The sequence below is a fragment of the Geotalea toluenoxydans JCM 15764 genome, assembly GCF_001311985.1.
In the GTDB taxonomy this organism is placed as follows: Bacteria; Desulfobacterota; Desulfuromonadia; order Geobacterales; family Geobacteraceae; genus Geotalea; species Geotalea toluenoxydans.
In genome coordinates, this window is sequence record NZ_BBCJ01000020.1 from 1 (window position 1) to 85383 (window position 85383).

Here is an 85383-nt window from a genome sequence, read left to right on the forward strand (position 1 = left end):
CTGCGTCATGCCCTTCGCGTGCCTTGGCAGTCTCAGATCATGAAAGTTGTTACCGATCTGAATCAGAACATCTACGCCATAGGAAAAATGGGTGGCATATATGCCAATTCGACCTATTACCGCAAGTTCAGTAAGGATCTAATCCCTCTTGTCAACGGTTATGCGTACATCGATAATAATTTCAAGACCACTGCAATCGCGGTGGATACACAGGGTCATGTGTTCGGTAGTGGCTATGAAACTGTTTACAATCCAACAAGCGGCCATAATGATATTTATCGCACGATGAAAGTTTTCGATTCAAATCTGAACATACTGTGTGACGACAAAACGTATATGACGTCGCTGACGCAGTATACGGATCCCACTCCTTATGGTTTCAATGCCATTGCCATCGGGCCGGACGAAAAGGCTTATCTGGCTGGAAGCCAGGACAAAAGTTTTGGTGTGATGGCATATAATGCACAGTGCCAGCCCCAGTGGCTAGACGCTGCCGGGAATCCTGCCTTCCTGAAAGCGCAGGTGGATTCTTCGAATTTCAGCAATGCCGCCACAATTGACAACGATAACAATCTGATCATAGCCGGCCGGAAGTCCGACCAGGTAGCCACTGATGCGGCTACAGTAAAGTTCGCACCAGTGGTGGCGCCAACATCTTCGGACTTGGTTATTTCAGCTTTGTTCGCCCCGAACGCCCTAAAAACAGGACAAACTTTTAACGCGGGCGGATACTTGAGAAACCAGGGCACCGGGCCAACGGGCGATGCCGTTTCCGGTGCCCACTGGCTTGGTTTATATCTCTCTACCGATAACATCATCAACCGGCAAGATATCCTGTTGTGCCGCACCCCGGTTGTCGCCCAGGCCGGCAGCCAAACACTGACATATCACTGCGATGGAACGCCTCCCGCCAACCTCCTCACAGGGACATACCATGTAGGCGTGATTACTGACGACGGCAACCTGATCTCCGAAACGGACGAAACCAACAACACCCATTCTGAACAATTGCAGTACACGGCACTGCCCGATTTTGTTGTCATAAGTGGCACTGCTCCGACAAGCGCCGAAAATGGGCAACCGATTACTGTGACCGCCACCATCAAGAATCAAGGGGCTGGAGCAGCCACCAGTACAACGGCAGGGATATATATATCTTCGGACAGCGACTTCGCAACGAGCGACACGCTGGTCTGTACCGCCGAAGTTGGTACTCTTGCACCAGGTGCGTCACAAAACGTATCTTGTACAGGGATCATCCCAATGAATACTTATGGCGGAAGCGTCCATATCGGTGTTCTGGCTGACAATACCAATGCTGATGAAGAGACCAACGAAACTAACAATAGTTGGTCACAGGCTTTTAGTCTTACCGCACTTCCTGACTTGGTGATTTCGACGGCAGTCAGCCCTGCAACTGCGCAGAGAGGTGAGCAGATTACAGTTAGCGGAACAGTATCGAACCAGGGGTACGGGGCAACGGGTGCCCAATACTCCGGTTATTATTTTGTGAGTATGTATCTTTCCCAGGACAACGTGATTACTTCGACAGACACAGCACTTTGTAGTGTTGGATTCGGAACTACGCCTGCGAACACTACTTTACCCTTTAGCTGCACTGCTACGATCGCCGCATCCCTTGCTGCCGGTAACTATTATGTCGGTTTTGTTGCGGACAGTTATGGAAACGGTGTGGTTGAATCCGACGAGACCAATAATAATAAGGTCACTGCAATAGCAATTACACAGTAGCATCGCCGTTACAGGCTGTTGACAGCAAAAATGGGGCATGACGCTAACATCATGCCCCATTTACTTTTCCTCTACTCGGCGCAACAGGACAGTCGGCTGATGTCGCGGCTGAAACCCTGGGCGCAGAGGCGCAGTCCTTCGGCCATGGAGGGGTAGACGTGGAGCATGGAGGCAAGGTCGTCGACGGTGAGTTTGCACTGGATGGCCAGGGCGGCCTCGTTGATGACATCCGCCCCGCGGTGGCAGCATAGATGGATGCCCAGCAGCCGGCCGCTTTCCGCATCGGCAACCATCTTGATGGCGCCATGGGTATCTCCTGTCACATGGGCCTTGGGCACGGCGGCTATGGGCATGGTATTGACGGTGACGGAGAAACCGGCCTTGCGGGCTGCACCTTCCGTGTAGCGACCATGGCCACTTCCGGATCAGTAAAGATAGCCATGGGGACAGAATGGTAGTCCATGAGACAGCCGCAGCCGGGATTTACCATGTTATCTATGGCTACTATCCCTTCCCGTGCGCCGACCGTGGCGATCATCATCCCCCCCACGATGTCGCCGGCGGCCCAGATGCCCGGCACATTGGTGCGCATCTGCCCATCGACCCGGATAAAACCTTTACCGTCCAGCTCAATCCCGGTCTTTTCCAGACCGATGTCTGCCGTGGCCGGTGCGGTGCCGACGGCAACCAGCAGTTTTTCCGCCCTGAACCGCTGTGTGGTTCCGTCAACTTCGGCTTCAATTATCGTTGTATTACCATCCTGGCTTACGGAGCAGGTCGAGGCATTGACGACGATCTGCATCCCCTCTGCTGCCAATGCTTCCTGCATGGCCATGACTATTTCTTCCTCGACCATGGGGAGCAGGCGCCTGCCATGCTCCAGCACCGTTACCCGGCTTCCCATTCTCAGGTACATCTGCCCGAGCTCAACGGCGATGACGCCACCACCGATGATAACCAGTGATTCGGGGATCGTTTTCAACAGGAGAGCGCTTCTGCTGGTGAGATACTGGATCTTGTCCAGTCCGGGAACAGCGATGGTGCGGGGGTGGCCGCCGGCCGCGATCAGTATTCTCCGGCTGCGAAAGACCTGCTCTTCCACTTGAACGGCATCGGGAGCGATAAATCGTGCCGTCCCTTTTACCACTTCCACCTTGGGCGCCTTCTTGAGCACGTCCAGATATCTGGTTTGCCGAAGATGGTTTACAACCTGATCTTTATAGGCAAAGAACAGCGGAGAATCAATGCCGTCGGTTGCCGTACCGGTCCCCATTTGTGCGCCGGCCATGGCCATGTGGCGCACAAAGGAGCCATGGATCAAAGTCTTGCTAGGTATGCAGCCCCAATTGATGCACGTTCCCCCAAGAACGCTCTTTTCGATCATCTTCACCCGCAGCCCCAGGGATTGGGCGCGCAGGGCAGCGGCAAAGGCGGTGGAACCGGAACCAACGATGATTACCTCTTCAGCGGACATGCACATCCTCCCTGGCAACTAAGTTTACTTCAACCTCGACCCCTGGCAATGGGTGCTTTGAAAACAACCGGCAGGGCTGCATTGCGAAATCACCAGGCACCTGACTCTTCAGCCGCTTCCCAGTACCCGGGTGGAGATCTTGCAGAAATTGGCGAGGTCCTTTTTCATGGCGTTTTTGCAAAGCCCTGATAAAGGATGATTGACAGCGGAGTCAACATGATGTGGAATAGGGATTCTTTTTGGAGAATGGGGGTTGCCATGGACAAGCAGCGGCTTACAGTGGAACAGATGCGGTTGGGGGCAAATACACTGAGGATGCTGGCGGTTGATGCCGTGGAGAAGGCAAATTCCGGCCATCCTGGGCTTCCCATGGGGGCTGCCGATTATGCCTTCACCCTGTGGCACCACCATCTGCGTTTCAACTGCGAGAAGCCGGACTGGCCCAACCGTGATCGTTTCATCCTCTCGGCCGGGCACGGTCCATGCTCCTTTACGGGCTGCTCCACCTGTTCGGTTTCGACCTGCCGATGGACGAGCTGAAAAACTTCCGCCAATGGGGAAGCCGTACTCCGGGACACCCCGAACATGGCCATACTCCCGGTGTTGAAGTTACCACCGGCCCCTTGGGCCAAGGGTTTGCCAACGGCGTCGGTATGGCCCTGGCGGCAAAGATGGCTGCCGCAAGATTCAACGACGACACGTTCTCTCCCATTGACCACCGCATTTATGCCATTGTCAGCGATGGAGACCTCATGGAGGGCATCAGTTCGGAAGCGGCTTCCCTTGCCGGTCATCTGAAACTGGGCAACATCGTATACATATATGACGACAACGGCATTACCATCGAGGGGAAGACCGAGCTTGCCTTTTCCGAGAACGTCGGCAAAAAATTCACGGCCTTGGGCTGGCATGTGCAGCGCATCGACGGCCACGACTTTGACCAGATAGAGGCGGCCTTGGGTGCGGCCCGCTCGGAGAAGGAATCCCCTTCTTTGATCATCGCCCGGACATATTGCCCATGGCAGCCCGAATAAAGCTGATTCGGCGGCGGCCCACGGTTCTCCACTCGGTGCCGAGGAGGCGCTGGCAACACGCCAGGCTCTGGGCTGGCCGAAAGAAACGTTTCATGTGCCTGCTGAAGTGCGGGCCCTATGCCGGCGGCGGACAGAGGAACTGAAGGGAGAATACGCCGCGTGGCAGAAAGGCCTCCAACAATGGCAGCGGCGCAATCCTGAAAAGGCAGCCCTGTGGGAGGAGATGTGGCAGCGCCGGGTGCCGGTTGAACTGGGGGCGAAGCTGCTGAACGCATCGGCCGGAGCCGAGGGGGCGACCCGCTCCCTTTCCGGGCGCGTCATCCAGCAGGCGGCTGCACTGATACCGGCCCTGGTTGGGGGCTCTGCCGACCTGGAGCCATCCAACAACACCGGTATCAAGGGCGCAGGTTCCATAGCCGCCGGATCCTTTGCCGGGCGCAATATCCATTTCGGCATCCGCGAACACGCCATGGCTGCCATGATGAGCGGCATGGCCCTCTATGGTTGTTTTATCCCCTTTGGCGGTACCTTTCTCGCCTTTTCCGACTACTGCCGCCCTTCCATCCGCTTGGCCGCCCTGATGGGGCTGCAGGTCGTCTATGTCTTCACCCATGATTCAATACTGCTCGGCGAGGATGGGCCGACCCATCAGCCGGTGGAACAGCTCTCGGCGCTACGTCTCATTCCCAATCTTACTGTTTTTCGCCCCGCAGACGGCACGGAAACGGCCATGGCCTGGAATGCGGCCCTGGCGAAAAATCAGGCCCGACGGCATTGATTCTGACCAGGCAGAAGGTGCCGACCCTGCTCCGTAAAGATGCCTTCGATCCGAAAGCGGTCCTGCGGGGGGCATATGTGGTGGAAACCGCGGATGCTCCGCTGGTAACCATCATGGCCAGCGGCTCCGAGGTCTCGCTGGCATGGCAGCCGGAAATCTCCTGGCGAAACAGGGCCTTGGCGCCAGGATTGTCTCAATACCCTGTCTGGAGACCTTCCTGGCCCAGCCGGCGCGCTACCGCCAGTCGGTGCTGGGGGGACGATCGGTGCGGGTGGCTGTGGAGGCCGGACACGGGGCACTCTGGTGGCGGCTTCTGGGCAGAAACGGCCTCTTCATCGGCGTGGATTCATTCGGGGCGTCTGCCCCCGACAGGGTGCTGGCGGAAAAATACGGTCTGACGCCTGAGTCGGTGGCAGAGCGGATCGTAAAACATCTCGCACCCCCCTCACTCCCCCCTATTTTATAGGGGAATCAAAAAGGAGTACCAATGGAAATTCCGCAAATTCTGAAGAAATCCCTGCTCTTTTCCGGGTTGGATGACGAGAACCTGGCCCAGGTGGAGGCGATTGCCGTGAAACGTCCTTTTGCCAAGGGGGAATCCCTCTTTACGGACGGGGAGGTTGCCAATGGCTTCTATCTTCTGGCTGAAGGTTCCATGAAATTGTGTAAAATTTCCCCAGATGGCAGGGAGAAAGTGTTACATTTTGTCCATGCCGGGGAAACCTTTGCCGAGGCCGCCTTTTTCGGCGACGGCAAATATCCCGCCGAGGCCAAGGCCATGGAGAACGGCGAGGCGATTTTCTTCCCCCGCGAAGCTTTCATGGGGCTTCTGGAGAGAAATCCACGTTTCTCCCTCAATCTGATAGTGTCCCTTTCCCTTCTGCTTCGCCGGTTTGCCAGGCAGATCGAAGAACTTTCCTTTGCCGATGTGCCGGCGCGGCTTGCCGCTTACCTGGTTGAACTGGCGGAAAGGAAATCCACCTCTTTTCAGGGCAAGACCTATATCGATCTGGACATGAAAAAGGGGGAACTGGCATCCCGTTTGGGGACGGTCAGCGAGACTCTGTCCCGCACCTTCAGGAAGCTGAAGGAGGAGGGGCTTATAGAGGTGGATGGCGGACGGGTGGTCGTCCATGATATGGAGCGGTTGAAGGGGCTGATAGGAAAGGGTTCCTAGTCTGTGTCGTGATAGTCCAGCACTCGCTGGATGAAGAATTCACGGACAGCCGTCAGGTGCAGCGTTTCCTCTTCTTCCATGGGCATCAGCGGGAATTGGCGGACCATGGCTTCGGCAAACAATCCCCTGCCGGTTGCGGCGGAAACTCCTTCATTGAAGACCTCTACCCGGCAAAGCCCGCAGCTGGGCGATCTCGCCTTGAAAATGAACCCTGACAAAGCCAGTCCTGTCAGCCGTATGACTTCCATCCGGCAGAAATGCTGCATCGGGACAGTCAGGTTCTGGCGGGTTCTTATTACCATCAGGTTCGCTCCGCCGGATTCCCTTCCAGGCGCATGGCATCCCTTGGTGTGGGCAGGCCGCAGCCTGTTTCGGGGCATACTCCGACCAGGGTAAAGAGCCTACCCAGGATACCGGTGATGGCGGGATCAAGCTTATGCCCGCCATTGTAGCGGACCTTCTCTCCCAGCAAACATGCGCTGACGCCGATCTTTAATTTGTTTTCGGGCCTGCGGTCCTCAAGTTCCATTTATTAAGTTTCCTTTTGGCCTGTGCGCTGGCCGTATGGGTCCGCGCTCTATTGGAAGGGACTGTGGCCGTTTCCGCACAATATATCATGCTGATATTATTTTAATGGCGAAAATCTTAGTCGGCTTGAAAAAACAGTCCATGCTGTTATACTTTTGCAGTTTCCGCACCCTGATAGGTTATTTAACAGGAAACACCGCACGAGTAGTGACCTGCCAAACTGTTAACTTTGCCGATTGCTGAACTTGCTTCACGGAGGTTGCTTGGACTGGGAGTGTTGCTGGACGAAGAAAGAAATATCCTCCGCAGATTGTCCATATATCATGGAGGGGGAGGAGATGCTCTATGGTGCGCTGCAGCAGCGAATCATGGAGAAATGCCTGGAGTGTCCCCGGTTCAAGAATGACATGGAGCGCCTGAAGGATTCGGGAGCCCCCCTGTCCGCTATTCTGCCGCTGATCGTGGCCGAGTATCAGGAACAGAGGGCCAGGATGGCCTCCATGACTAACTTTGTCAACCGAAAGACGCGGGAGATGAAGTTCCTCCATGAACTCAGCGTGGTGCTGCAGACGTCCATGGACCTGGACGAGGTCCTGTCGGTGGCAATGACGGCCATTACCGCCGGCAAGGGGTTCGGCATGAATCGGGCCTTTCTGCTCATGCTGACAAGGATCGCCAATATCTGAAGGGATATCTGGGGGTGGGGCCTAGAAACTACGAAGAGGCGTGGCAGATCTGGCAGGATATAGATCGAACCAATGATTCCCTGCATGGCATGGCGAGGAATTTCCAGAAGACCAAGCTGTCGTCGGAAAAGGTCAAGTTCCAGGATATCCTGGAGAGGCTGTCAGTGCCGCTCACCGATGAAACGCACATTCTGAACCGAGCACTGAGGGGGAAAAAACCGTTACTGGTGGAGGATGCCCTTCACAATCCGGATGTTGATCCTGCACTGGCGGCGGTTCTCGGTGTGGACTGTTTCCTGGTTACGCCGCTCATTTCGCGAAAGCGGCGCATCGGGGTCATCGTTGCCGATAACTGCGTCACCCACAAGCCGATCACTGTTCAGGACATGCAGTCCATGGAAACCTTTGCCTTCCCCGTGGCCTTTGCCCTGGAACGGGCGTCTCTGCACGAGCGGCTCAGGGAGGAACTGACCAAACTGACTGCTGCCAACGTGAAACTCAAGGAGCAGCAGGAACTGATCGTCAAGATGGAAAAAATGGCACTGGTGGGGAAGATCACTTCCAGCATCGCCCATTCCATCAGAAACCCGCTTATGATAATAGGCGGTTTTGCCCGCTCGTTGCTGAAGAACAGTGACGAGAACGACAAGAGAAGGGCGCAGATCGAGACCATAGTTGCCGAAGCAAAGCAGCTGGAAAATGTGCTTGCAGAAGTGCTCAGCTATTCGGATTCCCTGTTTCCCGCCATGGACATGTGGGATGTGAACCAGCTGGTAAGCTCCGTTTATGTGGAAATGCTTGAGCGGCTGAAGCAGCGGGGCATCAGCAGTTATCTCGATCTGGCCGCCGACCTGCCCATGGTATGGATCGACTATAAACAGATAAGCTACTGTGTCAGGGCTCTCATTATCAATTCCATGGAGGTCCTGACGGATAACGGTGAGATCCGGCTCAAGACCAGCCAGGAGAGGGATTCAGTAGTGGTGGAAATAAGCGATACCGGTCCGGCCATGCCGAAAGAGATTCGGGAATCATTGACCACTCCCTTTGTCGATACCCAGGAGCTTGGCACGGGCACCGGCTTGCCCGTTTGCCGGGCAATCCTGGAGCGGCACGGCAACGAGTTCATTATTGAAGACCGTCCCGGCGGCGGAACGGTCTATAAAATGAAACTACCCATCAAGAAAGGAGAAAGCTTAAATGAGTAAACTACTGGTGGTGGACGATGAGGCCAATATCAGGCTGCTCTATTCGCAGGAGCTTGCCGACGAGGGCTATGAGGTGATCACTGCCGCTACTGCCGCAGAGGCGGTTGAGCAGCTTAAAGCAAATGGGGTGGACCTGGTCATTCTGGACATAAAGCTGAAGAATGAAAGTGGCATAGAACTGCTTCAGCAGATAGTCAAAGATCGCCACGAACTGCCGGTAATCTTATCCAGCGCTTTTTCCTTTTACAAGGATGATTTCTCCGCCTGGCTTGCCGATGCCTATGTGGTTAAATCCAGCGACTTGCAGGAGCTGAAGGATGAGATACGACGGGTGTTGGAAAAGAAAGGGCGAATAAAATCCAATTGAATGTCAATTTAATGTAAAGGAGTGATGTTTCTATGAAAGCAGTTATTATGGCCGGTGGCTTCGGCACCCGCATGCAACCCCTGACCTGTAATACTCCAAAGCCTATGGTTCCTCTCCTCAATCGACCGATCATGCTCCACATCGTCGAACTTTTGAAGAAGTACCACGTGACTGATCTGGTGCTGCTCCTTTACCACCAGCCCAATATCATCAAGAATTTTTTCCGGGACGCGCCGATTTCGGTGTCAAAATTACGTACGTTACGCCGCTGGAGGATATGGGCACGGCGGGTGCTGTTAAATATGCGGAGAAATACCTCAACGAGCGCTTTCTCATCATCAGCGGCGATCTTCTTACCGATTTCAACCTGCAGAAGGTGCTCAATTTCCATGAGGACAATAAGGCCCTGGCGACCATTACCCTGACCTCCGTCAAAGATCCGCTGCAGTTCGGCGTGGTCATAACCGATAAGGAGAAGCGGATAACCCAGTTTCTGGAGAAGCCGGGCTGGGGCGAGATCATCTCCGACACCATCAACACGGGCATTTATGTGCTCGAACCGGAGATATTCAAATATATTCCCGAGGGGGAAAATTTCGACTTCTCCCAGGACCTGTTTCCGCTGCTGCTGAAAAAGAAGGAGCCCCTGTTCGGTTTTCCGCTTAAAGGCTATTGGCGGGACATCGGCAATACCGATTCGTATCGGGAGGCCCATCACGATATCCTGCGGGGCAAGGTATATGCTCGGATCGATGCCCACAAGCAGGACCTGATCGGCAAGGACCTGCGCATCGGCGCCGATGTCAAACTTGATCGAAGTGTCATTCTCGATGGCACCGTCGTCATCGGCGACAACTCCCAGGTCCAGGACAATGCCCAGCTGAAAGACACGGTCATAGGCCGCAACTGCACCATCGAGCCGGGCGTGCGGCTTTCCCGCTGCGTGATCTGGGATAACGTCTACATCAAGCGGGGGGCCAAGATTACCGACAGTGTCATCTGCAACAATGTCAGTGTCGGCCAGGGCGTGGTCATGGAAGAAGGGACCATCGTTGCCGACGACACCTCCATCGGTGAGGAAGTGTACATCAAGCGTGATGTGAAGATTTGGCCGCGCAAGGTGATTGAGGGGGATCAACGGTAACGGGCAACCTCATTTGGGGCGAACGGTGGAAAAAATCGCTCTTTGAAGGCAAAATGATCAAGGGGCTTACCAATATCGAACTGACTCCGGAATTTGTCGCCAAGCTTGGATGTGCCTATGGCACCTCGCTGCAGAAGGGTAGCTTTGTCCTGGCTGGGCGTGATGCCTCCCTCTCTTCGCGGATGCTGAAGCGGAGCTTTCTCGGCGGCATACTTTCTGCAGGCGTCAACGTGCGCGACCTGAAGATGGTGTCGCTGCCCATAATGCGTTACAAGCTTCGCACCTTTGGCGAAGCCGGCGGGGTTCACTTCCGCCAGGCCATAGATGATCCGGCCTCCACGGAGATTGTCTTTCTCGATGCCGATGGTTTGGACTTTTCCAGTTCCATGGGCAAGAACGTGGAGCGGATCTTTTACAAGGAAAACTTCCGCCGTGCCCATCATATGGAGCCGGGGGGGATCAGCGAACTGCCCCAGGTGGCCGATTTTTACCGGGAAGGGTTTGCCCGCGCTTTGGACATGGAATTGCTGAGAAAGGCGGGATTCAAGGTGGTGGTGGATTTCAACCACTCCCCTGCTGGTCAGACTCTGCCGGCTATCCTCAACGATATGGGCTGCGAGGTTATCGGTATCAACGCCTACATCGATGAAGAGCGGGTGACGAAAAAACCGGAAAACAACGCACAGAGCTTGCAACAACTGGCAAAAATCGTTTCCTCTCTGGAGGCAAAAGCGGGATTCTGGCTTGATACCACCTCTGAAGAGGTTATTCTTGTAGATGAGACGGGAAGGCTCTATGAGCCTCGGAATTTCTCACCCTGCTGGTGGCTCTTTCGTTAAAAACCGGAGTCAGGGGGGCATTTGCCGTGCCTGTTTCAGCACCGTCGGTTATCGAGCAGCTGGCACACGAGAAGGGATGCTCGGTCCGCCGTACCAAGAGTGCCGAACGATCCATGATCGAAGCTGCCCAGTCTTCAGAGGTGATAATGGCCGGATCGATGGATGGACGCTTTGCCTTTCCAAAATTCCAGGCGGCTTTCGACGGCATGTTTACCATCGCCAAAACCATCGAGCTGGCTGCGGCTGCAGAAATTCCCCTGTCCCGCATCCTGGATGACATCCCCCGGCGGACCTTCCTCCAGGGCAGGGTCCCCTGTGTGTGGGACATGAAGGGGGGATCATGCGCAAGATGAGTGAGGACAGCCTGGAGAGGGAGGCCATCTACATCGACGGCATCAAGGTTCATTTCGGAGAGGACTGGGTGCTGGTGCTTCCGGACCAGTACAACCCCTATGTGCATATTATCGCCGAGGCCAAGGACCAGAAGGTGGCCCACCGGCTGCTTGACGAGTATCGGAAAAAAGTGGAGAAATGGAAAAAGGAGCTGCAATAACAACAGTTCGAAGTTCGGAGTTCGAAGTTAAAGGATTGAAACCTCGAACCTCGAACCTCGAACTTCGCACCGGGTTCTTACATGACAAACCCCCTGTACATAACCTTTCTCTGGCATATGCACCAGCCGTACTACAAGGACCCTCTCAAGGGTGAGTATGCGCTGCCCTGGACCTATCTCCATGCCATAAAGGATTATTATGACATGGCGGCAATTGTCGATGAAATCCCAGGAGCCCGAGCTGTTTTCAACCTGGTGCCCTCCCTCCTGGATCAGATCCTTGACTATGCTCCGGGGCTGCCGTAGATCAGTTTTTGCTGCTTGGACAGAAGGCGCCTGCAGATATGAAGGAGGAGGAGAAGCTTTTTATTCTGGAAAACTTCTTCTCTGCCAACCGTCAGCGGATGATAGAGCCTTACAAGCGTTATCTGGAGCTCTATTGCCTGGCCGGAGAAGGTGGCGGACTGGAAGAGCACCTGCGCCAGTTCAGGGACCAGGACTTCATCGACCTGCAAGTGTGGTTCTTTCTTGCCTGGACCGGGGAGGCGGCCAAGCGCCGGTTTCCCGAATTCAGGCAGCTGATGGAAAAGGGAAAGAACTTTACCGAAGAGGACAAGGCGCGGCTCTTTTCACGGCAGCGGGAGCTGATCGGGGAAATCATTCCCTTGTACGGCAAGCTGCACGGGGAAGGAAAGGCCGAGTTGTCGGTAACACCCTATTTCCACCCGATCCTGCCGCTTTTATGCGATGTGAAAAAAGCCCGTGTTGCCATGCCCAAGGTCAATCTGCCGGCTGTTTCCTTTCAGCACCCGGAGGATGCCCATGCCCAGGTAGCCCAGGGCGTTGCACGTTTCGAGGAAATCTTCGGCTTCAAACCAAAGGGAATGTGGCCGTCGGAAGGATCGGTAAGCGACGAGGCATTGGGCATTATTGCCGATTGCGGCATTGTCTGGGCGGCTACCGACGAAGGAGTCCTCTCCCATACCTTGCCGGGAGGAATAGGTTCAAACAGGGAAGCCCTCTACCAGCCATACCAGTTTCAACAGCAGGGTCGTGAAGTTTCACTTTTTTTCGGGATCATGCATTGTCGGACCTGATTGGGTTTACCTATTCACAGTGGAGCCCTGAGCGGGCCGTTGCCGATTTTATTGACAGGCTGCAGGACATCCGCCACCGCATTCATGGCGCAAGGGTCGTGCCGGTGATACTGGACGGGGAGAATGCATGGGAGTACTATGCGGACAACGGGTACACTTTTTTGAGTCGCTCTATCGGGCTGTGGCAGAGAGCCCTGGACTGACGCCGGCCACTTTTTCCCAGGTGCTGGATCGGGTGCATGGCAGGCACAGCATCGGCCATATCCATCCCGGATCATGGATAAATGCCAACTATGGCATCTGGATCGGCCATCCTGAAGAGAACCTCGGCTGGGATTATCTGGCCAAGGCCCGCCAGGCTGCCGTTGAGGCCAGTCCCGAGGTGGGGGCTCTGCTTTCCGGCAAAGGGGATGAAGCTCGGAAATTGCCATTGCCGTTTGCCGGTCACTCTATGCTGCGGAAGGGAGTGACTGGTTCTGGTGGTATGGAGACGACCATTTCTCTCCCCACAGCGACAGGTTTGATGCACTGTTTCGACGCCACCTGATGAATGTCTACCGACTGCTCGGTCTGAACATACCGACCGAGCTCTACGAGCCGATCAAGAAAAAAGGGGTGGCCGGTTTTGTCCGTGAACCGGCGGCACTGCTTTCACCTGCCATCAGCGGTTTTGTCACCGATTATTTCGAATGGCTTGCTGCCGGGCTCTATGACCTGACGAAGCAGGCATCGGCAATGCACGCGGCTGAAGCCCTGATGCAGTCCTTTTTCTATGGCTTCGATCGCAAATACATGTATTTCAGGATCGATGGCGTCCAATCACTGGGCAAGATCCTGCTGCCGCAAGACCATCTGAACCTGCATCTGATCCATGAAAAAGAGTACCGGCTGACCATGGGCCTGGAGGCGGAAGAAGGGCCACTGTGGGTCAAAGGAGAAAGGGATTGGCATGCAACGGAAGCCATGTGCTGCTGGAAAATAGTCAAGGTAGCCGAAGCACGAATTCCCCTGGACAGCCTTAACCTCTTGCCGGGTGACAAGCTTTTTGCATATTTTACCCTTTTGCGCGGCGAGGAAGAGATGGGCCGGTGGCCGGCGGATTCTCCGCTTATGCTGAGCTATGCAGGGGCGGATCTGGAGCTGGAAACGTGGCTCATTTAAATGCGGTGATTGGTGATTGGTGATTGGTGATTGGTGATTGGTGATTGGTGATTGGGTTGAAAAATGCCGCCGACCACCGACCATCAACCGCCGACCGATTCTAATGGAGGAAGAATGTCTGAATTACGCTGGGACCCCCTGAAACTGCACTGGGTCATCATCGCCACCGAGCGGGGCAGGCGGCCGCGGGATTTTCAGGCGGAGCCCCAGGAGAAAGAGGTCGCCAGCTGTCCGTTCTGTTACGGCAACGAGGACAAGACCCCGGCGGAGATTTTCGCCATCCGGCCCTCGGGTCCTGCCAACTCTCCCGGATGGAAGGTTCGGGTCATTCCCAACAAATATCCGGTGTTGCGGGTTGAGGGTGAGGTGAAAAGCAAAGGATACGGTGTCTATGACGTCATGTCAGGCATCGGTGCCCACGAGGTTATTATTGAGACCCCGCGCCATGACCAGGGGCTGGCGGATCTTTCGCCGGCTGAAATCACCGATGTCCTGAAGGCTTACCGTACCCGTTATGTGGACCTCCGCCGGGATTTCAGGCTCCGTTACATGGTCCTCTTCAAAAATCACGGCATTCGTGCAGGTGCCACCCTTGCCCATTCCCACAGCCAACTCATCGCTGTTCCCTTGACGCCGCCGGTCGCGGCCACCGAACTGAAGATTTGCCGTGAGTTTTTCGAGAGCAAGGAACGCTGCATTTTCTGTGATCTGATCAATTTTGAATTGGAAAGCGGCAGCAGAATTGTCAAAGAATTTCCCAATTTTGTGACGATGACCCCGTATGCTTCCTGTTTTCCGTTTGAGTTGCGCCTGTATCCTAAAAAGCATTCCCACGACTTTGCCTTGATGGATGATGCCCAGCTGGGTGAACTGGCCATTGCCATGAAGGACATGCTGCTCAGGTTGAAGACGGTGCTGAAGGATCCTCCGTACAACTTCATTCTCCATACGGCTCCTCCCCGGCAGCCGCGGCTCGGCAAGCCGGAGTACTGGGGGTCCATCGAATACGATTATCATTGGCATATTGAACTGGTGCCGAGCTGACCCAGATCGCCGGTTTTGAATGGGGAACCGGTTTTTACATAAACCCAACGTCACCGGAGGATGCAGCTGCTTTCCTCCGTGAGGCAGACATTTAGTAAGAGGAAATATCATTGAGAGGTAGTACAGGTATGAAAATTCTTTTTGTAGCATCAGAGGTTACACCCTTCGCCAAAAGCGGCGGACTGGCGGATGTCACCGGCGCATTGCCGAAAAGCCTTAAAAAGCAAGGGCATGACGTGCGCATCATACTTCCCTTTTACAGTGAGGTGGAGAGGGGGGGATACGGGATCCGAAAGGGGCGTAAGAGCGTCGACGTGATGATTGGCGGCTCCGTCAAAAGGGGGCTGTTCCGCCACACCAATCTTGAGGACATTCCGGTCTACCTCCTGGAGAACAAGGAATATTTCTCCAGGGACCATCTCTATGGTTCGGCAAGTGGTGAATATCCCGACAACCATCTGCGCTTTGCTTTCTTCTGCAGGGGGGTGCTCGATCTCCTGAAAAAGATGGATTACCGGCCCGACATCATCCATTGCCACGACTGGCAAACGGCCATGATCCCGCTGATCCTGAAAAAAGAGAAGGGGGACGATCTCTTTTTCAGCAAGACCGGCACGGTTTTCACCATCCATAACCTGGCCTACCAGGGTTTGTTCCCCAAAGAGGCCATGGCGGACATGGGTCTCGACCCGTCACTGTTCACCATCGATTGTCTTGAGTATTACGGTAAGGTGAACCTTATCAAGGGGGCAATACTTACTGCCGACGTTATCAATACCGTTTCCGAGACCTATTGCCGTGAGATTCTCACTCCCGAATCCGGTGATGGACTGGATGGAGTGCTGACTTTGCGCAAGAACGATCTGTACGGAGTCTTGAACGGTATCGATTATGAACACTGGAATCCGGCGACAGACCGGGGCATAAGTAAAAATTTCACACCGGGTGCCCCCGCAGGAAAGGCCGCTAACAAAAAGGCCCTGCAAAAACGCCTCGGCCTGGAAATCGCCGAGGATATCCCCCTGATTGGCATGGTTTCCCGACTCACCGAGCAGAAAGGTCTCGACCTCCTGGAGGCACTTCTCCCCAGGATCGCAAAGGCCAAACTGCAGTTGGTGCTGCTAGGCACCGGGGATGAGAAATACCTGAAGCTTTTGCAGGAGTTCGCGGCCCTTGGCACGGACAACGTCTCCGTCAATATCGGCTTCCATCCGGAACTCGCGCCGCAGATTTATGCGGGGAGCGACATCTTCCTCATGCCCTCCAGGTACGAGCCATGCGGATTGGGCCAGATGATCGCCCTGCGTTACGGAGCCGTTCCCGTGGTCAGAAAAACGGGCGGCCTGGCCGATACCATCTTCGACGAACGGGATCAGTCAAAGGAGCCGAACGGATTCTCCTTTGACGAATATACGCCTGAGGCCTTGTGGGAGGCGCTGTCACGGGCAGTTGAGGCCTATTCCGACAAGCTTGCATGGAAAAAAATGATGAAGCGTGGCATGGCTGGCGATTTTTCCTGGAACACTTCTGCTCTGAAATATGAGGAGCTGTACCGTCTGGTCCTCGCCAAAAAGGGAGGTAGCAGGTGGCAGAAGAAAAAGACCTTCTGGAAGAACTGACCCAGGAAATAAAGAGGAACATTGACAGCAATAAAAACTTCCTGCAGCGGGTTTTCGACGAGGATTTTGAGTCGGAAGACGAGGAAAACGGGGAAGTCGAGGTGTTTGAGGAGCTGTAGGCCAAAGCACCACGGTTACTAGAAGCCGCTCTCGGAAAGGGAGCGGCTTTTCTATTTCGCATGGGAGCAAACAGGTGAAAAAAGAAACACAAAGTGTGTGTAAATTGTTCCGCGAGTTGCGCTGGTGTTGACATTCGGCAAAGGTCCGCAATAATAAACCCTCAAGGTGCAACGTGCCGACAAGGCGCGTCTGTTGCAGACAGCAGGAGAGTGGACATGCCAATTATTCCCGGATATATTCCACCTGATTTTACCTCGGCAAAGCTGGTCAACGCTCCGGTAGTGAAGACGGCGCCGGCTCCCCGGCATGGGGTGGCGCCGGATAACTTCCATGGCACGTCCAATCACCCCGAGTACATTCACCTGGGTCGGGGCAAATGGCTGCTGGTTTCCGAGAGCCGCATGGATGCAGTGCTGCTCCTGCGGGGAGAAACAGTGGCGGTGACCGAGGCGCGTCGCCTGCAAAAAGGGGATCCAGTGGTTGTGGGGAGGACGGAAGACGGGGAAGAAGGCATATACGTTCATCCTGACGGTTTTGCCAAAACCAGTGTTGCCGGAGCAGAAAAATTCTCTTTCCGTACCCGTGATACCCGCGAGACCCCTTTTTCCCGTTCCTATGACCAATTGTACCGGATTTTGCGCCATGATCGGCAAAACGGCCATATTGTCTGGGTTCTCGGCCCGGCGGTGGCATTTGACAAGGATAGCCGCAGTGCCATGCAGGGGATTATCGAGGCGGGATACTGCCATGCAGTACTGGCCGGCAATGCCCTGGCCACCCACGATCTGGAAGCTGCCCTGTTTCGCACCGGGCTTGGGCAGGACATATATACCCAGGCATTGATGCCGCACGGCCACTACAATCATCTGGAAATCATCAACCGGGTGCGCAGCTACGGTTCGATACCTGCGGCTGTTGCTGCCCTTAAGCTGAAAGACGGTATCATCTGGGCTTGTGAAAAGGGGCAGATACCTTATGTGCTAGCCGGTTCCATTCGGGATGACGGACCGCTGCCGGAAGTTATCACCGATGTCTGTCAGGCCCAGGATGCCATGCGAGTGCAGGGGAGAAAAGCTACCACCGTAATTGCCGTGGCTACCCAACTCCACTCCATTGCCTTCGGCAACATGCTGCCCGGATACAAGGTGCTGGACAACGGCGAAGTCCGTCCGGTCTTCTTCTATGTCGTCGACATGACCGAGTTCTCTGCCGACAAGCTGGCCAATCGGGGTTCCGTTCAGGCGGTTGCCATTTTGACCAATGCCCAGGATTTCATGGTGAACCTGTGGCACAACCTTAATGACAGGAACGCCTGAGGGTTTTCGGGAAGCCTGCAGCAGCTTGAGGGGGGAAATGTGCGGAGGAAAATAAAGCTGATCGGTGTGCCCCTTGACCTGGGGCAGTCCCATCGTGGAGTGGATATGGGCCCCAGCGCCGTGCGCTATGCAGGGTTGGCTGTGCGGCTGGCAAACCTGGGCCATGAGGTGTGGGATTGTGGTAACCTTTCGGTACCGGTGCGGGAGACTCTTTCCACCGTGAGGGATGTTGCCTATCTGGCAGCCATAACCAGGGTCTGCAAAGGGGCCTATCAGGCTGCAAGAGATGCAGTCGGGCATGGATTCACGCCGGTATTTATCGGAGGGGACCATTCCCTGGCCATCGGCACCATCGGCGGCATTACCGAAGAGGAACCGGCCGGAGTAATCTACATTGATGCCCACGGTGATTTCAACACGCCGAAGACTTCGCCATCGGGCAACATCCACGGCATGGTCCTCTCCCATCTTCTGGGTGACGGCTATGCCCGGCTGGTTAACCTGGGGAGAACGGGGCCGAAACTGAAGGCGGAGGATGTGGTTTTGGTGGGGGTGCGCGACCTTGACCCAAAGGAGAGGCTTCGCCTCAAGGAACAGAGGATCAAGGTGTTCACCATGCGCGATATCGACGAACAGGGCATGGGAAATATCGCCCGCCAGAGCCTGGATATACTTGGCCACCACAGTCGGATTCATGTCAGTCTCGATGCGGATGTACTCGACCCCATGGAGGCCCCGGGAGTCGGCACTCCTACCCCCGGTGGAATAACCTACCGCGAGGCTCAGCTGCTCATGGAGATAATCGCCGACAGCAGGCGACTATCCTCTCTTGATGTGGTGGAGATTAACCCTGTTTTCGACAACCGCAACCACAGCGCCATGGTCGTCAGCGACCTGACCGCATCCATTTTCGGAGAAAGAATTCTCTGAAAGCATTCATCCTTGTCCTCGGCGGTCTTCCTTCTATGAAAAAAGGCTCATCCCACATTCCCATGGTTGCCGCGACTTCGTCGGTTCGTTCGTTTGCCACAGCTGCGGACCTTGCGGTGCCGCCCGCATAATGGTGTCCGATGTTTGAATTGTCGGGTTGCCTCCGTTCAGCATGTGGCGGGTGTCTGCTCGCCGCTGTAGCTCGTCGCTCTCTCCCGATGCCACGACTGCCTTCCCCGGAAATGTCTGAAGAACCAAAAAAGCCCTCCGGAATTGCTTCCGGAGGGCTTTTTGCTGCTGCTGACCCGTATCTATTTTTCGTGGCTGCCGCCGCCGGGAACATCTTCGCCGCCAGCTGTGTGGCACTCACTGCAGTTTGTCCGATAAATCTCATTGCCGATATCGACCGGATGAACGAAATCTTTCACTGCCTTTCCGGCAGGGATGTTTTCCTGTTTCTGGCTGAGGACGGTATGGCAGAGATTGCAGTCTTTGGAGATAATTTTTCCCTGGGGCGACTTGTGCTTGCCATCATGGCAGCGGAAACACCCCGGTGTGTAGAAATGACCGATGTGGTTAGGATAGGTATTCCAGGACACCTTCATTTCCGGGAAGAAATTACGGCTGTAAATGGCTTGAATTTCCTCAACCGCTTTGTTAATGGCCGCGGCCTTATCTGCGGCTACCTTCGGGTAGTTTTTATTATAGTAGTCGTGGAGTCCGGTGGCAATTGCGTCTTGGCCTCGGCAGCTGTCTTGTAAGGCTTGGTCAAAAGCTCGACGGCCACTTTTTTCACATATGGAAGCGATGCATCGATGTGGCCGCTGACAAAATTCTCATCCATCTCCTGCCCGGGCGAACGGTAGATGTGAGTTGGCCGGTTATGACAATCGGTGCAGTCCATGAGCGCTTCTTGGCCTTGGCTATCTGCTCCTTGGTCAGGGGTTTCTCGGTGCTCATGTATTCGGTGACCTTGCCGTCCTTTTCCTTGACAGAGATGTACGGAATTTCCAGGCGCTTCTTATCGGTGGCGATATAGGTAACCTCGCTGCCGATGTGCCAGTGGATACCCTTGGCATGCGGTGTTTTCGGTGTGCCGCCGATGTTGATCAGCAGGTTGATCTCCCGCGGGGTATTGTCTTCGTTAGGCGCGTAATGGTAGAAGACCTTCTGCCGCCCTGAGTAGAATTTTTCAGGCCAGTGGCAATGCTCGCATGTATCGCGAGCCGGGCGCAGATTTTCAATAGGGGTCTCGATGGGGGTCGGGAAGGAATGGCTCAACACGGCATATACCTGGCGCAGGCCGGAGATCTTGGCCTTGACGTACCACTCAGCGCCCGGTCCAACGTGGCACTCGACACATTTGACTTTGGCATGGGGGGAGTTGCTCCATGCGGTGTGCTCGGGAGTCATGACCGTGTGGCAGAGCTCACCGCAGAATGTGGTTGACTCGGTGAATTCGAAGCCCTTGATGGAGGCTATGGAAACGATGAGTACAAAAATGAAGGTAGCGATGACAAAGAAAATGAAAAAGCGACGTTTGTGCGTATCATTGAGATCGATGCGCGGAAACGGCGGAATTTCAGATGGGGCGCCACTACGCATCTGGGCTCTGACACGAAAGGCGCCAATCGGCACAAGAATCAGACCGAAAATGAGCATTCCCGGAAAGGCAAAATAAACGAGAAGGCCAAGGTACGGGTTTTCGACGCCGGTGATCATTTCCATGGCCAGAAAGGCTATGATGAGACCGGTGGCAACTGCAGCCAGAATGATGCCTATAAGGCTGATGGTGTTGTACAAGTAGCGGGAAATCTGTGTTCTAGGTTTGGTCATTGTTCCTCCGTCGGTGGGTATATTAAGAATAACTCGTAAAATTGGCAGTTTAGATTGATAAAATTACAATGGGAGCCGATGTTTTGTCAAATTAAAAAACTAATGAGTTTTGTTAAACTGGAACAATGTTTTGTGTTTAATGATAGATGTTTCGATGAAGTTTCAGCTGGTTATGTGAATTGGTTAAATAAATTAATTGTTTTAAATTACATAATTATAAAGTTGTAATTTGTTGCGGGTACTGTTTCTTTTGCTACAGTTTAATTTAATGTAAATTCGGCCCGAAAACAAGGCCGGCAGGAGGAATTGTGAACAATCATGTCTGGCGCCCTCTGTATGTGGCCCTCTGCATTGTAGCGCTGATCCTGATTGTCAGGGTGGTGGCCGTGCCGAAAGACTTCGGTGTTCACGACCGGGGATACATGTACGGCTGGTATCGGCTGGGGAATGAAAAAGAATGGAGAAACTTCAAGGTCAAGTACAAGACGAGTGCTTACTGCATTGACTGTCACAGTGAGATCAACAAGGATCTGCAACGTTCCCCCCATGCTCGGATAATGTGCGAAGACTGCCATGGCCCCGCCCTCGGCCATCCCGATGATCCACCTACTCTGACCATAAACCGAGAGCGCAAGCTGTGTTTACGGTGCCATAGTTATCTCCCCTACAAGACCAGTGGCAGAGGGCATATCCGTGGTGTCGATCCTGATACCCACAATCCCGAAGCCGAATGCGTACTGTGTCATTATCCACACAATCCCGTGAAGGAGGGAAGCAAATGATTACGCGGAGAAAGTTCTGCAAAAACGCCCTCCTTGTGGCGGGAGGAATTGCTTTGCCCCTGACGGCCCTGGAATGGTTCGATCCGAAAAAGCTCCATGCCGATAAAAACGACTCCGCCAGCTTGAGATGGGGATTCCTGGTGGATACCCATAAATGCGTTGGTTGTGGCATGTGTGTCAAGGCCTGCAAAATTGAAAACGAGATACCCTACGATGCCGATGTTTCCAGGACCTGGGTGGAGCGCTATATCATTACCAAAGAGGGCCGTACCCACATCGACTCGCCAAAGGCAGCCCGCGACGGCTTTATGGACAAAAAGGTCGATCTGGGAGAAGGGCGCATGGAGGAGATAAAGGACGAGGATATCGAAAAGGCCTTTTTCGTCCCCAAGCTCTGCAATCAGTGCGACAATCCACCATGCGTTCAGGTCTGCCCCGTGGGCGCCACTTATCAGACGGCCGACGGGGTTGTACTGGTCGATCGTTCCTGGTGCATCGGATGCGGCTACTGTATCATGGGCTGCCCTTACGGGGTCCGTTTTTTCCACCCGATCTATCGGGTTGCCGAAAAATGTAACTTCTGCTACCACCGCATCAGCCAAGGGATGAAAACCGCCTGTGTCGATGCCTGCCCATTTGATGCAAGGCGGGTCGGCAACCTGCGAGATCCCGACGACCCAGTTACCAAGGTCATCATGACCGAGCGTGTCGCCGTGCTCAAGGAAGAATATGGGACCAAACCCCAGGTGTTTTACCTGGGGCTTTCCAGGGAGGTGAGGTAGCCATGGTGCATGGTGAAGCGTGGACACTGAAAGAATTCTTCGTTTATCCCAATGAGTACATTTACTGGACCATCCAGATAGTCATGTATCCCTTCATGACCGGACTGGTCGCCGGAGCCTTCGTCCTCTCATCCCTTTATCATGTTTTCGGCGTGAAGCAATTGAAGGATATTGCCCGTTTTTCCCTGGTTTTTTCCTTTGCCCTGCTACCGGTTGCCATGATGCCGCTCATGCTGCACCTGCAGCAGCCTCAGCGGGGCTTCTCGGTTATGCTGACCCCCCATTTCACCTCAGCCATTGCTGCTTTCGGCATTGTTTTTTCCACCTATGGCATGATTGTCGCCTCCGAGCTTTGGTTTGTCTACCGCCGCCACTTTGTCACTACTGCCACTCAACTGGCTATCACCGACAATGGAAGTATTGGTGACCGGATCCGCAGGCTGCTCTTTTCCGCGTTGACTTTGGGTGCTCGCGATATCAGCGAAGAAGCATTGGCAAGGGATGAGAAGGCAGTCAAGGTGCTGGCTGCCGTGGGAATCCCCGTTGCCTGCTTTCTCCACGGCTATGCCGGCTTCATTTTTGGCTCGGTGAAGGCCAACGCCCTGTGGATGACCCCGCTGATGCCGGTAATCTTCATCTGCTCGGCTGTGGTTTCCGGTATCGCCCTTTGTATTCTGACCTATATCGCCACCATGGAGATCAGGAAACTCATTGTCGCCTGGCAGAAAAAGCACGAGCTGGCACTGTTGACCCATGAAGAGTTGAAGAGTGCGAGATACACGTAGTTACCATGACTTCGCGCTACCTGATCATGTTCCTGGTTCTTGCCATCACCCTGGAACTGCTGGACTTGATTTTTCGTGGATATACGGCCGTAAAGTCATGGGATATCCTGCGCAGCGTCATCTATGGCCGGGACTTCGTCAATATATTCATTCTCCAGTATGGCCTGGGGAACCTGGTGCCGTTCATTCTCTTTCTCATCCCCGGCCTGACCATCCGCCGGGCGGCTGCAGGCTCCCTGCTGGTGCTGCTGGGGGTATTCATGATGCGCTGGAACGTGGTCATCGGCGGACAGGCTTTTTCCTCGTCCTTTGCCGGGTTCATGCACTATCAACTGCCCATCTGGCCCCATGATATGGAGACATTCAAGGAGGGGCTGTTCGGGGCGCTGATGGTGGGAATTACGCCTTTCGCCCTCTTCTGGCTGGTGACAAGGGTTCTGCCGGTATTCAACCGGGATGATAGCCATTGATGCTCTAATTTTGAGCACTACGCAATCTATTCAGCAAAGCCGTGCAGGGATGCCGGGTGTCTTGACATTCGAACCTCCTTCTGCTAGCCTCCCGGTGGTGTCCGCCCGCTTGCCGGTTGCGGCAGGGCGAACCATTCACTGACAAGGAGCACTTATGGCGAAAAAGCTTTTATTCCCGGCCCGATTGAGGTCGCACCGGAGATACTCCAGGCGATGGCCTCTCCCATGATCGGGCATCGGATGCCGGAATACGCAACCCTGCACAAAGGGGTGACCGATAAACTGAAGGAGCTGCTTTTTACCCGGGGAAAAGTGTTCCTTGCCACATCCAGCGCCTTCGGTGTCATGGAGGGGGCTGTGCGCAATCTTGTCGGCAAGCGCTGCGCCAACTTTTGCAACGGCGCCTTTTCCGACAAATGGCATGACGTGACCAGACGGTGCGGCAAAGAGGCCGATGCCATCAAGGTCGAGTGGGGGGAGCCCATCACCCCGGAACTGGTGGATGCCACCCTGGCCACCGGAAAGTATGACGCCATCACCCTCATTCACAACGAAACATCTACCGGCGTCATGTCGCCGCTGCCGGAGATAGCTGCTGTTCTGCGCAAATATCCGGATGTGGTCTCCATTATCGATACCGTTTCTTCCATGAGTGCGCTGAAGATCCCCTTGGACGAGCTTGGCATCGACTGCTGCATCTTCGGTGTGCAGAAGGCCCTTGCATTGCCTCCCGGACTGGCCGTTTTTACCGCCAGTGCCAAGCACTTGAGCGCAGCAGGACCATGGAAGGGCGGGGCTATTACTTCGATTTTCAGGAATTTGCCGCCTTGGACGAAAAGAATAATACACCATCGACACCATGCATCTCGCTGATTTATGCCCTTGACTGCCAGCTTGGACGCATCTTTGCCGAGGGGCTGGAGGCTCGCTGGCAGAGACATCTGGACTTGGCCGAGTACGTGCGGGGATGGGTCCGGGAACGTGGCTTCGACTTTCTGGCCGCAGAGCCTTACCGCTCCATTACCCTTACCTGTGCCGTCAACAGCAGGAATGTGGACCTGGCAGAGCTGAAGAAAAAGCTGGGCGAGCGCGGTTACGCCTTCGATAACGGTTATGGCAAGCTTAAGGGGAAAACTTTCCGTATTGCCCACATGGGCGACATGCAGCTGGCCGATCTGCAGGATTTCACGGCGCAGATCGACGATATTCTCAGTTGATTTATTCGAATGGCCCAGATTACCGGGCTCGATCTTCACATTATTTTATTTATCACTGGACTTGCCGCTCGAATTTCCGGCATCATCCAATGCTTGACACGCTTTGCCAGACTTAAAATGTTAGAGGGAGGATCAAATGAAATGTCCTAATTGTGGAGACAGAAAATCGGTGGAGATTGATATCCACTCTTCCGGATTTTCCTCGGAGCACTCTCCGGTAAAGGAATGCGGCGCATGCGGCCTTGTCTGGAGGGTGAAAATGGTCGGAGACAAAACAGAGATAGACATCATCAAGGCTGCAGATAAAAAGTAAGCCGGCTGCGATGTCTACCAGACTGAGAGCCTGCTTTTTTCAGGCCGGCTCAAAAACGTCCTTTCCTGCTCCGCAAATGGGGCAAACCCAGTTCTCCGGCAGCCCTGAAAAAGGAGTGCCGGGATCAATTCCGTTTTCAAGGTCTCCAGCAGCGGGGTCATAGACATAACCGCATATGGTACAGACATATCTTTCCATTTCAGCTCTCCTTTGAAGCAATAATCCTTCGACTAAAAAATACGGTTGCAAAAGCCGGACTGCGCCCTATAATCTTTGTGATTGTTAATTAGTCTAGTCTGCTCTTTGGCGTCGATTACCAATCTCGCCTCAGGTTCAGGAGTCTAGCACAAGGTTCCTGGCTGTCAATAGTGACAATTATTGCAATTTCAGCTTGATTTTACAAAATGTTGTGCTATTTTAGCAAAACTAAATAAGGGTTTCAGCTTTCTTCATTAGTCCCACCGGATGCCATCCCGTCCATTTTGAGCTGACCATTCAGAAAGGCATGGTTTTATGAAAGTGACTTGCCGTTCCTTCTCAGGAATTTCCCATTGCTCAGGTTGCCAAAGTCCAAAATCCATCATGCTCTGTGGATGCTTTAATTCCCACCACCCGTTTTCTCCTGTCAACGTTACGATCCAGATGCAGACTTAACAATAAATCGAGACGGTTCAATTCCAACTGGGCAATTGAATCAATAAAAAGAATTATGCCCGAGAAGAAACATTTTCAATCTTAAAAAAATATTATTAAAATAGACAATTGCTTTGATTGTCCGGTAAGTAACCCAATGAAATGAGGAGGAGATTGTAATGAGTTATGAAGTAAAAAACGAGCAATTGCGAAAGTGGGTAGAAGAAGTCGCTACACTGTGCCAACCTGCAAGCATATACTGGTGTGACGGCTCACAGGAAGAGTATGACCGGCTCTGTACCCAGTTGGTTGAAAGCGGCACTTTCAGGAAACTGAATCAGGAAAAGCGCCCTAACAGCTACCTGGCCTGGTCTGATCCCAGCGATGTTGCCAGGGTGGAGGACCGGACCTTTATCTGCAGCCTGACCAAGCAGGACGCAGGTCCCACCAACAACTGGGTCCAGCCGAAAGAGATGAAGAAGACCCTGACCGGGCTCTTCAAGGGCTGCATGCGTGGCCGCACCATGTATGTCATTCCGTTCAGCATGGGGCCTCTTGGTTCGCCGATTGCAAGATCGGTGTCGAGATCTCCGACTCCCCCTATGTTGCGGTCAATATGAAGATCATGACCCGCATGGGCAAGAAAGTGGTTGACGTACTGGGTGACGGTGAGTTCGTCCCCTGCCTGCACTCTGTGGGAGCACCGCTTGAGCCGGGGCAGAAGGACGTGCCGTGGCCATGTAACAAGGAAAAGTACATCGTTCATTTTCCGGAAGAGCGTGCCATCTGGTCTTTCGGCTCCGGATACGGCGGCAATGCATTGCTAGGGAAGAAATGCCTGGCATTGCGCATCGCTTCCAAACAGGGTAAGGACGAAGGCTGGCTGGCCGAGCACATGCTGATCCTTGGCGTCGAGTCCCCGACCGGTGAGAAGACTTACGTGGCGGTGCCTTCCCGAGCGCCTGCGGCAAGACCAACTTCGCCATGCTGATTCCGCCAAAACCTATACAGGACAAAGGTTGGAAGGTAACCACCCTTGGTGACGACATTGCCTGGATCAAGCCCGGCCCCGACGGCCAAGTCTATGCAATTAACCCGGAATACGGTTACTTCGGCGTTGCCCCTGGGACAAATACCAAGACCAATCCCAACGCCATGGCCTCCTGTTCAAAAAACACCATTTTCACCAACGTTGCTCTGACCCCTGATGGGGATGTGTGGTGGGAAGGAATGTCCGACGAGCCACCGGCAAAATTGACCGACTGGCAAGGGCAGGAGTGGACGCCCGGTTGCGGCCGTAACGCAGCCCATCCCAACTCCCGCTTTACCGCACCTGCCTCCCAGTGTCCTTCCATTGACCCTGACTGGGAAAACCCCAAAGGGGTGCCCATGAGCGCCTTCATCTTCGGTGGTCGCCGCAAGGACACCGTGCCGCTGGTCTACCAGGCCTTCAACTGGAACTTCGGCGTCTACCTTGCCGCGACCCTCGGTTCGGAGACAACCGCCGCTGCCGTCGGCGCCACCGGCAACGTACGCCGCGACCCCTTCGCCATGTTACCCTTCTGTGGTTACCACATGGCCGACTATTTCGGCCACTGGCTGCAGTTCGGCCGTTCCGTCCCCAAGCCGCCGCGCATCTTCAGCGTCAACTGGTTCCGTAAGGACGCCAATGGCAAATTCATCTGGCCGGGCTACGGTGACAATATGCGTGTTCTCAAGTGGATCGTCGAGCGCGTCCAGGGCAAAGCCGCTGCTGTAGAATCACCGCTGGGCTGGATGCCTCGCTACGAGGACATGGACTGGGAGGGCCTCGACATGACACGGGAGAAGTTCAACGAACTTACCTCCGTCGACCGGGATGTTTGGCAGAACGAGTTGATCGCCCACGATGAACTCTTCGTCAAGATCTACGACCGTCTCCCCAAGGAGTTCCTGCACATGCGCGAGCTGATAACCTCCAGCCTCTGGCGTTCGCCGGAGCACTGGGAGCAGATCAATCCCTTCGTTGAAGGCTACAATGACTGATAACCCGCGATAAAAAGCGGATATTACGACAAGAGGCCCCGTTTTCCGGGGCCTCTCTTTTTTACGGCTCAAGGAACACCCTGCCGGCATGATCAGGTTGAATGCAGGTGGCCCATGGCAAGATACGGCCATTCAGTACTTTTGAGCAGGTGGGTAACCTCTTCTGCAGAAACCGGCTTGCTGAAGAGGTAGCCTTGCATCTCCTGGCAATCCAGGTCACTCAGCATCTTCAACTGCTCGACAGTTTCTACTCCTTCCGCAATGACATTAAGTCTCAGACTCCTGGCCATGTTTATGACTGCCGTCGCTATGGCTGCATCATCCTTATTGGTGTCGATGTCGCTGACAAAGGACTGGTCTATCTTCAGTGTCTGGATCGGCAGCTTCTTGATGTACGACAGGGATGAATAGCCGGTGCCGAAATCATCTATCGATATGTGTATGCCCAATTTATTGAGTCTGTTTAAAGTATCGATGGTCTTATCCACATTTTGCAGCATTACGTTTTCGGTCACTTCCATTTCCAGCCAACGGGGATCCATGTCCTCCTCGGCCAGGACCTGCTCGACCATGTTTACCATCATCGGTTGCAGGAACTGTTTTGGCGAGAAATTTACGGCCACACGCATGGGGGGTAGTTCATTTCCTGCCAGCTTTTGTTCTGCCGGCAGGCAGCCCGAAGCACCCATTGTCCCAGGGGGACTATCAGGCCTATATCTTCAGCCAGCGGGATAAACTGGTTGGGCGAGACAAGGCCGATTTCCGGGTGCTGCCAGCGTACCAGTGCCTCAAAGCAGACAATCCGGCCTGAGGTGATGTTTATCTTGGGTTGATAGTAGAGGAGAAACTCGCCGTTCTGCAGTGCCCGGCGCAGGTCGTTCTCCATGGTGAGCCGTTGCAGTGCCTGTTCGTCCATGGAGGACGTATAAAGGTGGTAACGGTTGCGGCCCTGCTCTTTTGCCCGATACATTGCCATATCGGCATTCTTGATCAGCGTTTCGGCATCTTTGCCGTCGTCGGGATAAATACTGATACCGATGCAGGTGCTGACGAACAGCTCGATGTCCGGAAGTGTAAACAGCCGGTTGAACGACACAATTATCTTCTGGGCAACCCTCACCGCTTCCTGGACCGAATCCAGGTCCGGGAGGAGGATGATAAACTCATCGCCACCCCGCCTGGCGACAGTATCGATGTCGCGGCGGCAGCATTCCCTGAGTCGCAGGGCGGCTGCCTTCAGGAGCTCATCACCGACACCATGGCCAAGGGTGTCGTTGATTACCTTGAACCTGTCCAGGTCGAGGAAAAGAATGGCAAGGAGCCTGCCATGGCGCTGGGCCTGGGCCAGGGCAAGGTGCATCAATTCGTTGAACAATTGGCGGTTTGGCAGGCCGGTAAGCGCGTCATAATAGGCCATCTGTTTGATCGTATCTTCTGCCTGCTTGCGCTCGGTGATGTCTTCCTGAAAGGCTATGAAATGGGTGATGTGATTATCTCCGTCGGTAATGGGGGAAATGGAGGTCAAAACCCAGTAGTATGTACCGTCCTTTTTCCGGTTGTGGAACTCTCCCCACCACTCTCCACCGCTGCTTATGATTTCCCATAGCCTCCGATAGTCATTGTCCGGGCTTTGGCCTGATTTCAGCATGCTCGGCTTATTGCCTGCAGCTTCCTGCAGGCTGTATCCCGTGAGCCTTGTAAATCTTGGATTAACGTATTCAATCTTTCCGGAAGTGTCGGTTATCATAATAGAGACGGGACTTTGTTCAACGGCTCGGGATAGGCGGCGAATGAAGACTTCCTGTTCACGCAGTTGCTGCTCAAGCCTGCTGCATTCCAGGCACTCTTCAATGACCGCTTGCAGTTTTTCCTGATTGATGGGTTTAAGCACATAATGGCTGATTCCGATATCGATTGCTTCAAGGAGGAGTCTCGCATCGGTCTGGGCAGAGATGATGATAATCTTGGCTTCCCTGCTCAGTTGCTTTATCTCCTTTGCCATGGTGATGCCGTCCATTATCGGCATTTTCATATCGGAAAGAACTATTTCGGGCAGGTGTCTTTTATATAGTTCGAGCCCATTCGCACCGTTGACTGCGGTGATCAATTTGATTCCGGGAAACCTGGAGCTTATGACCAGGGCAATTAATTCCCTCGTACTTCTGTCGTCTTCCACAAGCAGAAGAGTCGGGGCAAAGGATTTCGCTATTGTAAATTGCATAATTCCCCTGTTACTAAAATATCAATGTTATAAAGCATTAACTTAGATATTGAAACAGGTTTTGCATATCAGTCAATTGCAGACGGTATTTAAGTGTGAATGCTCTGGTATATATGGGCTTGCAACTGACTTTAGCCATGTTAACCTTAAGCATGCGGAGGAATTGTGAGAGGTGGTCAATGGAAAAAACTGTGCACAACGATGTTTGTCAGCGGACGGAGCATAAGGATGAGAGGGTCAGGCTGAGGAATGTAAGGACCGGGAGGTGGGGCTGACATTCAGCTGCACTCCCAGCGGCGAGACGATTCAGGTGGAACTGGAGAACGGCATGCTGGACAGCTGGCCGCCTGAAGAGTGCGAAGAGCTGTAAAGAGTGGGGGCTAATCCTTGGAATAAAGGACAGCGACGGCTTTTGCCGGCTCCCTGCCGGTCGAAACATAGCCGTGAGGTTCTGCCGAATCGTAGTAAATGCTGTCTCCGGGCATGAGGGTCATGATCTCTTGACCGTAATGAAATTCCAGCACCCCTTCCAGGAGATAAATGAATTCCACCCCATCATGGCTGTAAAAGCGGCTGTCGTCCCAGTCGGCCTGTTCGAATTCGATCAGGAAAGGTTCGATCTGCTTGTGGCGGATGCCTGGCGCCAGGGGGCGGTAAAGATAACCCTGAACAGGGTCTGCACCTGAGCGGCGTCGGCTTGATGGTCCGTCTCCGCCTCTGGTCAGAACGAACTTCTGCCGGTCTCCTTCCTCTTCAAAGAAATAGTGGATGCCGACCTTCAAACCTTTGGCAATGCGGAGCAGCGTGGCCAGCGGGGGCGTAACCTGGTCATTTTCTATCTGGGACAAAAGCGGCTTGGACAGACCCGTAACATCAGCCAGCTCCTGCAGGGTGTGTCTCTGTTCCTGTCTCAGTTTTCTGATCTTTTCACCAAGCTTTAATTCGAGAACTTCGGATTTTATCTCTTTCACGGCTCCCCCTGCTATGGCTTTATAAGCAAAAGGCTGCTTTCCGTCAAGGAGTTATTGCATTGGGTGTTCCATCAGCGCTGGCAGGTAAACCGCTAATCAGAAGGCATCTGCACCTGTTCACCGGCCTTAAATCCGTTGACAGCGCCCGGAATTTTGGCTAATCTTGCAGCGTTTGCCAGTCGAAAACCTTTAATGGAGTAGATGCAATGGGAAACCGCTTTTTCATCATTCTGCTGATTTTTGTCAGCCTCCTTCCGGCATGCAGAAAAAAAGAGGAGGCATACTTCTCCGAATCCAGCCGTAATGGTACTGCCGAGGCTCCGGTCAAGGAAGTGCCCAAGGATATCCTTGCCACACAACAGGCTTTTTCCAATGTGGTGAAGGTGGTAAACCCGGCAGTCGTCAACATCTCCACCGTAAGCAAGAAAAAGTTGGTTCAGCCTTTCTTCGAGATGTCCCCGTTTTTTGAGGATTTTTTTGGCGGCAGGGGAGGGATGCCCCGGTACCGGCGTGAGAACAGTCTCGGCTCCGGCTTCATTATCAGCAAGGATGGCTACATCATTACCAACGATCATGTGGTCAGGGATGCCGAGAGCATCCAGGTCACCCTTTCCGATGAAAAAACCTACAAGGGCAAGGTTGTCGGCGGCGATCCCAAGACGGACATCGCTGTAATAAAGATAAATGCCAATGGAGACCTTCCCGTAGCTGTCCTCGGTGATTCCGACAAACTGAGCGTGGGCCAGTGGAGCATTGCCATCGGCAATCCCTTCGGCCTCAATCGTACGGTCACGGTGGGGGTCATATCCGCCACCGGCCGCTCCAACATGGGCATCGAAACCTATGAAAACTTCATCCAGACCGATGCTTCCATCAACCCGGGGAATTCAGGCGGCCCACTGCTCAACGTTTACGGGGAGGTAATAGGCATCAACACGGCCATTGTCGCCTCGGGACAGGGGATCGGCTTTGCCATTCCCATTAACATGGCCAAAATTGCCGTGCCGCAACTGATCAAAAAGGGTAATGTCACCCGCGGTTGGCTGGGGGTTTCCATACAGCCGGTTACGGAAGACCTGGCCCAGTCTTTCGGGCTGAAGAAGGCCCAAGGCGCACTGGTAAGCGATGTTATACCAGGAAGCCCGGCAGCCAAGGCGGGGGTCAGGCAGGGAGATATTATCACTCATTTCGCCGGCAAGGAGATAAAATCAGTGCAGCAGCTACAGTTGACGGTCGCTGACACCCAGATCGGTTCTGCGGTGGAAATAGAGGTGCTGCGGGAAGGGCAGACGAAAAAACTTACCGTAGCCCCGGCTTCAGCGGACAGTGCAGCTGCGTTGGCGCCTGCTCCTTCGGAAGCAGGTTCGGCGGCTTTGGGCCTCTCAGTCGCAGACCTGCCAAGGGAACTGATCCAGACAGGGCTGCAGGGGGTAATTGTAACGGATGTGGAAGAGGGGGGGCTGGCGGCGGAAAGCGGCATCCAGCAGGGGGATGTGCTGGTCTCGGTGAATCAGAAGAAGATTTCCGGCACCGGGGATTATGCCAGGGCTATCAAGGATGCGGAACGCAAGGGCTCGGTTGCTCTCTTGGTGAGAAGGGGAAATACCAGCATATACTTCGCCATGAAAATAAGGTAGTATCTGCAATCGAAATAAGTTACATTGCCTAAAAAAATCATTGGTCAGGTGAGAGCATGAGTCTTATAGACAATCCTGAACAGGCCAGGCGGCTGGCGAGGGCCATCATTTCCGACGTTGCCATTTACAATCGGGAAAAGGTGGAGCAGGGGATAAAGAACGATAATATCTTTGAATTGCTCACGGAAGAGCTGGACGAGGGTCGTCAACATTTCAATACCAGGGTTTCCCCTGAAATTGCCCAATCCAACGTCTTCGAAATTGCTGTCGTTGATGTACTCATCAAACGGTCGGGCAAAATAGAATCTTCAATCTGGTAAGCTGCGGTTCATAGAACATCATCCGGAGGCGCGGTTTGTCAAATCGCGCCTCATTTTTTTTCACAGGGCATTGAAGTGACAGACATTGAATTAACCGTACCGGAAAACACGGAAGCGGAACGGCTGGACAGTTACATCGCGCGGACGGTGGAGACCCTGACCAGGGCAGCGGTACAACGTCTCATGGAAAGCGGCATGATAACGGTCAATGGGATGCCGCCAAAGCCGTCACTGAAGCTCAAAGGGGGGGAGCAGCTGAAAATAGCCGTTCCACCGCCGGTCGAGGCAGGGCCTGCCCCTGAAAACATTCCCCTGGAGATCCTTTACGAGGATCGCGATCTGGTGGTGGTCAACAAGGACGCCGGCATGGTGGTTCACCCGGGGGCCGGCAACAGCGGCGGTACTCTTGTCAATGCCTTCTCGGTCACTGTACGGACCTTTCGGGCATCGGGGGGGAGTTGCGCCCCGGCATAGTTCATCGCATCGACAAGGACACCTCCGGCATCCTGGTTGTGGCCAAGAATGACGCATCCCATCTGGCCCTGTCGGAGCAGTTCAGGGAACACAGCATCAAGAGGATTTACATTGCCATTGTCTATGGCTCCCCCAAGACGGACAGCGGGCGCCTGGAATCCATAATCGGCCGCCACCCGGTGGACAGAAAACGCATGTCCGGCAAAGCACGGCACGGCAAGCATGCCGTGACACATTGGCGGGTTATCGGCCGTTACCCGGGAATGTGTCTGATCCGCCTGCGCCTGGAAACCGGCCGCACCCACCAGATAAGGGTCCATCTCTCTGAAGCGGGTCATCCACTGGTGGGAGACGAAGTCTATGGAGCGGAGCCCGCCTTGATTCGGTAAAAGACCCGGTGCTGCGCAGGCTGGTCAGGGAGCTTGGACGTCAGGCGCTCCACGCCAAGACCCTCGGCTTCGTTCACCCTTCCACGAAAGAGTACCTTGAATTCGATACGGACCTTCCCCAGGACATGGCGACAATCGTCGAGCACCTGGAGAAGTCGTCCCAGCCATGATAAATATAGTTATGAAGGATAATAAAATATGGAAATGAAAAAAGCAGGCAAGATCCACTATCTTGAGCCCCAGAAGATGATGAAAAGTGGGGGAGCGGTGATGGGCTTCACCACCCGTCACGAGGGGGTCTCCAGGCCTCCTTACAATTCTCTCAATCTGGGCTCCAACACCTTCGATTCTCCCCACAGTGTTGAAGGCAATCGCAGCCTGCTTGCCCGGTCTGTCGGCGCAAGTCTTGACCGTCTGGTGACAGTGAAGCAGGTGCATGGCACCGACCTGTTAGTCATAGATGCCCCCAATCCCGATTTTGCCCATTTCCATGCCCTGGAATGCGACGGTATCATTACCAACCAGCCGCAGGTCCTGATCGGCATTACCGTTGCCGATTGCGTGCCCGTCCTTCTCTTGGATCCGGTGAAGGGTGCGGTTGCTGCAATTCACGCCGGCTGGAAAGGGACTGCCGCCGAGATCTGCAAAAAAGCGGTCAACGCCTTGAAAGAACTGTTCGGCTCTGCCAGTGGCGATATCCTTGCTGCCATCGGTCCCGCCATCGGTCCCTGCTGTTACGAAGTGGATGCGCCGGTGATGGAGGCATTCAAAAAGGGGCCTCCGGCTGGGAGTTGCATGCGGTGCCCCGGGGGGAAGGCAAATGGGGTTTAGATCTGGCTGCGGCAAACCGGCGGCAGTTGCTGGAAGCTGGAATCGCCGGGGATAACATTTCCGTTTCCGAGCAGTGCGTCAGCTGCAACCCAGACCTCTTTTTCTCCTACCGTCGGGATCAGGGGGATACGGGGCGGCAGATGGGGTTCATCATGTTGAAATAGGAAAAACGATCCTTTTCCGCCCTGGCGGTGTCAATCTTCGGATTTGCTTGTGCGGCGCACTGGTGTACGCCTCCGCGCAATCTCTCGATTTCCTTGCCAGAACGAAAAATCCCTCGTTTTTATGCTAGCGGTCTCCAGCTCTTCTGCCATTGGTGCAGGAAACACTACTTTTTCGGGAGGATGTACAAATGCAAACTGTTTTCAGATCTGTACTTCTTTTAGTGGCATCGCTTTTTACCTTCGGCTGTGCCAGAATTTCTACAACGTTCCCAGGGACGTCTATGAAAAACAGGTGCGTACTCTTGGGGTAACGCCGATTTTTGTGGATGGGGATTCGGACATCCGGCATCCGGAAAAGGATGCAGTTGTGAACCTGCTCCGGGAAAGCAACCGCAAGAATGAAAAGGAACTGGTGGCGCAACTCAGGGAGACCGGGACCTATTTTGCCGTGCGACTGCTGGAGGATGATGCCGATCAGCTGTTTTCAACGCTCCTGTCGCGTCGTGAAAGGCGCGACGACGCGGGGGTGAGATACAACAAGTATTTCTTCAAGCCCGAAGAGCTGAAGAACCTGATCACCAAAAATGGCGTCGATGCCCTCATGCTGGTGACAATTAACGGCCTTACCAGGCCGGAAAAAATCTACTCAAGCAACCTCCTTTCCTACCTGGACAGCGATTATAATTACCTGGCAGTTTCTGCCCAGATCATGGATGCCGATGGCAACACCCTCTGGGAATACCCCAATTTCCGCCAGCGCTCCCTCACCTATCCGATGCTGTTCTCACTCCAGTACCCTGATTTTGATGAAGCTGCAGCCAACGAAAGCGACAGGGTCGAGGTAAGGTTCAAGACTATTGCCGGCATCGCCAGGCTTTTGCCAAGATGGAATCCGCCAGCAAGGGCAAGGGGCAGGTTTCCATCCTTTACAATAATATCTTCGCCGATATGGTTTCCCTGCAGGAGCCGGAGCGTAATTTCTTCGGCGGCAGGAAGTCGGACGATAAGGTACAAAAAGCAGCCGAACAGAAGTGAGGAGTGGCTGATGCCTAACAGAGATGGCCGCGGTAATAAGAAGATAAAGGATTGAGATTAAACCCGCACTGTTCAGGTGCGGGTTTTCCTTTATCCTGACCCAGGCTTGCAAAAGAGACATCGCCTGTTATGTTTAATGAAGTTTACTCTGCACAGTCACTGAGGGAACTGTTATGGACATGGCCACCGGCTTATTGAAGGAGCAACTGGAGTACCGCAAGCGCTTCATGGAGAAGATCAATGAGATCCACTCCGCTGCCAATCTGAACAGCATTCTGATACAGCTGAAAGACAGCATTGCCGAGCTGTTCAAGGCGGAGCGGATGACCATTTATGTGGCAGACCGGCAGCGGAACGTGCTCATTTCCCGGGTCAAATCCGGAGACGAGCTGAAGCAGATTGTCGTCCCCATCTCGCCGGAAAGCATTGCCGGCTATTGTGCCACGTCGCAGCAGTTGATCAACATCACCAATGCTTACGACGACCACGAGCTGAAGATGATCAACACCGGCCTTAAGTTCGACGACACCTGGGATAAGAAAACCGGCTTCCACACGGCCCAGGTGCTCTGCGTGCCGATGATCTTCGACAGCAAGCTGATCGGCGTCATGCAGCTGATCAACAAGAAAGGCGCAGCTGCCTTCACCCCCACCGATTTGAGCTATGCCTCGGAACTGGCAACCTCGCTGTCCATCGCCATCCACAACATCTATCGCATCAGTGCCTCGGTAAAGATAATCCGCCAGAATTCCCGCTACAACTATCTCCTGGACAAGAACCTGATCGACGAGAAGGACATCCAGAAGGCTTCAAGCCATCCGGATCTGGCAAAGATCGGTCTCGACCATCTCATCATGCGCGAATTCTCCATTTCCTCCGAGGATATGGCCAAAAGCCTCAGCCTATACTTCGGTACCGATTTCGTTTGCTTCGACGGCACCCTTCCTCCCCTGGTCGATCTTCTGGAGCGAATCAAGCCTGACCGCCTGAAAAAGGAGCGCTGGATACCGGTAAAGATTGAAAACGGCGTCCTGCAGGTGGCCATGGAAGATCCCACCGATCTGGCCAAACAGGACCTGATCAGGTTCGTCTACCCGGAGTACCGCCGCTTGAGCTTTGTCGCCGCCTATCGCCAGGACATCGACCTCTTCATCGACCACTTCTACAATCTCGGCTCCATGATGGGGGGCGATTCCTCCACCATCTCCGACCTTCTCAACAGGCTTGACACCTCGGACGAGCCGGAAGTGGAGCAGGAGGTACAGAAAGTCTCCGACCAGGACAGCGTCATCGTCCAGCTGGTCAACAAGATTGTGTGCGATGCCTACAATGCCAAGGCATCCGATATTCATATCGAACCCTACCCGGGAAAGAACGATGTCCTGGTGCGGATCAGGATCGATGGCCGCTGCAAGATCTATCAGCGCATTCCCTATAAATACAAGCATGCCATCACCTCCCGCATCAAGATCATGTCCGGGCTCGACATCGCCGAACGGCGCAAGCCCCAGGACGGCAAGATCGACTTCAAGAAGTTCGGCCCCATCGATGTGGAACTGAGGGTTGCCACTCTCCCCACCGCCGGCCAGCTGGAAGACGTGGTGCTGAGGGTACTTGCCTCAGGCGAGCCGATTCCCTTCGACAAGCTGGGCCTTACCTCCCGCAATACCAGGATATTTGAAGAGTCCATCAAGAAACCATACGGTCTGATCCTGGTGGTCGGTCCCACCGGCTCGGGCAAGACGACCACCCTGCACTCGGCCGTGGCCCGCATCAACGACCCGGAAACGAAGATCTGGACTGCCGAAGACCCGGTGGAGATCACCCAGAAGGGGTTGCGCCAGGTACAGGTCAACTCCCGCATCGGCTTTACCTTTGCCGCCGCCCTGCGCTCATTCCTGCGTGCCGACCCGGACGTGATCATGGTCGGGGAGATGCGTGACGCCGAAACGACCTCAACCGGCATAGAGGCCTCCCTCACCGGCCACCTGGTCTTTTCCACTCTCCATACCAACTCCGCCCCGGAGACCGTCACCAGGCTCCTGGACATGGGAATGGACCCGTTCAGCTTCTCCGACGCACTGCTCTGCATCCTGGCCCAGAGACTTGCCCGCCGGCTCTGCCTGAGTGCCGGGAAATCTATACCCCCGAGCAAAGGGAGCTGGACGGAATTATAGAGGAATACGGCGCCGAACACTTTGCCCGGCTTGGCATGGACAGGGAAGAGATAAAGCTCGCACGGGCCAAGGGATGCGCAAAATGCAATGAAACCGGTTACAAAGGGCGGCTCGGCCTGCACGAGATCCTGGAGTGCACCGATGCCATGAAGGCCCTCATCAAGCGCAAGGAAGAAGTGGATACCATCAGACGGCAGGCCATAACCGACGGCATGACCACCCTCAAGCAGGATGGTATCCTCAAGGTGTTCCAGGGACTGACGGACTTAAAGGAAGTCCGCCGGGTTTGCATCAAGTAAGGCACCCCATGAAGAATCCTCTCAGGCAAATCGGCAGCATCCCGGCCCCGGTCTGGCGGGGCCTGATCGGCATGCTCGTCACCGTCCTGATGGTGGTGTTGATGCTCCGCCAGTTCTATCCCCTTGAACTGCTGGAGATGAAACTTTTCGACACCGGCTTCAAGCTTCGCGGCACAGTCACTCCTCCCGAAGCCATCGTCATTGCCGAAATAGACGAAAAAAGCCTGCAGAAAATCGGCCGCTGGCCCTGGGACAGAGCGATGCTGGCCAAGCTGGTGGACCGCCTTGCCGAAGCCAATGCGGCAGTCGTTGCCTTTGATGTCATTTTTTCGGAAGCCGATGAAAGCGACCCCCTCTTTGCCAAAGCCATCAACAGGGCCGGCAATGTCATCCTTCCCGTGGTGTTCGATTTTCACGGACCGCCAGCCGGTAATCCGGATCCGCTTCTTGATGCCTCCTCCTACAGCAACATTAAAAATCGGCGCCTTCTGGATGATTTTGTTCCCCCCTCGGCAAATAGGGTAAATCTCCCGGTTCCAGCATTGAGCCATGAAGCAATGGGCTTTGGCCATATCAGCATGCTCCCGGACAGCGACGGCACCATGCGCTGGGAGCCCCTCGTCGTCTCCTGTGGTGGCCGCTACTTTCCCCCCCTGGGGTTGCAGGCGGCAGCCTATTTCCTCGGCGTGCCCCCGGAAAGCATCACCGTCAGGGCAACGGAGTCTGTCACCGTCGGACAGGCTGTCATTCCCACCGATATCTGGGGACGAGCCATCATCAACTATTATGGCCCCGGCGGCTCCTTTCCCCATTATTCCATCAGCGACATCATCGACGGTACCGTCCCGGTGAAACAGCTTGAGAACCGGGTCATCCTGGTCGGGGCTACCGCTCCCGGCATTTATGACCTGCGGGTAACGCCCATGGCGGCGGCCATGCCGGGGGTCGAAAAACATGCCAGCATCGCTGCCTCCATCATAGATCGTTCCTTTATCCGCAAAGTATCCGGTAATGTGGATCTGGCGGTACTTATGGGCAGTGGCCTGCTCCTGACCCTGATCCTCAGCCGGCGGAAGGTCGTCGGCGCCATAACGGCAACTGCCCTGGGCATGCTGGCACTCTTCATCTCCGGCTACCTGCTATTCAGCCTGAAGGGCATCTGGCTAAACCTGGCCTACCCCAGCAATAACCTGCTCTTCATCTTCATCGGCGTTACCGCCTTCAACTATGCCTTCGAGGAGCAGCGGGCCAGGAAAATCAGGGCCATGTTCTCCAACTATGTCACCCGCACCATCGTCAACGAGCTGATCGACAACCCGGAGATGGCGAAGCTTGGGGGGGAGCGGCGGGAGGTGACGGTGCTGTTCAGCGATCTGGTGGGATTCACCACCTTTTCGGAGCAGCACTCGCCCGAGGAGGTGGTGGCGATCCTCAATGAATACCTGGGGGCAATGACCGACGTCATCCTTAAGTGGCAGGGGACCCTGGACAAGTTCATCGGCGATGCCATCGTCGTCTTCTGGGGGGCGCCCCTGCCGGCGGCGGACCATGCCGAGCGCGCCATCGGTTGCGCCGCGGAAATGGCCAGGGAGATGAAGCGATTGCGGGAAAAGTGGCTGGCGGAGGGAAAGACGGCGCTCCATGCAGGCGTCGGCATCAATACCGGCGAAGTGCTGGTGGGCAACATCGGCGCCCTGGGCAAGAAAATGGATTACACCGTCATCGGCGACCAGGTGAATCTCGGCTCACGGTGGAATCCCTGACCCGCCACTACCAAGTGCCGATCCTCATCACCGCCAACACCGTGGCCAAGCTATGCGGCAAGGACCCGGACGCCAGGTTGTCGGGCCTGGCCATCCACGGCATGGAGCGGGTCATAGTCAAGGGAAAGGAAGAACCGGTGGCCCTGTACCGCCTGGAAGAACAGCCGGACCCGTCCCAGCCCCTAGTTATCGAAGACTGCCCCGTGGGGGCGGTGGTGCGGTTTGTGGAGAAGTGAGCTCTTTGTTGTATTATTTGAAATACATTCTTATGTTGAAAGATAATATGTTTTATATATAATACTTGTATGTTCTTCGAGATAGGCCACTACATACGTGACGAGCGAAAACGCCGGAAGATATCCCAGGAACGGATTGCCAGGGATCTTGGCATGAGCCGGGCCACCATCAGCCAGATTGAGACGGGTACCGTGCAGGATATTGGTGTCCGCAAGTTGATTAGGATTCTCGATTACCTGGGCCTGGAACTTCGCGTAAGACCGGCGGGAGCGCCACCGACACTGGATGAATTGCGAGAAGAGCAAACTCTCAAAAAAAAGGAATAGCAACGCTGATGCCTTCCCCACAGCTTCTTGCCGTCTGGGCTGCCGCTTACCGTGCCGGCCTGCTGGACAGGTCTCGAGATAAGCGGCATTTTGTCTTTACCTATGATCCGGCAGCGGAACCAACCGATGCCCAGGTGTCGCTTACCATGCCGGTGCGCCTGGAAAGCTGGACCAGCAGGGACCTTCACCCCGTTTTCCAGATGAACCTGCCGGAAGGTGCTCTGTTGGATGCCATCCGCCGGGCCATTGCCAAACTTGCCGGCGAGAATGATCTGACCATTCTGCGGATAACCGGTGGAAACCAGGTGGGGCGGAACCGCTTTTCCCTTCCAGGCGATGGGGCACCGGGAGTTGTGGAGACTCCTGAATCGTTGGACGAGTTGCTCTCCTATCCCAACACCGAAGAGTTGTTCACTGAGTTGGTGTCACGCTATGCCCTGCGGTCTGGGGTGTCGGGAGTTCAGCCGAAAGTGCTGCTTGAGGCATCAGAACGGGCAACGGCAACTGTCGGTGGATTTATAGTCAAGTCATGGGGGGGCGAATATCCCCAATTGGCGGCCAACGAGTTTTTCTGCATGACTGCCGCCAAGAACGCCGGGCTGCCGGTGCCTGAGTTTCATCTTTCCGACAATGGCGGGCTGTTCGTCATGAAACGGTTCGACGTGGGAGAGAACGGACTTCCGCTGGGGTTCGAGGACATGTGTGCCCTGCAGGCACTGGGCACGGCCCAGAAATACAGCAGTACCTACGAACGGATAGCCCGGAGCATCAGGGACTTCGTCTCCGGAGAGCACCTGCAGGCTGCGCGGGAGCAGTTCTTTGCTTCACTGGTCCTGTCGGTCATGGTGCGAAACGGCGATGCTCATCTGAAGAATTTCGGAGTGCTGTATGAACGGCCGGGCGCGCCGGTGAGACTCGCGCCGGTGTATGACGTGGTTACGACCGTAGCCTATATCTCCAAGGATGTACCGGCCCTGTCCATTGCCGGTACCAAGAGATGGTGGTCCAGAAAGATGCTGGAAAAGTTTGGCGTTGCCCATCTCGCACTGCCGGTCGCCAAAGTCGGGCAGATTCTCGAACAAACGGCAGAAGCGGTGAACGAAACCATGCCGCTGCTTTCAGCTTACAAGAAGGATCACCCGGAGTTCCGGGAAGTCGGCGGACGGATGTTGGCTATCTGGACTGAAGGAGTTTCCGAGCTGGCAACGGCAAAGGCCGCCTTTTAGAGAGGCGGCTTTAGCTGCATGTGTCGGGGCGACAGATTGGCAGGACTAGCATATCAATTATCAGTGGAGAATATGCTTTGTCTGGCGCGATAACAGCGCTTATCAAGTGGAGATAGTGGACTATCACTGAGCAAGCTCAGGCACGGAGTGATTATGAGTAAACGAGATTTTTCCCCCATACATCCAGGTGAAATCCTACGCGAGGAGTTTTTGATCCCACTGGGTGTCAGCCAGTATCGCCTTGCAAAAGAAATACATGTGCCGGCGCGGCGGGTCAACGAAATCGTTTTGGAGAAGCGCGGTATTTCTGCGGATACAGCCCTTCGTCTCGGTCGTTACTTTGGTACGAGCGCACAGTTGTGGATCAATCTGCAAGCCCGATACGATCTGGAAGTTGCCCGTGAAGCTATTGAGGACAAACTGGAGCAGGAGATAAAGCCGTTCAGTAGAGCGGCCTGAAATATGCGATCCTTCCAGAGCCTAAAAGGCCGCCCTTTCGTTAGAAGGCGGCCTTTTTTGTTACCTTACGTCTTACAACCTACTTGTGTAAGCTCGTGGCACGTCTCCACACATCAACCCCGCCAATTAGTCCCGCTGTAAAAATTATTTTATACCAATAAGCCAAAAAATGACTCTGTAAGGTCCTTTTTCCGTATTTGTAACCTCCTGAAATTTCTAGATGCTCATATGACCGGTGTAAAGAAATTTTACACTGTAAAAATTTTTTACACTTTTTTCTAATTGATTTTTTTTCTTTGGTTGTGCTAGGGGGTAATCTCCTTGTTTAAGGCAAGTCTGCTGCGCGGGTGGTTTCAGCAGTTCTCAACAGTAGCGGGTTGATTTTGCCAAGAGCGTCTGTATGGATGGGTGCCGAACAACAACTCTATCAAGTGCTGGAGTCATCGATGCAGCAGAGCTTTGTGTTATTACAGCTGAATCTGTTCGAGCGACTAAAACTGGGAAGCCTCTTCTACACGCCGAATATAAAGGTTTGGCCGCAATTGGTGCTGGTGCAGAAGCAATTAGAAAGCGGGTTGATATGTTTTGTAAAGGGGGAGTGTGTTGAGAGCTAATTATTGTTTTAGGAGCATCTTGCAAATTACTTTAATCATAATTACATACCTTTTCATGACATCGCAAAGTCAGGCTGCGGTGTCAGCACCTGCTTCCATTAGCATCACTGGTACAACTACGCATTCTGTTAGTCTCAGCTGGTCCTCGGTCCCAGGATGTGCTTATTTGGTTGAGTATATGGGACCAGGTGCCACAACCTACACAGGTCTGGTTCTTACAACATCTGGCCCAAGTCCTTTAACCACCACTGGGGCCACTACTATTACACACAATGGTCTTAAGATGAACAGCACCTATCAGTATCGCGTCAAAGCTTTTGATGGTGTTAGTTATTCTAACCCAAGTACAGCAATAGCCATTGGAACAACAAATGAATTACTAGCGCCAACTTCAATTTCTGTTACTGGTAAGTCATCTAAATCGGTAAGTCTCAGTTGGTCCACAGTGGCAGGCGCTGCTTATCTTGTTGAGTATGCGGGGCCAGGAGTAACAGATTTTAAGCCGTTGATTCTTACCTACTCGGGTTCAGATCCTCTTACAACAGGTGGCAGCACTATAGTCACTCACAACGGCCTCAAGATGAACAGCACCTACCAATACCGCGTCAAGTCATATGATGGATTCAACTATTCTGGTCCAAGTACGGTAACAGCAACAGCTGTAACAGACCTATTATCAGCGCCTACGTCGATTACTGTCACCGCAAAGACTACTAGTTCGATAACTCTAGATTGGTCCACGGTGCCAGGTGCTGCCTACTTGGTTGAATATATGGGGCCGGGAGCAACCAGTTTTACCAAGTTAATACTTCTCTATTCTGGTTCAGATCCTCTTACTACAAGTGGCGCAACAACTGTGACAATTAATAGCCTAAAACCAAGCAGCACCTACCAATACCGCGTCACGGCTTATGATGGCTTCAATTACTCCGCGCCGAGTACGGCAACAGCAACAGGAACGACAGATACTTTGCCAGCACCTACTTCGATTAGCGTTGCTGGCAAAACGACCACTTCGATCAGCCTCAGTTGGTCTTCTGTGACAGGTGCTGCATATCTGGTCGAGTATACTGGCCCAGGGGTAACAAATTTTACACCTCTCGTTCTTACTTCATCTGGTCCAAATTCTTTGACTACGACTGGTAGCACTACTGTTACTCACCGCAATTTGCTAATGAACAGCACTTACCAATACCGTATAAAGTCATTTGATGGCGTTAGTTATTCTGCCCCTAGTACGGCAACAGCAACCGGAACGACAGATACATTGCTAGCGCCTACTTCAATTAGCGTTACTGGCAAAACGACCAATTCGATCAGCCTCAGCTGGGCTTCCGTGGCAGGTGCTGCATACCTGGTGGAGTATACTGGCCCAGGAGTAACAAGTTTTACCCCTCTGGTTCTTACTTCATCTGGCCCAAATTCTTTGACTACGACTGGCAGCACAACTGTGACGATTAATAATTTGCCAATGAACAGTACTTATCAATACCGTGTAAGGTCCTTTGACGGGATCAACTATTCTGCTCCTAGTACGGCAACAGCAACCGGAACGACAGATACATTGCCAGCGCCTACTTCAATTAGCGTTACTGGCAAAACGACCAATTCGATCAGTCTCAGCTGGTCTTCCGTGGCAGGTGCTGCATACCTGGTTGAGTATACTGGTCCAGGAGTAACAAGTTTTACCCCTTTGGCTCTTACTTCATCCGGTCCGAATTCTCTTACTACCAGCGGTGCAACAACTGTGACTGTTAGCGGCTTACAACCAAGCACCACTTACCAATACCGGGTTAAGGCTTTTGATGGAAACAATTACTCCGCGCCGAGTACGGCAACAGCAACAGGAACGACAGATACTTTGCCAGCACCTACTTCGATTAGCGTTGCTGGCAAAACGACCAATTCGATCAGCCTCAGTTGGTCTTCCGTGACAGGTGCTGCATATCTGGTCGAGTATACTGGCCCAGGGGTGACAAGTTTTACCCCTCTCGTTCTTACTTCATCTGGTCCAAATTCTTTGACTACGACTGGTAGCACTACTGTTACACACAGCAACTTGCCTATGAACAGCACTTACCAATATCGTATAAAGTCATTTGATGGCGTTAGTTATTCTGCCCCTAGTACGGCAACAGCAGCCGGAACAACAGATGAATTGCCTGTGCCCACTAATCTAACTGCCGCGGCAGTAGCTTATGGCCAGATTCACCTGTCATGGACTGGATCCAATGGTGCAACCACATATTTCATCTACCGAAAAACGGGATTATTAGGTTCGTATGCCCAAATTGCCACGGTAAGTAGTTCATCCTTTATAGATAATGTCGCATGGGGTGACATGGAAGCTTCTGCTTACCAAGCCCGTGCATTCGATGGTGTCAATACAACTAGCCCTTCGAATGAAGCTACCGCTCCTATGATCTTATTCTCAAATGTTGCAGGGAGTTCGCATACTGTGGAAACAGATCTTTCACAAATGAGTACTATACAATTTACAATTGCTTCTCCTGCTACCGTCAAAATGAACATCATACTCCAAAATCAAGGCGTAGCAGGTACACCGGTATATCAGGCGTCGCAAACTCTGCCAGTGGCGGGCACATATACATTCACCTGGGATGGTAAAGATTCTACGGGAAGGGTCGTCCCCGACGAGGCGTACCTTTATACACTGCAAGCAACACAAGGGGACCTGATAGGCTGGTATGGGCCTGTTGAGCCACAGGGTGGCGGGGCCATAACTTGTTCACAGGTTGGCACTTACGATGCTTTCCAAAACAAAAGCCAAGCCGTCAATTATTCGGTTACTCAACCTTCCAGAGTAGTTATGTATGTTGATCATCCTCAGTGGGGCGCACTTCACGAAGGGATAGCGTGGTTTCCTGCCCTTGCTGGATCAGGAACGTACATCTGGGATGGGCGGGATGCATCAGGGAAAGTATCGGCAGCAGGTGGCATAATTAGCTGTTATATACTGTCACCAATGAGTGAGAATGTCATCATCACAACAGGTGACACACCCAAAATCTCTGATGTCAAAGCAGACCCTTTCCGGCTGAGTCCTGCATATGGTGAAGTTACCCATATCAGATACACCTTGTCGCGTGATGCAAATGTCACAATATCAGTAAGGCCAAATAACGCTCAAACCCCCATCCAATTGACCCCATCTCCATTGGCACAAACTGCTGGGACACATGAATTCGATTGGTCCTGTCTCAATTTGTCAGACAGCACAGGAAAGAGTTTCTCGTTGTCGAAAGATGGCTATTATACTTTTACCATAAATGCGGTAAATCCAGTTACAGGCAGTCAATTCACAGCATACGCTAATATTGAAGTGAAATATTAGATTGCAAAAAATATAAACTGATTAGTTCTGCTTCAGGAGGAGACCATTTTGTTGTCAAATAATTTCACTAAACTTTGTATTCATAGTTTTATAATCACTGCTATTGTTTTTATGATTTGCGTTTTTATGCCGTACATTGCCAGTGCCGGCTGTCATAGGACCTGCACCTGTGATGGGACAGTGTATTCTTTTCCTTATGCGGACTACCCGGAGAATCAATATCCGACTTGTGATGATCTTTGTTGTTCAAAAGACCCTTGTTGTGTAAACCCCTGTCAAGCCCAATGTTCACCATGGCAATGTGATAGTTGCTACAATAATCCGACACCTTGTTGTACCAATCCGAATGATCCTTCTTGTGACAACCCGGACCCTTGTTTTTTAAATCCTGATCCATGTTGCGGCAATCCCAATATGTGTTGCACTGCCGGTAATTGATTCGATGGAGCTGGAAGAAAAGACTATCGAATCTTTGGAGGTTTCGAGAGATGGGCATCGTATACTGTAATTTTCTTAAAATAAGTGCAGCAATGTTATTGGCTTGTACTGTGGCATTAGGCATTTGCTGCCCAGGCTGCCTCTAATATACCGATAAATTCAGTTTCCGGCGCTTCAACCATGTCGCGTACCGATCTTGTGGTCGGTAAGACATTTCCAATCAGCGTTACTCGCAAGTACAACAGCAAGTCGGGCTATGCCAGTCCCTTGGGCTATGGCTGGGCACTTACCTATGACAAGCAGCTCTATACCCTAACTGATAACAGCGTAATCATCCGCACCGGTCCCGGGCAAAAGAAGAAGTACACGTATTCCGGTGGTATCTTCACCTCTCCGGTCAATGACACCGGTACTCTCACCTTCAACAGTGCCGACGGCTCCTATACCTATACTGAAAAGGATGGCAGCAGTGAGGTATATGACTCCTATGGTAGGCTGGCAAGCATCAATGACGCAAAGGGCACTTCCCTTGCCTTCAGCTACGAATCTATCACCAAATCTCCCCTTAAAGGAGTTCTGCCGGCAAGTGTCGATCAAACCACTCCGACAGTCATTGCCTACGTCTACCACCTGAGCAGGATCGATGAAAAGAACTCTTCCGGCACAGCCACCGGCAAGTGGGTGACCCTCGCCTATGATCCAGCTACCGGTGCCCTTACTACCGTTACGGACAACGCTGGCAGAACTGTCACCTATGGCCATGATCCCCTCGGCAACCTCACCTCAGCCAACGGATCGGGAGTTGCTCCATCTATGGCTATACCGACCCTAACAACAACCATCTCCTGACCACCACTGATGAAGGTAGTGGGGCCTACGTTAATACCTATGACAATTACGGTCGGGTAGCCAAGCAAGTCCATGGCAAGACCACCATTGACCTTGTCTACAACACTCCAGGCCAATTGAGCACCATCACCACCACCGTCAGGGATGCCAACGGCACGGTTCAAAGCACCGAGACCCGTACCGTTACTTTTGACAGCCAACGGCAAATCATCAACGAAAAAGATACCTCGGGGAATGAGATTCGGTATACGAGAAACACGCAGACCTGGGTGACTCGCAAAGAGTGGTGGAAAAACTGGGGCACCGTCACCGCTCCCAACCTGGTTCTCGACCATGCCATCGATTATACCTACGACAGCAAAGGCAACACCCTGACACAAACAGAAATGGACAGTGAAACACCTGCTACCTCCACCTTTACCTACACCACTACCTACACCTACTATCCCGATGGAAACCTCTGGACAGAGGAGAATCCACTTAATCAGGTTACCACCTACACCTACAACACCAAGAAACAGGTTCTTATCATCAATGGCCCCCAGGGGAACATTGCCAATACCTACTACTCCGATGGCAACCTGGAGACTTCAACCGATGCCGCTGGAGCGGTAACTTCTTACACCTATTATCCCAATAGCAATCTTCATACAGTGACCGATGCCAGGCTCAAGGTCACAACCTATACCTATGATGGCAATGAAAACCTTGCTTCGGTTACCGATTCGACCAACGGAGTCACCAGCTTCACCTACGACGTCAACGGCAACATGTTAACCCAGACCAGTGCCGGCAAAACCACCACCTATACCTATGACACCATGAACCGTGTCAAGACCATAAAGGACCCCCTCAACAACACCACTACCTATACCTATGACGCCAATGGAAACAGGGACACCGTCACTGATGCCAATGGCAAAGTAACGCGTTATGCTTACAATGACGAAGGTCAGGTTGCCACTGTGACCGATGCTCTGCAAAAAGTCACTACGTATAACTACGGTGGTACCGGCTGTCCAAGCTGTGGCGGCACCGGCGGCAGTAATCTTGTTGCCCTCACTGATGCCAACGCACACACCACTGACTGGCAATACGACTTCATGAACCGCCTTGTCCATGAAACGGACCCACTGAACAAGACAACCTACTATACCTACAACAGCAAAGGGAACCTGGACTACAAGTTCGACGCAAACGGGAACAGAATCGACTACAGCTATGATGCTCTGAAGAGGCTGACAGGCATAACCTATCCCGGTGGGGCTACCGTAACCTATACTTACGATGGCACCGGGCGCATTCACACTGTCGCCAATGGTGACGTTACCTATACTTATGGCTATGATGCCGCAGGACGGACCACTTCCGTCGCCGATTCTCGTGGATATACGGTTGACTATGAGTACGATGCTGCCGGCAGGCGGACGAAAATGACTGTCCAAAAAGGGACAGCTGACGAGCGGATATTCACCTATACCTATGACGACGCCAACCGGCCCACGGGTATCACCTCCAGTGCCGGGTCTTTCACCTATGCCTATGATGCCGCCGGGCGCAGGAGCTCGCTTGCCTACCCCAACCAGATAACCGCCACCTATGCCTATGACGATGCCGGAAGGCTCACCGGTCTTACCCATGCCGGGTCAGGTTCTACAATTGCTTCCTTTGGTTACACCTTGGATAACGTGGGGAACCGGCTGAGTAAAACCTCAACCGAGACGGAGCAGTACCAGTACGATGACATCTACCGCTTGCTCTCAGTGACTTCCAGCAAGCCGGAAAGCTTTACCTACGATAATGTCGGCAACCGTCTGACCGGCCCCGGCAACAAGGATACCGCATATCTTTATAATGCCGAAAACCAGATGACCCACGGACGGCAGTTTACCTATGCCTATGACAATAACGGCAACCAGATATCGCGAACCCTTCCCAATACACCAACTGCTGCCGGCAAGTCCTGGACGCTGAACTGGGACTATGAAAATCGGCTGAAGTCCATGGTGAGAGTAAACGGCAGCGAGACCAGGACCATCAACTTCAAGTACGATCCCTCAGGACGGCGCATTGAGAAACATGTGGTTATTAGCCTTGATGGAACCCCAGCAACCACCACGACCAGTACCTGGAAATACGTCTACGATGGCGACAATATAGTCCTTGAAATCCTTACCGACGCCAGCGGCACGACCAAGACCTACTACACGCAGGGTGCGCGCATTGATGAGCACCTGGCGTTGGAGAGGAACGGACCGTATTACTACTACCATGCCGACGGGCTTGGCAGCGTCGCTAGTATCACTGATGCCAATCGAACCATCGTGCAGAGCTATACCTATGATTCATTCGGCATGCCAAAACCCGCCAACAACACCTTCGTCGACAGCTATACCTATACGGGCAGAGAGTGGGATAAGGAGACAGGACTGTATTACTATAGAGCCAGGTACTATGATTCTATAGAGGGGAGATTTATCCAAAAAGATCCAATTGGCTTTCAGGGTGGCATAAACCAATTTATATATACCTTAAATAATCCTGTCACGCATACAGACCCGAAAGGTTTGGCTACGTGGGTAGGTGGTGAAGCTTCAGGGGGCGTTAATATAATACTTCTTGGAGCCGGTGGCGGTTTCGGAACGTTGACAAACGTTTCAACAGGTGAAGCTTGTATAGTAAGTCTCAAGTGTGGAAAGATAGGCCCTGGAATAATTGCAAGTGGTGGTACCAAGGCAATAGGTTCTGTATGTGGCCCTCGTTGCGGGAAAGACATAGGTGGGCTAAATGTATCCTTTGCTTTTGAAATAATTGCGCCAGGGGTACCTGGCCTTGGCGGAAATGTAGGCTATGGAGGAGGTGTTGGTGGTGGTGTTGGCGTTGGTCCAGAAGGAGGAGGCGGTTTTTTCATAGGGATCGAGCTTTGCTGGGTTTCTGTAAAAAAATGTTGGAATACTCCAAAGGAATGTAAACAATGCAGCAATTAGGTGTCTATAAAAAGGGGAAGCAAATGAGGAAGCGGAGAAAGATTTCATTTCTTCTGATGTTTTCAGGATGGTCAATCTATTTGTTTTTCAGCTTTATCCATTCAAACAGGACTCTCTTCCTAACCGGATGGCTGATAGCAGTTGCAGGAATTGTTTTTTACATTTGGGATTTTGTAGAGGTGATTAAATCTCGGCGCAGATGATATAAGAGCGGGAAATTGAAGCACCCTGGAAAGAATCCAATGCAGTCAGCTCTAAACACAACACCGACCCGGAAACACGAGGATCTGAGTTTCACGACCGGGCTCCCCGCCAGATGCGCGCCATGCTGCATCGGCGAGAGCGAATGCTATCTTACTGTTTCTGACCTTACCGATCTACGTAGCATTCGGGAACTTATGGAAAGGGAAGGGTGGAAGATCACACGTGCTTTCCTTCTTGGTGCATCATTACCCGATTCAGTGGTGGATGGCATTCCCGTTATTCCCATCCATCATTCCACGATGCTGTCGCGGATGAATGGTGCCATATTGCATGCCGTGCGCGATGGAGCTGTTACGCCCGTCATTCACAATGGCCGGGTAATCGGCTCACTCATCGAGTTTGATGACCGGCATGAGCTCCATGTTATGAATATGACCACGTCAGAGGAAGGTGACGTCTTTGCCCAAACGGAGTCCATATATATCCAAGTGGATTACATACTGGAAAAGCACGGCTTTACAGCCAACGACATTATCCGTCACTGGAATTACTTGAAGAATATCGGCGACAGTTACCAGGGTTTCAACCTGTCCCGCGATGCCTATTTTGCCCGTCATGGCATTACCCGTTATCCAGCAGCGACCGGCATCGAATCCAATCTGGCCGGCAGGCAACAGGTGAGCATAAGCCTGGAGGCAATCCGGCCCATTGATGGATTTATCGAGGTTCGTGCCCTGCAGAGCGGCTTGCAGTGCGAGGCATCGGAGTACGGACCAAAGTTTTCTCGGGGCATGGTGATCGACGACCAGAAACGACGGCTGAAGAAAGTCCACGTCTCCGGCACATCCCACATCGGCCGCGACGGGAGGACCCTGGTTTCCTCCGACCCGAGGAGCGATGTGAGCCGGACCATGGAAGCCATCGAGCACCTCCTGCATAAGGAAGATGCAACGTTCGACGATATTGCCTGGTCTATCGTTTATTGCAAGGATAGAAGCGCCTATCAGTCGTTTCTGTCACTCTATGACAGTAAAGGGTGGCGGTTTCCTTATCTGCCTGCCTTTGTCAATATCTGCCGGTCGGAACTTCGCTTTGAAATGGAGTGCTTCGCTGCAACGAACTACTGAGATTCTTGGATTTGAAGCGTGACCTGAGAGGATCAACACAGGATAACTTGTGACACATACTTGCACTTTGAGACAGCTACCCAAGAGTACCGCAATACTACTGCTAACAGTGGTCGCTCTTTTTTTGTGCGTCCCTGTTTTTGCCGTCGGCGTTCCTGCTGCACCTGCACAGCCTGCAGGATATGTGGGGTCCGACAGCTGCCGGGAATGCCATGAGAAATTCCATATTCTCTGGAACACTTCGCGGCACCGGGACACGCTCCGCCCCTATACCGATGACTTCGCCAAAAAAGAACTGCTGCCCCAGAAAAAGGCGATAAATATCGGCCCTTTCAGCTACCGGGCCGATATTACCCCCGGTGCCGGACGGATCGTCGAGACCAGCCAGAAGGGGGTGAAGGAATATTGTATCGAATATATCCTGGGAGGAAAGGGGCTGTACTCATTCCTGACTACCCTGGACGACGGGCGCATCGAGTCCCTACCCTTGGGTTACGACATCGCTAAAAAGGAATGGTACGAAGCGGAAAACGCTGTCGATGCCCCGGCGCCGGATGGTGCCACCAAGCCGACCATCTACTGGAAGAACTACCCCTTTTACTTCAGCGATGCCTGCCCCAGCTGCCATGTGAGCCAGTTCAATATCGCCTTCGATAAGACGAACAAACGCTACACCGAATCGTGGCGCGAGTCCGGCATCAACTGCGAGACCTGCCACGGACCGGCGGCAGAGCATAATGCCGCCATGCGGAAAGTCCCAAAGGGACAGCCGGTGACGGACCCCAAGCTGATCAGTACCAAGAAGATGAGCGCCAGCCGGCGGAGCGATCTCTGCGCCACCTGCCATGCCAAGCAGACGGCCCTGACCGGCACCTTCACATCTGGAGACCGCTATTTCGACCACTTCGATCTGACAATGCTGGAAAGCAACGAATACTTTCCCGATGGCCGTGACCAGGGGGAAAACTATACCCTTACCGGTTGGCTGATGAACCCCTGCGTCAAGGATGGGACCCCGGACTGCATGCACTGCCATACATCGAGTGGCCGCTATCGATTCAAGCCGAGGAAAAGGCCAACGACGCCTGCCTGCCGTGCCATGCCGAGCGGGTCAAGAACGTGGCCAGCCATTCCCACCACAAGGCCGATAGTCCGGGCAGCAAGTGCGTTTCCTGCCATATGCCGAAGATCGCCTTTGCCCGCATGCCATGGAGCGACCACTCCATGCGGCCGCCAACACCGACAGCAACCTTGGAGTTCAAATCGCCCAATGCCTGCAACCTGTGCCATAAGGACAAGGATGCCGCTTGGGCAGACAAGGCAGTCCGCCAGTGGCATGCCGATGATTACCAGGAAAAAGCGCTCAAACCGGCTCGCCTTGTGGCTGCTGCCAGGAAAAAAGATTGGACCAAGCTTCCGGAGATGCTGGAATACATCCAGGGCAAGGGGCGGGACCAGGTCTATGCCGCTTCGCTTATCAGACTGTTGCGGTATTCACAGGACAAATCAGCGGTGCCGGTGCTACTCGCTGCACTTCAGGATTCCTCTCCACTGGTGCGGGCCGCTGCGGCCGAAACCTTGGGACGACATCCTTCGACCGAGACCATCAAAGCATTGGTAGCTGCGGCTGCAGACGACTTCCGGCTGGTGCGGGTCAAGGCCGCCGGCAGCCTGGCCAACTTTCCCCGGAACCTCATCACCAAAGAGATGGAAATGGGGCTGCAAAAGGCACAAGAGGAATACCGGAACGCGATCCTCATGGAACCGGACAAATGGTCCAGCTGGAATACCATCGGCAACACCCATGTGAAACGCGACGAGCTTCAGGAGGCCATTGCCGCATATCAGACTGCACTTGCCATAAAACCACAGGCCGTCCAACCAATGCTGAGCCTGTCCTACGCCCAGTTCCGTCTTGGCGAAACGGAAGCTGCGACAAAGAGCCTCGTGGAAGCCATTAAGACTGAGCCGGATAACTTTGCGGCTCTCAAGATGGCTGCCACGGCCAAGTATGGTCAGGCGGCACTACAACAAGCCGAGGCTTATTTCAATGAAGAGTTAAAAAAGGACGCCAAATCGGCCCGGCGCTTTCGGTCTATGTGCCATTACGCCGCAAGAACGGCTTACCGCGGCAATTGGGTGGTGCCGGAAGGCTGTGGAATGCGAACCGAAAGAGCAGAAATATGCAGTGCTGTTAGGCAGAAAGCAGGAACAGGCTCAGAGGATTGGCGGAACCGCTACCCTGCAGAAGCTGCTTTTCGGTGGCAGCGACAAACAATAAGCAATGTGATACGGGCCGTAATTCTCTGTCTAATTGACGTTATAGAATTAACTCTGTTTATTCATTGTGATTCGTAGGAGAGGCAAATGAAAAAAGCTGTAATGGCAATGTGGATCCTCCTTCTTTTGGTGGCAATCCTTTCCCCTCTAAAGACAGCTTTCGCCGCATCAGATGGCTATTACCAATTGTCTGCCGTCACCTATGAATGGGATGGCACAGATGCCAACAGGACGAAAGCCACTAATTCAAAATATTATTACACTTACGGCGATGAGTACAGTATCGGCTACAGGCTTCCTTGGGTAGTAGAATCTTATGGACGATATTATCCTTACATTGCTGCAGATACAAACGGCAATCTGTGGTTTTCTGTAGGCTCCTGGAGATTGGGCAATTCTTTTGACTTAGCTAATTCAGGGGGCCCTGTCATTTCAGCGTGGAATAATGACCTCTCATCCTATTATTATGGAGGGGTTTATATTCAGTACAAGACGAATCCTGAGCGGGTAGTGATAGAGTGGCAGGCTGAGACATATATTGAGGAGGGTCTTTACAAACCCAACAATTTCGAGATAGTTTTTTTTAAAAACGGTGATGCCAGGATTGATTATAAGAGCTTTAGCACTACCGTAGGCAAAGATTTTGGCTCCGGAATTTCCAAAGGCGATGGGGTACACTATATCAACTTAAGCACTGCTTTCGACAAACCTTTCAATCTGGCAGGCAAATCTTTCCTCTTTGCTAAACTGTATAATGTTACTGCTTCCACTAATGGGAATGGCACAATTACTCCTATAAGCACAGCGACCACATATGGTGGCAGTAGTACATTTGCCATAACACCGGCAGATGGGTATCTCCTCACATCCCTCACCGATAATGGTGTGGATGTTACTGCCAGCGTCAGTAACAACAGTTATACCATAACTAACGTCACAGCCAATCATACAGTCATGGCTACTTTCAACAAACTGATCTGTACAGTCAGCAGCTCTGTTTCCGGCGGAAACGGGAGCGTTTCTCCTGCAAGCACAACCGTTAACAGCGGGCACAACACCATAGTTACGGTTACGCCAGCCCCCGGTTACCGGTTGGCGCTTTTGTACGACAACAAAGCATCTGTAACGGAGCGTGTAAGCAACAATACTTACACAATTGCCAACGTCATAACTGATCATGCTATAGTTGCTGTCTTTACCGAAATCACCAACCGACCTTCTCTCCTAAATTATCGGCATGGGAACACAATATCGCCTTAAAAAGAGACGGCACTGTGCTTACCTGGGGGTACAACTCTAGTGGCCAACTTGGTAATGGCACGACAGCAAATGGCCTTGTCCCGACATCTTTGCCTGTGCCAGAGATGTCAGACGTGGTAGCTGTGGCAGCGGGTGCAAACCATACAGTAGCCTTAAAAAAAGATGGCACAGTCTTTGCTTGGGGGGGCAATTACAGTGGACAGCTCGGGGACGGAACAACTACGAGTCATTACACGCCTATGCCGGTTCCGGAATTAACAGGGGTAACGGCAATCGCAGCTGGTGGCAGCCAAACCTTCGCCCTTAAAAGTGATGGCACAGTATGGGCTTGGGGTAATAACTATTACGGTCAACTTGGCGACGGTACTACTACATATAGATACAGCCCCATAAACATCCCTGCGCTAAACGGGATAGTGGCTATTGCCTGTGGGCAAGATCATACTGTTGCCCTCAAAAATGATGGGACAGTGCTGACATGGGGGAGAGGTGCCAATGCAGTGCTGGGTGATGGTACTAGTGCAAACCGCTATATCCCTGCGCAGGTACCTGACCTCAATGCGGTGGTTGCTATCAGTGCAGGACCATATAACACAATGGCTTTGAAGAACGATGGAACAATCATGATGTGGGGAGCAAATTCAACAGGGCAAATTGGTGATGGTACTACTACAATTTGCCATAGGCCGAAACTCGTGCCTGGGCTGTCAGGGGTTACTGCCATCTCCATGGGAGACTTACACACTGTGGCATTGAAAAATGACGGCAAAGTATTTAGCTGGGGCTATAACTCATTTGGGCAGCTGGGTGATGGCACGAGCACAACACGTTATGTACCCACTGAAGTCCTCGGAGCTAGTGGTGTCGTTGCGATCGGGGCTGGCTATAACCACACCGTGGCTCTCAGAAATGATGGAGCTATGATTTCCTGGGGTAAGAACTATTATGGAGAAGTCGGTGATGGCACAACCACGAGTCGGTCTTTACCTGTTGTAACAGGATTTTATTTTGAGGCTACCACTTTACCCTTAAATGTGAATTTCGCAGGAACTGGTAGCGGTACCGTTACCAGCACCCCCGCAGGAGTTGATTGCAACGCCAACTGCTCCTCTTCATTCCCTTCTGGCACTCAAGTTACTTTACATCCCGCGGCCTCGCCAGCTTCAGTGTTTGTTGGCTGGACAAATGGGACATGTAGTGGGACAGGTGATTGTGTGATTACCATGAATGCCAGTACGGCAGTAACGGCAAATTTTGACCAAGCCACGCCTGGCAGTGTAATAGGATGTGCAGTACCGGTGAGAATACCTGGTAAAGGAGATTTTGCAAGCCTTCAGGCTGCTTATGACGTTGCTGCGGATGGAGACATTATCTTGGCTGCGGCACAGATTTTCGTTGAGAACCTTGCTGCCAATCGTCCAATTGGGGTTACTCTGGACGGCGGCTATAGCTGCGACTACAGCTCCAACGGGGGTATGACCGTCATCGTAGGTGAGCCGAGGTTGAGTAGCGGTGCTGTCAAAATGAAGAATGTTAGGATTTCAAAATAGAAGGAGGTTTGATATGAAAAGCATCATACGTTTATTAGTGGCTGGTTTTATGCTTGTAGTACCTCCGGCTTTTGCTGGAAATGGTGATATGGTCGTGGATGGAAATCTGGGAATCGGCACTTTGAATCCAACGGTTCCGCTAAATATCGGTAATAATATTGTTACACCTTCCCTATCCACACTGACAGGAAGCCAAGCGCAGATCAACGATTCTTCGTCTACAACAGCAGCTGGCAATCAGCTTTCGCTGTTTGTTGTGAACCAACCTAATGTCAGCTCAGATAGCTTTGCTTCGAACAAAGCCATCTTTGGGCTTTCGGTAATTCCTGCCTCAGTGCTCAACTATACTGCGATCGCTGGCGTGCAAGGCAGGACTGATTTTTTTGGTAGTAGCACACTTGCCACTGAATATTCTGGTCTCTTCAATGCGTTTAACCAGTCAACTGGGACAGTGACGTCTCAATATGGAGTATTTGGTCAAGCCAACAATATGTCTTCTGGGACTATAGTAGATCAGTGTAGTCTCTACGGGGTTACCTATAATAGTATAGGTACAGTTACAAATTCTTATGCCTTGTCTCTCGGGAGCCCAGCGACGGCTGCGGTCAAAAATGACAACGGCACCATCACTAATGGATTTGGAATTTATATTGGCACTATCCAGGCGAACAATAAATATTCCCTTTTCGCTTCCGATCCGAATGCTCCCTCTTATTTTGCCGGCAGTGTCGGCATCGGTACGAATACACCTTCCTTTGCTCTGGATGTCATAGGGCAAGTCGCCTCCAATGGAGTTGCGTTGACCTCTGACGCAAAATTCAAAAAGGGAATTGATCTCATTGATACCCCCTTGGAGAAGATTAAGCAACTCAAGGGTGTCTCCTATACGTGGAGAATCGAAGAATTTAAAAGTATGAATTTTCCTCAAGGCCGCCACTATGGTGTAATTGCCCAGGAAATAGAAAAGGTATTGCCGGAGGTAGTGAATACCTCGCATGATGGCACCAAATCAGTAGCTTATACTGAAATCATTCCAGTATTAATTGAGGCGGTAAAGGCTCAGCAAAAATTGATTGATCAACAGGCTGCAGAGTTAAAAGAGATACGTGAGCAGTTGAGGAATAGATAAATTAATTGTCCGAAAATTTAAATACGAGGACTTATTGAATTAGAGCTAAAGGTCGCGTAAGTTGGATTTGACGTGATCCAAATTTCTTGGCTAACCCTTAATGTCCACGCTGCGCACATGTCCTCTAGGTTAAAAAGGCCATCCTCTTCAAGAAGGATGGCCTTTTGGTATTCACGCTGAGGACTGTTCTCACGTCAAATTCCACACCATCATCTCCCAGATATCCTTCCAACTCTTACCGATCTCCCCGACAACCGTCGGCTCGAAACCGCAGTGCATCATACATTGGGCGCAGCGGGGGTCTTTGCCGACGCCGTATTTTTCCCAATCGGTCTTTTCCATCATCTCTTTAAAACTCGGATAATGGGCATCGGTGATGAGGTAGCAGGGGGCTTTCCATCCCCGGGTATTTCGGGTCGGGTTGCCCCAGGGGGTGCATTCCAGCTTCTTTTCTCCCTTGAGGAAGCGCAGGTACATGGGGGTGGAGAAGAAGCGGAAGCGCTTGCTCATTTCGTAAACCTGCTCGAATTTCTTTTCGATGTCCCGCCGCTCCAGGAAGAGCTTCTCGCCAACGGCTTCATAGCCGAAGCCTGGTGCCACCAGCAGCCCGTCGACACCGATCTCTTCCAGTTTCGAGAAGAGCATCTCGATCTCCACCAGATCGGTTTCCTTGAAGATGGTGGTGTTGGTACAGACGCGGAAACCCATCTTTTTCGCCTTCTTTATGGCCTCGATGGCGGTCTTGAAGGTGCCCTTGCGCTCCAGGATGCGGTCGTGGGTTTCTTCCATGCCATCCATGTGGATATTGAGAGTGAAGTTGGGATGGGGGCGCATCTTGTCCAGGGCTTTTTCCAGCAGCAGGGCATTGGTGCAGAGATAGATGTGCTTGCCCCGCTTCAGTACCCCATCGATAAGGTCGAAAATATGCGGGTAGAGGAACGGTTCGCCTCCGGTGATGGTGACAACCGGGGCCGGGCATTCATCAACCGAGTTCAGGCACTCTTCCAGGGACATCATCTCCTGGATGGTGTCGGCGTACTCGCGGATGCGGCCGCAGCCGGAGCAGGCCAGATTGCAGAGATGGGTGGGTTCAAGCATCAACACCAGCGGATATTTTTCAACCTTATTCATTTTGTTGGCAATGATGTATTTGGTGAGATCGTAATTGAGACGCAGGGGAAAACGCATTAACTATCCTTTCATGCACATGCTGTTTTAAAACTTGATGGATTATTTTACCCGGACCAGGCCGGGCTGGATCTGATTGCCGGTTTTGAGAAAATCTTCTGCAACCTGGGCGATGCCGGCAGCATCGAGTCCCAGATCTTTTCTTAGCTGGGCCTGGCTCCCCTGTTCGATGAAGCGGTCGGGGATGCCGATTCTTTTTACCCTGATGCCGACGCCTTCATCGGACAAGAGCTCCATTACCGCAGTGCCGAAGCCGCCCTGGAGGGCATTTTCTTCTACGGTGACGACGCAACCGCTACGACCGGCAGCGGAGAGGATCAGGTTGCGGTCAAGGGGTTTGACGAAGCGGGCGTTGATGACACAGGCCTTGATCCCCTTTGCCTTCAGCTGTTCAGCCGCTTCCATGGCCGGATAAACGGTACTGCCGATGGCAATGAGGGTGATATCCTCCCCTTCGGCCAGCTGTTCCGCCACCCCCAGGGGGATGGTTTTGAGGACAGAGTCCATGGCAACGCCGTAACCGGCACCACGGGGGTAGCGCAGGGCGATGGGCTGGTCTGAATAGATGGCGGTCTTCAGCATGTGCTGCAGCTCATTCTCATCCTTTGGCGCCATTACAGTCATCTCCGGCAGGTGGCGCAGATAGGAAAGATCAAAGACCCCGTGATGGGTCGGGCCATCGTCTCCCACCAGGCCTGCCCGGTCCAGGGCCAGCGTTACCGGCAGCTTCTGCAGGCAGATGTCATGGAAGATCTGGTCGTAGGCTCGCTGGGCAAAGGTGGAATAGATGGCGGCCACCGGGCGGAAACCCTCCGTGGCCATCCCTGCGGCAAAGGTGAGGGCATGCTGCTCGGCAATGCCCACATCGAAAAAGCGGTCGGGAAAAGTCCTGGAAAATTTGGTCAAACCGGTGCCGTCGGGCATGGCGGCGGTGATGGCGACGATCTTTTCATCCTCTTCGGCAAGCTTGCAGAGGGTATCGCCGAAAATACCGGTGTAAGACGCAGCGCCCGGTTTGCCTCCGGTGACCTTGCCGGTCTTGACGTCGAACGGGCCGACACCGTGAAATTTATCGGGGGTGTCTTCAGCCGGCTGGTAACCTTTTCCCTTGGTGGTGACCACATGGACCAGGACCGGCCCTTCCAGTGACCGCACGTTTTGCATGATCTCGATCAGTTGGGGCAGGTCGTGGCCATGTACCGGTCCGATGTATTCGAAGCCGAGGGCTTCAAAGAGGGTGCCGGGGGTGAGGAATCCCTTAAGGGAGTTTTCCGCCTTGCGGGCAAAATGGAGGATGTTGCCGCCGATGGCCGGGATATTCTGCAACAGCCCCTGCATCTCCTTTTTCAGTCCTCGATAGTAATTGCCGGTCAGCTTGCGCGAGATAAAGGTGGAGAGGGCGCCGACGTTTTTCGAGATGGACATCTCGTTGTCGTTGAGGACCACCACCAGGTTCTTGCGCAGGTGCCCTGCCTGGTTGAGGGCTTCGAAGGCCATGCCGCCGGTGAGGCTGCCGTCGCCGATAACGGCGATGACCTTGCTTGGATCATCTTTCAGGCAGTTGGCCACTGCCATGCCAAGGCCGGCGGAAATGGAGGTGGACGAATGGCCGGCGCCGAAGGCATCGTGAGCAGATTCGGAGCGCTTGGGAAAACCGCTGATGCCCTGATATTGGCGCTGGGTATGAAAAACATCCCTGCGGCCGGTGATGATCTTGTGGGTGTAGGCTTGGTGTCCCACATCCCAGATGATGCTGTCGCTGGGGGAGTTGAAACAGTAATGAAGCGCCAGGGTCAATTCGACGCAACCCAGATTGGAAGCCAGATGCCCGCCGGTCTTGGAAACGGTATCGAGAAGGAACTGGCGGATTTCACCGGTCAGTACCAGCAGTTCATCTTCTTTTAATGTCTTCAGGTCAGCAGGACTGTTTATTCTGTTGAGAATGCGGGACATAACATACCTCTTAAAGATTGTTCTATGTTCAATGTTCTAAGTTCTATGTAAAAAACAAAAGCCTAAAACTTAGAACCTAGAACCCAGAACCTAGAACGTGGTATCACTTGGCATAGCCTTCAAGCCGGAACCATTCTACTGCTTTTGCCAGGCGTCGGCTACAGAATTCTGCGGCAGTCCCAGTTCCTCGACAGCCTTGGAAGAGTCGAAGAACATGAACTTGCGTGCCATCTGCACGCCGGCCAGAGGTATAAGCGGTTCCTTGCCGGTCAATGCCGCCAGTGCCTCGTTGGCGTACGCGGCAAAGAGAATGGGGTAGTAGGGGAGTCTGACCCTGGGCGCCGGGAGTCTGGTGATTTCCTCAAGGGAGGCGAATATCTGCTTCAGGCTCAGGTTCTTGTTCCCCAGGACGTATTTTTCGCCGATGCGCCCTTTTTGGGCAGCCAGGATATGGCCACGGCGCAATCTTCCACGTCAATGATGTTGAGGCCGGTATCCAGGTATGCCGGCATTTTGCCGTTGAGGAAATCGACGATAATTTTGCCGGTGGGGGTCGGCTTGATGTCAAGTCTACCGACCGGCGTGGACGGATTGACGATGACCAGCGGTAGTCCCTTGGCGATGAAGGATTCCGCTTCCCGCTCGGCGAGAAACTTGCTTTTCTTGTAATGACCGACCATGTCGGCAAGGCTTACCGGTGTCGACTCGTTACCCGGATTGCCATCGCCCGGATTGCCCAGGGTACCGACGCTGCTGGTGTAGACTACCTTGCTAACCTCGGCCTTGAGTGCGGCAGCAAGGACATTACGGGTACCGTTTACGTTGATCTCGTACATCTGCGACGGTTCTTTCGTCCATAGCCGGTAGTCGGCGGCGGCATGGAAAACCATATCGCAGCCCCTGATGCCCTTTTCCAGGGACTCAGGGGCACAGAGATCACCCTCGCATATTTCAACGTCGAGCCCATTGATGTTGCTGCGGTCGGAGCCTGCCCTGGCCAGGGCCTTGACTGTAGCTCCGTCCTTCAATAGTTCCCTGACGATGCTTGCGCCTATGAAACCGGTTGCTCCGGTGACAAAAACTTTCATGGATCGAATCTGGTCTTGGACCTGGTTATTTGTTATGCTCACTGACCTGCATTTCGGCCCTTCCCCCCGTTTTCCGGCGGTAGGTGCCCAGTGCAGTGAGGGGGAAGCAGTTGCGGTAGATATGGTACTTGATCATGAAGAACTTTGGAAAACCGGTGCCGGTATAAAGGTCCTCATCAGGTGCCGTCGCTCTTCTGGGTGGCAAGCAGATACTGTACGCCCCGGGCGACGGCGCCAGAATTCTCTTCGCCGACAGCCATCAGTGCCAGTAGTGCCCAACCGGTTTGTGAGGCGGTGCTGGCGCCTATGCCCGCCAGTGACGAGTCATGATAGGATTCGCAGGTCTCGCCCCAGCCGCCGTCTATATTCTGTCGGGATTTCAACCAGTTAATGGCTTTCCTGATGTACGGTTGGTTGAGGTCTTCACCCATGGCGGAAAGCCCGCACAGAACGGACCAGGTGCCGTAAATGTAGTTTACTCCCCAGCGTCCCCACCAGCTGCCGTCCGGCTCCTGATTCCTCTTGATGAAATCCAGTGCCCTGACTGCAGGTGGGTAATCCTTGGCGTAGCGAATGTTCCCATGAGCTCCAACATCCGTCCGGTAAGGTCGACAGTGGGGGGTCGATAAGGGCTTCAAGGTCGGCAAAGGGGATCTTGTTCAACAGGTACTTGGTGTTATCTTTGTCGAAGGCGCCCCAGCCGCCGTTCTTGCTCTGCATGCCCAGGCACCAGCTGATGCCGCGCTTGATGGCGGTGTCCATTGATTTGCGGTCCTTGACGGCAACATCCTTGAGGGCCATCATGACAAAACCGGAGTCATCCACATCGGGATACCAGTCGTTGAGGAACTCGAAAGCCCACCCTCCCGGCTCAAGCTCCGGCGATTTGACCTTCCAGTCTCCGGCCTTGCGGATCTCCTTGTCCAGAAGCCATTGTGCCGCCTTGACCAGCGCCGGGTGGTCGTTGGGTACATCTGAATCCACCAGCGCCTTCAATGCCAGCGCCGTATCCCAGACGGGCGAAATGCAGGACTGCAGTACAAGGCTGTCTTCGCTCTCGATGCAGAAATTGTCCAGCGCCTCCAACCCCTTGGCCACGGCAGGGTGGTTGTTGGCGTACCCCAGACAGTGGAGGGCCAGGACCGAATTGAGCATGGCCGGCTGGATGCCGCCCCAGTCGCCGGTGATTTCCTGGTGTTCCAGTACCCAGTTCTCAGCTGTGAGCATTGCCTTTTTCTTGAAGGGGCGAATGGGGTTGCTTTCATATACCTTGAGGATGTGGTCGACGCCGATAAAGAAGTTCTTCCAGGTAAAAATGCCGTCTTCCTTGGTGAAGGTGTAGTCGATGGGGCTGGGGGGACGGACGTACAATTCCTGAACCCTGGAAGCCGGCGGCAGTTTACGCACTGGTCTCTCTGTCATGACGATTGACAGGGGGATGATGGTGGCTCGGGACCAGCTGGAAAGCTCATACATATTGAAATATGCCCAGTTTGGCAGCAGGATGAGCTCTATGGGCATGGATGGTACGCCGAACCAGGCGAACTCCCCGAAGAGGGCGAGGAAAATCTTGGTAAAGACGCGGGTTTTGATGATGCCGCCATTGTCGAGAATAAAGGCACGCGCCTTGACCATGGCCGGATGATCGGCCGGGTACCCGGCCAGCTTCAGGGCAAAATAGGCCTCGACGGTGGTTGAAAGATCACCGGGACCGCCGTAGTAGATGGTCCAGAATCCCTCTTCAGTCTGTTTGCTGAGGAGGTAGTTGGCCATTTTCCGCTCCCGTTCACGGTCGACAAGGTCCATGAAATGGTAGAGCATGACATATTCGGCAGTGATGGTGCAGTTTGATTCAAGCTCAGCCCACCAGTAACCGTCGGGAAGCTGTTCGCGGAAGAAGAAGTCGCGACTGTTTTCGATGGCGATATCCAGGGGGCTCTTCAGTTCTCCTTCTTTCTTTTTCCAGATGGAGGGGGGGAGGTGGTGTATCTTGGCACCTGTTTTGGGGGTCTGAACCGGCACGCTATCGGCTGTTTCGCCGTTAAAGGATGTTAGTGCATGTGATATGGGATGTTTACAAGGACTCATTGCACACCATGCTCCTTTTTTCTCGTTAGTTTTTGCAAATTGTCCTTCAGATACAAGTTGGTATGAATAGCACAATTTTGTGAAAAGGTATACCCTTAATCATGTTTCTGCCCGCCCTCCAATGATTCGAAGAGCCTCAGCCCTTGATGGCCGTGGTTGATTTCACCACGCGGCTGTGTTACATAAGCTTGATTGCTGTTTATCTTCAAGGAGATTTATGAAAACGGAAAAAAGATTCAAAGGCCTTTTCGGTTTTGTTGCTGCATATCCCCGTGTCATTCTTGTTGTTGCCCTGCTCGGTTCCCTGTTCTCGGTAGTCTATACGGCAAAGAAGATGGAATTTCTTACCGGCCGCGATGACTGATGCCGAAAAACACCGGCTATCATCAGGATTACCGCAACTGGCGCCAGGAATTCGGCGACATGGACGATATCGTCATCGTCATCGAAAGTGCCGACCAGGAGCGGGCGGCCCGTTTCGGTACCGCACTCTATGAAAAACTGGCTGCCGACAAGCAGCACTTCCAGGATGTTTTCTATCCTTTTGGTCTGGAGTTCTTCAGGAAGAATGGCCTGCTCTTCATGCCGGCGGAGGACGTCAAGGGCTTGCGGGAGAACCTGACCGCCCTGAAGCCGGTGCTCAAGGAATTGTCCGCCTCCCCGTCGGTACAGACCCTCTTTACTTATCTTACCGGACAGATCGATGGCTATGTGCCAAAGGGAGCAGTTCTCCAGGCGCTGAAGCGCAACTGGGCAGTCTGACCTTCATGCTGGAAAAGCTCGGGATCGGTTTCAAGAGCTTTGGCGACAGCACAGCTACTCCACCCTCACTGGAAGAGTTCTTTTTTCAGGGGAAGGACGGTCAGGAATCTAGTTTCAGCAAGGCCGGAAAGATGCAGGTCATTACCGCTCTGCCGGTGAAGAACCAGGCAAGCTTCGTCCCTGCAGAAGAGGCGATCAAGGTCATCCGTGCCCATTTGGCAGAACTTCGCAATCAACCTCAATTCAAGGGTGTTTCTGCCGGTCTGACCGGCAACCCGGTTCTCGAACACGAGGAGATGAGCACCAGCCAGAGCGATATCGCCCTGGCCACCATCGTTTCCCTTGTCCTGACGGTGATCCTCCTTCTGGTCGCCTTCCGCGGGGTGCTCAATGTCGTTGCCGCCATGGTTTCGCTGGTGGTGGCCATCTGTCTTTCCTTCGGCTTTGCCACCCTGGCCATCGGGCACCTCAACATTCTCTCCATGGTCTTTGCCATCATGCTCATCGGCATCGGCATCGAATACGGCATTCAGCTGGTACTCCGCTACCAGGAGGAATTGACGGGAGGGGCTGAGCCGCTTGTCGCCATCGAGACAGGTGTGAGAAACAATGTCTGGGCCATCATCATGGCTGCGGCCACAGTTGCCGCAGCTTTCCTTACCTTCATCTTCACCGATTTCAAGGGCATTGCCGAGCTGGGTATCATTGCCGCCGGCGGCGTGGCCATCTGCGTCATCATAACCTTTACCGTGCTTCCGGCCATGCTGGTAGTTCTGGCCAGATATCGCAAAATCAAGGCGCCGGCAAATGGTTCAGGCCGTACCCTTAACTCCTCACCCCTGACTGAATCAGCCAAGCAGCTTCTTTTCGGCCATCCCAAGGCAGTGGTGGTCATTTCGGCAATTCTTTGTCTCGCCTCACTCTATCCCCTGTCGCAGATTACCTTCGATTATAACCTGATGAACCTCCAGGCCCGCGGGCTGGAGTCCGTAAAGTATGCCTACAAGCTGATGCGCAACTCGGAAAATTCCGGCTATTTTGCCGTTGTAACGGCTGATTCGGCTGCAGATGCTGCGGCCAAGACCAAGGCGCTGGAGTCTTTGCCCACCGTCGACCACGTGGTCAGTTTCAATTCCTTCGTGCCGGAGGATCAGCAAGGGAAGATAACCGACCTGACAGCTCTGCGCAACGAACTCTCCGATATAAAGCCGGGCGAGTACGAGGAAGACTTGAGCCTTATGGAACTGCCAGAGGTTTTTGAAAACTTCCGCAATGCCGTGGCACGGCTGAAGACAAAGCTGGAACAGGAAGGCAAGCCGGAAGCAAAGCCGGTGGCTGCCTTCCTGACGACGCTGGATACCTTTTTCGCCAAGCTGGAAAAGGAGAAGGATCGCAACGCGGTGGGGATGCTCAAGGATTTTCAGGGTGGGATGTTTGCCGAGCTGCCCGAGAAGATCCAGTTCCTGAAGGCGACCCTCAATGCCGAGCCGGTAACCGTTGCTTCAATCCCCCGGGAGCTGAGAGACCGCTTTGTCGGCAAAACCGGCCGCTATATGCTGCAGGTGGTGCCCAAGCATGACATCTTCAACCGGGAGCCGCTCAAGGCATTCCTCGATGACGTGCGCAAGGTGGATATCCATGCCACCGGTGAACCGGTGATGGTTTACGAATCCATGACCATCATGCGCGACTCCTACATGAAGGCCTTTGTCTACGCCTTCATCGCCATCGTCCTTATCCTGCTCATTACCTTCAGGAGCATCAAGTTTGCGCTGATCGGGCTGGTACCGCTGGTGGTCGGAGTCCTCTTCATGATCAGCGGCATGTGGCTGTTCGGCATCAACTTCAATTCGGCCAATATCATCGTCATGCCGCTGGTCCTGGGGATCGCGGTCGACTCGGGCATATACATCATCAACCGCTTCCGCCGCGAGGACGGCTCGGCAACGGCGGTGGTAACCAGCAGCACCGGCGTCGGCGTCATTCTCAATACCCTGACCATCATGGCCAGCTTCGGTGCGCTCATGGTGGCCCACCACCAGGGGGTTTTCAGTATCGGCGCCGTCATGTCCCTGGGGATGGTTGCCTGTCAGCTGGCTTTTATTATCACGCTGCCGGCGGTGCTTACTCTGGTGGGTAAGAAGTAGGGGGGATAGCGGCTCCGATAAAAGTCCATCTGCTGCCGCCCTCACCCAATCCCTCTCCCAGAGGGAGAGGACAAGGCATGCTCTCCCCCTTTGGGGGAGAGATAGAGAGAGGGACTGCTGCGGGCCACAGCGCTCAACGTAGCGCTGCTACGCCTCGCACCGTGGTCCTCGCAAGCCTTGCAGCTGGAGCTTTTCTCGAAGCCGGCATTTTTTCAGATTCGAAGGCAGAGACCCTGCATGGTTCGCAGCTGTGGCGACCGAACGAACGGACGAAGTCGCGGCAGATAGAGGCGGTTAGATTGAACGATAGTATGGGAAGTGCAGTAGGTCTTAGCCACATCTTGTTGCGGGAGCGGGTCAAACCTGGCGACCGGGTGGTGGATGCCACCTGCGGCAATGGCCACGACACGCTGTTCCTTGCTGGACTGGTCGAGGCCGAGGGAGCTGTCTTCGCCTTTGACGTTCAGGAACTGGCGTTGGAGAAAACAGGCTGCTGCTGGAGGAAAACAGGTGTCTTGACCGGGTGCAACTGTTTCATGCCGGCCATCAAGAGCTGGCGGCATATGTGCCCGACCCGGTGCAGGCGGTGGTCTTCAATCTGGGATATCTCCCCGGAAGTGATAAAAGCTGTATCACCAGAGCGGCCACAACTCTTGCCGCCCTCGAGCAGGCTTCGTATCTAGTCGTATCGGGCGGGGTCATTGTCGTGGTTGTCTACCCGGGACATGACGGGGGCGGAGAAGAAGCGGCTGCCGTAGAAGACTGGGCGCGATCCCTGCCGCGATCCTTCAGTGCCTGGTGCAGCAGGCAGGTGAACCGCTCATCGGCAGCACCCTATGTTGTCCTGGCTGCAAAAGTTTCTTGAGCACCTTACCGGCATCGGTCATGCCATGCGCCGTGCCGTCGCCCGATAACCTTGAAAAGCAGGCGGGTGTCAAGACGCTGGTGGTAATTCCTGTGGTCGAGGGGCTTGCCGACCAGATCAGTCGGGACGACGCCGATTATTTCCTTTATCCTTAACGCTGTTACTTAAGGGGCTTCTGATGGTTTTCGCCATTCTCCCATTTATTATCATCGCCCCACCGCTGGTTTACGTTCTGCTTTCCCTTTGGTGTGGCTGGTCATACTTTGACCGGAAAAAGGAGGTTGCCAAAACATTGCCGCCGGTGACCATCCTCAAGCCGGTCAAGGGGATGGATGCGGAGAGTTTTGCCAATTTTGCCTCCTTTTGCACCCAGGATTACCCGTGTTTTCAGATGGTGTTTGCAGTTGCCTCCGCATCGGACCCGGTTGTGCCGGTGGTCAAGAGGCTGATGAGCGAATTCCCGGCCATCGACATGGAGTTGGTGGTGGACGAGCGGATCTACGGTCCGAATTACAAGGTCTGCAACCTGATCAACGCCTTTCCCAGGGCAAAACATGACATCATCATTGTCTGTGACAGCGACATTCGCGTCGGAAAGAATTATCTCAAGGAAGCATGCTCTTCTTTCAGCGATCCGCAGGTTGGACTGGTGACCTCACTGTACCGGACGACCGGCGTTATGGGGGCTGCCAGTGCCATCGAGGCCATGGCTTTACCTCCGAGATGGTGCCGAATGTGATGGTGGCCCTCCGGCTGGAAGGCCTTTCCTTCGCCCTTGGCGCTTCCATGGCGGTGAGACGTGAGGCGCTGGAAAAGATCGGCGGTTTTCGAGCACTGGTGGATTACCTGGCCGACGACTACCAGCTGGGCAACAAGGTCCATCGTGCCGGGTACCGTCTGGTGCTGTCCGACTACTACGTCGAAAGCATCCTGCACTGTGAATCCCTGAAGAACATTCTCTCCCGCCAGCTGCGCTGGGCCCGCACCATGCGGGTCAGCCGCCCGGGTGGCTACTTTGCTTCCGGCATCACCCAGCCTTTTCCCGCTGCACTCATTGCCCTTTGCCTGTCCGGTTTTTCTGCCGCCGGCCTTGCAGCTGCCGCAATCCTTTACGGATGCCGTTCCCTGGTGGCCCTCATCTACAGCCGCTCCTTCGTCGGTGACCGGATTTTTCCCCGCTGGCTCTGGCTACTCCCCCTGCGGGATCTCTTCGCCTTTTCCACCTGGGCACTCTCCTTTCTCGGCAATCGGGTCAGCTGGCGTGGGCACATCTTTCGCCTCCTGCCTGGCGGCAGGATTGAAGAAGACCGGTAACTGCATAATATTCCCGTTGGCTCCTCAACCAAGAAGTTCTCCCGGCCGGAATGCCGTTCGCCCCATATCTGTTATAATCTACTGGTTTCAATCTCAAATCTCTTTCCATCGGCAATTATGACTTTCGGCACGAGGCACTGGTCATGACTACCCCACCACTTGCCCGGATCCGCAACATCGGCATCATTTCCCACATCGATGCAGGAAAAACCACCGTTTCCGAGCGTATCCTCTATTACACCGGCGAGATTCACAAGATGGGGGAGGTCCACGACGGGGAGGCGGTCATGGACTGGATGCCCCAGGAGCAGGAGCGAGGCATTACCATCACCGCCACCGCCAGCAGCTGCTACTGGCGGGACTGTCGCATCAACCTGATCGATACGCCGGGGCACATCGACTTTACCATCGAGGTGGAGCGAAGCATGCGGGTGCTGGATGGGGGGATAGCCATCCTGAGCGCCGTGGAAGGGGTCCAGCCCCAGACCGAATCCGTATGGCGCCAGGCAGATCGCTACCGGGTTCCCCGCATCTGCTTCATCAACAAAATGGACCGCATCGGTGCCGACTTCACGGCGGTCCTGACGGCGATGGAATCCCGGCTCAAGGCTCGGGTGGTGCCGGTGCAGCTTCCTTTGGGCAACGAGGCGGATTTCTCGGGGGTGATAGACCTCCTGAAAGAGGAGCTGGTTCTTTTCAGTGATGCTGATCAGGGGATGACTGTGGAGCGGCTGCCAATACCTCCGGAATATCTTGAAGAAGCGACGATGGCCCGCAATCTGGTGGTGGAAGCGGCAGCCGATTTCGACGATGCTGTTCTTGCCGACTATCTCGCCGGGGTAAAGCTTCCTGCAGAGCGACTGCTTCCTGCCCTGAGAACGGCGACCCTCTCCTGCAGCATATGCCTGGTATTTTGTGGGGCTGCCTTGCGCAACAAAGGCATTCAGCCTCTCCTTGACGGGGTGGTCGATTTTCTTCCCTCTCCATCGGATGTTCCGCCGGTCAGGGGGCTGACTGGGGGAGGGGATGCCGTGACCCTTTCCTGTGACCCGGCATCTCCCCTGGTTGCCTTTGCGTTCAAAGTGCTTGCCGAAGAAGGTCGCAGATTGACCTTTCTGCGTATTTATTCCGGCTCGCTGCGTAACGGTTCAACGATCTTCAATAGCAGCAGAGGCGCTTTTGAGCGGGCTGATCGTCTCTTTCACATGCACGCCCACAAACGGGAGCAGATCACAGAGGCTGCTGCGGGCGACATTGTTGCCGTAACCGGTATGAAAAAGACTCTTACGGGAGATACCCTTTGCGAATTCCACCATCGATTGATTCTCGATGGTCTTGCCGTCCCGGAGCCGGTGGTGTCTGTGGCGGTTGAGGCAAAAGGAGCCGAAGATCGGGAACGGCTTCCTGGAGCCCTGGAGAAGCTTCAGTGGGAAGATCCCACTTTTCGCGTCCACGAGGACGCAGAGACCGGCCAGACCATTCTCACCGGCATGGGAGAACTCCACCTGGAGATAATTACCGACAGGCTGACACGGAATATGGCATCACCGTCAAGACCGGCCCGCCGCGGGTCATGTACCGGGAAACCCTTCGCCAGCCGGTTACCTGGCGGGAAACATTCAGCCAGGAGGTCAATGGGCGGCTGCAGAAAGGGGAGGTGTTGTTGTCCCTTCGCCCATTGCCGCGCGGAGAAGGTCTGCGGATTATTCTCCCGCCCCCGGAAGGCTTGCCATTACCCCCAGAGATGCGTGTTGCCCTTGAGGAAAGCCTGCGCCATGTCTGTGCATCAGGCGTCCGAACCGGATATCCCTTTGCCGATCTGGAAGTTCAGGCAGTGGAGGTTCCTTTCGAGCCCGGTGTCACCACAGAGCTGGGGATCAAGGCTGCTGCCCATCGCGGTTTTACTCTGGCGGCACAACAAGCTTCACCCGTTGTCCTTGAGCCGGTGATGGCCCTTGAAATCATTACCCCTGCCGAACATGCCGGTCGGGTTCTGGGGCAGATCCAGCAGAAGCGTGGCCGGGTCGAAGGACTGGCAGGGGCGTCGGAGAACGAGGTGATCCATGCCCAGGTTCCCCTGTCGGAGATGTTCGGCTACATGACCGAGTTGCGTAGTGCCACCAAGGGCATGGGGAGTTTTACCATGCAGTTTGATCATTTCCAGGTGGCAAACGATGAGATCCAGAAAGGCTTTGGTCTGGTATAATTTGAGGATACGGCGCGGATTACATAAACATGGCGATTCAGAGTCTTGGAGGTCATATGAGTTTGCAAGAAGGAATGACTGGACTGTTTCCTGCTGAGGCCGAAATCCCGGTAAATTACCGGCTGTCTGAACCGGTGGAGATGAACAGGTTCCTGCTCAACGGTGAGCTCCGCAGATGGGAAGGACCGATGCAGGAGGTCTTTTCGCCGGTCTGCGTGCGGAACGGTGCTGATTTGTCGCGCAAGATGATTGGCAGGTTCCCGGTCATGACAGAGGGGGATGCACTGGCCGCGCTTGCAGCAGCTGTGGAGGCCTATGATTCCGGTCGGGGCAATTGGCCGACCATGCCGGTGGCCGCCCGAATTGAGTGCATCCAGGAATTCGCCTGGCGCATGAAGGAAAAAAGGGGCGAGGTGGTCAGGCTGCTCATGTGGGAGATCGGCAAGTCTCTCAAGGATTCTGAAAAGGAATTCGACCGGACGGTGGATTACATTATCGATACCATTGATGCCCTGAAGGAACTGGACCGGGTTTCATCACGATTCGTCGTGCAGCAGGGAATCATCGGCCAGATCCGCCGCTCGCCCTTGGGGGTGACCCTGTGCATGGGACCATACAACTATCCCCTGAACGAAACGTTCACTACCCTCATTCCGGCCCTGATCATGGGTAATACGGTGCTGCTCAAACCCCCGCGCCACGGCATTCTGCTGTTTTCCCCGCTGCTGGAGGCTTTTCACGAGTCATTCCCGCCAGGTGGTCAACACACTCTTCGGCGCCGGCAGGACCATTACTCCGCCGCTGATGTCGTCGGGCAAGGTGGATGTGCTTGCCTTTATCGGTTCCAGCAAGGCTGCCGATGCCCTGCAGAAGGAACATCCCAAAATGCACCGGCTGCGCTCGGTACTGGGGTTGGAGGCGAAGAACCCTGCCATCATCCTTCCCGATGCGGACCTGGAGATGTCGGTGGAGGAATGCCTGGTGGGCAGTCTCTCCTTTAACGGCCAACGCTGTACGGCCATAAAGATCATCTTTGTGCATCGATCCATTGCCGAAAAGTTCGTCACCCGGTTTGCCCAGGCCATTTCGGCGCTCAACTGCGGCATGCCCTGGGAGCCGGGGGTGGTGATAACCCCGTTGCCCCAGCATGGTAAGCCGGAATATCTTGCGGGACTGGTTGCCGATGCAACCCGGCATGGCGCCGAGGTGGTCAATGAAGGGGGAGGGCAGGTCAACGAGACCTTCTTTTATCCCGCTTTGCTGTACCCGGTGAATGCCCGGATGCGGATCTACACGGAGGAGCAATTCGGGCCGGTAATACCGGTGCTTCCCTTCAGCGACATCTCCATTCCCATCGAATATATAACCGCTTCGGAATATGGGCAGCAGGTGAGTATTTTCGGCCATGGGACAACCGAATTGGCCAACCTGATCGATCCGCTGGTCAACCAGGTCTCAAGGGTGAATATTAACAGCCAGTGTCAACGGGGACCCGACATCTTTCCCTTTACCGGGCGCAAGGATTCGGCGGTGGGCACCCTTTCCGTTTCCGATGCGTTGCGCGCCTTTTCCATTCGAGCTCTGGTTGCGGCAAGGGATTCCGATCAGAACAAGGAGATCATCCGTAACATCGTCCGTGAAGGGAAATCAAACTTTCTATCCACAGATTTCATTCTGTGAGGCTATGATTCCACCGCTACGACAGTTGCAGCAGGCATAAACAGGGCTATAATGAGGATATGGAATGTTTGACGGCATCGATTGATCCGTTCATCAAATGCAATGACAAAGGAGGTTTTTATGACCAGCAAATGGGAAGAGCGGGAAAAAGCACTGGAAAATCAATATATTTACAATGAGGAAAAGAAGAAGATCGAGCAGATGAGGGAGACAGCCCGCGAAGAGGTCATAAGAACCTATTGCAAAAACCGTTGTCCAAAATGCAGTGCGGCCATTGAACCCATGACCTTTCGCGGTGTACCCCTCGACAAATGTCCGGCTTGCGGCGGCATTTGGCTTGGTCCCAACGACCTGCAGATCCTGGCGTCGAAGGACCACCGGAGCTGGTTCGAAAAGTGGTTCAAGGAAGAGGAGCAGTGACTGCTGATCGATCCTGTTAATTAAAAAAAGGCCCATCGCTCTAAATGCGCTGGGCTTTTTTGCAGGCTTCAAGTAAAAGGGAAGTCTGGACCACTCTCTTCGTTTTCAGGTCATGAGGATTTTGCTTTTGAGAATGAGAATCTCAAAGGCCATGGCAGCTTTGCCAATGACCTTTTGCATGTTGACGACCCGGTCTCCCAGGGGGGCCTTTCCACCTTCCACATATAATATGGATACGGCCCTGCCCATCATCACCAACGGCACCAGCAGTGCGGTGGCCGGTTTTCCCCCACCCATGGCTGTCAGCATGGTGCTGTTGGCTGGAGTGTCTGCCAGAGGCCCGAGATAGAAGCTCTTCCCTTCGGCGACGATCTGCAGCACAGATTGCATTTTCAAGGGGATTTGGAAATCCTCGAAGCCGGCAACCGGCTTGCCTTGGGAAAGGGCGTTCCAGCCGCTGGCTGTGTTGCCCTTGACCATGAAAAGGGCTACGCGGTCAAACTCCTGCCCGACAAAGGTGACGATCAGATTGGCAATGGCATCCCGATCCTCTGCCTCGGCCAGTTCCATGGAAAAGGTGTCGATGGTGTATTTTTCGATGGTCTCATTGACGATACTTGTGGAGACAGCGGGGGGCGTGGGGGATGGCGAAAGGGCGAAATCGTAATTATCCAGCTCGGACAGGAGGGGTAGCTCAATAACCTCTTCTTTCTGGAGTACGGCCGCAGGCTTTGCTGCTTGAGGTTCCGGCACCTTGGCCTTGTTTGCTGTGTCAGCGCCTGCACTCCTGGCAGCCCTCGCTTGTCGCCGTCCCCCATTGGCCACAGTAATGTAGCGCGTTTCCCGTTTGATCCCGTAATGCTTCTCAAGGGCAAGGATAATGCTGAGTTCCGTTGCAATGAGAGGCATAACGATAAAACCTGTCATAAAAGAGATTTCATCGATGGAGCCAGATTGGAGGGATCCTCCATGGCCACGTAAAGCTTTTTCTTATCCAGCCCCAGGGGTACGACCCGGTATTTTCTTACTATCTCTTTGGGGATGAGCTTTAATGCACCGGGATGGAGGTTGATCAACTGCTCTTTGCCGGCACAGGGAACGCCAAGCTTTTTGCTTAGAAACTGGGCCAGTTCCTCTTCCTCGATGTAACCCATTTCGATGAGGTTTGTGCCGATCTTGCCGCCGAAAATAACCTGGCTTTTCAGGGTTTCATCAAGTTCAGCCTGGGTTATTATCCCCGATTCCACCAGCATCTCACCCAGTTTAAGCGCCATCACATCCCCCAGCATCTTGCAAATTTTCCATACTCTAAATGTTCAATCATACACTGTCAACGTCAACCTCATTTGCCATCTGTGGCTATTGATGGAACCGGCAATTTTGACTGTAATTGCTTTGCCGGTAGAATAAATACACATCACTGCATCAGAGGCGCCATATGACCCCTCAGTTTCATCCATTCCTCATTAATGATCCATTCGACGATCCGGGACTTTACATCGATTTTCTCTTCGAGCGGCGAGCGATTCTCTTCGACCTTGGCGACCTGTCAAACCTCTCGGCGCGAAAGCTTCTGCGGGTAAGCCACATCTTTGTCTCCCACACCCATGTGGATCATTTTATCGGCTTTGATCAGCTGGTCCGCACCTGTCTGGGGCGCGACAAAAGAATCCACCTTTATGGCCCCTCCGGCTTTGTCGAGCAGATTGAACATCGTCTGGCCGGATACACCTGGAACCTGGTTGAGAATTATCCAACCGATTTCACCGTTGTTGCCGTTGAAGTGGATGGGGACGGTTCTGCGCTCTCTGCCGAATTCCATTGCCGTGAAGGTTTCCACAGGAGCGTCGGCCGCTCATTTATGGTTGACCATGGGCTATTGCTGGATGAGGAGAATTTCTCGATCCGTTGTGCCTGCCTCGATCACAGGACCACCAGCCTCGCCTTCTGTCTTGAGGAAAAGCAGCACGTAAACGTAATGAAAAACCGCCTGGAAAATCTTGGCCTTGAAGTGGGGCCGTGGCTGGCCGACTTGAAACGGGCGGTCCTGCAGGAAAAGCCGGATGATACGATCATTCGGGCATCGTGGAAGAAGGCAGGAGGTCACGAGGAGCGTGAGATGAAGCTGGGCGACCTGAAGGGCCGGGTATTGCAGGTGGTACCGGGGCAGAAGATTGCCTATGTGACAGACGTGGTCTTTTCCCCCGCCAATGCAGGGAAAATAGTCACTCTTGTCCACGATGCCGATTATCTTTTTATTGAATCCACTTTCCTGAATGAGGAGGCTGACCGGGCCAGGGTAAAATGTCACCTGACCGCAGCCCAGGCCGGCTCACTGGCCCGCCAGGCGGGCGCGACCAGGGTGACCCCTTTTCATTTCTCGGCCAAGTACAACGGCGAAGGCTACCGCCTTGAACGTGAATTGACAGAAGCTTTTGTCGGAGGGGCTACAGCATCGATCCGGCTACAGGAGTAGACCTTGTCATAGTCATAGCTGGAACATTTATTTATTCGCAATTTCGATCGGGATCGTGTGAAATCAGTCCTTTTTTGTTGACAACTAAGCGTTCGGGCAAATAATATCGACCAATTTTTTAAATTGATAATGCGGGGGGAGATGAACAATGACAAAAGCTTTCAAAGTGGCAGTTCTGCCCGGTGATGGTATCGGCCCTGAGGTTATGGCCGAGGCGCTGCGGGTTCTGGACGCCGTCGAAACAAAATACGATGTGAAATTCGAGCGCACCCACGCCAATGTGGGGGGAGCCGGCATTGATAATGAGGGCAAGGCCCTCCCGGAAACTACCGTCAATATCTGCAAGGCTGCCGATGCAATTCTTTTCGGTTCGGTGGGCGGCCCCAAATGGGAAACCCTGCCACCCGATGAGCAGCCGGAGCGGGGGGCATTGCTTCCTTTGCGCAAGATATTCGGCCTCTATGCCAATCTGCGTCCTGCCATCATTTTCCCATCCCTCACCGGCGCCTCGTCACTGAAGGAAGAGGTGATTGCCGGCGGCTTCAACGTGCTGGTGGTCCGTGAACTTACCGGCGGTATCTATTTCTCACAGCCAAAGGGGATCGAGGGCCAGGGACGCGACCGGATCGGCATCGATACCATGAAGTACAGCGTACCGGAGATCGAGCGCATTACCCATGTTGCTTTTCAGGCGGCTCGCAAGCGTTCAAAGAAGGTCTGCTCCATCGACAAGGCCAATGTTCTTTCTTCATCGGTTCTCTGGCGCGAGGTGGTGACCGGCATCGGCAAGGAATATCCCGATGTGGAGCTGACCCACATGTACGTAGACAACGGGGCCATGCAGCTGGTGCGCTGGCCCAAGCAGTTCGACGTCCTGCTTTGCGAAAACATGTTTGGCGATATCCTTTCCGATGAGGCCGCCATGCTGACTGGCTCCCTGGGGATGCTCCCCAGCGCTTCACTGGCAGAAGGGACCTTCGGCATGTATGAGCCATCCGGCGGCTCGGCGCCTGATATTGCAGGTCAGGGCATTGCCAACCCCATTGCCCAGATCCTGTCGGCGGGCATGATGCTGCGCTATTCCTTCGGTTTGGTCGAGGCCGCCGATGCCATCGATAAGGCAGTGGCCAAAGTTCTCGACCAAGGCTACCGGACCAGGGACATCTATCAGAAAAAGGATGGCGAGAAGCTGGTCAACACCAGCGAGATGGGCAAGGCCATAATCGCCGCACTGTAATCGATCTGCACCGAAATGTATTAAAATTGTTGCAAATTTCCCCCTGGAATGTTCATAATTGACCTTCAAAACTTCAATGGAAGAGGAACAAACATATGAAAGTCGGAATTGTCGGTTGGCGCGGTATGGTTGGATCGGTCCTCATGCAGCGGATGCAGGAGGAAAAAGATTTCAGTCTCGGTTTCGAGCCGGTATTTTTTACCACCTCACAGGCCGGTCAGCCTGCCCCCATGAATGCCGGAACCCTGAAAAAAGCCGATGATATAGAGGAATTGAAAAAGCTCGATATTATCATCACCTGCCAGGGTGGTGACTACACCAAGGCCGTACACCCTGAGTTGCGCAAGCAGGGCTGGCAGGGCTATTGGATAGACGCCGCCAGCACCCTGCGTATGGAAGACAATGCGGTCATTATCCTCGACCCGGTAAACCGTAACGTTATAGACGCCGCCCTGGCCAAAGGCCAGAAGGATTTCATCGGCGGCAACTGCACCGTAAGCCTGATGCTCATGGGCCTTGGCGGGTTGTTCCGGGCAGGTCTGGTGGAGTGGCTCACCTCCATGACCTATCAGGCGGCAAGTGGTGCAGGCGCTCCCAATATGCGTGAGCTGTTAAGCCAGATGGGGGTTCTCCACGGCGTGGTTGCCGAGGAACTGAAAAACCCTGCTTCTGCAATCCTGGAGATCGACCGCAAGGTGACCACCACCCTGCGGGATGGCTCCTTGCCCACCAAGGAGTTCGGCTTTCCTCTGGCGGGAAGCGTTCTTCCCTGGATCGACCGGGAGGTGGAAGACGGGCAAAGCCGTGAGGAGTGGAAAGGTTATGCCGAGACCAACAAGATCCTCGGCACCTCTTCACCGATCCCTGTGGATGGCATCTGTGTACGGGTCGGCGCCATGCGCTGCCACAGCCAGGCCCTGACCATAAAGCTGAATAAGGATGTACCCATTGCCGACATCGAGAGCTTGATCAAGAATGACAATCAGTGGGTAAAGTTTGTACCCAATACAAAGGCAGAGACGTTGACCGAACTGACTCCGACGGCGGTGTCCGGTTCGCTGACTGTCCCGGTCGGCCGGGTACGGAAGATGAAGATGGGCCCTCAATACCTGTCGGCCTTTACTTGTGGCGATCAGCTGTTGTGGGGGGCGGCGGAGCCGTTGCGGAGAATGCTCCGCATACTCCTTGAGAAATAATTACATGGATGCGACTTTCGCACAGTAGCTGCGTAAGTCTTCGGGGGGTACCTAGCCTCCTCGCAGCTCCTCGACAGCCTTGCTACTGCACGAAATCCACATCCAACAGGTATAAAGACGCCCCTCTCGGGGCGTTTTTTATTTTACGTATTTAAGGGAGGTATTGGTAATGAGTAAAAAATGGAATATAGCCATTGTCGCGCCACCGGCGCGGTTGGCGCCCAGATGATCGAGTGTCTTGAGGAGCGTGATTTCCCGGTAGGGAAGATAAAATACCTGGCCAGCAGCCGCAGTGCCGGAGAAATACTGGAATTTAAGGGTAAGGCGGTCCTGGTCGAGGAATTGACCCATGATTCTTTCGACGGCATCGACATCGCCCTCTTTTCCGCAGGGGGTGAGCGTTCCAAGGAGTTTTGCCCCTCTGCCGCCAAAGCCGGGGCAATCTGCATCGATAATTCCAGCGCCTGGCGCATGGACGCGGACGTGCCGCTGGTAGTGCCGGAGGTGAATGCCCACGCCATTGCCGGGTATAAGAAAAAAGGGATTATCGCCAATCCCAACTGTTCCACCATCCAAATGGTGGTAGCTCTCAAACCCCTCCATGACCATGCCCGGATCAAGCGCATCGTCGTTTCCACCTATCAGGCCGTTTCCGGTACCGGCAAGAAAGCCATTGAAGAACTGCGTGTCCAAGTGGGAGAGCTTCTCAATGGCCGTCCTGCCAACACCGAAGTTTACCCCCATCAGATTGCCTTCAACTGTCTGCCCCAGATCGATTCCTTCTGCGATAACGGCTACACCAAGGAAGAGATGAAGATGGTCAATGAAACGCGCAAGATAATGGAAGCCGACATCAAGGTTACGGCGACTACGGTGCGGGTTCCCGTTTTCTTCGGCCACTCCGAATCGATCAATATTGAGACAGCGAAGGAAATTTCTGTTGCGACGGCCATGGAGCTGATCGCTGCGGCACCTGGCTGTGAGCTGGTTGATGACGTTGCAGAAGGTATGTATCCCATGCCTGTTGATGCAGCCGGGCAGGATTTTGTCCAGGTTGGACGGATTCGCAAGGATGAATCTATCGAAAATGGCCTCAACCTATGGGTGGTAGCCGACAATATCCGCAAAGGGGCGGCCACCAATGCGGTGCAGATAGCCGAGATTCTCGTTCAGGATCACTTGAAATGAGCTGCTTTCGTGTAATTTATGCGCGCCATTAAGCTGATTATTGAGTACGATGGTACCGCCTATTGTGGCTGGCAGTTGCAGCCAAACGGCATCAGCATTCAGCAGGTCATGGAAGAGGCCCTGAAAAAGATGCTGGGGCAATCGGTTCGTCTTCATTCTTCGGGTCGTACCGATGCCGGTGTACACGCCCTGGGGATGGTGGCGGTCTTTAAAACGGAAAAAGAATTGCCGGTCCGCGCCTTTTCTGATGGGCTCAATTGCCTTCTTCCCTCCGATATCGCCGTCAGGGATGCCGCTGAAGTGCCACTTTCATTCAACCCACGTGCCGATGCGGTCAGCAAACATTATCGATACACCATATATAACGGCAAGCGGCGCTCTCCACTGACGCGGCTTACCTCCTGGCATTTGCGGGGTGTACTGGATATGGAATCGATGCAGCAGCTGCCGCCCATTTTGTCGGCGAGCATGATTTTGCTGCCTTCCGCGCTTCCAATTGCGCTGCAAAAACCACCGTCCGGCGACTGTTTCATGTCTCGGTTGTCAAAGTCGGCGACTCTGTCATTATTGATGTGCATGGCTCCGGGTTTCTCAAAAATATGGTGCGAGTTATTGCCGGAACGTTGGTGGCAGTGGGACGGGGGAAACTGCACCCAGGCGCTATTCCCCTGTTGTTTGCCGAAGGAGACAGGGCTGCATCCGGCATCACTGCCCCGCCGCAGGGACTTTGTCTCATCGAAGTCATTTATTGAGTTTTTAGAAATATCCAGAAAGAATTTTTCTTGACAGTATCTGGCTGATGTATTATGTTACGAACTTTCTGTGATCCAGTATGAATAAATTTCAGCCAGTTGTGAGGGTTAGATGAAGACTACGCAAGTTGCGAAAAAAGATGAAGTGACCAGGGATTGGTATCTGGTCGATGCTGATAATAAGGTTCTCGGCAGGATCGCTACCGAAATAGCCAATGTGCTTCGCGGTAAGAACAAGCCTACATTTACGCCCAGCGTTGATACCGGCGATTTCGTGATAGTTGTTAATGCCGACAAGATCCAGCTTACCGGCAACAAGAATGCAGACAAGATCTACTACAGCCACTCCGGATTCCCCGGTGGACTCAAAGAGATTTCTGCCGGCAAACTGCTGGAGAAGAAACCTGAAGACCTCATCAAGAAAGCTGTTAAGGCATGTTGCCGAAAAACAAGCTGGCCCGCCATATGATCAAGAAGCTGAAGATCTATACTGGAACGGACCATCCCCATGCGGCCCAGCAGCCCAAGGCACTGAGCATATAAATTTTTGATTCTATTGAGATCAGGAGATAGAAAAATGGCAGCAGCAAGCTTTTACGGAACAGGGAAAAGGAAATCCTCCATCGCCAGGGTGTGGTTGAAGCCGGGAACAGGCGTCATAACAGTCAATCACAAGACCCTCGATGAGTACTTCGGTAGGGAAACTTCCAAGATGGTTGTCAAGCAGCCCCTTGAGCTGACCGAGAACCTGGGCAAGTTTGATATCTACGTGACCGTCAGCGGTGGTGGAGACTCCGGCCAGGCCGGCGCCATCAAGCATGGCATTACCAAGGCTCTGCTTGAAGTTGATGCGGCGCTGCGCACCCCGCTGAAAAAGGCTGGCTTTGTTACCCGCGATTCACGCATAAAAGAGCGTAAGAAATACGGCAAGAAATCTGCCCGTGCCAGCTTCCAGTTCTCCAAGCGTTAATCGGAGCTGTTCTTCGCGACAACAAAATAATGCTATCAAGGGGAAAATCCAGGAAGGATTTTCCCCTTTTTTCATTGACGGGTTCAATTTATTAAGGGAGGTAACCACATGTTGAAGGTTGCAATTGTAGGTGCCAGCGGTTATACGGGCATTGAGCTGTTACGGCTGCTTCACGGACACCCCGAGGTTGCCGTCACCTGTGTGACATCGGAGCAGAGCGCCGGTAAAAATGTGGCTGAAATATTTCCCACCTTGCGCAGCCGCTACAATTTGGTGCTGGAGAACCTGGAACCGGTGCGGATTGCTGAGCGGGCCGATTTCATATTCACCGCACTGCCACACAAGGCGGCCATGGAAGTGGTCCCCACATTCCTGAAGCTTGGCAAGCGGGTGGTGGATCTTTCAGCGGATTATCGTCTGCATGATGCCAAGGAGTACGCGGCATGGTATGAGCCCCACATGAATCCTGAGCTTTTGAAAAAGGCCATATACGGCCTGCCGGAACTGCGGCGGGAAAAAATTGCCGAGGCAGACCTGGTCGCCAATCCGGGGTGTTACCCGACCAGCATCATTCTCGGACTGGCGCCGCTCCTGAAAAAGAAACTCGTAAATCCTGCAACTATTATTGCCGATTCGAAGTCGGGGGTCAGCGGGGCAGGGCGCAGTGCCAAGGTCGACAATCTGTACTGCGAAGTGAACGATGGATTCAAGGCCTATGGTGTCGGCGGGGTTCATCGCCATATCCCCGAAATTGAGCAGGAGCTTTCCCTTCTTGCAGGGAAACAGCTGACCATTACCTTTACTCCCCACCTGGTTCCCATGGACCGGGGCATCCTCTCAACCATTTATGCCGCACCTGCAGGCGAAGCCTCTTTGGCCGGACTTGTTGAGCTGTATCGGGATTTTTACCATGGCGAGGCCTTTGTGCGAGTGTTGCCTGAAAATAACTTTCCGTCCACCGCCTTTGTGCGCGGTTCCAACTTCTGTGACATCGGGTTGACGGTCGATAAGAGGACTGGCAGGATTGTCATTGTTTCGGCCATCGATAATCTCATAAAGGGTGCCTCCGGTCAGGCCATACAAAATATGAACATTATGAACGGCTTTCCGGAGAACCTTGGTCTGGAGTCTCTGGGGCTGTTTCCGTGAGCTTATGCGTCTTTCTGGCTGGCTGCGTCACATGTTTGTCGAAAAAGGATCTGCAGTAAATGTCTTTTCTCCCCATCTCAAGGGAAGATGTGAAAAAGCGTGGCTGGGACGAGCTTGACGTCATCTTTGTCACCGGTGATGCCTATATCGACCATCCCTCATTCGGCATACCTCTCCTTGCTCGCTGGCTTGAATTCCATGGGTTCAGGGTAGGGATAATTCCCCAGCCGGATTGGCATTCGAAAGATGCTTTCATGACGCTTGGTGCCCCTCGCCTGTTTTTCGCTGTCTCGGCAGGAGCCATGGATTCCATGGTCGCCCATTACACTCCGGCACGGAAGCTTCGCCATGATGATGCCTATACTCCCGGCAACAGGCACGGGGCGCGGCCCAACCGTGCCACTATCGTTTACAGTTCTCGCCTGAGGGAAGCCTTTCGCCATGTGCCGATCGTCGTCGGCGGCATTGAAGCATCCCTTCGCCGCTTTGCCCATTATGATTTCTGGGAAGACAAGGTGCGCCGCTCCATCATTTTTGATGCCAAGGCAGATTTGCTTATTTACGGTATGGGTGAGACGCCCATGCTGGAGTTGGCTACAAGATTGCGTAACGGCGAGGCGTTCAGTTCAATAACGGATATCCGCGGAACAGCTTCATTTCCAATGTTATTCCTGGCGATGGTCCTGTTCGTGAAATCCCCGCTTTCTCAGAGGTAAACGCTGACCCGGTAAAATTCAACGAGGCTTTCCGGCTCGTCTCTCTGGAACAAAATGCCTTCTGTAGTAGGAAGCTTTGCCAGAAGCATGATAACCGGTACCTGATATGTAATCCACCTGCTCTTCCCCTTTCGGAGGAAGTCATGGACTCGGTTTATGCGCTTCCTTTTACGAAGGCGCTCCATCCTTCGTATAAAGAAACCATTCCTGCCTACGAACAGATAAGAGCTTCTATTACTACCCACCGTGGTTGCTTTGGCGGTTGCGCCTTCTGCGCCATCACCCATCACCAGGGCAAGACAATTCAGTCCCGCAGTGAAGCGTCCATTCTTCAGGAGATAACCAAGCTTTCCGCATTGAGGTGGTTCAAGGGGAGTATCAGCGACATTGGCGGACCAACAGCGAACATGTACGGTTTGAGGTGCGGCAATCCCTCGACTGAGCCTCCTGCCGACGTGAAAGCTGTCTCTATCCAGTTCCCTGCAGAAATCTGTATATGTCGGACAAGCGGGCAGCTGCCCTGCTGGCCAAAATCAGAAAGCTTGAAGGAATAAAGCATACGGTGGTTTCCTCCGGCATTCGCTATGATCTCTTAGCCTTCCAAAAGTCCTACTTCTCGGAGCTGTTGCGCTATCATGTGGGTGGGTTGCTGAAGGTTGCGCCAGAGCATGTTTCAAAAAAGGTAACCGACCTGATGCGCAAGCCGGGCAGCGAGGTATTTGAAAAGTTCCTTGCCAGATTCAGAGAGGAAAGTTCCTGTGCCGGCAAAAAACAATACATAATTCCTTATTTTATCTCGGGCCATCCTGGAAGCACTCTGTCAGACATGGTTGATCTGGCGCTTTTCCTCAAAAGAAACGGATTGAAGGTCGAGCAGGTACAGGATTTCACCCCCACACCAGGCACATTGTCGACCTGTATCTATCATACGGGGATTGATCCTTTTACCGGTAATGCAGTCTATGTGGCAAAGAGCGACAAGGAAAAGAGACTGCAGAAATCTTTGCTCCTTTCCCATGTGACAGAGGAAAGAAAAAACGTGATCCAGGCGCTGCAGGCATGTAACCGTGAATCTGCATCTGGCGAGCTTTTTGGTGGACGAGATGGTCTTGCTTTTCGCCAGAAAAAACATGAAAAGAAAAAAGATAGAGAGATAAGAAATTATTTTTTTTTCTAAAAAAATTGTTGACAGTAAAGTTGAATTGATCTATACAAGGAACTTCGCTTTTTGAAGCATCTTGACCAGGCAGTAAAAAGTTGTATTAAGGTTAAAGAAACATTGCTGGCGTAGCTCAATTGGTAGAGCAGCTGACTTGTAATCAGCAGGTTGCGGGTTCGAGTCCCATCGCCAGCTCCACAGTCAGGAAGCGTTCTTCGTCTGGAGGGATTCCCGAGCGGCCAAAGGGAACAGACTGTAAATCTGTCGTCGTAGACTTCGGAGGTTCGAATCCTCCTCCCTCCACCATAAAATACTACAGAAGAGATGAGATCACGGCAGGCCTCAGGAGACTTTATGTCGCATGTACTGGGTTGCAGTGCTGCTTATCGATTCAAAAATCTTCTGATTTGCAGGAATTGGCGGGAGTAGCTCAGTTGGCTAGAGCATCAGCCTTCCAAGCTGAGGGTCGCGGGTTCGAGTCCCGTTTCCCGCTCCAATTTTCTTCGATCGCCCACATAGCTCAGGAGGTAGAGCACTTCCTTGGTAAGGAAGAGGTCTCCGGTTCGAGTCCGGATGTGGGCTCCATTTATCTGTTCAAAAAATCGGTAAAACGAACTTTTAGGCATTCATTTATAGGGAGGATACCTTCATGGCAAAAGCAAAATTCGAAAGAACCAAACCGCATGTAAACATAGGCACCATCGGCACGTTGACCACGGCAAGACCACCCTGACCGCCGCCATCACCAAGGTACTGGCAGGCAAAGGCCAGGCAGAATTCAAAGCCTTCGACCAGATCGACAATGCACCCGAAGAGCGAGAGCGTGGTATCACCATC

53 protein-coding genes, 4 tRNA genes and 22 pseudogenes are annotated in these 85383 nt (G+C 53.5%); 65 read left to right on the forward strand and 14 right to left on the reverse strand.

Annotated features, from left to right (window positions below; translation table 11 throughout):
* A partial coding sequence (locus JCM15764_RS13450; protein ID WP_243688989.1) for a CARDB domain-containing protein occupies positions 1-1752 on the forward strand: 1752 nt, incomplete at its 5' end.
* A 71-nt stretch (positions 1753-1823) separates the two neighbouring features.
* On the opposite strand, the gene JCM15764_RS28495 is transcribed toward JCM15764_RS13450, so the two are convergent.
* Both JCM15764_RS28495 and JCM15764_RS13455 read right to left on the reverse strand, forming a co-directional pair.
* A complete protein-coding gene (locus tag JCM15764_RS28495) occupies positions 1824-2105 on the reverse strand; it encodes an oxidoreductase dimerization domain-containing protein (RefSeq protein ID WP_369412331.1) in 282 nt (93 codons plus the stop codon).
* Complete coding sequence (locus JCM15764_RS13455; protein WP_369412332.1) at positions 2096-3226, reverse strand: dihydrolipoyl dehydrogenase family protein; 1131 nt, start codon at positions 3224-3226, stop codon at positions 2096-2098. Before JCM15764_RS13455 ends, JCM15764_RS28495 begins: the two co-directional genes overlap by 10 nt.
* Before the next feature lie 315 nt (positions 3227-3541).
* Between JCM15764_RS13455 and JCM15764_RS29905 the strand changes: the two are divergent.
* From JCM15764_RS29905 to JCM15764_RS13465, 4 genes and pseudogenes are all read left to right on the forward strand, one after another.
* Positions 3542-4260, forward strand: a pseudogene (locus tag JCM15764_RS29905) (thiamine pyrophosphate-binding protein).
* Entirely contained in the window at positions 4238-5038 is an 801-nt protein-coding gene (locus tag JCM15764_RS29910; protein WP_279384454.1) for a thiamine pyrophosphate-binding protein, read from the forward strand. The pseudogene JCM15764_RS29905 and the gene JCM15764_RS29910 overlap by 23 nt, the downstream one beginning before the upstream one ends.
* Positions 5039-5180: 142 nt before the next feature.
* Positions 5181-5504, forward strand: coding sequence for a transketolase-like TK C-terminal-containing protein (locus JCM15764_RS29915; RefSeq protein WP_279384443.1), 324 nt, complete (start codon positions 5181-5183; stop codon positions 5502-5504).
* A 21-nt stretch (positions 5505-5525) separates the two neighbouring features.
* Entirely contained in the window at positions 5526-6215 is a 690-nt protein-coding gene (locus JCM15764_RS13465; RefSeq protein ID WP_054696578.1) for a Crp/Fnr family transcriptional regulator, read from the forward strand.
* On the opposite strand, the pseudogene JCM15764_RS13470 reads toward JCM15764_RS13465, so the two are convergent.
* A pseudogene (locus tag JCM15764_RS13470) lies at positions 6212-6744 on the reverse strand (2-thiouracil desulfurase family protein). The gene JCM15764_RS13465 and the pseudogene JCM15764_RS13470 sit on opposite strands and share 4 nt — an antisense overlap.
* Before the next feature lie 262 nt (positions 6745-7006).
* Between JCM15764_RS13470 and JCM15764_RS26865 the strand changes: the two are divergent.
* The 10 genes and pseudogenes from JCM15764_RS26865 to rocF all read left to right on the forward strand — a co-directional run bounded on the left by JCM15764_RS26865 (position 7007) and on the right by rocF (position 18827).
* Positions 7007-7429, forward strand: a complete 423-nt coding sequence (locus JCM15764_RS26865; protein WP_279384444.1) for a hypothetical protein — start codon at positions 7007-7009, stop codon at positions 7427-7429.
* A 14-nt stretch (positions 7430-7443) separates the two neighbouring features.
* On the forward strand, positions 7444-8637 hold the full coding sequence (locus JCM15764_RS13480; RefSeq protein ID WP_279384445.1) for a GAF domain-containing sensor histidine kinase: 1194 nt from the start codon (positions 7444-7446) through the stop codon (positions 8635-8637).
* Positions 8630-9004: a response regulator gene (locus JCM15764_RS13485; protein WP_054696585.1), complete on the forward strand. Its 375-nt coding sequence runs from the start codon at positions 8630-8632 to the stop codon at positions 9002-9004. The genes JCM15764_RS13480 and JCM15764_RS13485 overlap by 8 nt, the downstream gene beginning before the upstream one ends.
* Positions 9005-9036: 32 nt before the next feature.
* A pseudogene (locus JCM15764_RS28505) lies at positions 9037-11540 on the forward strand (sugar phosphate nucleotidyltransferase).
* 81 nt (positions 11541-11621) lie between these two features.
* Positions 11622-13798, forward strand: a pseudogene (locus JCM15764_RS26895) (glycoside hydrolase family 57 protein).
* A gap of 114 nt (positions 13799-13912) precedes the next feature.
* On the forward strand, positions 13913-14842 hold the full coding sequence (gene galT, locus JCM15764_RS13500; protein ID WP_279384449.1) for a galactose-1-phosphate uridylyltransferase: 930 nt from the start codon (positions 13913-13915) through the stop codon (positions 14840-14842).
* A 128-nt stretch (positions 14843-14970) separates the two neighbouring features.
* Positions 14971-16461, forward strand: coding sequence for a glycogen synthase GlgA (gene glgA, locus JCM15764_RS13505; RefSeq protein WP_054696588.1), 1491 nt, complete (start codon positions 14971-14973; stop codon positions 16459-16461).
* Positions 16428-16580: a hypothetical protein gene (locus JCM15764_RS23755; RefSeq protein ID WP_243688993.1), complete on the forward strand. Its 153-nt coding sequence runs from the start codon at positions 16428-16430 to the stop codon at positions 16578-16580. Before glgA ends, JCM15764_RS23755 begins: the two co-directional genes overlap by 34 nt.
* A gap of 216 nt (positions 16581-16796) precedes the next feature.
* Positions 16797-17897 (forward strand): putative NPN-dependent ornithine cyclodeaminase, encoded by a 1101-nt coding sequence (locus JCM15764_RS13510; protein WP_054696591.1) that lies wholly within the window; start codon positions 16797-16799, stop codon positions 17895-17897.
* 39 nt (positions 17898-17936) lie between these two features.
* Positions 17937-18827 carry an arginase gene (gene rocF / locus JCM15764_RS13515; protein WP_243688994.1) on the forward strand — a complete coding sequence of 297 codons (891 nt, stop codon included), beginning with the start codon at positions 17937-17939 and terminating at the stop codon, positions 18825-18827.
* Between the two features lie 311 nt (positions 18828-19138).
* Here the strand turns inward: rocF and JCM15764_RS13520 are convergent.
* Positions 19139-20663, reverse strand: a pseudogene (locus tag JCM15764_RS13520) (cytochrome c3 family protein).
* A 308-nt stretch (positions 20664-20971) separates the two neighbouring features.
* Here JCM15764_RS13520 and JCM15764_RS13525 point away from each other — a divergent pair.
* From JCM15764_RS13525 to JCM15764_RS23765, 5 genes and pseudogenes are all read left to right on the forward strand, one after another.
* Positions 20972-21445, forward strand: coding sequence for a cytochrome c3 family protein (locus JCM15764_RS13525; protein ID WP_054696596.1), 474 nt, complete (start codon positions 20972-20974; stop codon positions 21443-21445).
* Positions 21442-22227 carry a 4Fe-4S dicluster domain-containing protein gene (locus tag JCM15764_RS13530; RefSeq protein WP_243688997.1) on the forward strand — a complete coding sequence of 262 codons (786 nt, stop codon included), beginning with the start codon at positions 21442-21444 and terminating at the stop codon, positions 22225-22227. Before JCM15764_RS13525 ends, JCM15764_RS13530 begins: the two co-directional genes overlap by 4 nt.
* Positions 22228-22229: 2 nt before the next feature.
* Positions 22230-23482 (forward strand): annotated as a pseudogene (nrfD, locus tag JCM15764_RS13535) (NrfD/PsrC family molybdoenzyme membrane anchor subunit).
* 213 nt (positions 23483-23695) lie between these two features.
* Positions 23696-24699, forward strand: a pseudogene (locus tag JCM15764_RS13540) (pyridoxal-phosphate-dependent aminotransferase family protein).
* A 136-nt stretch (positions 24700-24835) separates the two neighbouring features.
* Positions 24836-25012, forward strand: a complete 177-nt coding sequence (locus tag JCM15764_RS23765) for a hypothetical protein (protein WP_012646109.1) — start codon at positions 24836-24838, stop codon at positions 25010-25012.
* A 39-nt stretch (positions 25013-25051) separates the two neighbouring features.
* Here the strand turns inward: JCM15764_RS23765 and rd are convergent, their stop codons facing one another.
* Entirely contained in the window at positions 25052-25210 is a 159-nt protein-coding gene (rd, locus tag JCM15764_RS13545) for a rubredoxin (RefSeq protein ID WP_012646110.1), read from the reverse strand.
* A 614-nt stretch (positions 25211-25824) separates the two neighbouring features.
* Between rd and JCM15764_RS13550 the strand changes: the two are divergent.
* A pseudogene (locus JCM15764_RS13550) lies at positions 25825-27670 on the forward strand (phosphoenolpyruvate carboxykinase (GTP)).
* Positions 27671-27762: 92 nt separating this feature from the next.
* On the opposite strand, the gene JCM15764_RS26900 reads toward JCM15764_RS13550, so the two are convergent.
* The 3 genes from JCM15764_RS26900 to JCM15764_RS13565 all read right to left on the reverse strand — a co-directional run bounded on the left by JCM15764_RS26900 (position 27763) and on the right by JCM15764_RS13565 (position 30862).
* Entirely contained in the window at positions 27763-28299 is a 537-nt protein-coding gene (locus JCM15764_RS26900) for an EAL domain-containing protein (protein WP_279384450.1), read from the reverse strand.
* Entirely contained in the window at positions 28284-29891 is a 1608-nt protein-coding gene (locus tag JCM15764_RS13555) for a diguanylate cyclase domain-containing protein (RefSeq protein ID WP_279384451.1), read from the reverse strand. The genes JCM15764_RS26900 and JCM15764_RS13555 overlap by 16 nt, the downstream gene beginning before the upstream one ends.
* A 380-nt stretch (positions 29892-30271) precedes the next feature.
* Positions 30272-30862: a helix-turn-helix domain-containing protein gene (locus tag JCM15764_RS13565; protein WP_054696599.1), complete on the reverse strand. Its 591-nt coding sequence runs from the start codon at positions 30860-30862 to the stop codon at positions 30272-30274.
* Positions 30863-31068: 206 nt separating this feature from the next.
* Here JCM15764_RS13565 and JCM15764_RS13570 point away from each other — a divergent pair, with 206 nt between their 5' ends.
* The 21 genes and pseudogenes from JCM15764_RS13570 (at position 31069) to JCM15764_RS13670 (ending at position 57992) form a co-directional block, all read left to right on the forward strand.
* A complete protein-coding gene (locus tag JCM15764_RS13570) occupies positions 31069-32499 on the forward strand; it encodes a DegQ family serine endoprotease (protein WP_054696603.1) in 1431 nt (476 codons plus the stop codon).
* Between the two features lie 56 nt (positions 32500-32555).
* Positions 32556-32819 carry a hypothetical protein gene (locus JCM15764_RS13575; RefSeq protein ID WP_012646116.1) on the forward strand — a complete coding sequence of 88 codons (264 nt, stop codon included), beginning with the start codon at positions 32556-32558 and terminating at the stop codon, positions 32817-32819.
* Between the two features lie 75 nt (positions 32820-32894).
* Positions 32895-33852 (forward strand): annotated as a pseudogene (locus tag JCM15764_RS13580) (RluA family pseudouridine synthase).
* Positions 33853-33880: 28 nt separating this feature from the next.
* Positions 33881-34677: pseudogene (gene pgeF, locus JCM15764_RS13585) on the forward strand (peptidoglycan editing factor PgeF).
* Between the two features lie 292 nt (positions 34678-34969).
* Entirely contained in the window at positions 34970-35767 is a 798-nt protein-coding gene (locus JCM15764_RS13590) for a hypothetical protein (RefSeq protein WP_243688998.1), read from the forward strand.
* 118 nt (positions 35768-35885) lie between these two features.
* Positions 35886-38188: pseudogene (locus JCM15764_RS13595) on the forward strand (GspE/PulE family protein).
* Positions 38189-38196: 8 nt separating this feature from the next.
* Complete coding sequence (locus JCM15764_RS13600; protein WP_243688999.1) at positions 38197-39951, forward strand: CHASE2 domain-containing protein; 1755 nt, start codon at positions 38197-38199, stop codon at positions 39949-39951.
* Positions 39939-40187: a hypothetical protein gene (locus JCM15764_RS23770; protein WP_243689000.1), complete on the forward strand. Its 249-nt coding sequence runs from the start codon at positions 39939-39941 to the stop codon at positions 40185-40187. The genes JCM15764_RS13600 and JCM15764_RS23770 overlap by 13 nt, the downstream gene beginning before the upstream one ends.
* 69 nt (positions 40188-40256) lie before the next feature.
* The gene (locus JCM15764_RS13605; RefSeq protein ID WP_054696609.1) at positions 40257-40514 is read left to right on the forward strand and encodes a helix-turn-helix domain-containing protein; all 258 of its coding nucleotides are present in this window, start codon (positions 40257-40259) and stop codon (positions 40512-40514) included.
* An 8-nt stretch (positions 40515-40522) separates the two neighbouring features.
* Positions 40523-41740 carry a type II toxin-antitoxin system HipA family toxin gene (locus tag JCM15764_RS13610; RefSeq protein WP_054696613.1) on the forward strand — a complete coding sequence of 406 codons (1218 nt, stop codon included), beginning with the start codon at positions 40523-40525 and terminating at the stop codon, positions 41738-41740.
* 153 nt (positions 41741-41893) lie between these two features.
* Positions 41894-42199 (forward strand): HigA family addiction module antitoxin, encoded by a 306-nt coding sequence (locus JCM15764_RS13615; RefSeq protein ID WP_054696616.1) that lies wholly within the window; start codon positions 41894-41896, stop codon positions 42197-42199.
* Between the two features lie 440 nt (positions 42200-42639).
* Positions 42640-42753: pseudogene (locus tag JCM15764_RS23775) on the forward strand (IS4 family transposase); the annotation flags it as partial.
* Positions 42754-42802: 49 nt separating this feature from the next.
* Positions 42803-46168, forward strand: a complete 3366-nt coding sequence (locus tag JCM15764_RS23780; RefSeq protein WP_243689001.1) for a fibronectin type III domain-containing protein — start codon at positions 42803-42805, stop codon at positions 46166-46168.
* 591 nt (positions 46169-46759) lie between these two features.
* On the forward strand, positions 46760-47455 hold the full coding sequence (locus JCM15764_RS13630; RefSeq protein ID WP_279384456.1) for an RHS repeat domain-containing protein: 696 nt from the start codon (positions 46760-46762) through the stop codon (positions 47453-47455).
* 116 nt (positions 47456-47571) lie between these two features.
* Positions 47572-50442, forward strand: a complete 2871-nt coding sequence (locus JCM15764_RS13635) for an RHS repeat-associated core domain-containing protein (RefSeq protein WP_054696628.1) — start codon at positions 47572-47574, stop codon at positions 50440-50442.
* Between the two features lie 242 nt (positions 50443-50684).
* The gene (locus tag JCM15764_RS13645) at positions 50685-51773 is read left to right on the forward strand and encodes a chorismate transformation FkbO/Hyg5 family protein (protein WP_243689002.1); all 1089 of its coding nucleotides are present in this window, start codon (positions 50685-50687) and stop codon (positions 51771-51773) included.
* Positions 51774-52167: 394 nt separating this feature from the next.
* Positions 52168-52482: pseudogene (locus tag JCM15764_RS26905) on the forward strand (hypothetical protein); the annotation flags it as partial.
* Between the two features lie 713 nt (positions 52483-53195).
* Positions 53196-54131 carry a HEAT repeat domain-containing protein gene (locus JCM15764_RS13655; RefSeq protein ID WP_243689003.1) on the forward strand — a complete coding sequence of 312 codons (936 nt, stop codon included), beginning with the start codon at positions 53196-53198 and terminating at the stop codon, positions 54129-54131.
* Between the two features lie 9 nt (positions 54132-54140).
* Positions 54141-55313, forward strand: a complete 1173-nt coding sequence (locus tag JCM15764_RS13660) for an InlB B-repeat-containing protein (RefSeq protein WP_054696641.1) — start codon at positions 54141-54143, stop codon at positions 55311-55313.
* The gene (locus tag JCM15764_RS13665) at positions 55304-56863 is read left to right on the forward strand and encodes an RCC1 domain-containing protein (RefSeq protein WP_369412334.1); all 1560 of its coding nucleotides are present in this window, start codon (positions 55304-55306) and stop codon (positions 56861-56863) included. Before JCM15764_RS13660 ends, JCM15764_RS13665 begins: the two co-directional genes overlap by 10 nt.
* Before the next feature lie 13 nt (positions 56864-56876).
* Positions 56877-57992, forward strand: a complete 1116-nt coding sequence (locus tag JCM15764_RS13670) for a tail fiber domain-containing protein (RefSeq protein ID WP_054696647.1) — start codon at positions 56877-56879, stop codon at positions 57990-57992.
* Positions 57993-58181: 189 nt separating this feature from the next.
* Here JCM15764_RS13670 and hpnH read toward each other — a convergent pair whose 3' ends face one another.
* The 4 genes and pseudogenes from hpnH to shc all read right to left on the reverse strand — a co-directional run bounded on the left by hpnH (position 58182) and on the right by shc (position 64309).
* Positions 58182-59180 (reverse strand): adenosyl-hopene transferase HpnH, encoded by a 999-nt coding sequence (hpnH, locus tag JCM15764_RS13675; protein ID WP_054696650.1) that lies wholly within the window; start codon positions 59178-59180, stop codon positions 58182-58184.
* 42 nt (positions 59181-59222) lie between these two features.
* A complete protein-coding gene (gene dxs / locus JCM15764_RS13680; RefSeq protein WP_054696653.1) occupies positions 59223-61133 on the reverse strand; it encodes a 1-deoxy-D-xylulose-5-phosphate synthase in 1911 nt (636 codons plus the stop codon).
* A 103-nt stretch (positions 61134-61236) separates the two neighbouring features.
* Positions 61237-62221: pseudogene (hpnA, locus tag JCM15764_RS13685) on the reverse strand (hopanoid-associated sugar epimerase).
* 25 nt (positions 62222-62246) lie between these two features.
* Positions 62247-64309, reverse strand: a pseudogene (gene shc / locus JCM15764_RS13690) (squalene--hopene cyclase).
* A 217-nt stretch (positions 64310-64526) separates the two neighbouring features.
* On the opposite strand from shc, the gene JCM15764_RS29920 reads away from it, so the two are divergent.
* From JCM15764_RS29920 to JCM15764_RS13720, 9 genes and pseudogenes are all read left to right on the forward strand, one after another.
* Positions 64527-64673: a hypothetical protein gene (locus tag JCM15764_RS29920; RefSeq protein ID WP_439645299.1), complete on the forward strand. Its 147-nt coding sequence runs from the start codon at positions 64527-64529 to the stop codon at positions 64671-64673.
* A complete protein-coding gene (locus JCM15764_RS29925; protein WP_439645300.1) occupies positions 64673-65071 on the forward strand; it encodes a hypothetical protein in 399 nt (132 codons plus the stop codon). The genes JCM15764_RS29920 and JCM15764_RS29925 overlap by 1 nt, the downstream gene beginning before the upstream one ends.
* Before the next feature lie 5 nt (positions 65072-65076).
* Positions 65077-67218: an MMPL family transporter gene (locus tag JCM15764_RS13695; protein WP_439645301.1), complete on the forward strand. Its 2142-nt coding sequence runs from the start codon at positions 65077-65079 to the stop codon at positions 67216-67218.
* Between the two features lie 523 nt (positions 67219-67741).
* A complete protein-coding gene (locus tag JCM15764_RS23790) occupies positions 67742-68083 on the forward strand; it encodes a tRNA (mnm(5)s(2)U34)-methyltransferase (protein WP_243689005.1) in 342 nt (113 codons plus the stop codon).
* The gene (locus JCM15764_RS23795) at positions 68080-68238 is read left to right on the forward strand and encodes a hypothetical protein (RefSeq protein ID WP_243689006.1); all 159 of its coding nucleotides are present in this window, start codon (positions 68080-68082) and stop codon (positions 68236-68238) included. Before JCM15764_RS23790 ends, JCM15764_RS23795 begins: the two co-directional genes overlap by 4 nt.
* Positions 68239-68261: 23 nt before the next feature.
* Positions 68262-69397 (forward strand): annotated as a pseudogene (gene hpnI, locus JCM15764_RS30630) (bacteriohopanetetrol glucosamine biosynthesis glycosyltransferase HpnI).
* Between the two features lie 143 nt (positions 69398-69540).
* Positions 69541-71603 (forward strand): annotated as a pseudogene (gene fusA, locus JCM15764_RS13710) (elongation factor G).
* A 266-nt stretch (positions 71604-71869) separates the two neighbouring features.
* Positions 71870-73283, forward strand: a pseudogene (locus JCM15764_RS13715) (NADP-dependent glyceraldehyde-3-phosphate dehydrogenase).
* A gap of 120 nt (positions 73284-73403) precedes the next feature.
* The gene (locus tag JCM15764_RS13720; protein ID WP_012648723.1) at positions 73404-73703 is read left to right on the forward strand and encodes a TFIIB-type zinc ribbon-containing protein; all 300 of its coding nucleotides are present in this window, start codon (positions 73404-73406) and stop codon (positions 73701-73703) included.
* A 105-nt stretch (positions 73704-73808) separates the two neighbouring features.
* Here the strand turns inward: JCM15764_RS13720 and JCM15764_RS13725 are convergent, their stop codons facing one another.
* Both JCM15764_RS13725 and JCM15764_RS23800 read right to left on the reverse strand, forming a co-directional pair.
* Positions 73809-74612, reverse strand: a complete 804-nt coding sequence (locus JCM15764_RS13725) for a hypothetical protein (protein WP_243689007.1) — start codon at positions 74610-74612, stop codon at positions 73809-73811.
* Between the two features lie 14 nt (positions 74613-74626).
* Positions 74627-74977 carry a cyclic di-GMP-binding domain-containing protein, MshE-related gene (locus JCM15764_RS23800; protein WP_243689008.1) on the reverse strand — a complete coding sequence of 117 codons (351 nt, stop codon included), beginning with the start codon at positions 74975-74977 and terminating at the stop codon, positions 74627-74629.
* A 164-nt stretch (positions 74978-75141) separates the two neighbouring features.
* Between JCM15764_RS23800 and JCM15764_RS13730 the strand changes: the two genes are divergently transcribed.
* The 14 genes and pseudogenes from JCM15764_RS13730 to JCM15764_RS23805 all read left to right on the forward strand — a co-directional run.
* Positions 75142-76179 (forward strand): ribonuclease Z, encoded by a 1038-nt coding sequence (locus JCM15764_RS13730; protein ID WP_054696659.1) that lies wholly within the window; start codon positions 75142-75144, stop codon positions 76177-76179.
* Positions 76180-76327: 148 nt separating this feature from the next.
* A complete protein-coding gene (gene leuB / locus JCM15764_RS13735; protein ID WP_054696662.1) occupies positions 76328-77416 on the forward strand; it encodes a 3-isopropylmalate dehydrogenase in 1089 nt (362 codons plus the stop codon).
* A 95-nt stretch (positions 77417-77511) separates the two neighbouring features.
* Positions 77512-78612, forward strand: a complete 1101-nt coding sequence (gene asd / locus JCM15764_RS13740; RefSeq protein ID WP_054696665.1) for an aspartate-semialdehyde dehydrogenase — start codon at positions 77512-77514, stop codon at positions 78610-78612.
* A 180-nt stretch (positions 78613-78792) separates the two neighbouring features.
* Positions 78793-79800 (forward strand): aspartate-semialdehyde dehydrogenase, encoded by a 1008-nt coding sequence (locus JCM15764_RS13745; protein ID WP_279384453.1) that lies wholly within the window; start codon positions 78793-78795, stop codon positions 79798-79800.
* 18 nt (positions 79801-79818) lie between these two features.
* Positions 79819-80552: pseudogene (gene truA, locus JCM15764_RS13750) on the forward strand (tRNA pseudouridine(38-40) synthase TruA).
* Between the two features lie 112 nt (positions 80553-80664).
* Positions 80665-81095 (forward strand): annotated as a pseudogene (gene rplM / locus JCM15764_RS13755) (50S ribosomal protein L13).
* Between the two features lie 34 nt (positions 81096-81129).
* Positions 81130-81522: a 30S ribosomal protein S9 gene (gene rpsI, locus JCM15764_RS13760; protein ID WP_012648710.1), complete on the forward strand. Its 393-nt coding sequence runs from the start codon at positions 81130-81132 to the stop codon at positions 81520-81522.
* A gap of 108 nt (positions 81523-81630) precedes the next feature.
* A complete protein-coding gene (argC, locus tag JCM15764_RS13765; RefSeq protein ID WP_054696673.1) occupies positions 81631-82671 on the forward strand; it encodes an N-acetyl-gamma-glutamyl-phosphate reductase in 1041 nt (346 codons plus the stop codon).
* A 59-nt stretch (positions 82672-82730) separates the two neighbouring features.
* Positions 82731-84544, forward strand: a pseudogene (locus JCM15764_RS13770) (YgiQ family radical SAM protein).
* Between the two features lie 124 nt (positions 84545-84668).
* Positions 84669-84744 (forward strand) — tRNA-Thr (locus JCM15764_RS13775).
* A gap of 23 nt (positions 84745-84767) precedes the next feature.
* Positions 84768-84852, forward strand: a tRNA-Tyr gene (locus JCM15764_RS13780).
* Between the two features lie 113 nt (positions 84853-84965).
* A tRNA-Gly gene (locus JCM15764_RS13785) sits at positions 84966-85042 on the forward strand.
* A gap of 13 nt (positions 85043-85055) precedes the next feature.
* Positions 85056-85131: transfer RNA gene (locus JCM15764_RS13790), tRNA-Thr, on the forward strand.
* A 64-nt stretch (positions 85132-85195) separates the two neighbouring features.
* Positions 85196-85383, forward strand: a pseudogene (locus JCM15764_RS23805) (GTP-binding protein); the annotation flags it as partial.

Excerpts from the sequence above, each read along its gene's own strand:
- JCM15764_RS28495 (WP_369412331.1), bottom strand. The coding sequence starts at position 2,105 with ATGCCCATAGCCGCCGTGCCCAAGGCCCATGTGACAGGAGATACCCAT.
- JCM15764_RS13455 (WP_369412332.1), bottom strand. The coding sequence starts at position 3,226 with ATGTCCGCTGAAGAGGTAATCATCGTTGGTTCCGGTTCCACCGCCTTT.
- JCM15764_RS29915 (WP_279384443.1), top strand. The coding sequence starts at position 5,181 with ATGGCAGCCGGAAATCTCCTGGCGAAACAGGGCCTTGGCGCCAGGATT.
- JCM15764_RS13465 (WP_054696578.1), top strand. The coding sequence starts at position 5,526 with ATGGAAATTCCGCAAATTCTGAAGAAATCCCTGCTCTTTTCCGGGTTG.
- JCM15764_RS13485 (WP_054696585.1), top strand. The coding sequence starts at position 8,630 with ATGAGTAAACTACTGGTGGTGGACGATGAGGCCAATATCAGGCTGCTC.
- galT (WP_279384449.1), top strand. The coding sequence starts at position 13,913 with ATGTCTGAATTACGCTGGGACCCCCTGAAACTGCACTGGGTCATCATC.
- glgA (WP_054696588.1), top strand. The coding sequence starts at position 14,971 with ATGAAAATTCTTTTTGTAGCATCAGAGGTTACACCCTTCGCCAAAAGC.
- JCM15764_RS13510 (WP_054696591.1), top strand. The coding sequence starts at position 16,797 with ATGCCAATTATTCCCGGATATATTCCACCTGATTTTACCTCGGCAAAG.
- JCM15764_RS13530 (WP_243688997.1), top strand. The coding sequence starts at position 21,442 with ATGATTACGCGGAGAAAGTTCTGCAAAAACGCCCTCCTTGTGGCGGGA.
- JCM15764_RS23765 (WP_012646109.1), top strand. The coding sequence starts at position 24,836 with ATGAAATGTCCTAATTGTGGAGACAGAAAATCGGTGGAGATTGATATC.
- rd (WP_012646110.1), bottom strand. The coding sequence starts at position 25,210 with ATGGAAAGATATGTCTGTACCATATGCGGTTATGTCTATGACCCCGCT.
- JCM15764_RS26900 (WP_279384450.1), bottom strand. The coding sequence starts at position 28,299 with ATGCGTGTGGCCGTAAATTTCTCGCCAAAACAGTTCCTGCAACCGATG.
- JCM15764_RS13555 (WP_279384451.1), bottom strand. The coding sequence starts at position 29,891 with ATGCAATTTACAATAGCGAAATCCTTTGCCCCGACTCTTCTGCTTGTG.
- JCM15764_RS13570 (WP_054696603.1), top strand. The coding sequence starts at position 31,069 with ATGGGAAACCGCTTTTTCATCATTCTGCTGATTTTTGTCAGCCTCCTT.
- JCM15764_RS13575 (WP_012646116.1), top strand. The coding sequence starts at position 32,556 with ATGAGTCTTATAGACAATCCTGAACAGGCCAGGCGGCTGGCGAGGGCC.
- JCM15764_RS13600 (WP_243688999.1), top strand. The coding sequence starts at position 38,197 with ATGAAGAATCCTCTCAGGCAAATCGGCAGCATCCCGGCCCCGGTCTGG.
- JCM15764_RS13605 (WP_054696609.1), top strand. The coding sequence starts at position 40,257 with ATGTTCTTCGAGATAGGCCACTACATACGTGACGAGCGAAAACGCCGG.
- JCM15764_RS13610 (WP_054696613.1), top strand. The coding sequence starts at position 40,523 with ATGCCTTCCCCACAGCTTCTTGCCGTCTGGGCTGCCGCTTACCGTGCC.
- JCM15764_RS13615 (WP_054696616.1), top strand. The coding sequence starts at position 41,894 with ATGAGTAAACGAGATTTTTCCCCCATACATCCAGGTGAAATCCTACGC.
- JCM15764_RS13645 (WP_243689002.1), top strand. The coding sequence starts at position 50,685 with ATGCAGTCAGCTCTAAACACAACACCGACCCGGAAACACGAGGATCTG.
- JCM15764_RS13655 (WP_243689003.1), top strand. The coding sequence starts at position 53,196 with ATGCTGGAATACATCCAGGGCAAGGGGCGGGACCAGGTCTATGCCGCT.
- JCM15764_RS13660 (WP_054696641.1), top strand. The coding sequence starts at position 54,141 with ATGAAAAAAGCTGTAATGGCAATGTGGATCCTCCTTCTTTTGGTGGCA.
- JCM15764_RS13670 (WP_054696647.1), top strand. The coding sequence starts at position 56,877 with ATGAAAAGCATCATACGTTTATTAGTGGCTGGTTTTATGCTTGTAGTA.
- hpnH (WP_054696650.1), bottom strand. The coding sequence starts at position 59,180 with ATGCGTTTTCCCCTGCGTCTCAATTACGATCTCACCAAATACATCATT.
- dxs (WP_054696653.1), bottom strand. The coding sequence starts at position 61,133 with ATGTCCCGCATTCTCAACAGAATAAACAGTCCTGCTGACCTGAAGACA.
- JCM15764_RS29920 (WP_439645299.1), top strand. The coding sequence starts at position 64,527 with ATGAAAACGGAAAAAAGATTCAAAGGCCTTTTCGGTTTTGTTGCTGCA.
- JCM15764_RS29925 (WP_439645300.1), top strand. The coding sequence starts at position 64,673 with ATGCCGAAAAACACCGGCTATCATCAGGATTACCGCAACTGGCGCCAG.
- JCM15764_RS13695 (WP_439645301.1), top strand. The coding sequence starts at position 65,077 with ATGCTGGAAAAGCTCGGGATCGGTTTCAAGAGCTTTGGCGACAGCACA.
- JCM15764_RS13720 (WP_012648723.1), top strand. The coding sequence starts at position 73,404 with ATGACCAGCAAATGGGAAGAGCGGGAAAAAGCACTGGAAAATCAATAT.
- JCM15764_RS13725 (WP_243689007.1), bottom strand. The coding sequence starts at position 74,612 with ATGCCTCTCATTGCAACGGAACTCAGCATTATCCTTGCCCTTGAGAAG.
- JCM15764_RS23800 (WP_243689008.1), bottom strand. The coding sequence starts at position 74,977 with ATGGCGCTTAAACTGGGTGAGATGCTGGTGGAATCGGGGATAATAACC.
- JCM15764_RS13730 (WP_054696659.1), top strand. The coding sequence starts at position 75,142 with ATGACCCCTCAGTTTCATCCATTCCTCATTAATGATCCATTCGACGAT.
- leuB (WP_054696662.1), top strand. The coding sequence starts at position 76,328 with ATGACAAAAGCTTTCAAAGTGGCAGTTCTGCCCGGTGATGGTATCGGC.
- asd (WP_054696665.1), top strand. The coding sequence starts at position 77,512 with ATGAAAGTCGGAATTGTCGGTTGGCGCGGTATGGTTGGATCGGTCCTC.
- JCM15764_RS13745 (WP_279384453.1), top strand. The coding sequence starts at position 78,793 with ATGGAATATAGCCATTGTCGCGCCACCGGCGCGGTTGGCGCCCAGATG.
- rpsI (WP_012648710.1), top strand. The coding sequence starts at position 81,130 with ATGGCAGCAGCAAGCTTTTACGGAACAGGGAAAAGGAAATCCTCCATC.
- argC (WP_054696673.1), top strand. The coding sequence starts at position 81,631 with ATGTTGAAGGTTGCAATTGTAGGTGCCAGCGGTTATACGGGCATTGAG.